Annotated in this window: 80 protein-coding genes and 1 pseudogene (1 of these 81 running past the window's edge); 34 read left to right on the top strand and 47 right to left on the bottom strand. The window is 72.7% G+C overall.

What is annotated here, in order from left to right; all coding sequences use genetic code 11:
- Window positions 1–1149 (bottom strand): annotated as a pseudogene (locus tag ACZ67Q_RS01490) (hypothetical protein); the annotation flags it as partial.
- 128 nt (window positions 1150–1277) lie between these two features.
- Window positions 1278–1544, bottom strand: coding sequence for a helix-turn-helix domain-containing protein (locus ACZ67Q_RS01485; RefSeq protein ID WP_471175019.1), 267 nt, complete (start codon window positions 1542–1544; stop codon window positions 1278–1280).
- A gap of 33 nt (window positions 1545–1577) precedes the next feature.
- On the opposite strand from ACZ67Q_RS01485, the gene map reads away from it, so the two are divergent.
- Both map and ACZ67Q_RS01475 read left to right on the top strand, forming a co-directional pair.
- On the top strand, window positions 1578–2345 hold the full coding sequence (gene map / locus ACZ67Q_RS01480; protein ID WP_471175017.1) for a type I methionyl aminopeptidase: 768 nt from the start codon (window positions 1578–1580) through the stop codon (window positions 2343–2345).
- A 191-nt stretch (window positions 2346–2536) separates the two neighbouring features.
- Window positions 2537–5068 (top strand): ATP-dependent Clp protease ATP-binding subunit, encoded by a 2532-nt coding sequence (locus ACZ67Q_RS01475; protein WP_471175015.1) that lies wholly within the window; start codon window positions 2537–2539, stop codon window positions 5066–5068.
- Window positions 5069–5122: 54 nt separating this feature from the next.
- Here ACZ67Q_RS01475 and ggt read toward each other — a convergent pair whose 3' ends face one another.
- Complete coding sequence (gene ggt, locus ACZ67Q_RS01470) at window positions 5123–6922, bottom strand: gamma-glutamyltransferase (protein WP_471175013.1); 1800 nt, start codon at window positions 6920–6922, stop codon at window positions 5123–5125.
- Between the two features lie 78 nt (window positions 6923–7000).
- Between ggt and ACZ67Q_RS01465 the strand changes: the two genes are divergently transcribed.
- A complete protein-coding gene (locus ACZ67Q_RS01465) occupies window positions 7001–7759 on the top strand; it encodes a hypothetical protein (protein ID WP_471175011.1) in 759 nt (252 codons plus the stop codon).
- Between the two features lie 375 nt (window positions 7760–8134).
- Here ACZ67Q_RS01465 and ACZ67Q_RS01460 read toward each other — a convergent pair whose 3' ends face one another.
- Window positions 8135–8878 (bottom strand): amino acid ABC transporter ATP-binding protein, encoded by a 744-nt coding sequence (locus ACZ67Q_RS01460; RefSeq protein ID WP_471175009.1) that lies wholly within the window; start codon window positions 8876–8878, stop codon window positions 8135–8137.
- A gap of 145 nt (window positions 8879–9023) precedes the next feature.
- Entirely contained in the window at window positions 9024–9443 is a 420-nt protein-coding gene (locus ACZ67Q_RS01455; protein WP_471175007.1) for a DUF6278 family protein, read from the bottom strand.
- Window positions 9444–9650: 207 nt separating this feature from the next.
- On the opposite strand from ACZ67Q_RS01455, the gene ACZ67Q_RS01450 reads away from it, so the two are divergent.
- Window positions 9651–11456 carry an SGNH/GDSL hydrolase family protein gene (locus tag ACZ67Q_RS01450; protein WP_471175005.1) on the top strand — a complete coding sequence of 602 codons (1806 nt, stop codon included), beginning with the start codon at window positions 9651–9653 and terminating at the stop codon, window positions 11454–11456.
- 87 nt (window positions 11457–11543) lie between these two features.
- Here ACZ67Q_RS01450 and ACZ67Q_RS01445 read toward each other — a convergent pair whose 3' ends face one another.
- From ACZ67Q_RS01445 to pcaDC, 3 genes are all read right to left on the bottom strand, one after another.
- The gene (locus ACZ67Q_RS01445; RefSeq protein WP_471175003.1) at window positions 11544–12323 is read right to left on the bottom strand and encodes an exodeoxyribonuclease III; all 780 of its coding nucleotides are present in this window, start codon (window positions 12321–12323) and stop codon (window positions 11544–11546) included.
- Window positions 12324–12364: 41 nt separating this feature from the next.
- The gene (locus ACZ67Q_RS01440) at window positions 12365–13000 is read right to left on the bottom strand and encodes an MBL fold metallo-hydrolase (protein ID WP_471175001.1); all 636 of its coding nucleotides are present in this window, start codon (window positions 12998–13000) and stop codon (window positions 12365–12367) included.
- Window positions 13001–13100: 100 nt separating this feature from the next.
- The gene (gene pcaDC, locus ACZ67Q_RS01435; RefSeq protein ID WP_471174999.1) at window positions 13101–14402 is read right to left on the bottom strand and encodes a bifunctional 3-oxoadipate enol-lactonase/4-carboxymuconolactone decarboxylase PcaDC; all 1302 of its coding nucleotides are present in this window, start codon (window positions 14400–14402) and stop codon (window positions 13101–13103) included.
- Between the two features lie 166 nt (window positions 14403–14568).
- Between pcaDC and ACZ67Q_RS01430 the strand changes: the two genes are divergently transcribed.
- The gene (locus ACZ67Q_RS01430) at window positions 14569–16254 is read left to right on the top strand and encodes a ribonuclease J (RefSeq protein WP_471174997.1); all 1686 of its coding nucleotides are present in this window, start codon (window positions 14569–14571) and stop codon (window positions 16252–16254) included.
- Window positions 16255–16422: 168 nt separating this feature from the next.
- Here the strand turns inward: ACZ67Q_RS01430 and ACZ67Q_RS01425 are convergent, their stop codons facing one another.
- Window positions 16423–16911, bottom strand: coding sequence for a GNAT family N-acetyltransferase (locus ACZ67Q_RS01425; protein ID WP_471174995.1), 489 nt, complete (start codon window positions 16909–16911; stop codon window positions 16423–16425).
- A gap of 157 nt (window positions 16912–17068) precedes the next feature.
- Between ACZ67Q_RS01425 and ACZ67Q_RS01420 the strand changes: the two genes are divergently transcribed.
- Window positions 17069–18478: a phytoene desaturase family protein gene (locus ACZ67Q_RS01420; protein WP_471174993.1), complete on the top strand. Its 1410-nt coding sequence runs from the start codon at window positions 17069–17071 to the stop codon at window positions 18476–18478.
- Window positions 18479–18495: 17 nt separating this feature from the next.
- Here ACZ67Q_RS01420 and ACZ67Q_RS01415 read toward each other — a convergent pair whose 3' ends face one another.
- Window positions 18496–19431, bottom strand: coding sequence for an oxidoreductase (locus ACZ67Q_RS01415; RefSeq protein ID WP_471174991.1), 936 nt, complete (start codon window positions 19429–19431; stop codon window positions 18496–18498).
- A gap of 82 nt (window positions 19432–19513) precedes the next feature.
- Between ACZ67Q_RS01415 and ACZ67Q_RS01410 the strand changes: the two genes are divergently transcribed.
- Together ACZ67Q_RS01410 and ACZ67Q_RS01405 are read left to right on the top strand one after the other, a co-directional pair.
- Window positions 19514–20155 (top strand): acyl-CoA-like ligand-binding transcription factor, encoded by a 642-nt coding sequence (locus ACZ67Q_RS01410; RefSeq protein ID WP_471174989.1) that lies wholly within the window; start codon window positions 19514–19516, stop codon window positions 20153–20155.
- A 60-nt stretch (window positions 20156–20215) separates the two neighbouring features.
- Window positions 20216–20860: a dihydrofolate reductase family protein gene (locus tag ACZ67Q_RS01405; protein ID WP_471174987.1), complete on the top strand. Its 645-nt coding sequence runs from the start codon at window positions 20216–20218 to the stop codon at window positions 20858–20860.
- Between the two features lie 85 nt (window positions 20861–20945).
- Here ACZ67Q_RS01405 and ACZ67Q_RS01400 read toward each other — a convergent pair whose 3' ends face one another.
- From ACZ67Q_RS01400 to ACZ67Q_RS01340, 13 genes are all read right to left on the bottom strand, one after another.
- Window positions 20946–23744: a DUF5682 family protein gene (locus ACZ67Q_RS01400; RefSeq protein WP_471174985.1), complete on the bottom strand. Its 2799-nt coding sequence runs from the start codon at window positions 23742–23744 to the stop codon at window positions 20946–20948.
- 5 nt (window positions 23745–23749) lie between these two features.
- Complete coding sequence (locus tag ACZ67Q_RS01395; RefSeq protein ID WP_471174983.1) at window positions 23750–24862, bottom strand: ATP-binding protein; 1113 nt, start codon at window positions 24860–24862, stop codon at window positions 23750–23752.
- Window positions 24863–24938: 76 nt separating this feature from the next.
- On the bottom strand, window positions 24939–26396 hold the full coding sequence (locus tag ACZ67Q_RS01390; RefSeq protein WP_471174981.1) for a vWA domain-containing protein: 1458 nt from the start codon (window positions 26394–26396) through the stop codon (window positions 24939–24941).
- A complete protein-coding gene (locus tag ACZ67Q_RS01385) occupies window positions 26393–27814 on the bottom strand; it encodes a hypothetical protein (RefSeq protein WP_471174979.1) in 1422 nt (473 codons plus the stop codon). Before ACZ67Q_RS01385 ends, ACZ67Q_RS01390 begins: the two co-directional genes overlap by 4 nt.
- On the bottom strand, window positions 27784–28287 hold the full coding sequence (locus tag ACZ67Q_RS01380) for a hypothetical protein (protein ID WP_471174977.1): 504 nt from the start codon (window positions 28285–28287) through the stop codon (window positions 27784–27786). The genes ACZ67Q_RS01385 and ACZ67Q_RS01380 overlap by 31 nt, the downstream gene beginning before the upstream one ends.
- A gap of 362 nt (window positions 28288–28649) precedes the next feature.
- Window positions 28650–30968: an SWIM zinc finger family protein gene (locus tag ACZ67Q_RS01375; protein WP_471174975.1), complete on the bottom strand. Its 2319-nt coding sequence runs from the start codon at window positions 30966–30968 to the stop codon at window positions 28650–28652.
- Entirely contained in the window at window positions 30968–33838 is a 2871-nt protein-coding gene (locus ACZ67Q_RS01370; RefSeq protein ID WP_471174973.1) for a DEAD/DEAH box helicase, read from the bottom strand. Before ACZ67Q_RS01370 ends, ACZ67Q_RS01375 begins: the two co-directional genes overlap by 1 nt.
- Before the next feature lie 119 nt (window positions 33839–33957).
- Entirely contained in the window at window positions 33958–34536 is a 579-nt protein-coding gene (locus ACZ67Q_RS01365) for a sugar kinase (protein ID WP_471174971.1), read from the bottom strand.
- Window positions 34533–35681, bottom strand: coding sequence for an ROK family glucokinase (locus ACZ67Q_RS01360; RefSeq protein WP_471174969.1), 1149 nt, complete (start codon window positions 35679–35681; stop codon window positions 34533–34535). Before ACZ67Q_RS01360 ends, ACZ67Q_RS01365 begins: the two co-directional genes overlap by 4 nt.
- A 117-nt stretch (window positions 35682–35798) precedes the next feature.
- Window positions 35799–36590 (bottom strand): ATP-binding cassette domain-containing protein, encoded by a 792-nt coding sequence (locus tag ACZ67Q_RS01355; protein ID WP_471174967.1) that lies wholly within the window; start codon window positions 36588–36590, stop codon window positions 35799–35801.
- The gene (locus ACZ67Q_RS01350) at window positions 36587–37618 is read right to left on the bottom strand and encodes an ABC transporter permease (RefSeq protein WP_471174965.1); all 1032 of its coding nucleotides are present in this window, start codon (window positions 37616–37618) and stop codon (window positions 36587–36589) included. Before ACZ67Q_RS01350 ends, ACZ67Q_RS01355 begins: the two co-directional genes overlap by 4 nt.
- Window positions 37615–38619 carry a sugar ABC transporter substrate-binding protein gene (locus ACZ67Q_RS01345; protein ID WP_471174963.1) on the bottom strand — a complete coding sequence of 335 codons (1005 nt, stop codon included), beginning with the start codon at window positions 38617–38619 and terminating at the stop codon, window positions 37615–37617. The genes ACZ67Q_RS01350 and ACZ67Q_RS01345 overlap by 4 nt, the downstream gene beginning before the upstream one ends.
- 230 nt (window positions 38620–38849) lie before the next feature.
- On the bottom strand, window positions 38850–39587 hold the full coding sequence (locus ACZ67Q_RS01340; protein WP_471175975.1) for a GntR family transcriptional regulator: 738 nt from the start codon (window positions 39585–39587) through the stop codon (window positions 38850–38852).
- 129 nt (window positions 39588–39716) lie between these two features.
- Here ACZ67Q_RS01340 and ACZ67Q_RS01335 point away from each other — a divergent pair, with 129 nt between their 5' ends.
- Window positions 39717–40721 (top strand): Gfo/Idh/MocA family protein, encoded by a 1005-nt coding sequence (locus ACZ67Q_RS01335; RefSeq protein ID WP_471174961.1) that lies wholly within the window; start codon window positions 39717–39719, stop codon window positions 40719–40721.
- Window positions 40722–41001: 280 nt separating this feature from the next.
- On the opposite strand, the gene ACZ67Q_RS01330 is transcribed toward ACZ67Q_RS01335, so the two are convergent.
- The 3 genes from ACZ67Q_RS01330 to ACZ67Q_RS01320 all read right to left on the bottom strand — a co-directional run bounded on the left by ACZ67Q_RS01330 (window position 41002) and on the right by ACZ67Q_RS01320 (window position 44354).
- Window positions 41002–42186 carry a cytochrome P450 family protein gene (locus ACZ67Q_RS01330; RefSeq protein WP_471174959.1) on the bottom strand — a complete coding sequence of 395 codons (1185 nt, stop codon included), beginning with the start codon at window positions 42184–42186 and terminating at the stop codon, window positions 41002–41004.
- 94 nt (window positions 42187–42280) lie between these two features.
- On the bottom strand, window positions 42281–42961 hold the full coding sequence (locus tag ACZ67Q_RS01325; protein WP_471174957.1) for a response regulator: 681 nt from the start codon (window positions 42959–42961) through the stop codon (window positions 42281–42283).
- A 136-nt stretch (window positions 42962–43097) separates the two neighbouring features.
- Window positions 43098–44354 (bottom strand): sensor histidine kinase, encoded by a 1257-nt coding sequence (locus ACZ67Q_RS01320; protein WP_471174955.1) that lies wholly within the window; start codon window positions 44352–44354, stop codon window positions 43098–43100.
- A 195-nt stretch (window positions 44355–44549) separates the two neighbouring features.
- Here ACZ67Q_RS01320 and ACZ67Q_RS01315 point away from each other — a divergent pair, with 195 nt between their 5' ends.
- Window positions 44550–44750, top strand: coding sequence for a hypothetical protein (locus ACZ67Q_RS01315; protein ID WP_471174953.1), 201 nt, complete (start codon window positions 44550–44552; stop codon window positions 44748–44750).
- Window positions 44751–44854: 104 nt separating this feature from the next.
- Here ACZ67Q_RS01315 and ACZ67Q_RS01310 read toward each other — a convergent pair whose 3' ends face one another.
- The 3 genes from ACZ67Q_RS01310 to allB form a co-directional block, all read right to left on the bottom strand.
- Entirely contained in the window at window positions 44855–45250 is a 396-nt protein-coding gene (locus tag ACZ67Q_RS01310; protein WP_471174951.1) for a ribonuclease domain-containing protein, read from the bottom strand.
- Window positions 45251–45478: 228 nt separating this feature from the next.
- Window positions 45479–46594, bottom strand: coding sequence for an allantoicase (gene alc / locus ACZ67Q_RS01305; protein ID WP_471174949.1), 1116 nt, complete (start codon window positions 46592–46594; stop codon window positions 45479–45481).
- A gap of 71 nt (window positions 46595–46665) precedes the next feature.
- Entirely contained in the window at window positions 46666–48003 is a 1338-nt protein-coding gene (gene allB, locus ACZ67Q_RS01300; RefSeq protein WP_471174947.1) for an allantoinase AllB, read from the bottom strand.
- 294 nt (window positions 48004–48297) lie between these two features.
- Here allB and ACZ67Q_RS01295 point away from each other — a divergent pair, with 294 nt between their 5' ends.
- Both ACZ67Q_RS01295 and ACZ67Q_RS01290 read left to right on the top strand, forming a co-directional pair.
- Entirely contained in the window at window positions 48298–49101 is an 804-nt protein-coding gene (locus ACZ67Q_RS01295) for an IclR family transcriptional regulator (protein ID WP_471174945.1), read from the top strand.
- 1312 nt (window positions 49102–50413) lie between these two features.
- A complete protein-coding gene (locus ACZ67Q_RS01290) occupies window positions 50414–52786 on the top strand; it encodes an ATP-binding cassette domain-containing protein (protein ID WP_471174943.1) in 2373 nt (790 codons plus the stop codon).
- A gap of 204 nt (window positions 52787–52990) precedes the next feature.
- Here the strand turns inward: ACZ67Q_RS01290 and ACZ67Q_RS01285 are convergent, their stop codons facing one another.
- Window positions 52991–53299, bottom strand: a complete 309-nt coding sequence (locus ACZ67Q_RS01285) for a DUF5955 family protein (RefSeq protein ID WP_471174941.1) — start codon at window positions 53297–53299, stop codon at window positions 52991–52993.
- Window positions 53300–53480: 181 nt separating this feature from the next.
- Here ACZ67Q_RS01285 and ACZ67Q_RS01280 point away from each other — a divergent pair, with 181 nt between their 5' ends.
- Together ACZ67Q_RS01280 and aceB are read left to right on the top strand one after the other, a co-directional pair.
- Complete coding sequence (locus ACZ67Q_RS01280; RefSeq protein WP_471174939.1) at window positions 53481–54104, top strand: nucleotidyltransferase family protein; 624 nt, start codon at window positions 53481–53483, stop codon at window positions 54102–54104.
- A 223-nt stretch (window positions 54105–54327) separates the two neighbouring features.
- The gene (gene aceB / locus ACZ67Q_RS01275; RefSeq protein WP_471174937.1) at window positions 54328–55953 is read left to right on the top strand and encodes a malate synthase A; all 1626 of its coding nucleotides are present in this window, start codon (window positions 54328–54330) and stop codon (window positions 55951–55953) included.
- A 57-nt stretch (window positions 55954–56010) separates the two neighbouring features.
- On the opposite strand, the gene ACZ67Q_RS01270 is transcribed toward aceB, so the two are convergent.
- Entirely contained in the window at window positions 56011–56916 is a 906-nt protein-coding gene (locus ACZ67Q_RS01270; protein ID WP_471174935.1) for a HipA family kinase, read from the bottom strand.
- A gap of 20 nt (window positions 56917–56936) precedes the next feature.
- The gene (locus ACZ67Q_RS01265) at window positions 56937–58460 is read right to left on the bottom strand and encodes an IucA/IucC family protein (RefSeq protein WP_471174933.1); all 1524 of its coding nucleotides are present in this window, start codon (window positions 58458–58460) and stop codon (window positions 56937–56939) included.
- A 92-nt stretch (window positions 58461–58552) separates the two neighbouring features.
- On the opposite strand from ACZ67Q_RS01265, the gene ACZ67Q_RS01260 reads away from it, so the two are divergent.
- From ACZ67Q_RS01260 to ACZ67Q_RS01250, 3 genes are all read left to right on the top strand, one after another.
- Complete coding sequence (locus ACZ67Q_RS01260) at window positions 58553–60040, top strand: IucA/IucC family protein (RefSeq protein WP_471174931.1); 1488 nt, start codon at window positions 58553–58555, stop codon at window positions 60038–60040.
- Window positions 60041–60216: 176 nt separating this feature from the next.
- Window positions 60217–61479 carry a VWA domain-containing protein gene (locus ACZ67Q_RS01255; protein WP_471174929.1) on the top strand — a complete coding sequence of 421 codons (1263 nt, stop codon included), beginning with the start codon at window positions 60217–60219 and terminating at the stop codon, window positions 61477–61479.
- Window positions 61479–62282, top strand: a complete 804-nt coding sequence (locus tag ACZ67Q_RS01250) for a hypothetical protein (protein ID WP_471174927.1) — start codon at window positions 61479–61481, stop codon at window positions 62280–62282. Before ACZ67Q_RS01255 ends, ACZ67Q_RS01250 begins: the two co-directional genes overlap by 1 nt.
- A 29-nt stretch (window positions 62283–62311) precedes the next feature.
- On the opposite strand, the gene ACZ67Q_RS01245 is transcribed toward ACZ67Q_RS01250, so the two are convergent.
- A complete protein-coding gene (locus ACZ67Q_RS01245; RefSeq protein WP_471174925.1) occupies window positions 62312–62953 on the bottom strand; it encodes a winged helix-turn-helix transcriptional regulator in 642 nt (213 codons plus the stop codon).
- Window positions 62954–63034: 81 nt separating this feature from the next.
- Between ACZ67Q_RS01245 and ACZ67Q_RS01240 the strand changes: the two genes are divergently transcribed.
- The 4 genes from ACZ67Q_RS01240 (at window position 63035) to ACZ67Q_RS01225 (ending at window position 66098) form a co-directional block, all read left to right on the top strand.
- Window positions 63035–64243 (top strand): pyridoxal phosphate-dependent aminotransferase, encoded by a 1209-nt coding sequence (locus ACZ67Q_RS01240; RefSeq protein ID WP_471174923.1) that lies wholly within the window; start codon window positions 63035–63037, stop codon window positions 64241–64243.
- Window positions 64244–64320: 77 nt separating this feature from the next.
- Window positions 64321–64920, top strand: a complete 600-nt coding sequence (locus ACZ67Q_RS01235; RefSeq protein WP_471174921.1) for a histidine phosphatase family protein — start codon at window positions 64321–64323, stop codon at window positions 64918–64920.
- 54 nt (window positions 64921–64974) lie between these two features.
- Window positions 64975–65604 (top strand): hypothetical protein, encoded by a 630-nt coding sequence (locus ACZ67Q_RS01230; RefSeq protein WP_471174919.1) that lies wholly within the window; start codon window positions 64975–64977, stop codon window positions 65602–65604.
- 71 nt (window positions 65605–65675) lie between these two features.
- A complete protein-coding gene (locus tag ACZ67Q_RS01225; protein ID WP_471174917.1) occupies window positions 65676–66098 on the top strand; it encodes an acyl-CoA thioesterase in 423 nt (140 codons plus the stop codon).
- Window positions 66099–66110: 12 nt separating this feature from the next.
- Here the strand turns inward: ACZ67Q_RS01225 and ACZ67Q_RS01220 are convergent, their stop codons facing one another.
- Window positions 66111–66965, bottom strand: coding sequence for an NAD(P)H-binding protein (locus ACZ67Q_RS01220; protein WP_471174915.1), 855 nt, complete (start codon window positions 66963–66965; stop codon window positions 66111–66113).
- A gap of 94 nt (window positions 66966–67059) precedes the next feature.
- Between ACZ67Q_RS01220 and ACZ67Q_RS01215 the strand changes: the two genes are divergently transcribed.
- On the top strand, window positions 67060–67848 hold the full coding sequence (locus tag ACZ67Q_RS01215) for a helix-turn-helix domain-containing protein (protein WP_471174913.1): 789 nt from the start codon (window positions 67060–67062) through the stop codon (window positions 67846–67848).
- A gap of 75 nt (window positions 67849–67923) precedes the next feature.
- On the opposite strand, the gene ACZ67Q_RS01210 is transcribed toward ACZ67Q_RS01215, so the two are convergent.
- The 8 genes from ACZ67Q_RS01210 to ACZ67Q_RS01175 all read right to left on the bottom strand — a co-directional run bounded on the left by ACZ67Q_RS01210 (window position 67924) and on the right by ACZ67Q_RS01175 (window position 76203).
- Window positions 67924–69291, bottom strand: a complete 1368-nt coding sequence (locus tag ACZ67Q_RS01210; RefSeq protein WP_471174911.1) for a nucleobase:cation symporter-2 family protein — start codon at window positions 69289–69291, stop codon at window positions 67924–67926.
- A gap of 222 nt (window positions 69292–69513) precedes the next feature.
- Window positions 69514–70899 (bottom strand): 8-oxoguanine deaminase, encoded by a 1386-nt coding sequence (locus tag ACZ67Q_RS01205; RefSeq protein WP_471174909.1) that lies wholly within the window; start codon window positions 70897–70899, stop codon window positions 69514–69516.
- Window positions 70900–70968: 69 nt separating this feature from the next.
- Window positions 70969–72381 carry a nucleobase:cation symporter-2 family protein gene (locus ACZ67Q_RS01200; RefSeq protein ID WP_471174907.1) on the bottom strand — a complete coding sequence of 471 codons (1413 nt, stop codon included), beginning with the start codon at window positions 72379–72381 and terminating at the stop codon, window positions 70969–70971.
- Between the two features lie 65 nt (window positions 72382–72446).
- Entirely contained in the window at window positions 72447–73382 is a 936-nt protein-coding gene (pucL, locus tag ACZ67Q_RS01195) for a factor-independent urate hydroxylase (RefSeq protein ID WP_471174905.1), read from the bottom strand.
- 8 nt (window positions 73383–73390) lie between these two features.
- Window positions 73391–73792: a hydroxyisourate hydrolase gene (gene uraH / locus ACZ67Q_RS01190; RefSeq protein ID WP_471174903.1), complete on the bottom strand. Its 402-nt coding sequence runs from the start codon at window positions 73790–73792 to the stop codon at window positions 73391–73393.
- A gap of 8 nt (window positions 73793–73800) precedes the next feature.
- On the bottom strand, window positions 73801–74310 hold the full coding sequence (gene uraD / locus ACZ67Q_RS01185; RefSeq protein WP_471174901.1) for a 2-oxo-4-hydroxy-4-carboxy-5-ureidoimidazoline decarboxylase: 510 nt from the start codon (window positions 74308–74310) through the stop codon (window positions 73801–73803).
- 1270 nt (window positions 74311–75580) lie between these two features.
- On the bottom strand, window positions 75581–75949 hold the full coding sequence (locus tag ACZ67Q_RS01180) for a helix-turn-helix domain-containing protein (protein WP_471174899.1): 369 nt from the start codon (window positions 75947–75949) through the stop codon (window positions 75581–75583).
- On the bottom strand, window positions 75946–76203 hold the full coding sequence (locus ACZ67Q_RS01175) for a YkoF family thiamine-binding protein (protein ID WP_361635698.1): 258 nt from the start codon (window positions 76201–76203) through the stop codon (window positions 75946–75948). Before ACZ67Q_RS01175 ends, ACZ67Q_RS01180 begins: the two co-directional genes overlap by 4 nt.
- Before the next feature lie 231 nt (window positions 76204–76434).
- Here ACZ67Q_RS01175 and ACZ67Q_RS01170 point away from each other — a divergent pair, with 231 nt between their 5' ends.
- From ACZ67Q_RS01170 to ACZ67Q_RS01150, 5 genes are all read left to right on the top strand, one after another.
- The gene (locus ACZ67Q_RS01170; protein ID WP_471174897.1) at window positions 76435–77274 is read left to right on the top strand and encodes a TIM barrel protein; all 840 of its coding nucleotides are present in this window, start codon (window positions 76435–76437) and stop codon (window positions 77272–77274) included.
- Window positions 77275–77343: 69 nt separating this feature from the next.
- The gene (locus ACZ67Q_RS01165; protein ID WP_471174895.1) at window positions 77344–78234 is read left to right on the top strand and encodes a 2-hydroxy-3-oxopropionate reductase; all 891 of its coding nucleotides are present in this window, start codon (window positions 77344–77346) and stop codon (window positions 78232–78234) included.
- 235 nt (window positions 78235–78469) lie between these two features.
- Complete coding sequence (locus ACZ67Q_RS01160) at window positions 78470–79933, top strand: catalase (RefSeq protein ID WP_471174893.1); 1464 nt, start codon at window positions 78470–78472, stop codon at window positions 79931–79933.
- A 770-nt stretch (window positions 79934–80703) separates the two neighbouring features.
- The gene (locus tag ACZ67Q_RS01155; protein WP_471174889.1) at window positions 80704–80964 is read left to right on the top strand and encodes a hypothetical protein; all 261 of its coding nucleotides are present in this window, start codon (window positions 80704–80706) and stop codon (window positions 80962–80964) included.
- 136 nt (window positions 80965–81100) lie between these two features.
- On the top strand, window positions 81101–81826 hold the full coding sequence (locus ACZ67Q_RS01150; protein WP_471174887.1) for a DUF2207 domain-containing protein: 726 nt from the start codon (window positions 81101–81103) through the stop codon (window positions 81824–81826).
- Window positions 81827–81932: 106 nt separating this feature from the next.
- Here the strand turns inward: ACZ67Q_RS01150 and gcl are convergent, their stop codons facing one another.
- Entirely contained in the window at window positions 81933–83720 is a 1788-nt protein-coding gene (gene gcl, locus ACZ67Q_RS01145) for a glyoxylate carboligase (protein ID WP_471174885.1), read from the bottom strand.
- Window positions 83721–83969: 249 nt separating this feature from the next.
- Here gcl and ACZ67Q_RS01140 point away from each other — a divergent pair, with 249 nt between their 5' ends.
- Window positions 83970–84593, top strand: coding sequence for a hypothetical protein (locus ACZ67Q_RS01140; protein WP_471174883.1), 624 nt, complete (start codon window positions 83970–83972; stop codon window positions 84591–84593).
- Window positions 84594–84995: 402 nt separating this feature from the next.
- On the opposite strand, the gene ACZ67Q_RS01135 is transcribed toward ACZ67Q_RS01140, so the two are convergent.
- The 3 genes from ACZ67Q_RS01135 to ACZ67Q_RS01125 all read right to left on the bottom strand — a co-directional run bounded on the left by ACZ67Q_RS01135 (window position 84996) and on the right by ACZ67Q_RS01125 (window position 88900).
- Complete coding sequence (locus ACZ67Q_RS01135; RefSeq protein WP_471174881.1) at window positions 84996–85526, bottom strand: hypothetical protein; 531 nt, start codon at window positions 85524–85526, stop codon at window positions 84996–84998.
- 117 nt (window positions 85527–85643) lie between these two features.
- Window positions 85644–87233 carry an AMP-binding protein gene (locus ACZ67Q_RS01130; RefSeq protein WP_471174879.1) on the bottom strand — a complete coding sequence of 530 codons (1590 nt, stop codon included), beginning with the start codon at window positions 87231–87233 and terminating at the stop codon, window positions 85644–85646.
- Entirely contained in the window at window positions 87230–88900 is a 1671-nt protein-coding gene (locus ACZ67Q_RS01125; protein WP_471174877.1) for an AMP-binding protein, read from the bottom strand. The genes ACZ67Q_RS01130 and ACZ67Q_RS01125 overlap by 4 nt, the downstream gene beginning before the upstream one ends.
- Before the next feature lie 126 nt (window positions 88901–89026).
- Between ACZ67Q_RS01125 and ACZ67Q_RS01120 the strand changes: the two genes are divergently transcribed.
- The 4 genes from ACZ67Q_RS01120 to ACZ67Q_RS01105 all read left to right on the top strand — a co-directional run bounded on the left by ACZ67Q_RS01120 (window position 89027) and on the right by ACZ67Q_RS01105 (window position 95097).
- The gene (locus ACZ67Q_RS01120; RefSeq protein WP_471174875.1) at window positions 89027–89866 is read left to right on the top strand and encodes a helix-turn-helix transcriptional regulator; all 840 of its coding nucleotides are present in this window, start codon (window positions 89027–89029) and stop codon (window positions 89864–89866) included.
- A gap of 619 nt (window positions 89867–90485) precedes the next feature.
- Window positions 90486–93296, top strand: coding sequence for a helix-turn-helix transcriptional regulator (locus ACZ67Q_RS01115; RefSeq protein ID WP_471174873.1), 2811 nt, complete (start codon window positions 90486–90488; stop codon window positions 93294–93296).
- Between the two features lie 213 nt (window positions 93297–93509).
- Entirely contained in the window at window positions 93510–94304 is a 795-nt protein-coding gene (locus tag ACZ67Q_RS01110) for a S1 family peptidase (RefSeq protein WP_471174871.1), read from the top strand.
- A gap of 145 nt (window positions 94305–94449) precedes the next feature.
- Window positions 94450–95097 carry a LysE family translocator gene (locus ACZ67Q_RS01105; RefSeq protein ID WP_471174869.1) on the top strand — a complete coding sequence of 216 codons (648 nt, stop codon included), beginning with the start codon at window positions 94450–94452 and terminating at the stop codon, window positions 95095–95097.
- Between the two features lie 30 nt (window positions 95098–95127).
- Here the strand turns inward: ACZ67Q_RS01105 and ACZ67Q_RS01100 are convergent, their stop codons facing one another.
- On the bottom strand, window positions 95128–96228 hold the full coding sequence (locus tag ACZ67Q_RS01100; protein ID WP_471174867.1) for a winged helix DNA-binding domain-containing protein: 1101 nt from the start codon (window positions 96226–96228) through the stop codon (window positions 95128–95130).
- A 49-nt stretch (window positions 96229–96277) separates the two neighbouring features.
- Between ACZ67Q_RS01100 and ACZ67Q_RS01095 the strand changes: the two genes are divergently transcribed.
- Window positions 96278–96478 (top strand): class III lanthionine synthetase LanKC N-terminal domain-containing protein, encoded by a 201-nt coding sequence (locus ACZ67Q_RS01095; RefSeq protein ID WP_471175973.1) that lies wholly within the window; start codon window positions 96278–96280, stop codon window positions 96476–96478.
- A gap of 228 nt (window positions 96479–96706) precedes the next feature.
- Window positions 96707–96879, top strand: the 5' portion of a protein-coding gene (locus tag ACZ67Q_RS01090) for a hypothetical protein (protein WP_471174866.1). The gene runs 577 nt beyond the window's last position; the window shows 173 of its 750 coding nt (coding positions 1–173); its start codon is at window positions 96707–96709; its stop codon lies off the right edge, out of view.

Genomic DNA, 96879 nt, shown 5'->3' with positions numbered 1-96879 from the left:
GGGCGCGTCCTGCCCCTCCCGCACCGCCGGGGACCCGGCCGCACCCCCCACCGCCTCCGGCGCGCCACCGACGGCGGCCGCGGCACCCCGACCGCCAAAGTACGGCTCGGCATGCGAAGGAGAGGCGATGACCGGCTCGCCCTGCCCAGCCCCCGCCACCGCGGCCGGGCCGAGGAAGGCCCCGGCGGGCGCGTCCTGCCCCTCCCGCACCGCCGGGGACCCGGCCGCACCCCCCACCGCCTCCGGCGCGCCACCGACGGCGGCCGCGGCACCCCGACCGCCCGGCTGCGGCTGGGCCTGCGCAGGGGCGACCCGCGCCCCACCCCCGGCCCCGGCCCCGGCCCCGGCCCCCAACCCGGCCGCCGCACCGTTCGCCGACACAGCGCCGACGCCCTCCGCTTCGGCTTCCGCCTGCTCGACCCCGTCTCCGGCGCGCCCCCGGGCAGGCCCGGCCACAGGCGCCGTACCCGCGGCAGTGACGCCCGCCGTGAACCAGGAGTCGCCGTCTCCGGCCTGGAACACGGCCGCGTGGGCGTCAGGTGCGGGCAGGGGGCGGCCGGCTTGCGCGAGGGCGTTCCCGAGGGGGCCGTCACCCCGGGCACGGCCCCCTCGGGAACGCCCTCGCGCCCCCTCCGCCGGCAGCCCCCGCTCCAGCCGCGCCATCCGTGCCCGCAGTTCCGCACAGCGGGCGGTCGCGCGTTCGTGGTCGTCCTGGGACCAGGCCAGGTCGAGACGGAGGGCATCGGCCTCCTCGCGGTGCGCGGCGGAGGCGAGCGCCCGGGTCAGGCCCGCGCAGCGTTCCGCGGCGTAGCGCTGCTCGCGGAGCATCACGTCGAGGCGGTCCGCGAGCGCCTCCCGGCCACCGGGGCGGGCGTCGTAGGCGGTGACCGCGGCGGCGTGCAGGGCGCGGGCCCGCTCGGTCTCCCACGCGGCGGACTGCGGCCCGTGACGTCCGGCGAGGTCCTGCAGCAGCGCCAGGACCACGTCCCACGGCGGCACCTCGCGGCCCTCCCGGCACGCGCGCATGCCGTCCGGGTCGCGTTGCCAGAAGACGCCGCACCAGCCGTCGCCTGTGTCGAGACGCCCCAGCAAGGCGTCGAGGTACTCCACGAACTCCCGTACCGCGCCCGGGAGCTGCTCCACCGCCATCGCCCGACTCCCACCCGAGGGGATCACTCCGGCCCCGTAGCCAACACCAGTCGTGTTACGGCACGGCTACGCGGAGTTTTCGCCCGGGAGGCGGGGACCTCAGGCCACCGCTCGGGCAGCGGTGACGCTCAGGCCGCGGCGAGGTCCAGGCCCGCCTGCGCGCACCGGGCGGCCAGCTCGTCCATCGACAGCCCGAGCGCGCCGGCCAGCGCGGCGACGGTGAAGAAGGCCGGTGTCGGCGCCCGTCCGGTCTCGATCTTCCGCAACGTCTCCGCGGAGATCCCGGCATCCGCCGCGATGCGCGTCATGCTGCGCTCGCCGCGGGCCTCGCGCAGCAGCCGCCCGAGCCGCTCGCCGCGCTCGCGCTCTTCGGGTGTGAGAGGGGTACGTACCATGGCACCCATTCTAATACCGGTATAGTAATTGGCATGGTGGAACTGAAGACGGACACGTCGATCGACGCGATGTACGAGGCGGGCCAGGTCGTCGCCCGCGCCCTGACGGCCGTGCGGGAGGCCGCGGACGTCGGCGTCTCCCTGCTGGAACTGAACGAGGTGGCCCACGACGTGCTGCGCGAGGCGGGTGCCACCTCCCCCTTCCTGGGCTACCGGCCCTCCTTCGCGCCCACCCCGTTCCCGGCCGTGCTCTGCGCCTCCGTGAACGACGCGATCGTGCACGGCATCCCCACGACGTACCGCCTGCGCGACGGCGATCTCCTCTCCGCCGACTTCGGCGCCGAGCTGAACGGCTGGGTCGGCGACTCCGCGATCAGCTTCACGGTGGGCCGCCCGCGCCCGGCGGACCTGAAGCTGATCGAGACCGCCGAGCGCGCCCTCGCCGCAGGCATCGAGGCGGCCGTCGTCGGCAACCGCATCGGCGACATCGCCCACGCCATCGGCACGGTGTGCCGCGCGGCCGGCTACGGCATCCCGGACGGCTTCGGCGGACACGGCATCGGCCGCCGTATGCACGAGGACCCGGGGGTCCCCAACGAGGGCCGTCCCGGCCGCGGCCTGCCCCTGCGCCACGGCATGGTCCTCGCGATCGAGCCCATGCTGATCGCCGGCGGCACCGACGGCTACCACGAGGCCCCCGACGGCTGGACCCTCCGCACCAACGACGGCACCAGGGCGGCTCACGCGGAGCACACGGTGGCCATCACGGACAGCGGACCGCGCATCCTCACCCAACGGTGAGCAGCCCAGCCCAAAGCGGCGCGGGAAACTGCGCGAGCAACCCGCACCCGCCCGACAAGCCGCACCGCCCGGGGCAGCATGCGCACCCCGACCCAAAAGGCGCACCCCCGCAGAACATGCCATCGTGGGCATGACCGACCCCACCCCCGGTTACCCGCCTCCGGTACGTCTCAGCGAAGGAACGGAGCGCCATGACCAGCGGCTACCTCGGCCCGGAGGGCGACCCCTTCGGAGAATTCCTCGCCCGCTTCTTCGGCGGCCCCCGCCCGGGACCCCGCCAGATCGACATCGGCCGTCTGCTCAGTCAGCCCGCCAGGGAGCTGGTGCGCGGCGCCGCGCAGTACGCCGCCGAGCACGGCAGCCGGGATCTGGACACCGAGCACCTGCTGCGGGCCGCGCTGTCCAGCGAACCCACCCGCAGTCTGCTCAGCCGGGCGGGGGCGGATCCGGACTCGCTGGCCTCGGAGATCGACGAGCGGTCGGGCCCCGTCCAGCAACCGCCCGGCGAGGCGCCCTCGCCGACCTCGCTCTCCCTCACCCCGGCGGTCAAGCGCGCGCTGCTGGACGCGCACGAGATGGCGCGCTCCAGCGGCGCCGGCTACATCGGCCCCGAGCACGTGCTCAGCGCGCTCGCCGCCAACCCGGACTCCGCCGCCGGGCACATCCTGAACGCGGCCCGCTTCGCCCCCTCGGGCCCGCCGTCGGCGCCGGAGGCCCCGCAGATGCCCCGCTCCGAGCGGGCGCGGCCCACGGGCACGCCGACCCTCGACAAGTACGGCCGCGACCTGACCGACCTGGCGCGTCAGGGCCGTATCGACCCGGTGATCGGGCGGGACACCGAGATCGAGCAGACCATCGAGGTGCTCTCCCGGCGCGGCAAGAACAACCCCGTGCTGATCGGTGACGCCGGCGTCGGCAAGACGGCCATCGTGGAGGGGCTGGCCGAGCGCATCGCCGACGGGGACGTGCCGGACATCCTGATCGGGCGGCGGGTGGTCGCGCTGGATCTGGCCGGGGTGGTCGCGGGCACCCGCTACCGCGGTGACTTCGAGGAGCGGCTGAACACCATCGTCGAGGAGATCCGCACCCACTCCGACCAGTTGATCGTCTTCGTCGACGAACTGCACACCGTCGTCGGCGCCGGGGGCGGCGGCGAGGGCGGCAGCATGGACGCGGGCAACATCCTCAAGCCCGCCCTGGCCCGCGGCGAACTGCACATCGTCGGCGCGACCACGCTCGAGGAGTACCGGCGCATCGAGAAGGACGCGGCGCTCGCCCGCCGTTTCCAGCCGATCCTGGTGCCGGAGCCGTCCGTGCCGGACACCATCGAGATCCTGCGCGGGCTGCGCGACCGCTACGAGGCCCACCACCAGGTCCGCTACACCGACGAGGCGCTGGTGGCGGCCGTGGAGCTGTCCGACCGCTATCTGACCGACCGGCGGCTGCCGGACAAGGCGATCGACCTGATCGACCAGGCCGGCGCGCGCGTGCGGCTCCAGGCACGCACCAAGGGCACCGACGTACGGGCCATGGAGCGCGAGGTCGAGCAGCTCAGCCGGGACAAGGACCAGGCGGTCGCGGACGAGAGTTACGAGACGGCCACGCAGCTGCGTGACCGGATCACCGAGTTGAAGCAGCGGATCGCCGAGGCCGGGGACGACGAGGCGGACGAGGGCCAGAACCTTCAGGTCACCGCGGAGGCGATCGCCGAGGTGGTGTCCCGGCAGACCGGCATCCCGGTCAGCAGCCTCACCCAGGAGGAGAAGGAGCGCCTGCTGGGCCTGGAGGAGCATCTGCACCAGCGGGTCGTCGGGCAGGAGGAGGCGGTCGGCGTCGTCTCCGAGGCGGTGCTGCGCAACCGCGCCGGTCTGTCCGCCCCCGGCCGGCCGATCGGTTCCTTCCTCTTCCTCGGTCCGACCGGCGTCGGCAAGACGGAGCTGGCGCGGGCCCTGGCGGAGGCGCTGTTCGGCAGCGAGGACCGCATGGTCCGCCTGGACATGAGCGAGTACCAGGAACGGCACACCGTGTCCCGGCTGGTCGGCGCCCCGCCCGGGTACGTCGGCCACGAGGAGGCCGGACAGCTCACCGAGGTGGTGCGCCGGCACCCGTACTCGCTGCTGCTGCTCGACGAGGTGGAAAAGGCGCACCCGGACGTCTTCAACATCCTGCTGCAGGTGCTGGACGACGGCCGGCTGACCGACTCCCAGGGCCGCACGGTGGACTTCACCAACACCGTGATCGTGATGACCAGCAACCTCGGGTCGGAGGCCATCACGCGGCGCGGCGCCGGGATCGGGTTCGGCGCGACCGGCACGGACGCCGACGAGGAGGCGCGGCGCGAGCAGATCCTGCGGCCGCTGCGCGAGCACTTCCGGCCGGAGTTCCTCAACCGTATCGACGAGATCGTCGTCTTCCGCCAGCTGACCGGCGACGAACTGCGCCGGATCACGCAGCTGCTGCTCACGCAGACCCGCCGGCTGGTGCAGGCGCAGGGCGTCACGGTGGACTTCACCGACGCGGCCGTGGACTGGCTCGCCGAGCGCGGCTACCAGCCGGAGTACGGCGCCCGGCCGCTGCGCCGCACCATCCAGCGGGAAGTCGACAACCAGTTCTCCCGGCTGCTGCTGAACGGCAGGATCAGCGAGGGCGGCCGGGTGACCGTCGACGTCGAGGACGGGCGGCTCGCGTTCCGCACGCAAACGCAGCCCGCGCCCGAGCTGTAGAGCGCGACGGCCGCCGGCCCTGGCACCGGGCCGGCGGCCGTCGCTGCCGCGTCGTCAGGGCTCCGGGCGGACGACCATCGCCGAGCCGCCGCCGCGCCGTACCTTCTCGGCGGCGGCGAGCCAGCGGCCGTCCGGCAGCCGCTGCACGCCGGTCCCGGCACCGATCTCCGGGTTGAGCTTGAAGGAGTGCCCGAGCTTCTCCAGCTGTGCCCGCACATCGCTGTTCCACAGGCCGGGTTCCAGCTCCGTCTGCGCGGCGTTGCGCTGGCTGGCGCGCGGCGCGGCGATCGCGTCGACCAGCGGCAGCCCGCGGTCGAGGAACTCGGTGAGGGTCTGCAGCACGGTGGTGATGATGGTCGCCCCGCCGGGCGAACCGAGCGCCACGACGGGCTTGTTGTGCCCGTCCAGCACGATCGTCGGGGAGATCGACGAGCGCGGCCGCTTGCCGGGGCCGGGCAGGTTCGGGTCGTGCACGGCCGGGTTGGCCGGGGCGAAGGAGAAGTCGGTCAGCTCGTTGTTGAGCAGGAAGCCGCGGCCGGGCACGGTGATGCCGCTGCCGCCGGTCTGCTCGATGGTGAGCGTGTAGGCGACGACGTTGCCCCACTTGTCGGCGACGGTGAGGTGCGTGGTGTTCTCGCCCTCGTACGTCGTGGGGGCCGCGGTGCCGTGGGCGCCGCAGTCGGCGGGGTGGCGCGGGTCGCCGGGCGGCACGGGGCTGGTGAGTACCGCGTCGTCCTTGATCAGGCAGGCCCGCGAGTCGGCGAACCGCTGCGAGAGCAGCTCCTTCGTCGGTACGTCCTCGAAGGCGGGGTCGCCGACCCAGCGCCCGCGGTCGGCGAACGCGATCCGGCTCGCCTCGATGTAGCGGTGCAGGTACTGCGCCTCGGTGGCCTTCGACAGGTCGGTGTTCTCCAGCATGTTGAGCGCCTCGCCGACGGTGGTGCCACCGGAGGAGGAGGGCGCGATGGAGTACACACCGAGTCCGCGGTACGACGTCTTCGTGGGCGCCTGGTACTTGGCGCGGTAGGCGGCCAGGTCCCGTGCGGACAGCGCGCCGGGGCGTGCGTTCCAGCCGGAGGCCGGGTCGACGGGCGGGTGGTTGACGGTGCCGACGATGTCCCGGCCCAGGTCGCCGTGGTAGATCGCGCCGACGCCCTTGCGGGACAGTTCGGCGTAGGTGGCGGCGAGGTCGGGGTTCTTGAACGTCGAGCCGACGACCGGCAGCTGCCCGCCGGGCAGGAACAGCTTCGCGGTGTCCGGGAAGTAGCGGAAGCGGGTCTCGTTGGCGGCCGTCTGCGAGCGGAAGGTGTCGTCGACGGTGAACCCGTCCCGGGCGAGCCGCTCGGCGGGCTTCAGCACGTTCGCCAGCCGCTTGCTGCCCCAGGCGTCCAGCGCCGCCTGCCAGGTGGCGGGGGTGCCCGGGGTGCCGACGCTCAGTCCGCTGCTGACGGCGTCGGCGAAGGCCAGCGGCTTGCCGTTCTCCGTGAACAGGTTCTGATCGGCACTCAGCGGCGCGGTCTCGCGGCCGTCGATGGTGTGCACGGTGCGCGACTTGGCGTCGTAGTAGACGAAGTAGCCGCCCCCGCCGATGCCGGCGGAGTAGGGCTCGGTGACGCCGAGCGCGGCGGCGGTGGCGACGGCGGCGTCGACCGCGTTGCCGCCCTTCCTCAGCACCTCGATGCCGGCGGCCGAGGCGTCCGCGTCGACGCTGGCGACGGCGCCGCCGTAGCCGACGGCGAGGGGCACCTTCTGGACGGGATCCCGGTGCGCGGTGGGCGGTGCTGCCGCCCCCACCGACACCACGGCGGCCGAGACCGCCAGAACGGACAGTTTCCGGGCAACAGGACGACGCATCCGCACCTCCGGTTGAGGGACCGTTCGCGCAGCCTATTCCACCATCATGGTCACGTCAGTCACGTACCATGCGCGCCCATGAACGACGACGTGCGCAACATCGTCCTCGGGGTGATAGCGGCCGGTATCAGCGCCGCGCTGGGATGGCTGGCCCGCACCTGGCTGTGGCAGCGCAAACTACGGCGCAAGCAGGCCTTCTTCGGGCTGCCGGACGACTCCGAGTCGCTGCTGGTGGTCAACCGCAACGCGGCCGGGCCCGAACTGGCCGTGATGCGCCACGACGTGTTCGCCCTGCTCGAACTCGCCGCGCTGATCAAGGACTGCCGCGCCCACGCCCAGGTGCTGGCGCACGACACGGCCCGTCAGGGCTTCGGGGAGCGCACCGAGTTCTGCGTCGGCGGGCCGGCCTCCAACCGCCGTACCGCCGCGCACCTGTCGTCCCTGCTGCCGGGGGTGCGGGTCAACGTGGACGCCGAGCCCGGCCCGGACCGCGGCGCCTTCCAGATCGGCTCCGAACGGTACCGGGTGGAGGCCGGCCGCTCCGAGTACGTGCTGCTCGCCCGGCTCACCGTGGACGACAGCCACGGCGACCGTCCGGTGTTCCTCTTCTGCGGCCAGACCGCCCTCACCAACCAGGCCGCCACCCGCTACCTCGCCCGCAACCACGAGCGGCTCGCCCGCAAGCACGGCAGGAACTCCTTCGTGCTGCTGCTGAAGGTCGTCAACTCGCAGGCCTACGGTCCCGACGTGGTGGAACTGGTCGCGGACGTCACCCGGGCCGCTCTGGCCCCGCTGCCGGCGACGACGCCGAGGACCTCGCACCGGGCGCAGACCTGACGCCGTATCGCCCGAGGGGGAAGCCACCCCCCAAACGAGCACAACCCGACCGGCGCGCGGCTGACCTTCTCCTCGCGGCGGGCGGCCCCTGGCGTGGGTCGCTGCCGCCGCGCGCAGTGATCTGCGGCCGCGGCCGGGCGGGTATGGCCCTGTGTACTGCTGCCCCCTACGGACAAGGGGCCGTGGGGGGACCCACCCCCGGCAGCAGCGTTCGTGGTGCGGCCGCACCGGCGGGTACGGCCTCGGTCGTCACCACAGGGATGAACGGCACATCGTAGTTGAGAACCGCCGTGCGGGCACAAGCGGTACGGACCATGCGGAGCGCTCCTCGTTCGATTCCGCGCCGGGGCCGGCGCCCTGAGGGCCTGAACTCCCTCAGTGCTTGAGGATCTTGGAGAGGAAGTCCTTGGCGCGGTCGCTGCGCGGGCTGGTGAAGAACTCGTCGGGGTTGCGGTCCTCGACGATCCGGCCGTCCGCCATGAACACCACGCGGTTGGCGGCGGAGCGGGCGAAGCCCATCTCGTGGGTGACGACGACCATGGTCATGCCGTCGCGGGCGAGTTGCCGCATCACCTCCAGCACCTCGTTGATCATCTCCGGGTCGAGGGCGGAGGTCGGTTCGTCGAACAGCATCACCTTGGGATCCATGGCGAGGGCCCGGGCGATGGCGACGCGCTGCTGCTGGCCGCCGGAGAGTTGCGCGGGGTACTTGTCGGCCTGTTCGGACACCCCGACCCGGTCGAGCAGTTCGCGCGAGCGCCGGTCGGCCTCGTCCTTCTTGCGGCCGCGTACCTTGACCTGACCGAGCGAGACGTTCTGCAGCACGGTCTTGTGGGCGAAGAGGTTGAACGACTGGAAGACCATGCCGACCTCGGCGCGCAGCCGGGCGAGCGCCTTGCCCTCCTCGGGCAGCGGCTGCCCGTCCAGCAGGATGGTGCCCGAGTGGATGGGCTCCAGCCGGTTGACGGCCCGGCACAGCGTCGACTTGCCCGACCCGGACGGGCCGATGACCACGACCACCTCTCCCCTGCCGACCGAGAGGTCGATGTCTTGCAGGACGTGCAGCTCCCCGAAGTACTTGTTGACGTTCCGCAGCTCGATCAACGGATCGACGGCCATGCGCAGCCCTACTCACTCTCAGCTGTGTCGTGGTTGCCGCAACCTATCCAGCGGCCCTGTCCCCGGAGACACGACACGCACTTTCCGGGCATAAGCCGTATTTAAGCCGGAGGTTGGGCCATGACCTCACCCTCGGGTCCCCGGATCACTCCTCGGCGACCTCCGCGTACAGCTGTGACAGCTCGGGGACCCCGCTCTCGGCCCAGTCCCGTCCCGCGGCCACCACGTCGATCTCGCGCCCCGAGGCGAGCCGGACCACGGGCGGCTCGGCGGGGCGGATCTCCCACTGCGCGCCGGGCACCGTGCGCACGACCACCGTGCCGAGGTACAGCCCCGCGTCGTTGCCGAGCCAGGGCAGCATCTCCGCGTCGTCTCTCCAGCGCGGCACCAGCTGGTCCAGCGCCTCCAGCGAGGCCGCCGTGTCGTCGAGCCGTACGCCCGCCTCGGCGGCCTGCGAGCGCAGCAGCTCGCACTCCGACAGAAGCGCCGCGACCGCCTCCGGGGCCGCCGTGAACCGTGCCTCGCCGATCTTCCTGCGCCCGATGCCCAGAAAAGGGAGATTCATACGGACAGCGTGACATTCGCACCCACGTGCGCACCACAGGCGCGCGGGCTTCCTTTTCTCCCTCACATGCGCCGCCGTCCGGCCCATTTCGCGCGCCTCCCACGCATGGCGCGTTGACGGGTCCCTGACGCGTTCCTAGCTTCGCGGTGCGCGGGCGCCGTCCGGGTCCGCGCGAGCCGAGGAGCACGGGAGGAGCGGGTGCCGGTGATGCGCCGAGGCGTCGGGGGGCTGGCGGCGGCCCTCGTCCTGGCCACGGCCGGTCCGCTGCCGGCCGGCGCGGTCCCGGCGGCGGGCACCGTGCCGCCGGCGCTGTCCGGCGCGGCCCCAGCGGCGGGCACCGTGCCGCTGCCACTGGAGCGGCTCTACGACAACGTCGCCGTCAGCGACGACGCCCGGCCCGGCGGCGCGGACTTCGACGGCACGGGTGCGTCGCTGTCGGCGCAGGACCTCGCAGCCGCCGGCTGGACGCCGGGCCGGACCCTGACCGTGCAGGGCGCGCGGCTGACCTGGCCGCGGCGGGCGCCGGGCGAGGCGGACAACGTGCGGGCCGCCGGGCAGTGGGTGCGTCTGCCGGGGCGTGGTGACGCGCTGGCCTTCCTGGTGGTGGGGACAGCCGGGGACGTCACGGGCGGGACGGGCACGGTCCGCTACACGGACGGCACGACCACCCCGTACGCGCTCACCGCCCCCGACTGGCGCACCGGCCCGCTCGCCACGAAGGCGGTGGCGCTCCCGCACGTCAACACACCCGCCGCCCGGCTCGCCCGCCGGGCCCGGCTGTACGTCGTGACGGTGCCGCTCGCCGCCGGCCGCACCGTGGCGGCGGTACGGCTGCCCGTCGCGCCGGCGCTGCATGTGTTCGCGGTGTCGGTGCGCTCTTCCGCGCCGGGCTGGACCGGCACCTGGGCCGCGTCGACCGGTGGTCACCCCGCCGTCGGCCCGTGGACGGACCGCACGCTGCGGCTGGTCGTGCACACCTCGGCGGGCGGGCCGCGGGTGCGCCTGCGCTTCGACAACACCTTCGCGGGGGCGCCGGTGCGCATCGGCGCGGCGACGGTGGCGGTGCGGGCGGAGGGGGTGGCGGGGGCCGTTCCCGAGGCCACGCCGGCGGCGCTGTCCTTCGGCGGGGCGGCCGGGGTGGTGATCCCGGCGGGGGCGCAGGCCGTCAGCGATCCGCTGGACTTCGCGGTACCGGCCGGGGCCGACCTGCTGGTCAGCTTCCATCTGCCGGGTCCGGTGACGGCGGCGCCGGTGCACCGGCTCGGGCAGCAGCGGTCGTACCTGAGCGAGCCGGGCGACCACACGGCGGACGTCAGCGGGGCCGCGTACACCACGACCCTGACCGGTCGGCCGCTGCTGACCGGGGTGGACGTCGGCGGCGGGAGCGGGGCGGTGGTCACCTTCGGCGACTCGATCACCGACGGGGACCGTTCGACGCCCGACACGAACCGCCGCTGGCCCGATGTCCTGGCCGGGCGGCTGCTGAGGCAGAGTGCCGCGCCGCGCTACGGCGTACTGAATCAGGGCATTTCGGGCAATCGTGTGCTGGCCGACCGCTACCCCGGCGACGGCGTCTCGGCCGAGCAGTCCGGGGTGAGCGCCCTGCACCGGCTGGACCGGGACGTGTTCGCGCAGACCGGCGTGCGCACCCTCGTCGTCTTCGAGGGCGTCAACGACCTGCTGGACGGTGTGGGAGCCGCCCCGCTGATCGACGGGCTGCGCACGATCGCCGAGCGGGCGCACGCGCGCGGGCTGCGCGTCCTCGCCGCGACGATCCTGCCCTGCGAGGGCCACGCCCGGTGCCCGGCCGCCGTGGACACCGAGCGGACGGCGGTCAACCGCTGGATCCGCTCCACCGGCGTCTTCGACGGCGTGCTGGACTTCGACGCCGTGGTCCGTGACCCCGCGCACCCGGCACGGATGCTGGCGGCCTACGACAGCGGCGACCACCTGCACCCCGGCGACGCGGGGCTGGCCGCGCTGGGCGAGTCCGTGGACCTGAGGCTGCTGTGAGCCAGGACCCGCCGTGCCCGCCGCCGCGACGCCGGGACGCCGGGACGCCGGGACGCCGGGACGCCGGGACGATCCGAACGACGGGGCCTACACGTCCAGGTCGACCACGACCGGCGCGTGGTCCGAGGCACCCTTGCCCTTGCGCTCCTCCCGGTCGACGTAGGCGTCCTTGACGGCCTTGGCGAACGGCGCGTTGCCGTACACCAGGTCGATGCGCATACCGCGGTTCTTCGGGAAGCACAGCTGGCGGTAGTCCCAGTACGTGAACGGGTGCTCGTACTTCAGCGGGCGCGGCACCACGTCGTTCAGCCCGGCCTCGCGCAGCGAGGCGAGCGCGGCGCGCTCCGCCGGGGTGACATGGGTGGAGCCCTCGAAGGCGGCCGGGTCGAAGACGTCGTCGTCGGTCGGCGCGACGTTGTAGTCGCCCATCACCGCGAACGGCCGGCTGCCCTGGGCGTCGCCGGCGACGGCCGCGCGGAGGGCCTCGAACCACTGGAGCTTGTACGCGTAGTGCGCGTGCTCCACCTCACGGCCGTTCGGCACGTAGACCGACCAGACGCGGACCGGGCCGCAGGTCGCCGAGATCGCGCGCGGCTCGACCCCGCCGTCGAAGCCGGGGTCCCCGGGCAGGCCCTTGACCACGTCCTCGATGCCGACGCGGGAGAGCACCGCGACGCCGTTCCACCGGCCGGTGGCGTGCACCGCGGCCTCGTAGCCCAGCTCGCGCAGCTGCTCGAAGGGGAACTGGTCCTCGGCGACCTTGGCCTCCTGCAGGCACAGCACGTCGGTGCCGCTGCTCTCCAGCCAGGCCAGCAGCCTCGGAAGGCGGGCGGTGATCGAGTTCACGTTCCAGGTCGCGATGCGCATGCCTCACAACCTACCCGGCGGCACTGACAGCGCGGTCCCCGCTAGACCTCCGTGCTGCTTCCCGGGGTCAGCCGCTGGTGGTCGGTACCGCCGAGGGCACCGATCTGGCGGTCGTAGATCGGGCGGGCCAGGTCGGTCAGGAGCGCGTCGTGGACGTCGTAGGCGCGTCGCGGCTTCACCTCGCGGACATAGTCGATGACCTCGGAGATCTTGTTCCAGGGGGCCATGACCGGCAGCATCAGCGTCTCGACGGGGTGGTCGGGGACGGTGAGCGCGTCGCCGGGGTGGAAGACGGCGCCGCCGTCGATCAGATAGCCGACGTTGGTGACACGGGGGATGTCCGGGTGGATCACGGCGTGCAGCTCGCCGTGGACCTGCACGTCGAAGCCTGCGGCGGTGAACGTGTCGCCGTGACCGACGGTGTGCACCCGGCCCGGAAAGGCCGCGGAGATCTTCTCGGCGACCGAGCGCAGCGTCCAGATCTCGGCGGCGGGGTTGTGCTCCAGCGCGGCGCGCAGCCGTCCCTCGTCGAAGTGGTCCGGGTGCTCGTGCGTGACCAGGACGGCGTCCGCGCCGAGCGCGGCGTCCTCCTCGCTGAAACCGCCGGGGTCAAGGACGAGCGTCCGGCCGTCCTTCTCCAGCCGGACACAGGCGTGCGACATCTTGGTGAGCTTCATGCGTCCCATCCTGCACGCGAGGGAGCGGAGGCGGGATGCGAAGGCGGGAGGTCGGGGTGCGGTGGCGCGCACCCCGTGACGGGGCCGATCCCCGTCGGCGTCACTCCGCGAGGGTGGTCTCCTCGAGGATGACCTGCTGGACCACGCGGAACGCGCTGCTCGCCGCCGGGATGCCGCAGTAGACGGCCGCCTGGAGCAGGACTTCCTTGATCTCGTCCGGGGTGAGGCCGTTGCGCAGGGCCGCGCGGGTGTGGAAGGCGAGCTCCTCCAGGTGACCGCCGGCGACGAGCGCGGTCAGGGTGACGCAGCTGCGCGAGCGCCGGTCGAGTCCGGGCCGGTTCCACACCTCGCCCCAGGCGTAGCGGGTCAGGAGCTCCTGGAAGTCGCCGGAGAAGTCACCGGCCTGCGCCAGCTCCCGGTCGACGTGCGCGTCGCCCAGCACCTCCCTGCGTACCTTCAGCCCCGCGTCGTACGGGTCGGGCCGCCCGGCGGCCTGGGGCTGCGCCACGGGCGGCGCGATCTCGGCGATCGGCGCGGTGGGCTGCGGCGGCGGCGCGGCCAGCACCGGCTTGACGGGCGGGGCGGCGATCGCGATCTGGCCGGTGCCGGGGTCGATGACGGGCTGCCAGGCGGTCGAGAAGTGCGTGACCAGCAGATCGGTCACGGCGGCCGGCTGTTCCACCGGAACCAGGTGGGAGGCGCCGGGTACGACCGCGAGGCGGGCGTCCGGGATGCCGGCGACCAGCGTGCGCGCCTCGGCGGGGCCGGTGACCTGGTCCTCGGAGCCGACCAGCACCAGGGTCGGCACGCCGATCCGGCCCAGCTCGGGCCGTACGTCGAACGCGGCGAGCGCCTCGCAGGCGGCGATGTAGCAGCCGGGGTCGGTGGTGCGGACCATCTGCACGGCCCACTCGGTGATCGCGGGCTGGGCGGCCGCGAAGCCGTGGGTGAACCAGCGGTCGGGGGAGGTGCGGGCGATCGGGTCGAGTCCGTTGGTCCGGACGATCACGCCGCGCTGGCGGAACTCGTCGGCGGTGCCGAACCGGGGCGAGGCGGCGATCAGCACGAGCGAGGCGACCCGCTCGGGGTGGCGCAGCGCCAGCTCCACCCCCACGGCACCGCCGAGCGCGCAGCCCGCGTAGCCGAAGCGCTGCACGCCGAGCGCGTCGAGGGTGGCGAGCAGCCGGGCGGTGAGTTCGGCGACGGACCCCGCCGGGTGGGCGGGCGCGCCGCCGTGCCCCGGCAGGTCGAACCGCAGGACGCGCCACTGCTTGGCGAGTTCGGGGACCTGCCGGTCCCACATGTGCCATGTGGTACCCAGTGAGGGACCCAGGATCAGGACCGGGGCGTCTTCCGGCCCGTCAAAGCGGTATTGCAGGGTGTTCGACGGTGTCTCACTCACGCGTCAGACCTTCTCACGTATCAGGACCGCCCCGCTGACGGGGGTGACGGCCGTGTGGGTCTGACCAGGTGGAAGGCCTTCCGGGCAGCGTCGAGGCACATCGAGCGCGCGTGGGATCACCCAGGCAATGGATCATCCTGTCCCGGTCTCCGGGTACCGTCAGGGTATGAGTCATCCGCACCCCGAACTGAAAGCCGCCCCACCCCTTCCCGAAGGAGGGCTGCGGGTCATCGCCCTGGGCGGCCTGGGTGAGATCGGCCGCAACATGACCGTCTTCGAGTACGCCGGCAAGCTGCTCATCGTCGACTGCGGCGTGCTGTTCCCCGAGGAGACCCAGCCCGGCGTGGATGTGATCCTGCCGGACTTCACCTCGATCCGGGACCGGCTGGACGACATCGTGGCCGTGGTCCTCACCCACGGCCACGAGGACCACATCGGCGGCGTGCCGTACCTGCTGCGCGAGCGCAGGGACATCCCGGTCGTCGGCTCCAAGCTGACGCTGGCGTTCCTGGAGGCCAAGCTCAAGGAACACGGCATCCGGCCACGCACGGTGCGGGTACGCGAGGGCGACCGGCGCGGCTTCGGCCCCTTCGACTGCGAGTTCGTGGCGGTCAACCACTCCATCCCCGACAGCCTCGCGGTCGCGATCCGCACCGGCGCCGGGATGGTGCTGCACACCGGTGACTTCAAGATGGACCAGTTCCCTCTCGACGACCGCATCACCGATCTGCGCGCCTTCGCCCGCCTCGGCGAGGAGGGTGTGGATCTGTTCCTCACCGACTCCACCAACGCCGAAGTACCCGGCTTCACCACCTCCGAGCGTGAGCTGAACCCGGCGATCGAGCAGGTGATGCGCACCGCACCGCGCCGGGTCATCGTCTCCAGCTTCGCCAGCCACGTGCACCGCATCCAGCAGGTCCTGGACGCCGCCCACCAGCACGGCCGCAAGGTCGCCTTCGTCGGCCGGTCGATGGTCCGCAACATGGGCATCGCCCGTGACCTGGGCTATCTGAAGGTCCCCTCCGGTCTCGTCGTCAGCACGAGGGAGCTGGAGAAGCTCCCGGACCACAAGATCACTCTGGTGTGCACCGGTTCCCAGGGCGAACCGATGGCCGCGCTGTCCCGGATGGCCAACCGCGACCACATGATCCGCATCGGCAAGGGCGACACGGTCCTGCTCGCCAGCTCCCTCATCCCCGGCAACGAGAACGCCATCTACCGGGTGATCAACGGACTCACCCGGTGGGGTGCCCACGTGGTCCACAAGGGCAACGCCAAGGTGCACGTCTCCGGGCATGCCAGCGCCGGCGAACTCGTCTACTGCTACAACATCGTCAAGCCGCGCAACGTCATGCCGGTGCACGGCGAATGGCGGCACCTGCGGGCCAACGGCGACCTCGCCATCCGTACCGGCGTCGACCCCGACCGGGTCGTCATCGCCGAGGACGGCGTCGTCGTCGACCTCGTCGACGGGCGCGCGTCCATCACCGGCAAGGTCCCCGCCGGCAACGTCTACGTGGACGGCATGGAGGTCGGCGGCGCCACCGAGGCGTCCCTCAAGGACCGCCTCACCCTCGCCGCCGAAGGCGTGGTCACGGTGGTGGCGATCGTCGACGCGGACACCGGCGCGCTCGCCGAGGCCCCCGACTTCCTGGCCCGCGGTTTCGTCCACGACGACGCCACCTTCGAGCCGGTCGTTCCCGTCATCGAGAAGACCCTGGCCACCGCGGCCCAGGAAGGCGTCGGGGACGCGCGCCAACTCGAACAGCTCATCGCCCGCGCCGTGGCGAACTGGGCGTTCCGCACCTACCGCCGCAAGCCCCTCATCATCCCCGTCATCATCGACGCCTGAGCCACAACCCGGCAGCGCGGTGCCCGTCTTGGCCGGGCACCGCCGCCATGGCCAGGTCGGGCACGGGAGTCGGCAGCCGCCTTGTTCCTTCTCCGGCGTCCGGTGGCGCCTGCGTTCCGGTCGGCCGCCCCGCAGCGAAGCCGGTGCGATGCGAACCGGCACACCGCGTCATTCCGAAGGAATGCGGAACTCGAGTTCGGGACGGTCCCACGGCACGGCGGGCGGGTTCGCGAGCACGGTTCCGATCCGCACCGCGCCGACGCGGTGGTAGAAGTCCTCGGCGGGAGGGTGCGACACGACCTTGACACGGTCGAGCCCGGCGGTGCGGGCCTCGGACTGCATGTGCGCGACGAGCAGTCGTCCGATGCCCCGTCCTTGCGCTTCGTCGGCGACGAACAGCAGGTCGAGCTCCGGCGGATCGAGGACGAGCGAGTAGAACCCGAGGATCCGGCCTCCCTGCTCGTCGGCGCCGACGGCCACGAAGGCCCGGTGGGCCTCGATGTAATCAGGACCGACCCGGTAGCCCGCGACAAGGGCTGCGTACTCACCCGCGTAAGCGCCTGAGCCACGCACGAGCCGGGTGAGCCGTTTGGCATCCCGCGCGACGGCCCTCCGTATCGTGATCAGCCCGCCGATCGGGGACGTAGGTGAACTCATCGGGAGAGTATTTCGCACCGGAGAGCGCCTTGGTGCGGCGGGTCGGCTGCTCGGGCGGGCATTCCCGCACCACTCCAGGGAATCACTCACCCAAGAGCCGGCGATGCCCATGTTCATCGCACTGGCGTGTGTTTGCAGACGGGAAAGAGGCGGTCGCATGACCACCGCAGCCGTGGTCGGCAGCGGGCCCAACGGGCTCGCCGCCGCCCTCACCCTCGCCGCCGAGGGCGTACGCGTCCGGGTCGTCGAGGCCGCGGACGTCCTGGGCGGCGGCACCCGCTCCAGCGAGCTGACCCTGCCCGGCCTCATCCACGACGAATGCTCCGGCATGCACCCGTTGGGGCCCGGCTCGGCGTTCGCCCGCCGCTTCGACCTGGCCGGGGCGGGCCTGACCTGGCGCTGGGCCCCGGTGGAGTTCGCGCACCCGCTCGACGGCGGGCGCGGCGCGGTCGCGGTCCGCTCCGTCGCCGAGACCGCCGCCGGCCTCGGTGCGGGCGGCCGCGGCTGGCAGCGCACGTTCGGGCCGCTCACCGAGCGGTTCGACACGATCAGCCAGGAGTTCCTGCAGCCCGTGCTGCACGTTCCGCGTCACCCGTTCCACCTGGCCCGGCTCGGCGCCTACGCGGGGCTGCCGGCCACGCTGCTCGCCCGCCGGTTCGGTTCGGCCGAGGCCCAGGCCCTGTGGGCCGGCGCGGCGGCGCACACCTTCCGGCCGCTGCACACGCTCGCCTCCTCGGCGATCGGGGTGGCGCTGACCACGTCCGCGCACGCCTTCGGCTGGCCGGTCGCCGAGGGCGGCTCGGCCGCGATCCGGGACGCGATCGTCCGCCGCGCTACCGAGTACGGCGTGCGGTTCGAAACGGGCCGCCGGGTGACCTCGCTCGACGAACTGGGCGGCCCCGACCTCGTCATGCTGGACACCTCACCGGCCGCCGCCGCCCGGATCGCCGGCGAGCGGATGCCGGGCCGGGTGCGCCGCGCGTACACCCGCTACCGGCACGGGCCCGGTGCGTTCAAGGTCGACTACGCCGTCGAGGGCGGTGTGCCGTGGACGCACGAGGGCTCCCGCTCCGCCTGCACGGTGCACCTCGGCGGCACCGTGGAGGAAATCGCCGCCGCCGAGAGCGATGTGGCGGCCGGCCGGATGCCCGAGCGGCCGTTCGTCCTCGTCGGCCAGCAGTACCTCGCCGACAAGACCCGCTCGTCCGGTGACGTCCATCCGCTCTACGCCTATGCCCACGTCCCAGCCGGCTTCACCGGTGACGCGACCGAGGCCATCACCGCACAGATCGAGCGGTACGCACCGGGGTTCCGCGACCGGATCCGGGCGATGCACGTGCGCAGCACCACGGAGCTGAGCCGGCACAACGAGAACTACGTCGCCGGCGACATCGTGACCGGCGCCAACGACCCGTGGCAGCTGCTCTTCCGCCCGCGCGCGGCTCTCGACCCGTACGCCACGGGCGTCCCCGGCGTCTACCTGTGCTCCGCCGCGACGCCGCCCGGAGCGGGCGCCCACGGGATGTGCGGGTACAACGCCGCACGGCGGGCGCTCGCCCGGCTCTGAGGAGCGCGCGCATCCGCTCAGGCGGGCGCGGGGAGCGTGAAGCGGACGCCGGTCAGCTGCTCGGACATCTGCCACAGCCGGCCGGCGGTCTGCGGGTCGGTGGCTCGCCGGGCCAGTTCCACCCGGCGCGGGGCTCCCCGCAGCTCGCCGGGCCCGTCCGGACCGTAGAGCTCGCCGCCCCGGGCGTCGGGCGCGGTGGCCGCGTACAGCTGGGGCAGCGCGCCCTGCTCCGGGGACTGGGCGAGGGGCAGCAGGAGGCCGCCGAAGAGGAGCTTCACCCTGGCCACGGGGGCACTGGTCTGGAGGTGTGTGGCGGTGTAGCCGGGGTGGGCGAGCACGCTGCGGACCGGGCTGGCCGACGCGGTCAGCCGCCGGTGCAGCTCGTGTCCGAAGACCGCGCCCGCGAGCTTGGACTGGTTGTAGTGGCCCATCGGCGAGTACGTCCGCTCCCCCGTCGGGTCGTCGAAGGAGATTTGCGCCCGGCGGTGGTTGGCCGACGTCACCGTCACCACCCGCGGATCGTCGCCGTCGGCCAGCGCGTCGAGCAGCAGGCCGGTGAGGGCGAAGTGGCCGAGGTGGTTGGCCGCGAACTGCAGCTCCACGCCCTCGGCGGTCAGCGTGCGGGGCGGCGCCATCACACCGGCGTTGTTGACGAGGACGTCCGGGCGTACACCGTCGGACGTCAGCCGGTCGGCGAAGGCGTGGACCGACGCGGTGTCGGACAGGTCGAGCGGGCGCACCTCCAGTCGGGCGCCCGGGCTTTCGGCCGTGATCCGCGCGGCCGCCCGGCGCCCCTTCTCCTCGTCCCGCACGGCGAGGATCACGCGGGCACCCTTGCGCGCGAGAGCGCGTGTGGTGGCGAACCCCAGGCCGCTGTTCGCTCCGGTGACGATGAAGACCCGTCCGTCCTGGTCCGGTATGTGCTCGGCAGTCCAGCGTTCTGCGCGTGTCATGTGACTCAGCGTGCCGTTCATGACATCAAGTGTCAAGCGCGGCACTTGGAGACGCACCCGGCACGGCGCGTACGATGGGGCCATGACCTCCCGCCCGGCAGACACCCTGGCCCAGCGCAAACGGCAGCTCGTCGCGGACGAGTTGACACAGGCCGCGCTGACCCTGCTGGCACGTGACGGCTTCGACGCGGTCACGGTGGACGAGATCACCGCCGCGGCGGGGGTGTCCAAGCGGACGTTCTTCCGCTACTTCGCCTCGAAGGAGGACGTGGTCGTCCAGTTCCTGGCCGGCATGGGCACCGCCATGGGTGAGGAACTCGCGAGCCGCCCGGCCGCGGAATCACCCTCGGCGGCACTGCGGGCCACGGTGTGGCGCTCCATCGACGCCTGCGCGGGACATACCGAGCGTGCCCTGCCCGTCGTCCAGCTGATCCTGCGGACGCCCGCCCTGCTCGGCCGATTCCTGGAGCGTCAGGCGCAGTGGCGTGAGGTGCTCGCGCGGGAGGTGGCCCGCCGGCTCGGGCTCGACCCGGTGGCGGACCTGTATCCGCAGCTGGCCGCCGGGATGGCGCTGACGGCCTTCCACGCGGTGCTGCAGCGCTGGAGCGACAGTGACGGCGCCGAGGATCCGGCCGCGCTGACCGACCGGGCCTTCGCGGTCATCGCGCCGGCGCTGGACACCGGCGCGGGAGCCGACGGGACCGGTATTCCGCAGCACCGATGAGTTCTGCAGCGGCGGACGGTCTCACCTCCGTCGATGCCGACACGGGAAGGACCCCACCTCATGACTCAGCTGCTCCGCGTGCAGAACTTCAACATCTCCAGTGACGGATTCGGTGCCGGGGAGGGCCAGAGCCTCGAGCGACCGTTCGGCCACGCCGATCCGGCGCAGATGTTCGCGTGGGCGGGGGCCACGGCGAGCTGGCCCATGCGCACCGACCCCGGGGGCAGCCGCGGCCTCGACGACTACTTCACCCGGGACTACGCCCGCAACATCGGCGCCGAGATCATGGGCCGGAACAAGTTCAGCCCCCACCGCGGGCCCTGGGAGAACCACGAATGGCGCGGCTGGTGGGGCGACGAGCCGCCGTTCCGCACCCCCGTGTTCGTCATGACCCACCACCCGCGCCCTTCGTTCACCCTCTCCGACACCACCTTCCACTTCGTCGGCGGTGATCCGGCCGACGTCCTGGCGCAGGCCCGGCAGGCGGCGCAGGGCAAGGACGTCCGGCTCGGCGGCGGGGCGACCACCATCCGGGAGTTCCTGGACGCCGGCCTCGTCGACACCCTGCACGTGGCGGTCTCGCCGGTGAAGCTCGGGTCCGGCGCACGGCTGTGGGAGTCGCCCGAGGAGCTGCTCGACCGCTACCACCTGGACGTCGTGCCCAGCCCGAGCGGTGTCACCCACCATCTGTTCTGGCGCAAGTGAGAGACGGCGTTGCCGGGGCCACCGCACCCGGAAGTGCGGTGGCCCCGGCGGTGGCCGTCGGCCGGTCGCCGTCGGAGCGTCGCCGTCAGCCGGTGGCCAGCAGCGCCATCAGGGCCTCGGCGGTCTGCGGATGGCGGGCGAGCAGCGCCACGCCGGCCGGGGCCGGTTCCGCCGTCTGCCAGGGATCCGCGCAGCCGAGCAGGTCCGCGACCGCGTCGCAGGTCGCGGGATGGGCGCCCAGCAGGGGCAGGCCATGTGGGCCGGTCGCGCGCTCGGGGGACGGGCGGGGTGCCGCGGGGGCCGGGGCTGCCCGCCACGGGGGTGTCCACGTGTCCAGTTCCGCCAGCCGGCCGGGGAAGATGCGGCCGGCCTCCCGGATCAGCAGAGGCGCGAGGTCGGCACCACCACCGCGCAGGGTGGTGATCAGGGTCGGCAGCCAGGGCAGCAGCACCGGGTCCGGCAGCTGTGCGAAGGCCTGGGAGACGGCTTCGACGACGAAGTCGGCCAGGTGGGGCACCGGTTCCAGGGCGTGCAGGAAACCGCTGAGGTAGCGCGGATAGGCGGGCACCACCAGCGGGTTGCCGAGGAGCTCGGCGCACCTCGCCCGCAGCTGTGCCCGGGAGAGCCGGCCCAGCTGCGTCTCAGCCGCCCACAGCAGCGCCGTCTTGGCCGGGTCCTCGGGATGCGACTGGGCGACGGCCAGCTCCAGTTGGTTGCGGTCGCAGCCGAGGGACAGCGCGAGGCTCTCCATGCTGAACAGGAAGCCGAGCATGGCCGCGACCTGGCCCACGCCCGCGTCCTCGTCGGTGAACGCCGTCGGCAGCAGCGTGCAGTAGTGCGCGTAGCCGGTCTTGACGAACGACTCGATCCACGGCGGCAGCGTCGGCTCGCTGGTGCGGTAGTACGCCAGCAGTCCGCGCACCCGGCGCAGCACCTCGGGCGCGCCGTCGACGCTGCGTTCGGTCGCCAGCACCTCCAGGGCGCGCTGCCCGAGTTCGTCGGCCAGCCGGCGGCTGCTCAGGTAGAGGGTGGCGTCCTCGACGGCCTCGAGGACCCGCGCCGCGGTCGCCTGCGGGCCGTACGCCACGCGCCGCAGCCGCTGTTCGAGGACCTGCTCGATGCTGACGCCCTCGTAGCCCAGCTCGATCAGGGCCCGTTGATGGGTGCCGAGCGCCAGGTCCCAGGACTCCTGGATCGGCTGCTCGCCGAGCCGCCGCTCACCCATGATGGGGCGGGCGGCGCCGTGCGGCATCAGATACCGCAGCATCCACAGCACGTCGGAGCACCGCGCCAGCTCGGGCCGGGATGCCATGTCGAGCAGTGCCCGCTGCACGCCGCGCTGTTGCAGCTTGAGGTTCAGCGGGGCCAGCCGGTCGTGGACGTCACGGGCGAGCGGCGGCAGGGCGTCGTAGCCGACCTGGCCGACGCGGTCGCCGCCGAGCATGATCTCCACCAGCCGGCGCACGTCCCGCCGGCCCGGCACGGTGTCCTTCTCGATGCAGGTGACCGCCGCGTCCTGGAAGTCGTACGGCGTCGGCTTGGCGCGTTCCCGCATCCCGGCCAGCAGGATCGACGTCTCGAACACGGCGATGGCGTCGGCGGTGGACGCGAGGTAGCCGTTGCGGCGGGCGGCGCGCACGATCTCCACGGACCAGCCCAGCAGTTCCGCCTCGTCGAGTCGGTCGAGGACGGGTGGCCGTTGCAGGAAACCGGTGAGCTTGTCGGACGCGTCGAGCGGTGGCGCGGGGACGGCGGCAGGGACGGCCTTGGCCGCCTTCCTCGGTGTCTTCGTGCCGGCCTGTCCGGCGAGCCGGTACGGCTTGGTCCGGGTGCGCTTGAGGTTCTTCGCCCACTCGGTCGCGGCGATGGACACCGAACCGGCGGCGAGGCCGAACTGCGCCTCGATCGCCGCGTGACTGGACGGGATCAGGCCGTGCTGCCACTTGGTGGCACTGGGCGGGCTGATCTCGAAGGTGCCGGCGCCGTGGACGCCGAACTCCTCGACGCGGCTGGCCGCGTGGAAGGCGCCGCACACATAGAGCGCGTCCGCGGGGTCCGTACCGGTCGCCGCGAGGTGGGCGCGCATCCGCGTCCACATGTACCGCTCGCGGTCCTCGTCCACCCGCACCCGGCCCTGATCACCCGGCGCGAGGCGGCGGAAGAGGCTGCCGATCAGCAGCATCACCTGGCGGTAGGTGTCGTGGTCGGCGTCCCCGAGGGGCAGTTCGACGTACTGGTGCCACCACTCCGACCAGTGCCGCACCCGCCCGTGCCGCAGCAGGTGCTCCTCCAGCTCGGCGAAGCGCGGGCGCAGGTCGCCGATCTCCACGCCGACCGCGTCGCCGTGCAGCGCCGCCTCCTCCTCGGCGGGCGGTGCGTCCGGGTCGGCGGCATCGGCCGTGTCGCCGGTGTTCTCCTGCCACTGGAAGACGTGGTCGGAGGAGCGGTCGACGAGGACCAGCTCGACGCCGGGGGTGTCCAGGGCGTAGGCGATCGCCTGGTACTCGGCGGACGCCTCGGTGATCGGGGCGACCACGGACAGCGGCGCCCACTCGGCGGGGAAGCCGTCGACCTCGGTCGCGAACGCCTGCACCGCGACGGGGAGCCGGCAGTTGCGCAGCTCGGTCAGCAGCGGCGCCATGTCCTCGCACAGCTCCAGGTACACCACCTTCGGCTGCTTCTCGCGCAACCGGCGCGCCATGGCGAGCGCCGAGGCGGGCGAGTGGTGGCAGACCGGGAAGATCTCCAGCGGTTCACGCACCGCGCGGTCGACGTCGTCGACGATGCCGAGAAGGATGCCCTGAAGCGCGTCGGGGCCGTCGGCGAACGCGGTCGCCGCTTGCTGTAGTTGGCCGCGCAGCGCGGCGAAGGTTCCCTCGGTCATGGCGCTCACGACAGGGTGGTGATCGCGTCGCGGCCGCCCTCGTAGAACTCCGGCCAGGAGCCGCCCTCCTCCTTGCCGCGCGGCTCGACCACGCCGTGCAGGTACTTGTTGAGGATGGCCAGGTCCTCGGGCTCGCGCCGGGCGAGGGAACCGACGAGCGAGGAGGCGAGGGTGCGGGCGGTCAGGGCGCGCTCACCGAAGAAGTTGCTGTGCAGGATGGCGTCCTCCAGCACGCCGATCTGCTCGGCGGTGGACAGCGCCGACTCCAGCTTCTCGTCGTCGCTCGCGGCCGCGGCCGCCGAGGCGCGCAGGTCGGCGAAGCTCTGCAGCAGCACGTCCAGCAGCGTCGGCGGCACGTCCAGCTCTATCCGATGGCGGCGCAGCAGTTCCTCGGTGCGGAAGCGGACGATCTCCGCCTCGCTCTTCTTGTTCGTCACCACGGGGATGCGGACGAAGTTGAAGCGGCGCTTGAGGGCGGAGGACAGGTCGTTGACGCCGCGGTCGCGGCTGTTGGCGGTGGCGATGACGGAGAAGCCGGGCTTGGCGAAGACGATGTTGTCACTGTCGAGTTCGGGAACCGAGATGTACTTCTCGGACAGGATGGAGATCAGCGCGTCCTGGACGTCGCTGGTGGAACGGGTCAGCTCCTCGAAGCGGCCGATGACGCCGGCCTCCATCGCCGTCATGATCGGCGAGGGGATCATCGACTCCCGCGACTGCCCCTTGGCGATGACCATGGACACGTTCCACGAGTACTTGATGTGGTCCTCGGTGGTGCCGGCCGTGCCCTGCACCACGAGCGTGGAGTTGCGGCAGACGGCGGCGGCCAGCAGCTCTGCCAGCCAGCTCTTGCCGGTGCCGGGGTCGCCGATCAGCAGCAGGCCGCGGTCGGAGGCGAGAGTGACGATGGCACGCTCGACGATGCTGCGGTCGCCGAACCACTTCTGGGAGATCTCCCGGTCGAGACCGTCGGCCCGCTCGGAACCCAGGATGAACAGCCGGATCATCTTCGGCGACAGCCGCCAGGAGAAGGGCTTGGGGCTGTCGTCGACGGACTCCAGCCAGTCCAGCTCCTCGGCGTACTTGATCTCGGCGGGGGCGCGCAACAGGTCGGACACGTCAGGGCCTTTCGATGGAAGCCGGGAAAGGAAAGAACGGCAAAGAGAACAAGGTGGGGGCAGCGAGCGGACGGACCTAGGCGAGGAACGTCTTCAGCTCGTGCACGAGCTTGCGGATGTGGCCGGATATGACCGGCGTACCGAGGTCCTTGAAGCGCTCCTTGAACCACGGATTGACGCTGCCGCGCCCGGCGCTGGTCACCGAGCCGACCGGGATGAACTTCGCGCCGGAGCGGTGGATGGCCGCCATGCTCTCGAACAGCGGTTCGCAGCGCCATTCGTAGAAGTCGGAGATCCACACCACGACGGTGTTGCGCGGTTCGGCGATCTTCGGCTGGGTCAGGGCCATGGCGACCGTGCCGTCCGTGCCGCCGCCGAGCTGGGTGCGCAGCAGAGTCTCGAAGGGGTCGTTCACCCACGGGGTGAGGTCGAGCGCCTGGGTGTCGTACGCGATCAGGTGGACGTCGACCTTGGGCAGTCCGGCGAAGATCGACGCCAGGATGGTGCAGTTGACCATCGAGTCGACCATGGAGCCCGACTGGTCGACGACCACGATCAGCCGCTGCGGTGTCGTCTTGCGAGCGGTGTGCCGGTAGTAGAGGCGGTCGACGTAGAGCCGCTCCTCCTCCGGGTCCCAGTTGGTGAGGTTCTTCCAGATGGTGCGGTCGAGGTCGAGGTTGCGGAAGACGCGCTTGGGCGGGACCGACCGGTCCAGGGCGCCCACGGACGCCTTCTCGACCTGGGTGCGCAGCACCGCGGCGACCTCGTCGACGAAGCGGCGGATCAGTGCCTTGGCGTTGGCGAGGGCCACACCGGAGAGGTTGTTCTTGTCGCGCAGCAGCTGTTCGATGAGCGACATGCTCGGGGTGAGCTGCGCGGCGAGCCGGGGGTCGGCGAGAACTTCGCGCAGGCGCATCCGCTTGACCATGTCGGCCTCGATGGCGCCGAGTTCGGGCCCGATCGCCGGGATCAGCGTGCTGAGGTCGGGGGTCGGGAAGCCCGTTCCGGTGCCGGTCGGGCTCACTCCCCCGCCGGCGCCGGACCGGGCGGCGCCGCTGCCCGCGCCGCGGCCGCCGCGCAGGTCGCCGGGGGCGCAGCCGAGCGCCCGCTCGAGCCAGCCGGCGTCGGCCTGCCAGCGGGCGAGCTGCCCGGCGGTGACCGTGCCGGTGCCGGCGGCGAAGACGTTGAGCAGCACCTTGGACGCCAGGGCTGCCCGGCGGACCTCGGCGGCCCGGTCGCGGCCCTCCTCCTCCGGCTCGGGCACCATCAGAGCGTCGAACTCGGCGGCCAGCTCGGGGTGGCGCTGCACGATGGCGTCGACGGAGGCCTGCGGGTCCAGCAGCGCGGGCGGCAGCCCGATGTCCTCGACGACGGCCAGGGAGGCGGACTCCAGACCGGCCTGCTCCTCCGGGTCGAAGAGACGGGCGAGCAGGCGCCAGTACAGGACCTGCCGGCGGTTCTCGTCCGGTGCGGGCAGCGGGGGTGTCTCGGTGGCGGGGTGGGGGGTCACGCCGGTGGTGGTGTGGTCGGTCATGTGCGCAGCAGCCTTCCCGCCCGTTCGCGCAGTACGGCCACCGCGTCGGTGGCGGCCTTCTCCGCCTTGACTCCGGTCTTGTCCGTCGTGCCCCCGGCCCAGGCGCCCGCGTGCACCGCGACCGTCTTCTTGCGCACGGTGGTCTCCACCGCGAGCGGCTGCAGGACCCACCGCCCGGCGTCCCAGCGCAGCAGCCCGATGCAGGCGCCGGAGGTGGCGACGGCCTGCGGGGTGAGCGGTCCGGCCACCGGGACTCGGTCGGTGTCGACGGCCAGGCGATGCCCGGTGACGGTGAACGTCACGGTGTCGTCGTCCTGTTCGATGCCGTAGCCCTCCAGGAACACCGGGTGGGCCAGGCGCACCGGGTGCCGGTCCAGGGGGACGGCCTGGGGGGCGGCGGCGGTGGGCAGGGCGACGCGGGCGGTGGCGAAGGGGTCGGCGCTCCCACCGGGGCGGGCGTGCTCGTCCTGCCAGATCAGGTCGCCCTCGGCGGTGACCGGCATGTCGGTGAGGTCCATGCAGCGGCCCTCGCCGGCGGCGGCCAGGAGCGACATGTGCGGGCGCAGCAGCTGCCATACGCCCGCGCCGAGGACCGTGTCGGGCTTCGGCACGGACACGCTTGCCCGCACCAGCCGGGGCGCGGTGCCGTCGGCGGGTTCCAGCACGGCGTGCACCTGCGCCTGGGCCGCGGTGGCGTGCTCCTGGACGTCGACGCCGAGGGGCAGCAGCCGGCCGGTGACGGTCTGCGTGACGGGCGCGGTGGCGGCGCCGGGCAGCGTCAGGAGCATGCCGCGCGCCCACAGGTCGGCCCAGCGGCGCACGGGCACGGAGTCCAGGCGGGCGGCCCCCGGGCAGGATGCGGCGAGTTCGGCGGCGAAGCCGTCGAGGAGGGTCGCGAGGCGCCGCAGCGCGGGGTTCGGGAGCATCGCGGAGACCACTGGGGCGGAGCCGGAGACCACGTCGTGGTCGAGGCCCTGCCAGCCGGTGCGGGCCAGGTCGCAGAGCCAGGCGCGGGCGGCCGCGAGCAGGTTCGGCGCCTGCTCGTCGGCGGCGGCCGGGGCGGGGACCTCGGCGCGGGGCCGGCCGGTGGCCTGGTCGGCGCGTGCGGCGAGCGCGTCGTGCGCGGCGCCGAGCAGGGCGGTGCGGGCCGCGGCGAGGACGAGGAAGTGGTCCTCGCTCGCGGCGCCGGCCGCGGCCTTCTCGGCGGCTTCGGCGACACGGGTGGCGAGCGGGCTCGCGGCGACGGCGTCGGCGATCGCCGTCAGGCCCTCGGTCTGGGCGGGCTGCGGACGCAGGAGGCCCCCGAGCAGGGTCCGGTCGAAAGCGTCGACGGCTGCCAGGGTCTCGTCGAGGCCGTCCACCGGTTCGGTGAGCAGATCCATCCGCATCAGGCCACCGCCCTCGTCGGCGGGAACCACTGCATCTCCGGCAACGGCGCGGTGGTGGGGGCGAGTTCCAGATACGCCAGGTGGCGCAGGAAGCGGCTGAAGACGGAGGCGGCGGCCTTGCTGTCCGCCGGCGCGGGGCGGGTGGCGCTCATGGTGAGGCGGATCGACTGCGCGCCGGCCTCGCTCTCGCCGAGGTCGACCCGCAGATAGCGGGCGACGCGCTCGGCGCCGTACTGGAGCACCGATTCGTTGATCAGCGCGCCGATGTGGTTGCAGAAGCCGCCGCGGGCGCCACCGCAGGGACGGTTGTTGTTGGTGCTGCACGCGTAGGCGTACGTCGCGGCGGCGACCGAGGAGACGTAGACCCGCTCGATGTCCGAGCCGCTGGAGACGACGCCCTGAAGGCGTCCGTCGGCCAGTTCGACGAACGGGACCTTGGCCAGCTTGCGCGGCCTGGCGGGCGGGATCACCCGCGTCGTGCTCGACCTCTCGACGTCGGACAACGCACCATCTCCTTTGCAGCACGAGGGAAGCCCATCGCCGGACCGGCGGGACACCAACGAACTTAGCGGGGACCACTGACAACGCCCTTGCGGCGGACGGCTGGTGGGCTCCGCAGGCAGGCCGGGGCCGGGGTGCGGTCGGTCGGAGGCGGCTCTTGGAGTCACGGCGCAGGGGGACGCAGGGGGAACCGGGTGCGGAGGGGTACGAGGCCGTTGCCGGGCTCCCCGGCACCAGACCGGAACCGGATGCGGACGGTCAGAGGCCGCTGCTGGACTCGCCGACAGCCGGCCGGAGCCGGATGCGGACGGTCAGAGGCCGCTGCTGGACTCGCCGACAGCCGGCCGGAGCCGGGTGCGGACGGTCAGAGGTCGTCCGTGGTGCCGAGGCCCGTGAGGGCGCCGACCGGGTCGGAGTCGGGAGTGCCGCGCGGCCACCAGTCGTCGGCGCCGGGCTCGGACTCGTAGGCGTACCACAGGCCGTCCCGGCCCAGCCGGAGCTGGACGTGTCCGCGCGGGTGGGTGAGGCGGTTGCGCCAGGGGCGGAACGCCGGGAGATCGGCGGCCAGGAGCGCCGGACGCGCCCGGTCGAAGCGTCCCGCCGGAGGATCCCACGGCTCCTCCAGGACGGCGAGCCCGTCCGGGCCGCCCTGTCGCCACGCGGCGACCGCGCGGGCCAGCTCGGCGGGCGTGCGGCCGGCCGCGGAGGCGAGCGAGGAATACAGGGCGCGCGAGCCGGCGGTGAGCCCGGAGCCGGGCCGGGCCGCGGCCAGCCGGATCGCGTCCTGCCACAGGGTCAGCTCGCCCACCTCGTCGTGGCCGGTGGCGAGCAGGGCGTGGGCACGTGCGGCCGCGTCGGTGGCGAGCTGGTCCAGTGCGATCGGGTCGGGTCCGCCGGGGGCCGCCGGGTAGACGGGCGGCTGCTCCGGGTGCGGTGGTAGCGGCAACGGATCGGGAAGCGGAGGGAGTTGGCGGGGTGCGAGGGCTTCGGCGGCCCGGACGCCGGGCAGCGGGGCGGGTTCCCGGTCCTGGGCGGCTCTGGCGGCACGCGTGGCGCTGAGCCGGGCGAGCGCGTCGAGCAGCTCCCGCTCGCCGCGGCCGCGCAGCAGGAGCAGCACGAAGGGGTCGGCGTCCAGCAGGCGGGCGGTCTGGTAGCACAGGGCGGCGGCATGCTTGCAGGGGTGACCGCGGTCGGGGCAGCTGCAGCGCGGCTCCAGGTCGCCGGGGCCGGGCAGCAGCCGGACACCGCAGTCGGCGAGGGACTGCGGCATCTCCTTGTCGAGCAGGGCGGCGATGTGGCCGGGCCGCTCGGCCGCGGCGTCCAGGAAACGCGCCCAGTCTGCGTCGTCGAGGGTCCGCAGCCGCACCTGCACGCGGTACGGGCGCGGCCGGCTGCCCTGCACGTACGCGAGGACCGAACCGGGGGTGACGGTGATCGCGTCCACGTGGCCCTGCTCGGCGTAACCCCGCCCGCGGGCCAGCCTCTTCGGGTCGAGCGCGCCCTCCTCGAGCGCCGTCACCCAGGCGTTGCCCCACCACGTCTCGGCGAACCGGGAGTCCTCACCCGCAGGCAGGGGCGCGAAGGGCGGGAAGGTGCGTCGCAGGTCGCCGTCCCGCGCGGGTGCGGCCATGGAGCGGGGCAGGAGGGGTGCCGGGGCGGAAGCCTCGGGCGGCGTGAGGCGGGCGGGGGCGTCGTGCTCGTGCACGGGACGCGGCGCCACCGGCGGCGGCGTGGTCCGGCTCACCCGCTCTCCCGGGCCGCCGGCCTCCCCGGCGACCTCGTCCGTCGTCGCCTCGGTGGGCATGTGGAAGGCGCCAGCCAGCAACTGCCGCAGTTCCCGGGCGCGTTGCCCGGCCCGGGGGTTGCCGGGGGCGTGGCTGGGGTGCGGGGCGGCCGCGGGCTCGGAGGAACGGGACGGTCTGCGCCGCAGGGAGGACGTGCGGTCCGCCTGTTCCGCGTCGGCCGCCTTGCGCTGCGCCTCGGCGCGGGCCGCGCGCAGCGCCTCACGGGCGCGGTCGGCGGGCGCCGCGTCATCGGCCGGGCCCTCGGCCGCGGGTCCCGGCTCCGCAGGTGCGGCAGCGGCCTGTTCATCGGGCGGAGCCGGATGCCCTGCGGCTTCGTCGTCGGCCGGCGCCGCCGTGCGCCGCTGGGCCACCGCGCGGCGCAGCGCCTCACGCGCGACGTCCCCCGGCCGGGACTGCTGCCGCGCGCCAGGCGGCTCTACGGCGTCGGTGGCGGCCACGCGTTCCGGCTGTACGCCGTCGGCGGCTGCCCCGTGCTCCGGCTGTCCGGCGTCAGCCGTCCCGGGATCTGGTTGTCCGGCATCGGCGGCTGCATCGTGCTCCGCCTGTACGGCATCGGTGACCGCCGCCTGGCTCGGCGGTACGGCGCCAGTCGCTGCCGCGTGATCTGGCGGTGCGGCGCCGGAGGCTGCCGCATGATCTGACTGTCCGGCGCCGGAGTCCGCCGCGTGATCTCGCTGTTCGGTGGCCGGCGCCTGCTCCGCCCGCGCGGACTCGTCCTCGCGCTCGGGGCTTCGCCGCTCCCCCGCGCCGGTTGCCTCCGCCGTCGCCGCACCCCGCTCGCGCGCCTCGCGCAGGGCCCGGCGTGCCGCCTCCGCCGGGCCGGGGCCGGGCGCGTCGGCCCTGCCGTCGGGCATGGCGTCGTCGTGCGTCGGTGTCATCACGCCTCCCTCCGCAGCGAGACCAGGTCGGACAGTTCACGGTCCGTCAGTTCCGTGAGGGCGGACTCGCCGGAGCCGAGGATGGCGTCGGCCAGGGCGCGTTTCGCGGCGAGCATCTCGGCGATGCGGTCCTCGACCGTGCCCTCCGTGATCAGCCGGTGGACCTGAACCGGCTGGGTCTGGCCGATGCGGTAGGCGCGGTCGGTGGCCTGTTCCTCCACGGCCGGGTTCCACCAGCGGTCGAAGTGGACGACATGGCCGGCGCGGGTGAGGTTCAGGCCGGTGCCGGCGGCCTTGAGGGACAGGACCAGGATCGGTGTCGTACCGCTCTGGAAGCGGTCGACCATGCGCTCGCGTTCGGGGACGGGGGTGCCACCGTGCAGCAGGTCCACCGGGACCGCGCGGGCGGCGAGGTGCGCGGTGATCAGGCGGGCCATGCCGACGTACTGCGTGAACACGAGGGCGGAGCCGTCCTCGGCGAGCAGCGTGTCCAGCAGCTCGTCGAGCAGGGCGAGTTTGCCGGAACGGTGGGCGAGCCGGTCGCCGACGGCCGGGCCGTGGTCCTCCTTCAGATACAGCGCCGGGTGGTCGCAGATCTGCTTCAGCGAGGTGAGCAGCTTCAGCACCAGGCCACGGCGGGACATGCCCTCGGAGACCTCGATGGCGAGCATCGACTCGCGCACCACCGCCTCGTACAGCGCGGCCTGTTCGCGGGTGAGCGGCACCGGGTGGTCCGTCTCCGTCTTGGGCGGCAGCTCGGGCACGATGCCGGGGTCGGACTTCTTGCGCCGCAGCAGGAACGGGCGGACCAGACGGGCCAGGCGCTGCACGGCCTCCTCGTCCTCGCCCGTCTCCACGGCGCGCGCGTGCCGGGCGCGGAAGGACTTCAGGGGGCCGAGCAGCCCGGGGGTCGTCCAGTCGAGCAGGGCCCACAGCTCGGAGAGGTTGTTCTCGACCGGGGTACCGGTCAGCGCCACGCGCGCGGGGGTCGGGAGGGTGCGCAGCGCCTTGGCCGTCGCCGAGTACGGGTTCTTCACGTGCTGGGCCTCGTCGGCGACCACCATGCCCCACGGCTGTTCGGCCAGGGCCGGCGCGGCCGAGCGCATGGTGCCGTACGTGGTGAGGACGAAACCGCCGTCGAGGTCGTCCAGGCTGCGGTCCGGGCCGTGGTAGCGGCGGACGGGGACGCCGGGCGCGAACCGGGTGATCTCCCGCTGCCAGTTGCCGAGCAGGGACGCCGGGCACACCACCAGGGTCGGTTCGCTGCGGGCCCGTTTGAGGTGCAGGGCGATCACGGTGATGGTCTTGCCGAGACCCATGTCGTCGGCGAGGCAGCCGCCGAGGCCGAGGGAGGTCATCAGCTCCAGCCAGGCCAGCCCGCGCAGTTGGTAGTCGCGCAGGGTGGCGTGCAGCCCGGCGGGCGGCTGCGCCGGGGTCACACCGGCGGTCAGGCGGTCGCGCAGGGCCGCCAGCGCGCCGGCCGGGACCGCCTCGACCGTCTCGCCGTCGACCTCGGCGGTGCCGGTGAGGGCGACGGACAGCGCGTCGACGGGGTCGAGCAGACCCAGGTCGCGCTTGCGTGCCTTGCGGACGAGGGCCGGGTCGACGAGCACCCACTGGTCGCGCAGGCGCACCACCGGGCGGTGGGCCTCGGCGAGGGTGTCCATCTCGGCCTCGGAGAGCGGGTCGCCGCCGAGAGCGAGCTGCCAGCGGAACTGCAGCAGGTCCTCGCTCTCGAAGAAGCCGGTGCCGTCGGTCGCCGAGCCCGGCGCCGGCCGGACCACGGCGCTCGCGGTGAGGTCCTGCGCCAGGTCACGCGGCCAGTGCACGGCGACCCCGGCGGCCGCGAGCCGGGTGGCGGCGACGCCGAGCAGGTCTCCCAGCTCGTCCTCGGACAGCGCCAGCACATCCGGGGCGTCCTGTTCGGTGAGCCGGGCCAGCGGGGGCCACACGCGGGCGGCGCGCCGTACGGCGAGCGCGGCGTCGACCCGCGCGCGGGGGCCGAAGGCGGCGTCGGCCTCGCCCGCCCACAGCGCCGCCGCGTCGGTGATCAGGGTGGGGTCGGCGAGGCTGTGCACCTGCACGATCGCCGCTCCGGCGCCGCGCGCGCCCGCACCGCCGGAACCCTGGTCGAACAGGTCGGTCGCCGACAGGTCCAGGCGCAGCGAGATCCGTACTCCGGCGTCCATGCCGGCGGCGACCTCGGCGGCCCAGTCCTGCGCGCCGGGCAGCCGGACCGGTTCGCGGGCGGCGAAGGGCCGGCCGGAGGCGTACGGCGCGGCGGGCGTGCGGGGCAGGGTGTCGGCGACCGCGTCGAGGAAGGCGCGCAGGAGCGCCTCGGGGTCGGGCAGCCGCAGCGGGCCCGGGCCCGGCAGCGGGACGGCGTGCCCCTCGGCCGGCAACGCGGCGGCGACCGCGCGCAGGTGGGCGATGTCGTCCGGGTCGAGCGGTCCGGCGCGCCAGGCGTCGTGGCCGGTCGGGGTGAGGCCGGGCAGCAGACGGCCGCGCGCGGTGAGCCGCAGCGCGTGCAGTGCGGCCGCGCCCCAGCAGGCGGTGGCGGGATGCGCGGCCGGGTCGCGGCGGGCGCGTACCAGCAGCGGCAGGGCGGTGCCGATCGGGAGGGACAGCGCCGGGGCCTGGCGGCGGCGGACGGACGCGCCGTGCGGCCGCACGACGGTCAGGTCGACCGGCTCTGCGGTGGTCTGCTCGGGCAGGGGACCTTCGTCCGGGTCCCAGAAGGCGAAGCGGCTCTCGCGCGGCAGGGGGGCCGGCAGGAAGACGGCCGCGAGCCGCACGGGAACGCGTTCGGACGTCGTGGGCGGGCCGGCCGCGCGCCCGGCACGTTCCGCCACCGCGGGCACCTCTCCCATACGCTCTGCCACCTCCCGTCCACGCGTCGGATCAGACGTCTTCGACTCTACGGGCGGGGTCTGACAATCGGCTCCGGCGGCCGGGACGCGCCGGGACGCCTGGCCGGCGACGGCCGGGCTCAGGGCACCGTGCGGGAGACGACGTACACCATCGGGTTGTCCGGGTCGGCCGTGTTCACGACGATGTCCTGGGTGGGCGCCGGGTTCTTCTGCTCGTGCACCAGGCCGCTGTACGGACCGGGCCCGGTGAACTTCCATCCGGTGACCTTCTGGTCGCGGTCACTGATAGCGATGTCGTTCGGGCGCAGTTGGCTGCGGTGGGCGCCGATCCACCGCAGGAAGTTGTCCAGATTGGTCGCGGAGGTCTGGAACTGGACGTAGAGACGGCTGGTCTTCCAGTTGTTGGTCTCGTAGTAGGCGACCTCGTACGACTGCCTGGGGATCGGCACCTGGTACAGGCGGCGCTGCACCCCGGACGGCCAGCCCGCGGTCAGGCCGGTCGCCGAGTACTTCGCCTCCTTGTCCTTCCCGCTGTCGCGGCTCTGGTTCGCCGAGATCACCAGGTAGCCGGCCGGGACGCCGATGAGCAGCACGATGATCAGCAGGGTGAGCGCCCGGCGGCGGATGCGGTGCCGGCGGTCCTCGCCCGGCTGCTCCTCGTCAGCGGGGGGTGCCTGGTGGGGAAGCGAGGCGGTCATGCGGAGTCCCGGGCGGCGCGGCGCGCCTCGACGTACCGCTCGTAGCGCTCGTGGCGCTCCACCCGGCGCCGGTTGGCGCGGCGGAACCGCCGGGCGACCAGCCGCGCCAGGTCGGCGGCGCCCACCATGCCGGCCTCGGGGCCGAGCTGAGCCCGCACGATGCGCGCCTCGGGGCGGTAGCCACGTCCGGTCAGGTGCCGCTTGAAGGCGTCCCGCGCGGGGCCGATCAGCAGGTCGTCGGCCGCGGAGACGCCGCCGCCGATGACGAAGCAGGAGGGGTCGAGGGCGGCGGCGAGGTTGGCGATGCCGACGCCGAGCCACTGGCCGATGTCCTGGAGCAGTTCCACGCACATCGCGTCGCCCTCGCGGGCCAGCTCGGTGATCATCGGGCCGTTGATGTCGGCGATGTTGCCCTTGACGTGCTCGATGACCCCGTACGCCACCGGGGAGTCCGCGGCGGCCAGCTCCCTGGCCTCCCTGACCAGGGCGTTGCCGGAGCTGTACTGCTCCCAGCAGCCGCGGTTGCCGCACGGACAGCGGTGACCGCCGGGCACGACCTGCATATGGCCGAACTCGCCCGCGACGCCGTACTTGCCCCGCTTGACCTGGCCGTCCTCGAGGATCGCGCCGCCGATGCCGGTACCGAGCGTGATCATGACGAGGTGGTCCTCACCGCGGCCGGCGCCGAAGCGCCACTCGGCCCATGCGGCGGTGTTGGCGTCGTTGTCGACCAGCACCGGCACCGACAGGCGGCCGGCGAGGCGGTCGCGCAGCGGCTCGTTGCGCCAGGACAGGTGCGGGGCGAACAGGACGCGGTTGCGGTCGGCGTCGACCCAGCCGGCCGCGCCGATGCCGACGGCGTGCACGTCGTGCCGGTCGGACAGGTCCAGCACCAGCTCGACGATGGTGTCCTCGACGACCTTGGGGCTCTTGGACTTGTCCGGGGTCTCCGTGCGGAGCTTCTCCAGGATGTTGCCGTCGGCGTCCACGACACCGGCCATCACCTTCGTACCACCGATGTCGATGCCGACGGTGGGCACACGGGGGGCGGTCAGGTGGGACCGGCGCTCCCTGGTGCCGACGGTCCGCAGCGCGGTGGCCCGGCGGGAGCCGATGGGGGCCGTGAAGTTGCCGTAGGTGCTCATCGCCGCCGATTCTGCCCCACGGGTGCCTTCGGCGACCAACGGGGAAACGAGGGGGTGGTTCTCGACATACGCCGTCTGCGGGTCGTTCTCGGCTTGGCGCGCGGTTCCCCGCGCCCCTTACCGGCGCTGCAGTTCGTGGCGTAGTTCGTCCAGGTCGCTTCCGCCTGCCATTTGGCTCGTCAGCTCGTCCAGGGTGATCTCTTCGCGTGTGTGGTTGCCCACCATCGTGCCTCGCTTCAGGAGGACGAATCTGTCGCCCACCAGGTACGCGTGGTGCGGGTTGTGGGTGATCAGTACGACACCGAGACCCTCGTCACGTGCTGCGGCCACATACTTGAGGACCACGCCGGACTGTTTCACACCCAGGGCGGCCGTCGGCTCGTCCAGGACCAGGACCTTCGCGCCGAAGTGGACCGCACGCGCGATGGCCACGCACTGCCGTTCGCCGCCGGAGAGGGTGCCGATGGGCTGGTCGACGTCGCGCAGGTCGATGCCCATGCGCAGCAGCTCCGCGCGCGTGGTGCGGCGCATGTGGTCGACGTCCATGCGCTTGAACGGGCCGACGCCCTTGCGCGGCTCGGAGCCGAGGAAGAAGTTGCGCCACACCGGCATGAGCGGGACGACCGCGAGGTCCTGGTAGACCGTGGCGATGCCCTGGTCCAGGGCCGCGCGGGGCGAGGAGAGACGGGTCTCCTCGCCATTGATGCGCAGTACACCCTCGTCATGCTGATGCAGACCGGCGATCATCTTGATCAATGTTGACTTGCCGGCGCCGTTGTCGCCCAGGACGCAGGTGATCTCCCCCGCGTGCACCTCGAGGGACACGCCTTCAAGGGCGCGGATGTTCCCGTAGTGCTTGCTGACGTCCGACAGCTCGACGAGTGCCGTCCGGGCCTCGGGGTGCGTCATGTCGTGGCCTCCGCGCGCTTGCGGACCCAGGCGTTGAGCAGGGTCGCGAGGAGCAGCATCGCTCCGAGGAAGAACTTGAACCAGTCGGGGTTCCACTCGGCGAAGACGATGCCCTTGCTCGTCATGCCGAAGATGAACGCGCCGACGGCGGACCCGACCGCGCTGCCGTAGCCGCCGGTGATCAGGCAGCCGCCGATGACGGCCGCGATGATGTAGATCAACTCGTTGCCGACGCCCTCGCCGGACTGGACGACGTCGTAGCTGAACAGCAAGTGCTGACCGGAGATCCAGGCACCGAGGGCCACGCCCATGTACAGGCCGATCTTGGTCTTCGCGACGGGGACGCCGACCGCGCGGGCCGCGTCCTGGTTGCCTCCCACCGCGAAGATCCAGTTGCCCGCGCGGGTACGCAGCAGGATCCAGGAGGCGACGGCGACCAGGGCCAGCCACCACAGGATGGTGACCTTGATGTCGACGCCGCCGACGGTCAATGTCGAGGCGAAGACGTCGTGAGCGGTCGGGAAGCCCTCCATGTCCGCAATGGTCTTCGTCGACACCGTGCCGTCGATCAACTTGGTGAAGCCGAGGTTCATGCCGGTCAACATCAGGAAGGTGCCCAGCGTGATGATGAAGCTGGGCAGCTTGGTGCGGGTCAGCATGAACCCGTTGAAGGCGCCGATGGCCAGCGTGACCAGCAGGGACACACCGACGCCGACCCAGACGTTCGCGGTCGCCTGGAAGCTGAACATGGACGAGATCAATGCCGACGACGTCACCATGACGCCGGCCGACAGGTCGAACTCTCCGCCGATCATCAGCAGCGCGACCGGGACGGCCATGATGCCGATGGTCGAGGACGCGTACAGGACCGTGCTGAGGCTGGAGGCACGCAGGAAGCTGTCGGCGAAGAACGCGAAGAAGACGAAGACCGCGACCGCGCCGACCACCGAGCCCAGCTCGGGACGGGCGAGCAGCTTGCGCAGCGGCGAGGCCTCAAGGAGCCGTTCGTCCGCGGTGGTGGCGGTCATCGGGTGCCTCGCTTCGTGTACTCCTGCAGCGCGGCGGCCTGGTCCTTGGTGATGATCTGCGGGCCGGTGAGGACCGGGCGCCCGCCGCCGAGGACGTCGTTGTTGTACCGGTACAGCCACAGCAGGTCGACGGCCTGGTAGCCCTGGAGGTAGGGCTGCTGGTCGACGGCGAAGCCGAGGGTGCCGTCCTGGAGTTCGGTGGCGACCTTGGCGTTGAGGTCGAAGGTGTCGATCTCGGCCTTGCTGCCCGCGTCCGCCTTGGCCTTCACGGCGGTGTCGGCGTAGGGGGCGCCGAGGGTGACGACGGCGTCGATGGACGGGTCGGCCTGGAGCTTGGCCCCGATGCCGGACTGCACGTCGGGCATGTTGGTGCCGTTGACGTAGACGCGCTGCAGGGTGCCGTGGAAGGTCTTGCCGATGCCGTCACAGCGCTGCTCGTGACCGACGTTGCCCTGCTCGTGCAGCACGCACAGGGCCTTCTTCCGGCCGCGCTTGTTCAGCTCCTCGCCGACGGCCTCACCGGCGATCGTCTCGTCCTGCCCGACATGGGTGAGCGCGCCGAAGGCCTTGGACTCGGCGGAGCCGGAGTTCACGGTGATCACCGGGATGCCGGCCTTCTCGGCGCGCGCGACGGCGGCCTTCATGGCGTCGGGCTTGGCGAGGGTGACGATGATGCCGTCGACCTTCTTGTCGACGGCGGCGTCGACGAGCTGCGCCTGCTGCTGGGCCTCGTCGTCGTGCGAGTACAGGAAGTTGATGTTGTCCTTGACGGCGGCCTGCTTGGCGCCGCTCTGGACGATGTCCCAGAAGGTGTCGCCGTCGCCGGAGTGCGTGATCATCGCGAAGGTCCACCGGGGCGTGTTCACCGCCGCCCGGCCCTGCGCGGCCGCGGCCTTGCGGGCGTCCTCGGCGCGTTTGCCGCCGGTGCTGCTGCACGCCGACAGGGACACACACAGTGCCCCTGCCAACGCGATCCCTGCCCAGGTCCGAAACCGTGCCACGAGGCCGTGCCCTTCTTGCTGTCTGCTGTGCGGTGTCCTGCGAGCGGGGCCCGATGGTCTCGTCCGCCTCAGCAGTCCCACCGGCCCCAAACGCTCCAGTATCGGGCACGAGTCACCCCCACTGAGCGCCCGGGGAGCCCACGCCGGTCTTATTGTCCGGACATTACAACGAAGCCGGGGCGCTGAAACAACGGGGCGGAGTCAGGGGAGCCGGAACGGCGACAGCGGAGTCAGGACCGTACGAGCAGCTGGAACTCGAAGGAGTAGCGGCTCGGGCGGTAGATGTGGTCGCCGTACTCCACCGCGCGCCCCGTGTCGTCGAAGGTGGTGCGCTGCATGGTCAGCAGCGGGGCGCCCTCGCTCTCCGTGAGCCGCTCGGCCTCGTCGGCGGTCGCGCCGCGGGCCCCGATCGACTGGCGGGCGCTGTGCAGGGTGATCCCGGCGCTGCGCATCAGCCGGTACAGACCGGTGGCCTCCAGCTGCGCGGTGTCAAGGTCGAGCAGCCCGGTCGGCAGGTGATTGCACAGGTACGCCATCGGCTCGCCGTGCGCGAGCCGCAGCCGCTCCACCCGGTGGACGTCGCCGCCCTCGGCCACTCCGAGGGCGGCCGCGACCTCGGCGGACGCCGGGACGACCGCGTTGACCAGGACCTTGGTCGCCGGACGCTGCCCCGCCGCCTCCAGGTCGTCGAAGAGGCTGCTGAGCTCCAGCGGCCGCTTGACCTGGCTGTGCACGACCTGGGTGCCGACCCCGCGGCGGCGCACCAGCAGACCCTTGTCGACCAGGGACTGGATGGCCTGGCGGACCGTCGGCCGGGACAGGCCGAGCCGTGCGGCGAGCTCGATCTCGTTGCCGAGCAGGCTGCCCGGAGTGAGGGTGCCGTGCTCGATCGCGGCCTCGAGCTGCTGGGAGAGCTGGAAGTACAGCGGCACGGGAGAGCTGCGGTCCACACGAAGTTCGAGCTGCACGGTCGGGTCCACTTCTGGTTTCGGCACGGCCCGAGCGTAGCTCCGAGCGCTGTTGACGGGAAGTTGTGTAGTTCGGTTGTCCGGACATACGCATTGACAGGGGCCGGATCGCGACCTCACTTTGTTTCCATGCGCATCGGGGTCATCGGTACGGGCCGGATCGGCACCATCCACGCGAACACCCTCAGTCGCCATCGCGACGTCGGTTCGCTGATCCTCACGGACGCCGACCCGGCACGGGCCCAGGAGCTCGCGCTGCGGCTGGGCGAGACGGCGGCGCCCGGGGTGGACGAGATCTTCACGTGGGGCGTGGACGCCGTGGTGATCACGACGGCGACGCAGGCCCACGCGGAACTGATCGGCCGGTCGGCGCGCTCGGGGCTGCCGGTGTTCTGCGAGAAGCCGATCGCACTCGACCTGCCGGGCACACTGCAGGCCATCGCGGAGGTCGAGACGGCCGGCACGGTGCTGCAGATGGGCTTCCAGCGCCGTTTCGACGCCGGCTACGCGGGTGCCCGGGAGGCGGTGCGCTCGGGGCGGCTCGGACGGCTCCACACCGTGCGGGCGGTCACCTCCGACCAGACGCCGCCGCCCGCCGCGTGGCTGCCGCTGTCCGGCGGGCTGTACCGGGACACGCTGATCCACGACTTCGACGTCCTGCGCTGGGTCACCGGCCGGGAGGTGTCCGACGTGTACGCCGCCGGGTCCGACGCCGGGCCGGCGATGTTCCGTGAGGCGGGGGACGTGGACACCGCCGCGGTGGTGCTGACCCTGGACGACGGCACGCTCGCCACCGCCACGGCGACCCGGCTGAACGGCGCCGGGTACGACGTGCGCATGGAGCTCGCCGGGGAGCGGGACCAGATCGTCGTCGGGCTGGACGACCGCACGCCGATCGCGTCCACGGAGCCGACCGGGCCGCCGGCCGCGGACAAGCCGTGGACCGGCTTCCTGGAGCGCTTCGCGCCCGCGTACGAGGCGGAGCTGATGGCGTTCGTGGAGGTGGTCCGGGGAGAGCGGGCCAACCCCTGCGACGGACGCGAGGCCCTGCAGGCGCTGCGGATCGCCGAGGCCTGCGAGGTGTCGCGACGCGAGCGGCGACCGGTACGGCTGGCGGAGGTGGCGGGGGCGTAGGAACGGCCGGCGGCGGCCGGGCCCAGCGGCGGCCCTCGGCCACGTCGACGTGAGCCTCGCGCCAGGCTCCCCTGCCGGCGGACCCTCGGCCACCTGGACGTGTGAGCCCCGCGCCATGGCTCCCCTGCCAGCGCCACGGCCACGTCCACGCGTGAGCCCGCGCCGAGGCTCCCCTACCGGCAGCCGCCGACCGCGTCGACGCATGAGCCCCGCGCCGAGGCCCCCTGCCAGCCGGCCCTCGGCCGCGTCGACGCGTGAGCCCGCGCCTCGGCTCCCTTCCCTACCACCGCACCGGCAAGCTCCGTACCCCGCGTATCAGCGTGCCCGGGAGCCAGGGGCCGGGCGGGCCGGCCAGGGAGAGTGCCGGGGTGCGTTCCAGCAAGGAGCGCAGGGCGATCTGGGCCTCGAGGCGCGCCAGGGGTGCGCCGAGGCAGTAGTGGACGCCGTGGCCGAAGGCCAGGTGGCCGCGGGTGTCGCGGCGGATGTCGAAGCGGTCGGGCTCGGGGAAGCGGTCCGTGTCCCGGCCGGCGGCGGTCAGCCCGACGAGCACCGGCTCGCCCCGCTCGATCCGCCGGCCCGCGATCTCCAGCGGCTCCGCGGCGAAGCGGAACGTCGTGTTCTCCACCGGCCCCTCCCAGCGCAGCGTCTCCTCCACCGCGCCGTCGACGAGGCTCCAGTCGGCGCGCAGGGCGGCGAGTTGAGCGGGGTGGGTGAGCAGCGCGTGCACGGCGTTCGTGATGAGGTTGACCGTGGTCTCGTGGCCGGCGATGAGCAGCAGGAAGGCCATGCCGCGCAGTTCGTCCCCGGAGAGCCGGTCGCCGTCCTCCGTCACCGTGCGGATCAGGTCGCCGAGCAGGTCGTCGCTCGGGCCGGCGCAGCGCTTGTCCTCGATCAGGTCGGAGAGGTACGCGCCGAGCCGGGCGAAGGCGTCCTGCTCGCTCGCGGCGCTGCTGGGCGCCACGGCCTCCGTCGACATGCGGCGGAACGCCGCACGGTCCGGCTCGGGCACACCGAGCAGTTCGCAGATCACGGTGATCGGCAGCGGATAGGAGAAGGACTCCACCAGGTCGGCCCGGCCGAGCGGCAGCATCGCGTCGAGCAGGCCGTCGGTGATCTGCTGGATCCGCGGCCGCAGCCGCTCCACCCGGCGCATGGTGAACGCGCGGGAGACGAGGCCGCGCAGCCGTGTGTGCTGCGGCGGGTCGGTGGTGAGCAGGTGTTTGCCGATGTACTCGTCGTCGAGAAAGGTCAGCCCGATCCGGGCGGTGTCCTTGACCAGCCGCGGGTCGGTGAGCGCGGCCCGGGACTCCTCGTGGCCCACGACCAGCCAGGTCTCCTGATGGCCCTCGCCCGTGGGCAGCCGAACCCGGTGCACCGGGCCGCGCTCGCGCAGCGCGGCGTACGCCGGATGCGGGTTCTCGGTGAACCCGGTGCCGAACTCCTCGACGTCGATCACTTCGCCCACGGCTCTCCCCCTCGTTCGGTCCGCTCCGGGCCGGCCACCGCGGACCGGCCGTCGCACGGCCCTTGACTCTCCTTCCAACGCACGGGCGCGGCCGTCAGTGCCCGCCGCGGCCGGTTTCGTCGGCCAGTCCGGCGTCGTACGCCAACAGGGCGATCTGCACACGGTTGTTGAAGCCCAGGCGGGCCAGGATGCGCGAGACGTGTGCCTTGACGGTGGCGACGCTCATGAACAGCTCGGCGGCGATCTCCGCGTTGGACAGGCCCCGGCCCACCGCGACGGCGACCTCGCGTTCCCGCTCGGCCAGTGTGGCGAGGCGTTCACGCGCGCGTGCGCCGCGGGTGTCGGCGGCGGTGCCGGCCGCGTGGAGCATCAACTGCCGGGTGACGGCGGGCGACAGGACCGGATCCCCGGCGGCGACCTTGCGGACCGCGTCGATGATCTCGGCGGGCGGGGTGTCCTTCAGGACGAACCCGGCGGCGCCCGCGCGCAGGGCGCGCAGGACCTGGTCGTCGGCGTGGAAGGTGGTCAGCAGCACGACCTGCGGCGCGTCCGCGCGGCCGCGCAGCCCCTCGGTGGCGGTCAGTCCGTCCACGGACGGCATGCGGATGTCCATGAGCACCACGTCCGGATGCGTGCGGTCCACCAGTTCGGCCACCTCGCCACCGTCGCCCGCCTCACCGACGATCCGGATGTCGTCGGCCCCGCCCAGCATCAGCGACAGACCGGCCCGCACCAGCGGGTCGTCGTCGACGAGGAGCACTCTGATCGCAGTCATGGCCCTACGAAACCACGGCCGCCGCGCGACCCGCACACGGCAACTGGCGGAACAGCGGCAGATCATGGCATTGCGTCAAGTCGGCGGGGCAACCGTGCGCGGCAGAGGGCGGGCCGCGCCACCTCCGCCCCCCGCTTCACCCCCACGGCAGCCACGCGCGTACCTCGAAACCGCCGTCCGCGCGCGGGCCGTGTTCCAGGTGGCCGCCCGCGAGGGTGGCGCGTTCGGTGAGGCCGATCAGCCCCTGGCCGGAGCCGGGCACCGGCGGGGGTTCGTGGTCGGCGGCCGGGTTGCGTACGGCGATGGTGAGGCCGTCTCCCGGGGCGCCGGTGACCGTGACGGTGACCTCCGTGCCGGGGGCGTGCTTGCGGGCGTTGGTCAGGCCTTCCTGGGCGATGCGGTAGGCGGTGCGGCCCACCGAGGCGGGGACGCCGGCGGCGTCGGTGACGTGCTGGTCGAGCGTGACCTTCATGCCGGCCTCGCGGGACTCGGCGACCAGGGCCTCCAGCGCGGCGAGCGTGGGCTGCGGGCGGCCCGCGTCGTCGGCGTCGCCCGCGCGCAGGACACCGATGATCTCCCGCAGGTCCTGCAGGGCCTCGTGGGCGCTCTCCCGGATGACGCCGGCCGCCCGCGCGATCTCCTCGCCGGGGGCGTCGGGGCGGAACTCCAGTGCCCCGGCGTGCACGCTGAGCAGCGTGAGCCGGTGGGCGAGCACGTCGTGCATCTCACGGGCGATGGCCTCGCGGGCGAGCCGCTGCGCCTGCTCGGCGCGCAGCCGCGCCTCCGTCTCGGCGCGCCGCGCACGCTCCCGCAGGCTCAGCAGCAACTGCCGCTTGGAGCGCACGAACATGCCCCAGCCGACGACGGCGACGATGAGCACGTAGACGAAGGCGACGGCGGCGGGATAGGACAGGTCGGCGTCGGGCCGTGCCCAGTAGTAGAGCGGGATGATCGCGAGCTCGGCCGCGCCCACCCAGGCCACGTACCGGAAGGGCCGGTGCACGGCCAGGGTGAACAGGGCGATGAGGTAGGCGCCGCCGGCGGTGTCGGAGACGAAGTTGACCGCGGTCAGGGCGATGGCGAGGGCGACGGGCCAGCGGCGGCGCAGCCATACGGCCGCGCAGGCCGGCACGCCGAGGACCTGGTCGGCGACGGCCAGCGCGTGCGGGATGTGCGGGTTGTCGCCCACCGACTGGGCGGCGGTCAGCCCGATGACGACGGCCAGCGCGAAGCAGGAGAAGTCGACGGCCCAGTCGCGCGCGGTGCGCCGGGGCCGTCCGGCGCGCCCGGTGACCGGGTCCAGTTCATGGGTCAGGGCGGACGGCAGCCACCACCGCCGACCGGGCAGGACCGGCGCGTGCGCCGCTCCGTCGTCCTTCGCAGTCCACTTCATGAGCGACCAATCCACGAGCGACCAATCTACGGAGCGCGAGCGGGCCTCGGTCGCCCGTGCGGGCGGTCGTCGACCGAAGTCGCCCGGGCGCCGACTTTGGTCGTACGCGCCGCCCCGCGACCCGCCACCCGGGTCGCGCGCGTCTCGACGCCCGGCCGATGCGGGCGGGGGATGCGCGGCGCGAGGCTCGTGCCCATGAAGACGCTGCTCGAGACTCTCGGATTCATCGCCCTGGTGCAGGGCGCCATGGGCCTGCTGCACGAGTTCACCGACTGGCACGTGGGCCTGGTGCAGCGGATCGGCCTGCTCGACGGCCACGAGGTGTATGCGAGCGTCGCGCTGATCGTGCTGGCGATCGCCCTGTTCGCGGCCGCCGAGCGCGTCAAGGCGGAGTGAGGCCGACCGGACAGCCGGCTCGGCGGCTTCGGTCAGCCCCGGGGGCCACCGACTCCGCGGCTTCGGTCAGCCCCGGGGCCGGTGGCTCAGCAGACTCGGCAGCCTCAGCAGCCGTAGTCGACCAGGTCGAACGTGGCGTAGTGGTCGGCGGTGTAGTAGTCCTCCTGCTGCTCCTCACCGGTGACGATGCGGCGGGCGCCGCGGGTGGGAGAGCCCGGCGTGATCACCGTGTACTCGTGGTAGTAGCCGCTCGTCCGGCTCGGCAGGACTCCTTCCCTGTTCTGGAAGACGACGCCGTCCTGGTCGTACGGGAAGGGGCCGCCCTGTTCGATCAGGTTCAGGGTGTCGTGTGCCTGGGACGGCAGGTCGCTGTAGCAGATGCTGCCGACGGACGCGGCGGCCGCGCCGGCCGGGGTGGCGGAGACGGTGCCGCCCATGAGGAGGGCGGACAGGACTGCGGCTGCGGCGCCGAGGCGCGAGATGCGTGGGGGGAATCTCATGGCGGCATGATGACGCGCGTAGACGCTGGCATGTCAATGACAATCACGGGGTCTCCCCCTTTCCCTCCCGCGTGTTCGCGCGCCGTTAACTCAGGGCTGGGCCCCCTCCGGGGGCGGACGGCGGCCACTCGGCTCGAGCGAGCACTCTGCGACGGACGGGGACACGCGCGTGGGGCGCACCGGTGCTGTCAGGCCGGTGCGCCCCACGGGTCCTTCGGGGGCTGTGGGTCAGCCGCCCAGTTCCTGGTGGCGGGCCGCCAGGCGGCTCGCGCCGGCCTCGGTCAGCGAACCGAACAGGCGCAGGCGGGAGATGCCGCCGTCGGGGAAGATGTCCACGCGCGCGTGCGTGCCGACGGCGGGGGCCGGCAGGACGAAGCGGTGGTTGGTGTCGGGCTGCATCCGGGTGCGCGGGAGGATCTCCACCCACTCGCCGTCCTCGCCGTCCTTGACGGAGACCGACGCCCAGCCGGCGCTGTTGCCCTTGAGGTAGGCGGTGTCGATCTCGATGGCGCGGATCTCGGACTGGGCGACCAGCTGGTAGCGGATCCAGTCGTTGCCCTGGTCGCGGCGGCGGCGGGTCTCCCAGCCGTCGTCCATCTTGCGGGAGCGGCCCGGCTGGATGGTGTTGGTGGCCGGCGAGTAGAAGAGGTTGGAGGCGTCCTCGACCTTGCCGCCGTTCTCCAGCGCGACCACGTCGAACGTGCCGAGCACCTCGAGCCACTTCGGGTCGGGTACGACCTCGCCGTAGACGCGCAGGCGCGCGACGCCGCCATCAGGGTGCTGCTTGAGCCGCAGGTGCGTGAAGCGCTGCTCGACGTCGACCGCGAAGCCGTTGGCCGCGTGGCCGCCGACCGCGGTGCGCGGGACGAGCGTCGTCCACTTCACGTCGTCGGCGAGCAGCTCCTCGGGCGACGGCGAGCCCGGTACGGAGGTGGCCTCGAGGGAGACGGCCTGGGGGTAGTTGCCGCGGAAGTGGGCGGTGTCGACGACGACGCCGCGGACCACGCCGGGGGCGCCGAGGCGGATCAGCGCCCAGTCGTGGTCGTCCTCGGTCGGCCACGGGTGCGCGGCGGAGGCGCCGCGCCGGCGGCGGGTCTCCCAGCCGTCCATGACCTTGCCCTTGTGCCCGAAGTGCTCGGGGTCGAACTCCGCGGCCTCGGGGACCAGCAGGTTCTCGCGCTGGGCGAAGAACTCGTCGTTGGCGGCGATGACACCGGCGCCGAGCTGCCGGTCGGCGAGGTTGGCGTGGTGGGTGAAGGGGAAGTCGGCGGTGCGGTAGTCCGCGTACGGGTCGCCGCCGGAGTAGGGGTTCGCGTCGCCGGTGAAGCTGGGTATCGCCGTCACGGTGATCAGGTCCTGCCTTTCGGTTCTACAAGTCGCTACGGGGATGGGAGTGGTCGACGGCGCTCCTTCGGTCAGGCGGACCGGTTGAGCAGACGGCCCTTGGGCTCGGTGAACTCGCCGTCGGCGACGATCCGCTCGCCGCGCAGCCAGGTCGACCTGACCACGCCGTACAGGGTGCGGCCGGCGTAGGCGGTGACGCGGTTGCGGTGCTGGAGCTCGGCCGGGTCGACGATGAAGGTGTCGTCGGGGGCGAGGACGGCGAAGTCGGCGTCGCGGCCGACCTCGATGGCGCCCTTGGAACCGAGGCCGACCAGGGCGGCCGTGCGCTGCGACATCCAGCGGACGACGTCCTCGAGGCCGTGGCCGCGTTCGCGCGCGGCGGTCCACACGGCGGAGAGGCTGAGCTGGAGGCCGGAGATGCCGCCCCAGGCGGTGGCGAAGTCGTCGGTCTTGAGGTCGGCGGTGGACGGCGAGTGGTCGGTGACGATGCAGTCGATCGTGCCGTCGGCGAGCGCCTCCCACAGCAGGTCCTGGTTGGCGGCCTCACGGATGGGCGGGCAGCACTTGAACTCGCTGGCGCCGTCCGGGACCTCTTCGGCGGTGAGGGCCAGGTAGTGCGGGCAGGTCTCGACGGTGATCGCCACGCCCTCCGCCTTGGCGGCGCGGATCAGCGGCAGCGCGTCGCTGGAGGACAGGTGCAGCACGTGCACGCGCGCGTTCAGCCGCTTGGCCTGCGCGATGAGGTTCGCGATGGCGGTGTCCTCGGCGTCGCGCGGGCGGGAGGCGAGGAAGTCCGTGTACTTGGGGCCGCCGTGCTGCGGGGCGGCGGCGAGGTGGTGCGGGTCCTCGGCGTGCACGATCAGCAGGCCGTCGAAGCCGGCGATCTCGGCCATGGACTGGGCGAGCTGCTCCTGGTCGAGGTGCGGGAACTCGTCCACGCCGGACGGCGACAGGAAGCACTTGAAGCCGAAGACGCCGGCGTCGTGCAGCGGGCGCAGGTCCTTGACGTTGTCCGGCAGGGCGCCGCCCCAGAAGCCGACGTCGATGTGCGCCTTGTCGCGGGCGACGTCCTGCTTGACGCGCAGGTTGTCGACCGTGGTGGTGGGCGGCAGGGAGTTGAGCGGCATGTCGATCAGGGTCGTGATGCCACCGGCCGCGGCGGCGCGGGTGGCGGTCCAGAAGCCCTCCCACTCGGTGCGGCCCGGGTCGTTGACGTGCACGTGCGTGTCGACCAGGCCGGGCAGCAGGACGTCGTCGCCGAAGTCCTCCAGGCGGGCCGTGGCCGGTACCTCCGCGTCGTGGTCGAGTACGGCGGTGATCGTGCCGTCGGCGACCACGACGGACGCGGGCCGCGTCCCCTCGGGAGTGATGACGCGCCTCGAACGCAGGACCAGTTCAGCGTCGGACACCCGGACCCCTCTCTCTGCCACCGTGGGCCGCCTCGAAGGCCTCGGCGGCCTCCGTGCGTCTTCCACACAGCGGAATTTCAACGAACTGTTGAAGCTACTTCGGGAGTCTTCACTCCCGTCTTCGCGTCGTCAAGGGCACACTCATCCACAGTGCACCCGATCCGCCCACCCTGGACGTTTCCACAAAGCGGAATTAGAATTCCGTCAGATAGAACGTAGCTACGCACAAGCGGGGAGTCAACCGACTGCCGGGTAGGCTGCTGCCTCTTCAGTCAGTCCCGAAAGGAACGCGCCGTGCCGACGTCCAGCGCCAGCACCACCGACTCCGCCAAACCCGCCGCCACGGGGGGTGTCCAGTCCCTGGAGCGCGCCTTCGACCTGCTGGAGCGCATGGCGGACGCCGGTGGCGAGGTCGGCCTCAGCGAGCTGTCCGCGAGCAGCGGACTGCCCCTGCCGACCATCCACCGCCTGATGCGCACGCTGGTCGCGTGCGGTTATGTCCGCCAGCAGACCAACCGGCGCTACGCCCTCGGCCCGCGCCTGATCCGCCTCGGCGAGTCCGCCGCGCGCCTGCTCGGCACCTGGGCGCGGCCGTATCTCGCCCGCCTGGTGGAGGAGACCGGCGAGACGGCGAACATGGCGCTGCTGGACGGCGACGAGATCGTGTACGTGGCGCAGGTGCCGTCCAAGCACTCGATGCGGATGTTCACCGAGGTCGGTCGCCGGGTGCTGCCGCACTCCACGGGTGTGGGCAAGGCGCTGCTCGCGGACTACCCGCCGGAGGAGGTACGGGCCCTGCTGTACCGCACGGGGATGCCGGCGGCGACGGACAAGACGATCACCACGCCGGACGACTTCCTGGCCTCCCTGGAGGAGGTGCGCCGGCTCGGCTACGCGATCGACGACAGCGAGCAGGAGATCGGCGTCCGCTGCCTCGCGGTCTCGGTACCGAACTCCCCCACGGCGGCGGCCATCTCGATCTCGGGCCCGGCGGGCCGCGTCACGGAAGCCGCCACGGAAAAGATCGTCCCGATCCTCCAGCAGGTGGCCGAGGAACTCTCCGAAGCGCTGACCAGCTCGGGCAACAACGGCGGCTGACCCCTGCCGGGGGCGCGCGCGGCAGGATCTCGCCGCCGGCGCCCGAGGATGCACCCGGTGACCCGGCCTGCGGCCGGGGCGCGGCACCGGGGCGGCCGGCCGCGGGCCCTGAGCCAGGGCCGCAGGCACCGGCCGCGGAAGACACGGAGCGCAGGGCGGCATACACCGGCCACCGAAGACACGGACCGCAGGGCGGCGAGCGGGCACAGGCCGCCCGGGGCGCGGAGCGCAGAGCGGCGAGCACACCGGCCGCCGAAAACGCGAAGCGCAGAGCGGCGGACACACACCGGCCGCCCGGGGCGCGGAGCGCACCTCGGCAGGGACACCAGCCGCCAGGCCCAGAGGGGCCGTGGACGCCAGGGGCGGGACGGCGTGAAGCCCGGCGCAGACCGCCACCCGGGGCCCCGGCCGACGAGGCCCACCCGTGGCGCGGCATACCGACCGCCGAAGACACGGACCGCGGAGCGGCGAGCAGGCACCGGCCGCCCGTGGCGCGGAGCGCACATCGGCAGGGACACCAGCCGCCAGGCCCGAAGGGGCCGTGGACGCCAGGGGCGGGACGGCGTGAAGCCCGGCGCAGACCGCCACCCGAGTACCGCCATCCCGGGGCCAGGTCGGCGAGGCCGTCAGGGCCAAGGCGACGCCAGGGCCACCAGTGGAAGCCGTCAGGGTCAAGGCGACGCGAGGACCACCGGCGGGGGACGTACACCAGTACCACCTGCGCAGACACGCTCGCCTGGTCATGGACGCGGGCATGCTCGCAGGGCCGTGGGCGCGGGCGTGCGCGTCCACCAGGACCACCTGCTCAGGCCGCTCGCAGGGCCGTGGGCGCGGGCGTGCTCCCCGGCCCCGGGCGCTGGCGCAGGACGCAAGGGGCCCAGCCGAGGCGACGTGGCGACGCCGAGTTCTGACGCGTCGGAGTCCCGGCACACCCCGCAGGTGGACGGGGCCGAGCGCACCCCGTCGTACCGACGAGCCCCCGCTCTGGCGGCGTAGGGGGCCTGGGGCCTCGGAAGCGCCCCGAGGCACCCCACAGGCAGCCGCACGCTCCCGCGCACGCCGCAAGGCTGACGCAAGGCTGACGCAATCACCCCGCAGGCGGACGCCCACCACAACACACCCCCGTCGGGCGGACGGGTTCCGCGCCCGTACCGCAGATCCCGTCCGCCGCCGCAGGCGAAGGTCAGGATTCGAGAAGCGCTCGCCCCCCGGTTCCACGTAGCGTGAGCGGCACGGGTACCCGTGGGGCGTCGGTCGGGCCGGCGGGCGCCGAGGGTGTCCGTGATCGAGGGTCTGAACGGATGGAGACGCCATGACCAAGGCCACGGGGACCGGCCACGCCGCCGACAGCCATGACCTGATCCGCGTGCACGGGGCGCGCGAGAACAACCTCAAGGACATCAGCGTCGAGCTCCCCAAGCGCCGGCTGACGGTGTTCACCGGCGTCTCCGGCTCGGGCAAGAGCTCCCTGGTGTTCGACACGATCGCCGCCGAGTCGCAGCGGATGATCAACGAGACCTACAGCGCCTTCGTCCAGGGCTTCATGCCGACCCTCGCCCGCCCCGACGTCGACGTCCTGGACGGCCTGACCACCGCGATCACCGTCGACCAGCAGCGCATGGGCGCCGACCCGCGCTCCACCGTCGGCACCGCCACCGACGCCAACGCGATGCTGCGCATCCTCTTCAGCCGCCTCGGCAAGCCGCACCTCGGCTCCCCCAAGGCGTTCTCCTTCAACGTCGCCTCGATCAGCGGGGCCGGCGCGGTCACCGTGCAGCGCGGCGGGCAGAGCGTGAAGGAGCGCCGCCAGTTCAGCATCACCGGCGGCATGTGCCCCCGTTGCGAGGGCCGCGGCTCGGTCACCGACATCGACCTCACCCAGCTCTACGACGACAGCAAGTCCCTCAGCGAGGGCGCGCTGATGGTCCCCGGCTACAAGTCCGGCGGCTGGAACCACCGCCTCTACACCGAGTCCGGCCTCTACGACGCGGACAAGCCGATCCGGAAGTTCACCAAGCGGGAACTCCAGGACTTCCTGTACCGCGAGCCGACCCGGATGAAGATCGCCGGCATCAACATGACCTACGAGGGTCTGGTCCCGCGCATCCAGAAGTCGATGCTCGCCAAGGACAAGGAGGCGATGCAGCCGCACATCCGGGAGTTCGTGGAGCGGGCGGTCACCTTCACGACCTGCCCCGAGTGCGAGGGCACCCGCCTCAACGAGGGCGCCCGGTCCTCGAAGATCAAGGGCCTGAGCATCGCCGACGTCTGCGCGATGCAGATCAGCGACCTGGCCGCATGGGTGCGCGAGCTGGACGAGCCCTCCGTGGCGCCGCTGCTCGCCTCCCTGCGCGACACCCTCGACGCCTTCGTGGAGATCGGCCTCGGCTACCTCTCGCTCGACCGGCCGGCCGGGACCCTCTCCGGCGGCGAGGCCCAGCGTGTGAAGATGATCCGCCACCTCGGCTCGTCCCTCACCGACGTGACGTACGTCTTCGACGAGCCCAGCATCGGCCTGCACCCGCACGACATCCAGCGCATGAACGACCTGCTGCTCCAGCTGCGGGACAAGGGCAACACCGTGCTCGTCGTGGAGCACAAGCCGGAGCTGATCGCGATCGCCGACCACGTCGTCGACCTCGGCCCCGGCGCCGGCACGGCGGGCGGCACGGTCTGCTTCGAGGGCACGGTGCAGGAACTGCGGGCCAGTGGCACCCTCACCGGACGCCACCTGGACGACCGGGCCCGCGTGAAGGAGACGGTCCGCACGCCTACCGGAAAGCTGGCGATCCGGGATGCCACGACGCACAACCTGCGGTCCGTGGACGTCGACATCCCGCTCGGCGTCCTGGTCGTGGTCACGGGTGTCGCCGGCTCCGGCAAGAGCTCGCTCGTGCACGGGTCGATGCCGGCCGACGCCGGTGTGGTGTCCATCGACCAGACCCCGATCCGCGGCTCACGGCGCAGCAACCCGGCGACGTACACCGGACTGCTGGAGCCGATCCGCAAGGCGTTCGCCAAGGCCAACGGCGTCAAGCCGGCGCTGTTCAGCGCGAACTCCGAGGGCGCCTGCCCCACCTGCAACGGCGCCGGCGTCGTCTACACCGACCTGGCGATGATGGCCGGGGTCGCCACGACCTGCGAGGAGTGCGAAGGCAAGCGCTTCGAGGCGTCGGTGCTGGAGTACAAGCTCGGCGGCCGCGACATCAGCGAGGTGCTGGCGATGTCGGTGGCCGAGGCGGAGGAGTTCTTCGCCGACGGGGAGGCGCGTACGCCGGCGGCGCACAGGATCCTGGACCGTCTGGCCGACGTCGGGCTCGGGTATCTCACGCTCGGCCAGCCGCTCACCACACTGTCAGGCGGAGAGCGGCAGCGGCTGAAGCTGGCGACGCAGATGGGCGAGAAGGGCGGCGTCTACGTCCTGGACGAGCCGACGACGGGTCTGCACCTGGCCGACGTCGAGCAGTTGCTCGGCCTGCTCGACCGGCTGGTCGACTCCGGGAAGTCGGTCGTCGTGGTCGAGCACCATCAGGCCGTCATGGCCCACTCGGACTGGATCATCGACCTGGGGCCGGGCGCGGGACACGACGGCGGGCGGGTCGTCTTCGAGGGCACGCCGGCGGAGTTGATCTCCGCGCGGTCGACTCTGACCGGTGAGCACCTCGCGGCGTACGTCGGCGGGTAACCTCCGGCGGTTCGGCGGCTTGCCCGGTGCCTGCGGCGGCCGGGCAGGCGCCTTCTCGTCCGCCGGGTGCGGTTATCCGGCGGGTGCGGGTGCACGGTGGCTTGTCGCGCAGTTCCCCGCGCCCCTTCTCGGCGCTGCCCTGCCCGGCGCTCAGGGGCACCCCGGCGCGCTGAACGCCGGGCACCGCACTGCCCGCGTTCAGGGTCACCCCGGTGCGCTGAATGCCTCCACCGCCGCGCGGACCTCTCTCAGGGCCGCCGACAGGGCGCTCACCGAGCCGATCGCTCCCGCTATCAGCAGCAGGGAGCGGTGCAGCAGGGCCGGCTCGGGGGTGCCCCGGGCGGCCATGGCCGTCAGTGCGGCCAGCTCTTCCTCGGCTATGTCCCGGTCCCGTAACTCGGCCCGGTAGGCGGCGAGTTCGCGGTGCAGGCGGGATGCCGCCGCGCGCAGCCGGCTCGCGCGCAGGTCCCCTTCGCCACCGGTGACCGGCATGTGCTGAACGCTCCGCAACACAGCCCTCCCCTTCGCACTCCGTCGTGCGATCTCCCTGAGCCGTCCGGCCCGCGCCGGTGCGGTGAGCCGGGGCGGGGGAGACAGTAAACGACACCTCGCCCGCGCCGCGCCAGTCCGCTGCGTCATCGAGTTGCTGCACAGCGTGAACCCGTGGCCCGGTCCGGTGCGGTATGCAGGGCGTATGACGACACCTCGCCCCACCGGCACCAGAAATCCCACCGACGCCGTCGCCGGGCTGCTGCTCGCCGCCGGGGGCGGCCGGCGGCTCGGCGGGCGGCCCAAGGCGCTGCTGGAGCACCGGGGCCGCCCGCTGGTGGAGCACGCCGTCGGGGTGCTGCGGGCGGCCGGGTGCACGCGCGTGCACGTGGTGCTGGGGGCGGCCGCCGACGCCGTACGGGAGCGGGCGCGGCTCGAGGGGTGCGTGCTCGTGGAGAACGCGGACTGGGAGCAGGGGATGGGGTCCTCGCTGCGGGCCGGGCTCGCCTCGCTGGCCGGGACGGGGGCGCGGGCCGCGCTCGTCTCGCTCGTGGACCAGCCGGGGATCGGGGCGCAGGCCGTCGCGCGGGTGCTTGCCGCCTACGACGACGAGCAGAGCCTCGCGTCGGCCGCCTACGACGGTGTGCGCGGGCATCCGGTCCTGCTGGGCGCGGCCCACTGGGCGGGCGTGGCGGCGACCGCCACCGGCGACCGTGGGGCACGCGCGTACCTGCGGGCGCACGCGCGTGAGATACGGCTCATCGAGTGCGGGGAGGTGGCGCGGCCGTACGACATCGACACCGAGGCCGACCTGGGCCACCTTCAGTGAACGGGGTGGCACCGAGCGCCACCTTTGCTCGACTCAGAGAATCTCGACATCAACAAACCATTGAACTTCCACTATGCGATAACTACTATCCACTGTTCAGAAGCACCCGACCGCACAGCGGGTGCGAACCGCCCCATTTTCTGCCTGTAGGCACCCCGTGCCAGGGCAGAGTGGCGTTGCACGTGGTTCGCTGAAACAGCCCCCCGTAAGGAAGTGACCGCTCATGTCCGCACCAGCGCCGTCCACGCTGGCCATCGTCGACGCCGAGCCCCTGCCCCGGCAGGAAGAGGTCCTCACCGACGCGGCGCTCGCCTTCGTGGCCGAGCTGCACCAGCGGTTCACGCCGCGCCGCGCGGAACTCCTCGCCCGCCGTGCCGAGCGCCGCGCCGAGATCGCCCGCACCTCCACGCTCGACTTCCTGCCGGAGACGGCCGCCATCCGCGCGGACGACTCCTGGAAGGTCGCCCCGGCCCCGGCCGCGCTGCAGGACCGCCGTGTCGAGATCACCGGCCCGACGGACCGCAAGATGACCATCAACGCCCTGAACTCGGGCGCCAAGGTCTGGCTCGCGGACTTCGAGGACGCCTCCGCCCCCACCTGGGAGAACGTCGTCCTCGGCCAGCTCAATCTGATCGACGCCTACACCCGCAGCATCGACTTCACCGACCCGAAGTCGGGCAAGTCCTACGCGCTCAAGCCGAACGAGCAGCTCGCCACGGTCGTCATGCGGCCGCGCGGCTGGCACCTCGACGAGCGCCACCTCGTCGGCGCCGACGGCACCCCGGTCCCGGGCGCCTTCGTCGACTTCGGCCTGTACTTCTTCCACAACGCCCAGCGCCTGCTCGACCTCGGCAAGGGCCCCTACTTCTACCTCCCGAAGACGGAGTCGCACCTCGAGGCCCGCCTCTGGAACGACGTGTTCGTCTTCGCGCAGGACTATCTCGGCATCCCGCAGGGCACCATCCGCGCCACCGTCCTGATCGAGACGATCACGGCGGCGTACGAGATGGAGGAGATCCTCTACGAGCTGCGCGACCACGCCGCCGGGCTCAACGCCGGCCGCTGGGACTACCTGTTCTCCATCGTCAAGAACTTCCGTGACGGCGGCGAGAAGTTCGTCCTTCCGGACCGCAACGCGGTGACGATGACCGCCCCGTTCATGCGCGCGTACACCGAACTCCTCGTGCGCACCTGCCACAAGCGCGGTGCGCACGCGATCGGCGGCATGGCGGCGTTCATCCCCTCCCGCAGGGACGCCGAGGTCAACAAGGTCGCCTTCGAGAAGGTCCGCGCCGACAAGGACCGCGAGGCGGGCGACGGCTTCGACGGCTCCTGGGTCGCCCACCCCGACCTGGTTCCGATCGCCATGGAGTCCTTCGACAAGGTCCTCGGCGACAAGCCGAACCAGAAGGACCGTCTGCGTGAGGACGTCGACGTCAAGGCGGCCGACCTGATCGCCGTCGACTCCCTGGACGCCAAGCCCACCTACGGCGGTCTGGTCAACGCCGTCCAGGTCGGCATCCGTTACATCGAGGCCTGGCTGCGCGGCCTCGGCGCCGTCGCGATCTTCAACCTGATGGAGGACGCGGCCACCGCCGAGATCTCCCGCTCCCAGATCTGGCAGTGGACCAACGCCGGTGTCGTCCTGGACAACGGCGAGAAGGTCACCGCCGACCTCGCCCGCAAGGTCGCCGCCGAGGAGCTGGAGAACATCCGCAAGGAGATCGGCGACGAGGCCTTCGCCGCCGGCAACTGGCAGCAGGCGCACGACCTCCTGCTCCAGGTCTCCCTCGACGAGAACTACGCCGACTTCCTCACCCTGCCGGCGTACGAGCAGCTCAAGGGCTGACACGCGGCCCCGACGATCCGAGCGGCCCCGGGGCGTCCCCGGGGCCGCTCGGCCCGTTCAGCCCAGATGGACCGACCAGTCCTGCTGTGCGGCCGGCTTGCCGTGCAGATCGGGGACCCGCTTCAGCCAGTCCGGGCGGCCCGCCTGGGTGCGCGCCGCCCGCCGCGCCTCGTCCGCGGCCAGCTCCTCGCGGCTGGGGAAGTCGCTGGGCAGCCACTTCCCCGAGGCCCGCACGCGCGCGTACAGATACGCCACGTAGGCCTCGCGCATCTCCTCGGGGCTCGCGAAGTCCGTCAGCCAGGCGTCCGGGACCTCGGCGACGATCGCGCGCAGCAGCTCCTCGGTGACCTGGGGCGCCAGTTCGGCGTCGGCGGCGCGCACGTCGGGGCCGTAGTGGCCGAGGGCGTGGTGGCGGAAGTCGTAGGCCTTCTCGGGGTCGGCGCCGTCCCAGCGGTGGTGGAAGACGAGAGCGGCGCCGTGGTCGATGAGCCACAGCCGTGGGGGCGCGACGCCGAGGGTGGGCCACACCATCAGGTTGGAGCTGTGGACCGTGCGGTCGACGTTCGCGGTGAGCGCGTCGAGCCAGACGATCCGGCCGGCCTCCAAGGGGTCCACGGGGAAGGCCCGCGCGACCTCGGGGGTGAAGTCGACCGCGCCCGGCAGATGGTCCATGCCGAGGTTGAGCCCGTGGGAGGCGTCGTGCAGGTCGCGCACCTCCTGGTGCGGTTCGTCGGCGGCGATCGCCGGGTCGAAGTGCACCAGCACCAGCTCGGGGAAGCGCAGCCCCAGAGCCCGGGCCAGCTCCCCCACGATCACCTCGGCGACCAGCGCCTTGCGCCCCTGCGCCGAGCCGGTGAACTTCACGACGTAGGTCCCCTGGTCGTCGGCCTCGACGACGGCGGGCACGGAGCCGCCCGACCTCAGCGGGGTCACGTATCGAACAGCGGTCACGTCGCGCAGCACACCGGCCAGCCTACGGCAGGTCAGGTGAGTGCCAGCGGGTTGGGCAGCGGCAGGTAGCGGGCCGCCGCGCCGTCCGCCGCGGTCCAGCGCAGCAGCAGGTTGGTCTTGCCGGGCAGGGTGGGCGAGGCCAGCAGCGCGGCGACCTCGGGCAGATCGTGGCGGGCCAGTTCGCGGCGCGCCGCCGGCCACGGGTCCAGGCCGGGGTGGTGCTCGGCGAGCGCGGCGGCGATCTCGGTGAGGTGGTTGACGACCAGGCAGTACACCAGCCGTTCCCACCCGGCCCGAGGTGTCACCTCGGGCAGCAGCTTCACGCCCTCGGCGTCCCGGAAGAGGGCCTGGACGGGCATCCCCTCGGCGTCGACCGCGACCAGCGTGTTCTGCAGGTGCGCCTCCAGGACGACGCCGTGGTCGGCGTAGGCGGCGAGGGCGGGCGGCACGACCGCGCGCAGGTACGCCTCCCACCAGGCCGCCGGGTCGGCCGCGGCGGCGAGCGGGTTGCCGTCGAAGCCCTCCACCAGGCCGGCCGCGAGCAGCGGGGTCGCGCCGGGCAGGACGGCCCCGCGCAGGCCGTCGCGGACGACGACGGCCAGCTCCTCATGGGCGAAGGCGGCCGTGCGGTGACCGCGGTCGCTCAGCCAGGCCGACGGGCCGCCGAGGGCCGCGAAGGCGTGCCTGACGGCCTTGTCCGTACGGCGCAGCCTGCGCAGGTCGTGCTCCCACAGCCGGCGGATGTCGTTGGTGATCCGCACGTCCAGGCTGAACTTGAGGAACACGTCGAGCTCCGGCGCGTACACGGTGCGGATCGCGGCCGTCGGCCACACCGCGAACGCGGTCGCGCCCAGCCGGATCAGACGGCCGTCGGCGAACGCGTCCTCGAGGGCGGGCGCCGCCAGCCGAAGCTGCCAGGGGTGGGCGGGCAGCAGCCGGTAGCCGGGCGGTGCCTCCCCGAGCGCGTCGAGGGCACTGGTGTCGCCCTCCTGCGCGACCGTGTCCGCGCGCACGCCGAGCAGCGTCAGCGGGAACCGGGCGTGCGCCTCCGGGGCGTAGGGCAGCCACGCGGCCGGCGGGCCGCCGCCCCGCGCTTTCGGGGCGGGGTGGTGGGGGTGGCCGGTGATCAGGGACTGCTCGGAGCGCAGATACGGGTCGGCGGGCGCGGTGGCGGTGGCGCGCGCGGCCAGCAGGGCGGCGACCACGTCCCGGCTGTCGGTCATCTCGGCGGGCAGATCGGGGTTGGCGAGCCCGGTGTGCCGGCGCAGTTCGTCCGCGACGAGGGCGACCAGGCCACGGTGGTCCAGCGGCCGCCAGACGCCGTCCGCCCGGACCTCGGGACGGGCGGGCCGGCGTGTGCCGCGTACCCGCAGCAGCCGCCCGGAGGCGGCCAGCCGGTGCACCCGCCAGGCGTCGTCGGCGCCCACCGGTTCGGCGACCTCGCGCAGCAGGCAGTTCAGCAGGGGCGCCGCCGCGTAGGCGTCGGCCCGGGCGGCGAGGTCGTCGCGCGGCGGGAAATCGCCGATGGTGGGAGGCAGGAGGTCCACGCGATCCACTCGTTCCCTACGGTCCTGTCGGTCGGAGACGATCAGTATCCCCGCCGTCACGGCCCGCCGTGACGCCGTCCGCGTACCCGAGGAGCCCGCCCGTGCACCGACCCCCCACCGCCGAGGCGGAGGTCGCCGCCGAACTCGCCGCCGAGCGTCCCGGCCTGGTGCCCCGGTACCGGGCCGCGCTGCCCGGCGCGCGCGCCGCCGTGCTGACCCGCCTGTGGCGCGGCCTCGGCCACGAACCGCTGCCCTGGATCACGCGCCGTGAGGCGAACGGCGACGGCCTCACCCTGCACCTCGCGGACGGCCGCCGGCTCCACGGCCCCGTGCCGGACGCGTACGCCACCGGCGCGTACGTCGGCGCCGTACACCTCGACGGGATGGCGTACGAGCGGCCGGAGCGGCTGATGACGGACCTGGCGGTGCCGCACGCGGCGGGTTTCGCGACCGAGCTGGGGCACAGTGTCGCCTCGCTCGCGCTGTCCCGGGCCGGGCAGGAGGGGCGCCCGCAGGGGCGGCCCGCGCGGGGCTGGGAGTGGGAGCAGCGGGTCGTGGACGGGCATCCCTACCATCCCTGCTGCCGCTCGCGGCCCGGTTTCTCGGTGGCGGAGCAGCTGGCGTACGCGCCCGAGCACCGGCCGGTGGTGGAGCTGGAACTGCTGCCGGTGCCCGCGGAGCGGTGCCTGCTGACGGGTGGCTGGCCGAAGTGGCTGCGGGACGGGGAGCGACTGCTGCTGCCGGTGCATCCGTGGCAGGCGGAGCATGTGCTCAAGCGGACCGGTCAGGCCACGCTGGCCGCGCATCCGCTGATGGCGCTGCGTACGCTCGCGCTGCCCGGCGGCCCGCACGTGAAGACCGCGCTGAGCGCCCGGCTGACGTCCTCGGTGCGGGACATCTCGGTCGGCTCGGTGCGCATGGCGGCCTCGCTGTCGGAGTTCGGCGAGCGGCTGGCCGGGCACACGGACGGGCTGCTGCACGTCACGCGCACGCTGGGCGCGGCGACGGCCCACTCCCCCGACCTGGCGGCACAGCTGCGCGAGGCGCCGGAGGTGTACGCGGGGCCCGGTGAGCAGGTGGTGCCGGTGGCGGCTCTTCCCGGACCGCATTCCTCCGCCTGGCTCGCGGACTTCGCCCGGCTGGCGCTGTTCGTGGGGCTGCGGCTGCTGGAGCTGGGCGCGGCGCTGGAGGCGCACGGGCAGAACCTGCTGGTGGTGCTGGGCCCGGCGGGCGAGCCGCGGCGGCTGGTGTACCGGGACCTCGCCGACATCCGGGTCAGTCCGGCCCGGCTGGCCCGCCACGGCATCGCGGTTCCCGGTGACCTCGCGGGCCGGATCGTCACGGACGACGTGACGACGCTGCGGCGCAAGCTGTTCGGCTCCCTGGTGGCGGGCGCGCTGGCCGCCACCGCGGGCAACGGTCCGGCACTGCAGGGGGCCTTGGCTGCGGCCGTAGCCGATCTGCCGCCCACTTCCGACCTGGTGGCGTTGTGTCAGGAGCCGCTGCCGGTGAAGGCGCTGACGCTGATGCGGCTGACGCCGGACGTGCCCGGGGACCAGTGGACGGGGCTGACGTGCCCGCTGGCCTGACCGCTTTCATGCTCCGGGGCTCCCGGACCACGGAGCCCCGGGACCCCCGGGACACGGCTGCCGCGTCTGCTCGCCTGACGGCTTTCGCATCCCGGGGCCCGTGGACGCGTCCGTCCTCACCGCTCGCCTGACGGACCGTTTTGGAGCCGGGAGGCGGAGATCAATAAGATCCGCCGATGATCAGAAGACAACGGCTGGCGGCGGGCGTCGGCGCCCTGCTCGCCGCGCTCGCGGCCGGGCTCGCGTGCCCGGCCGGGGCGGTCGCCGACGAGACCACCGCAAGCGCGCCGAAGGTCGACCTCGTGATCGACGTCAGCGGGTCGATGCGGACGCGGGACATCGACGGGCAGTCGCGCATGTCGGCGGCCAAGCAGGCGTTCAACGAGGTGCTGGACGCGACACCCGAGGAGGTGCAGCTCGGCATCCGCACGCTGGGCGCCACCTACCCGGGCGACGACCGGCAGACCGGCTGCAAGGACACCGCGCAGCTGTACAAGGTCGGCCCGCTGGACCGCACCGAGGCCAAGACGGCGGTGGCCACGCTCAACCCGACCGGCTGGACGCCGATCGGACCGGCCCTGCTCAAGGCGGCCGGGGACCTCGACGGCGGTACCGGCTCCAAGCGGATCGTGCTGATCAGCGACGGCGAGGACACCTGCGCCCCGCTCGACCCGTGCGAGGTGGCCCGCGAGATAGCCGCCAAGGGCATCGGCCTGACCATCGACACCCTCGGCCTGGTGCCGAACGTGAAGATGCGCCGGCAGCTCAGCTGCATCGCCGAGGCCACCGGCGGCACCTACACGTCGGTGGAGCACACCGACGAACTCACCGACAAGGTGAACCAGTTGGTGGACCGGGCGGCCGACCCGGTGGTCACGCCGGTCGCCACCGACGGCGCGTCCTCGTGCACCAAGGCACCGACGCTGAACTCGGGCCTCTACACCGACCGCGAGGAGTTCGGGCAGCAGCGCTGGTACCGGGTGGACGTGAAGCCCGGCCAGGAGCTGCGCGCCTCGGTGAGCGTGGCCGCGGACCGCTCGTTGCACCCGGACTACGGTGTGCTGCTGCGCGCGGTCACGGTGCACGGCAGGGAGATCGTGCGTGGTGAGGCGGCCGGCACCGGCCGCACCGACGTGATCTCGACGGGTCTGCGCTACCCGAAGGCCGACAGCGACGACGACAACGCCCCGGCGGAGACGGTGTGCCTCGCGGTGACGAACTCCTTCTCGGCGGCGCCCGGTGTGAAGGCCACGCCCGGCATGCCGCTGGAGCTGACCGTGGACGTGGTCGACGGTCCGTCGCAGGCGGACGACGTGGCGTCCTTCGGTCTCGGGCGCGGCTGGTGGCTGCTCGGTCTGCTGGTGCTGATCGGCTTCCTCGCGGGTGTGGTGTGGGGCTGGCTGTCGCGCTGGCGTGTCGCGGTGTGGAGGACGAACTGATGAGGATCACCACCGCGTTGGGCGCGGCCCTGCTGACGCTCGGCCTCGCCGCCGCCCCCGCTGCGGCCGACTCGTCCCCGTCGCCGAGCCCGTCCGGGTCCGGTACGGCACCGGCGTCGGCAGGCACGTCGTTCCGTACGGCGACGGAGGTGGAGCAGGGGCAGACCGCCACCGCGAGCGCCTCCACGGGTGACTACCTGTACTGGTCGTTCCCCGCGGACGCGAAGCAGCGGCCCACCGTGAAGGCGACGGTGAAGCTGCCGCAGACGCACACCACGCAGACCTGGCAGGTCGACGTGTACGACGGCCTCAGGCGCCGTCAGGCCTGCCAGTACGGCGCACAGACCCGCACGGCGGACGCGGGCACCTCCTCGCTGGAGCTGACCTGCGTGCTGCGCACCGTGCGCGCCTGGTCCGAGCCGTGGGCGAACGACCCGCTGCCGGGCACGTACTACGTCCGGCTGACGGCGGTCGGCGTGCAGACGGCCGACCTCGGGCAGCCGGTGAACGCCGAACTGCGGGTGGAGTCCAAGGACATCGGCGGCGCGGCGGCCGTGGACGGCCTGCTGGCCGAGCCACTGGTGCCGGGCGTCGCCGTCAAGGCGCGCCAGGACAAGGACGACTCGAAGAAGGCGGCCGTGCTGGCGAGTGTCGAGCCGGACGGCGGCTGGTCGTCCGGCTGGTGGTCCGACCGCTGGGTGTGGACCGCGATCGGCGGCGTACTGGCCGCCCTCGCGGGCATCGGCGGGTACGCGCTGACGCGTGGACGGGGTCGCCCGTCCCACGTGCCGCCGAACGCCTGACGAGCCGCTGAGAGGGCCCGCCGCATGCGCTATGCGGCGGGCCCTTCGCGCAGTTCCTTGGCGAGGGTGCCGTCACCGGTCACCTCGACGCGGCCGCCGCGGATCGCGTCGGCGAGGCTCGTCTCGCCACGGGAGAGCGCCGCACAGGTCTGCGCGTCCATCACGAGCAGGGCGTCGGGCTCGCCGGGCGCGGCGCCGTCGCCGTAGACCGGGCCCTCCTGGGCGCCGGCGTGCAGATGGAACACGCCTTCCTCGAGGCGCACTTCGACCAGCCCCTGGCCGTCGATCGCGCGCAGCAGCGGCAGGGCGAACCAGTGCGCGCGGACGGCGTCGGTGGGCCGCCGCTCCCCCAGTTCGGCCTCCCCCCAGGTGCCGAGGGCCTGTAGCACGGGCAGCAACCGCCGTCCGCGCGGGGTCAGTTCGTAGACGAAGGCGGCGCCCGGCGGGGGCAGCCGGCGGCGGGTGGTGAGGCCGCCCTGCTCCATGTCCTTCAGCCGTGAGGCGAGCACGTCCGTGCTGACGCCCGGCAGGTCGGCGTGCAGGTCGGTGTAGCGGCGCGGTCCGGCGAGCAGTTCCCGGACGATCAGCAGGGTCCAGCGGTCGCCGACGACGTCGAGGGCGCGGGCGGCGGAGCAGTACTGGTCGTAACTACGGCGCGTGCGGGGTGACATGCGACGCAGTCTAGACGGGTTGTTGGACTTTCCAAGCTTCCACTTGGTAAAACCAAGCAACACGAGTTTCCGGAGGGGCGCATGGAGTTCCGGCAGTCGAACAAGCTCAGCGAGGTCTGTTACGAGATCCGCGGGCCGGTGATCGAGCACGCGAACGCGCTGGAGGAGGCCGGGCACAGCGTGCTGCGGCTGAACACCGGCAACCCGGCCCTCTTCGGTTTCGAGGCGCCGGAGGAGATCCTCCAGGACATGATCCGGATGCTGCCGCAGGCGCACGGCTACACCGACTCGCGCGGCATCCTCTCCGCCCGCCGCGCGGTCGCCCAGCGGTACCAGACCCTCGGCCTCCCGGTCGACGTCGACGACGTGTTCCTCGGCAACGGCGTGAGCGAGCTGGTCTCCATGGCCGTGCAGGCGCTGGTCGAGGACGGCGACGAGATCCTCATCCCCGCCCCGGACTTCCCGCTGTGGACGGCCGTGACGACCCTCGCGGGCGGCAAGGCGGTCCACTACCTGTGCGACGAGCAGGCCGAGTGGTACCCGGACCTCGCCGACATGGAGTCGAAGATCACCGACCGTACCAAGGCGGTCGTCCTGATCAACCCCAACAACCCCACCGGCGCGGTCTACCCGAAGGAGATCGTCGAGGGCGTCCTCGGCCTCGCCCGCCGGCACGGCCTGATGGTGTTCGCCGACGAGATCTACGACCAGATCCTCTACGACGACGCCGTGCACCACTCGGCCGCATCGCTCGCCCCCGACCTGGTCGTCCTCACCTTCTGCGGCCTGTCCAAGACGTACCGCGTGGCCGGCTTCCGCTCCGGCTGGCTCGTGGTCACGGGCCCCCGGCGGCATGCGAAGGACTACCTCGAGGGCCTGACCATGCTGGCCTCGATGCGCCTGTGCGCCAACGCGCCCGCCCAGTACGCCATCCAGGCCGCGCTCGGCGGCCGGCAGTCCATCCGCGAGCTGACCGCGCCCGGCGGCCGGCTGCGGGAGCAGCGGGACGTGGCGTGGGAGAAGCTGAACGAGATCCCGGGCGTGTCGTGCGTGAAGCCCAAGGGCGCGCTGTACGCCTTCCCGCGGCTCGACCCGAAGGTCCACAAGATCCACGACGACGAGAAGTTCGTCCTCGACCTGCTGCTGCGCGAGAAGATCCAGGTCGTCCAGGGCACCGGCTTCAACTGGCCCGCCCCCGACCACTTCCGCATCCTGACCCTGCCGCACGCGGAGGACCTGGAGGCGGCGATCGGCCGGATCGGACGGTTCCTGAGCGGGTACCGGCAGTAGCGGCATCCGGTGCGCGCGGGAACCCGACGGGCCGCGACGGCGAGCGGCCGGCGGACCGGGCCCGTAGCCTGTGAGGCGTGGGTGATCTCTTTCTGGTCCGGCACGGTGAGACCGAGTGGTCGCGGTCCGGCCGGCACACCGGGTCGACGGACGTCCCGCTGACCGAGCACGGGCGCGAGGAGGCGCGGCGGCTGATGCCGCTGATCCGCTCGCACCGGATCGGGGCCGCGTTCGTCAGCCCCCGGCAGCGGGCGCGCGAGACGGCCGAGCTGATCGGGGTGCGCGACGCGCGCGTGGACGCCGATCTGCGCGAGTGGGACTACGGCGGGTACGAGGGCGTCACCACCGTGGAGATCCAGCGGGAGCGGCCGGGGTGGTTCCTGTTCACGGACGGGGTGGCGCCGGGGCCGCCGGACCACCCCGGGGAGAGTCCCGAGGAGGTCGGGGAGCGTGCCGACCGGATGCTCGGGAAGGTGGACGCCGCCCTCAACAACACCGAGGGAATCGTCCTGCTCGTCGCCCACGGACACTTCCTGCGGGTGCTGACCGCCCGTCGGCTGGGGCTGCCGCCGCAGCACGGGGCGCTGTTCCAGCTCGCCACCGGCGCCCTGTGCCGGCTGGGCACCGAGCACGGGCGGCCGGTGATCGCCGGCTGGAATGTCAGACCCCCGGCGTAGCCTGCGAAGCGGCTGACATCCCGGCCACGGGAGCCGCGCAGGAAGGAGTACGCCGTGACCCGACCGCCCAGCGCCGCGCAGCGGCGTGTCATCGACGCCGCCGACCCCGTCACCGGACGGCTGCGGGGGACGCCGGCACAGCTCGCGACGCTGGTGAGGCAGGGGCTGGCGTTCCGGCATCCGCGGCCGCCGCACGACCACTTCCTGACGCCCGCCGGGCACCGGATACGTCAGACGCCGGTGTCCGCGCCGCCCGAGCCGGCTCCCGCGCAGCCCGCGACCGGTGTGTTCAGCGCGCGGCCGGGCGGTGAGGAGGAGCCGCCGGACACCGGACCGTCCCGGGCGCGTGAGGTGCACAGCGCCTGGCAGGGGCTGCTGGAGCTGCGCCGGATGACCAATCCGGACGGTGCCGTGGACCGCCCGTGCGGCTGGGAGCGCACGCATCTCGTGCCGGCCGCGGCGCTCGCCCTGGAGGCGGCCGGGCAGCGGCCCGCCGGGGGCGGGCAGGGCGGGTACCGGGTGCGGGCGACGGCGCAGCCGGAGGCGGTCGCCGTACATGCGGACGGCCCGGACGCCCTGAGCGGCTGCGCGGCAGCGCTGGAGGCGGCCGGCTGGCAGGCCGGCGAGTACACCGAGCCCCGCACCCGGGCCCGTTATCTGCTCGCTTCCCCGCGCCGGGTGTGAGGAGTCCCCGCGTCCGGGGTCCGGGGCGTGCCAAGATCGGTGGGCAGTGCAAGGAACGCGAAGGGGAAGTGATGAGCGAGCCGTTCTCCGTCCGGATCAGCGTCCGCGGATACGAGACCGACGTACAGGGACACCTGAACCAGAGCGTGTACCTCAACTACGCGGAGCACGCTCGCTGGTCGCTGCTCCGGGCGGCCGGCATCACCCAGGCCGGGCTGATCGCCACGGGCGTCGGACCGGTCGCCCTGGAGACCACCATCCGCTACCAGCGGGAGCTGCTCGCCGGGGACGAGGTCGACGTGACGTGTGCCTTCGAGTGGGGCAGCGGCAAGACCTTCCGCATGCAGCAGACGATCCGCAGGACGGACGGCACGGTCGCCGCCGAGATCACCGCGGTCGGCGGGCTGCTGGACCTGAAGGCCCGCCGCCTGGTGGCGAACCCGCAGGCCCGCTTCAAGGAACTGGCCGACCACCCGGGTCTGTTCGGCCTGTGACACCGGACCTCGTCACCCCGCGGTGAACGCCTCCCGATGGTCGTGTGCCCAGTCCCTGAACGGCCTGGCCGGCCTGCCGAGCACCTCGGCAGCGTCCTCGCTGACCAGCGCGTTACGGCCTTCGCGGACGAACTCCGTGCCCACCAGTACGGCTTGTGCCCCTTCCTCGTCCAGGCCCCAGCCCGTGCGCAGGAAGTCCCGCGTCTGCTCCGGCGTCAGGTCGCGCGTGGTGACCGGGCGTTTCAGGACGTCGGCGAGCACGGCGGTCTGCTCCGGCACGCTGACGGCCTCCGGCCCGGTCAGGGTGTACGTCCGTCCGGCGTGGCGTGCGTCGAGCAGCGCCCGCACCGCCACCTCGGCGATGTCGCGCGGGTCGATCACGCCGGTCGCGCCGTCGCCGGTCATGTTGGGCACCGGCTCCCCCGCCCGGATCGCGTCGGCCCAGGCCAGCGCGTTGGAGGCGAACGTCGAGGGTCTCAGAACGACCCATTCGGCGCCGCTGTCCCGCACGGCCCGCTCACCGTCCAGGTGCCATCGCGCGAACGGGCCGAGGCGCGGCTCGCCCGTGCCCAGGGCCGACAGCTTCACCAGCCGGCGCACGCCCGCCGCGCGCGCCGCCGCGACCAGCACGCCGTCCTGACCCTCGTCCGGACCGGCGGGCCGGAGCAGGAAGGCGGCCGTCACTCCGTCCACCGCGGCCCGCAGCGAGTCCGGCTCCCGCAGATCGCCGCGCACGACCTCCACGCCCGCCGGCACGCGGGCCCTTCCCGGGTCGCGGGTCACGGCCCGCACCTTCTCACCCAGCGCCGCCAGTTGTCGTACCACTTCGCCACCGATGGTGCCCGTGGCACCCGTCACCACAATCATGGGTCCACGATGAGCCGGGCCGGCCCGCCGGTTCTTGGAGATTCCGGCACGGTTCACCGGCCCGCGGACGCTGCCGCGCCCGTACGCTCGTCAGGTGCCGAACGCCATCGCCGAGCAGGCCCTGACCACGCCCGAGGCGCTGCGCCCCTGGATCGCCGGGGTGCGGACGCTGTCCTTCGCCGAGCCGCCCGAGGACGCGGTGGTGCGGCTGCCCGATGCGATCACCCGGGTGGTGCTGCGGGTGACGCAGGACGGGCACCGCGACGTCCTGGTCGTGGGGCCCCGGGTGCGGGCCTCCTACCATGTGGGCAAGGCCCGGGTCTCCTGTACGGAGTTGCGGCTGCTGCCGGGCACGGTCCGCCCCCTGCTGGGTGTGTCGGCCGCCGAGCTGGTCGGCCGGGTCGTCCGGCTGGAGGAGTTGCCCGGAGCGACATCCCGCCGGCTCGCCGACGCCCTGCGGTGGCTCGACCCGGGCGAGGCCGCGCTCCGGCTCGCCGAGACCCTCCCCGGGCTGCTGCCGGCCCTGTCCGACCCGGCCCGCGCTGCGCTGCTGCGGGCCGGCGTGGAGCGGCTGTCGGTCCGCCCCGGCCGCGCCCCGGCACAGGTCGGCGAGGTCGCCCGGGAACTCGCCGTCAGCGAACGCCAGTTGCGCAACCTGTTCGCCGACGGCGTCGGCGTCTCCCCCAAGCACTACGCCCGGATCGACCGCGTCCGCGCGGTCGTCACCGGCGCCACGACGACACCCTGGTCCCGGCTGGCCACCGCCACGGGCTTCTTCGACCAGGCGCACATGACGACCGACTTCCGCTCGCTGATGGGCGTGCCGCCTCGCTCGTACTTCGGGGGCCGGCTGCCCGCCGTCACCCCGTGCAGGGCCGGCTGAGCCCGCCCACGGCAACGGCCGGGGGTGACGGCGTCTCTCCGTCTCCCCCGGCCGGTCAAGCCCTCACCGCCGGTCTCAGTGCGCAGCGGCGATCTCCTCCCCCGCCTCCATGGGGTGCGTCACGTCCTGGGCCTCGCGGCTCTTGCCGATGTGGTTGAAGAGGAGGTTGAGCACCACGGCCGTGACACAGCCCGTCGAGATGCCCGAGTCCAGGACGATCTTCGCGGTCTCGGGGAAGGAGTGGTAGAACTCCGGCGAGGTGATCGGGATGATGCCGACGGCGAGGGAGACGGCCACGATCAGGACGTTGTTGTCCCGTTCGAGACCGGCCCGCACCAGGGTCTGGATGCCGCTCGCCGCGACCGAGCCGAACAGCACCACTCCGGCGCCGCCGAGGACCGGGCGGGGCACGACCGCGATCAGTGAGGCCGCCATCGGGCACAGGCCCATCAGCACCAGGAAGGCGCCGCCGGTGGCGACGACGTACCGGCTGCGGATCTTCGTCATCGCGACCAGGCCGATGTTCTGCGCGAAGGCGCTGCACATGAAGCCGTTGAACAGCGGGCTGATCGCCGAGCCGAGGGTGTCGGCACGCAGGCCGGCCGCTATGGTCTTCTCGTCGGCGGGACGCTCGACGATCTCACCGAGCGCCAGCATGTCGGCGGTCGACTCGGTCATCGAGACGACCATCACCACGCACAGCGAGAGGATCGCGGCGAGCTGGAACTGCGGGGCGCCGAAGTGGAACGGGGTCGGGAAGCCGACCACGGCGGCCTCGCCGACGGGGCTGAAGTCCGTCACGCCGAACGGTATCGCGATGACCGTGCCGGCGATCAGGCCGAGCAGCACGGCGATCTGCTTGACGAAGCCGGTGGTGAAACGGCGCAGCAGCAGCACGATCAGCAGGGTGATGCCGGCCAGGGTGAGGTAGGTCGTCGAACCGTAGTCGTCGGCCTTGGGATTGGGTCCCTGGGCCCAGCCGAAGGCGACCGGGAGCAGCGACACCCCGATCAGGGTGATCACGGTGCCGGTGACGACCGGCGGGAAGAAGCGGAGCGCCTTGCTGAAGATGGGAGCGGCGAGGAAGCCGAGCAGACCGGCGACGATGACCGCGCCGAAGATGATCGGCAGCGCGTCGGACTTGTCGTGGGTGGAGGCGACCACCGCGGTCATGGGGGCGACACCGGCGAAGGTCACGCCGTTCACGAACGGCAGCCGGGCACCGATCTTCCAGATGCCGAGGGTCTGCAGGAACGTGGCGAGGCCCGCGGTGAACAGGCAGGCGCCGGTGAGGAACGTCAGTTCGGCGCCGGAGAGGCCGATGGCCGCGCCGACGATCAAGGGTGGGGCGACGACTCCGGCGTACATGGCGGCGACGTGCTGCAAGCCGCTGGTCGCCATTTTGAGTGCGGGGAGTTTTTCATCTACGGGGTGGGCGGCCACAGCTGCTCCTCCGGGCGGCTAACACGTCGTGGGGCCGACGTGGATATCTGGGAGGTGGTGCGAGGTCGTGCGGGACCGTGACGGGGGGTGGCGCGGGTGAGCGGTGAGACCGTTCCGGGGCGCGCGCGTTCACGCGCGCCCCGGAGACGGCTGCCGTGGATCCCGCTCGGATCCACGGTTCCCGGCCGGGAGCCGTCCCTCTCGGCCGGAGACTTGGGGGGATCAGGCCTGGGCGCTGATCCGGGCGAGGCGCTGTGCCTCCTCGCGGGTGGAGCGGGCGACGGCGTCCTCGTCGACGGTGAGCAGGCGCCCGTCCTCCACGATCTGCCGGCCGTTGACGAAGGAGGCGGTGACCGGGGCGGCCGCGCCGAAGACCAGCGCGGTCACCGGGTCGGCGATGGAGGAATGGGCGAGGGTGTCCATCCTCCACAGCACCACGTCGGCCAGTTTGCCCGCCTCCAGCGAGCCGATCTGGTCGGCCCGGCCGAGCACCCGCGCGCCGCCGTGGGTGCCGAGGCGCAGCGCCTGGCGGGCGTTCAGCGCGGCCTCGCGGTGCGCGCCGAGGCGGTTGATCAGCAGGGCGTTGCGCAGCTCGGTGTGCAGTTCACCGGACTCGTTGGAGGCGGTGCCGTCGACGCCGAGGCCGACCGGGACGCCCGCGGCGAGCATGTCGGGGACGCGGGCGATGCCGGCCGCGAGGCGGGCGTTGGACGACGGGCAGTGGGCGACGCCGGTCTTCGTACGGGCGAACGCGGCGATGTCGGAGTCGGTCATGTGGACGCAGTGCGCCATCCACACGTCCTCACCGAGCCAGCCCGTCGACTCGAAGTAGTCGGTGGGGCCCATGCCGAACAGCTCGTGGCAGAACTTCTCCTCCTCCACGGTCTCCGAGCCGTGGGTGTGCAGCCGCACCTCGAGGCGGCGGGCCAACTCCGCTCCCTGCCGCATGAGTTCGGTGGACACGGAGAAAGGTGAGCAGGGCGCGACGGCCACCTGGGTCATCGCGTCGAAGGAGGCGTCGTGGTGCTTGCGGACGGTGTCCTCGGTCGCCGCGAGCGCGCCTTCCAGCGTCTCCACGGCGAAGTCCGGCGGCAGCCCGCCGTCCTTGACGCTGCGGTCCATCGAGCCGCGGGCCAGCGTGAAACGCACCCCCATCTCGGCGGCGGCCTTGATGATCGCGCCGGACAGGTCACCGGAGCCGTGCGGGAACACGTAGTGGTGGTCCATGGCGGTGGTGACACCGCCGCGGGCCATCATGGCGAGCGATCCTTGCGCGGCCGAGTAACACATCTGCTCGTCGATGCGCGCCCACGTCGGGTACAGCGCGACCAGCCAGTCGAACAGGTTGTGGTCGGTGGCCAGGCCCCGGGTGATCCACTGGTAGAAGTGGTGGTGGGTGTTGACCAGCCCGGGCGTGGCGAGATGACCGCTCGCGTCGATCCGGCGCACCACGTTCTGCAGGCCCTCGGGAGCCTTACCGGCGCCGACCGACTCGATCCTGTTCCCGGCGAGGACGAGGTGTCCCGACACGTACTCGGTGTCGCCCGCGTCCACGGTGGCGATCGCGCAGTTCTCGATCACGATGCGCTGGGCTGCCGATACTGCCATCGTGCTTCCTTGTCTTTCGGTGGCGGCCCGTGGACGGGGGTGGGTCCACGGGGAGGGCACGGCAGGACCCTAGGAGGATTTGAGTGCCGGGGCTGTCTGGCCGCTCCGGGTGCCGAGGTGATGGAAGAACAAGTTGAGCAGGACCGCGACGAGCGCGCCGGCGCTGATGCCGGAGCCGAGCACCGTCTGCGCCCAGGCGGGGAAGTCGGCGTAGAAGGTGGGGGCGGCCAGCGGGATGATGCCCGCGCCGAGCGCCACGGCCACCAGGATGATGTTGGAGCTGTCGTCCAGGCCGGCTTCCGACAGGGTGCGGATGCCGCTGACGGCGATCGAGCCGAACAGCACGATGCCCGCGCCGCCGAGGACCGGCATGGGGACCAGGGAGACGACCGCGCCGAGTACCGGGAAGGCGCCGAGGACCAGCAGGGTCGCGCCGGCGACGGCGACGACGTAGCGGCTGCGCACCCGGGTCAGCGAGACGACGCCGACGTTCTGGGCGAAGGCCGAGGTGGGGAAGCCGCCGAAGACCGGCCCGATCAGGGTGGCGATGCCGTCGGTGCGCAGGCCACGCGTGATCGTCCTGGCGTTCGCGCGGCGGTCGCAGATCTCGCCGAGGGCGAGCATGCCGGCGCTCGACTCGGTCATCAGCACCAGCATCACGATGCACAGCGACAGGATGGCCGCGGGCTGGAACTCGGGGGTGCCGAAGGCGAACGGTGTGGGCAGCGCGGCCACGGGCGCCGACTTGAAGGCGCTGAAGTCGGCCATGCCGAAGGGGATGGCGACCAGGGTGCCGACGAGCAGACCGAACAGCAGGGCGACCTGCTTGACGAAGCCCTTGCCGAAGCGCTGGATCAGCAGGATCACGGCGAGGGTGAAGCCGGCCAGCGCGAGGTACTTCATGGCGCCGAAGTCCGCGGCGCTCTTGTCGCCGCCCTGCGCCCAGCTGACGGGCACGGGCATCAGGGTGACGCCGATGAGCGTGATGACCACGCCGGTGACCAGCGGCGGGAAGAAGCGCAGGAGCCGCCCGAAGAAGGGTCCGACACCCAGGCAGAAGACACCGGCGACCATCACCGCGCCGTAGATCGCGGGGAGTTGATGGCCCTTGTCGTTGGTCTCGGCGATCGCGAGGATCGGGGCGATGCCTGCGGAGGAGGCGGCGTTGACGAAGGGCAGCCGGTTGCCGACGAAGCCCTTGACGCCGATGGTCTGGAGAATGGTCGCGACGCCCGCGATGAGCAGGGACGCGGCGATCAGGCGGGTGCGGGCCGCGATGTCGAGTCCGCATGCCTGGCCGATGATGAGCGGAGGAGTGACAACGCCTGCGTACATGGCGGCGATGTGCTGGAGCGCGGCGGGGACGAGCCGCGAGAGGTGGAGCTTCTCGTCCACCGGGTGCACGGACGTGACGGCGTCCTCGGTGTGCACCGGCGGGGTGGAACAGGAGCCCTTCACCGGCTCCATTGCAGGCTGTGCCATTGTGTTCCCTCCGGTGTGGCGTGTCCCCGGGCCCGGCGGCCGGGTCCGGGGACACGCGCCCCGCGTCAGAGGTTGGTCATGTCGACCGGGATGAGCTGCTCAGCGCCGTCCCGCAGGATGGTGGCCTCGATCAGGCCGTAGGGGCGGTCGGCGGCGTAGTACACAGCACCGTCCTTCGCCTCGTTGTCGATCCCGAAGGGCGACAGGTCCGAGCGGAAGTGGTGCTTGTTGGGCATCGAGAAGCGGATCTCGTCGACCTCGTCGCGCGAGTTCAGCACCCGCACACCCATCTCGAAGAGGGTCTGCTGGAGCGAGTACGAGTAGGTCTCGGCGAACGCCTGCAGCGCGTGCTTGCGGACCCCGTTGTACGAGCGGTCCCAGTCCGGGGCGTGCGAGTCGATGCCGTCCCAGTTGTGCCGCCACCAGGTGGAGACGGTGGTGGCGAGGATCCGGTCGTAGTCCTCCTTCAGGGTGGTGTACTTGTCCTTCAGGTAGCCCCAGAACTCGGAGTTGGTCGTGTTCAGGACGGTCAGGTCCTTGAAGCCGGAGAGCACCTGGATGCCGTGGCCGTCGTAGGTGATCTCCGCGACGCGGGTCTCCTGGCCCTTGCGGACGAAGGAGTGGGCGATCTCGTCGGAGCCGACGAAGCGGGCGCCGGACTGCGACGTCTCGATCCGCTCCCAGCCGTACTCCTCGATGCGGATGCGGGCCCGGCTGATGGACCCGGTGTTGTCCACGAAGTGGCGGGCGAGCTTGACGCCGAAGTCCTCGGCGCTCTCGATCCCGTGCTCCTTGGCGAACGCGTACACCGTGTTCTTGGTGGTGTCGGTGGGCAGGACGTTCGCGTTCGAACCGCTGCGGTGGACCTCCTCCATGTCGCCGGAGAGGGCGACGGAGACGTTCAGGTCCTTGATGTGGTGCGTGTCGCCGTCACGCGTGATCTTTACGACGCGGTTCTCTGCCTTGCCGTACTGGTTCTGTCCCAGGACGAAACGGGTCATGGTGTCGGTCAGCTCCCTCGGTAAACGGAGTAGCCGAACGGGTTGAGCAGCAGCGGAACGTGGTAGTGCTCACCGGGCACCACCGCGAAGGCGATGGTGACCTCGGGGAAGAACACCGGCCGGCTGTTCTCGCTGTCCCGGAGCGCGGGGGCGTCCTGCTGGGCCGCGGCTTGTTTCTTGGCGAAGTACGTCTCGGTGTCGAAGTCGAGCCGTACGTGTGTGGTCCCCTCCGGCAGGGCCGGGAGGTCCTTGCACCGCCCGTCCGCGTCGGTGGCCGAACCGCCGAGTGCCTGCCAGTCCGCGTCCAGCCCGGAGCGGGCCGACAGGTGGACGGCGACGGCCTCGGCGGGCCGGCCGACGGAGGTGTCCAGGATGTGCGTGGACACCGAGGCGGTGGTGCTGGTGCTCATGGCTGCTGTCAGTCCTCTTCGACGAGTCGTGCCAGTCGGATGCGGTTGATCTTGCCCAGCTCGGTGCGGACGATCTCCCGCTCCTGCTCCGGCGAGTTACCGATCCGCTCCTTGACGGCATCCCGCATCTGCTCACCGGTCCTGCCGGTGGCGCAGATCAGGAAGACATGGCCGAACTTCTCCTGGTAGGCCAGGTTCAGCTCGAGCATCTCCGCCCTGAGCTCCTCGGATGCGCCGGCCATGCCGCGCTGTTCCCGAGCGGAGGTGGGATCCCCCGGCTTGGGGCGGCCGATCGGCGGGTGCCCGGCCATGGCCTCCTCGAGGTCCTTCGCGGTCAGCTCCGCCATGGCGGCGTCGCTGGCTGCGTAGAGATCTTCGAGGCCGGCATAGGGGCGGGCGGCCAGCAGCCGCTGCGCCCATGCCGTGGAGCTGCACGCCTCGAGGAGCGCGGCGCGAGCCACGTCGTCCTGCGAAGCGTTGAAGCGGGCCAGGCCCGGCGGCGTGGAAGTCGAAGTCACGGGTGCCTCCGTGGCCTTGTGCTGAACGGGCTGCCGATAGCTAACGCCCTCCGAAACACGACGTCAACAGTTTGTTGAAAATTCGGCGTAACAAATACGACGCCTTGACGAACGGCTGCATGTGGGCCGGCGGCGGGCACGGCATGCCCATGCCGGGCGGCGTCCGACTCCCCGACGAGAGGGACCCCGGGAGGCCGCCACGGCCATGGTCCCGCACGCGACGGAACACGGCACGGACCAGGACACACCCCACCGGACGAACCGGAGAGCCACACGGACGAGCCGGGGGCCCATCGGGGGCCGGGACCCCTGCGGCGGTCAGGCCGGCAGAATCCAGGAACGCCCATCCGCACAGGCGACCAGCCGGGCCCCCGAGGCAGCCACCTGCCGAGCCGGACGAACCACAGGCCCGAGGATCTGCTGGGCACGGGGGCGCCCGTGCCCGACGGGGATCGGGTGACCGAGGCCCCGGACAGTCAGCGCGCGGGCGCACCATGTCCGGCGAGGGCCGGCGGGCCGGGACACCCAGGCCCTGCCGAGCCCGGGCGCCCAGGACCGGCGAGGGCCGCCAGGCCAGACCCCGGGACGTGCTGGGTGTAGGAGCGCCGATGCCTGGCAGAGCCGAGGCAGGGACCCGGGCCCCGGCCTGGCGGGGGCCGAACGGGCCTGGGGCCTGGACCCGCAGGGCGCAGGGCGCACACGTCCGACAGGAGCCGGGCCAAGGACCCCGAGCCCGCAGGGGGCAGGGGCAGCCATGCCCGGCGAGGGCCGGTGGGCCAGAGAACCGGGGCCTGCCGGGCGCATGACCCCCATGACTGGCAGGAGCCGGGCCAGGGGCCACCCGAGCCCGCAGGGCGCAGGGGCGTCCGCCACCGGCGGGGGCCGGGTGGGCCAGGGAACCGGGACCTCAGGATGCAGTGCCGCCCATGCCCGGCGAGCCGGGTGGGCGAGGGAACCGGAGCCTGCTCGGCGCATGGCGCCCATGGCTGGCAGGCGCGCCGGGCCGGGCCCCAGCCCGCACGCTGCAGCGGCGTCCACGCCCGGCGAGGGCCGGGTGGGCCAGAGAACCGGGGCCTGCCGGGCGCAGAGCTGACCGGTGGGCTCAGGTGAGCCGGTGCGCGGCGGCTCGCGCGGTGCGCAGTCACCGCCGTACCCGGCGGGGGGCGGCTCGCGCGGTGCGCAGTCACCGCCGTGCCCGGCGGGGGCGAGTGGGGGGAGGGGCCGGGCTGGGGGGTGCAGCCCCGCTGGGGGCCTGGTGGGAGCGGCGCGGTTACGCGCCCTTTTGGCGGTTCAGGTAGTTGTAGACCGTGAAGCGGCTGACGCCGAGGGCGCCGGCGACGGTTTCCACGCCGTGGCGGACCGAGAAGGCGCCGCGGGCCTCCAGTATGCGGACGATCTCCTGCTTGGCCTTGCGGTCCAGGTCGGCGAGCGGCATGCCCTTGCGGCGCTCCATCGCGGCCAGGATGTGGTCGAGGGAGTCGGCCAGCTGCGGCAGCCGTACGGCGACGACGTCCGTACCCTCCCAGGTGAGCACCACGTCGTCGGGACGGGCCTCGTCCGGCGGCATCATCTCGCCGCCGATCGCATCGACCAGCGGCTTCACGGCCGCGATGAACGGCTCGTCCCCGGTACCGGTCACTCGTCCTCCCCGATCCCGTCGATCACGTTGACCTGCAGCGAGATGCGGGTGGCGCCGGCCGCGAGCGACTTGCGCAGCAGCGCGTCGACCGCCGTGAGCACGGCGTCGGCGTCGCCCTCCGCCGTATTGCCGAACGGTCCGACGTCCACGGCGTCCAGCTCGGCCGCCTCCACGACCTCGCGGGCGACCACGGCATGCGGCGGCGCCTCGTCGAGATCGAAGGGCTCGGTCGTGAACTCCACTCTCAATCGCACGCGCACAACCTAACGCCCGGCACCCGTTTTCGTGCAGCCTCCGCCGAGGCCGGACCGAGCAGCCGGCAGGCCCCCTCCGCCGCCCGGCGAGGGGCGGGTCACACCGTCCTCGGCCGTCCGTCAGCCGAACCCCTCTTGACAAGGCGCGACACACGACGGCAATCTTCCATTACGCAGAAACGAACTTCCGTAATACGGAAACTCGACTAACGGAAGGGAGCGCGGCCCCAGATGGGATTCGCAGACCAGCGCTTCAACGTCAACCTGTCGATCCTCTTCACGGAACTCCCGCTCCTGGAGCGTCCCGCGGCCGCCGCCGCGGCCGGCTTCACCGCGGTCGAGCTGTGGTGGCCCTGGATCGAGACCCCCACCCCCGAGCAGTCCGAGCTCGACGCCCTGAAGAAGGCGATCGAGGACGCGGGCGTACAGCTCACGGGCCTGAACTTCTACGCCGGGCAGCTGCCCGGTCCCGACCGCGGCGCCCTCTCGGTGCCCGGTGAGGAGTCGGAGAAGTTCCGCGCCAACATCGACGTGGCCATCGCCTTCGCCCAGTCCCTCGGCTGCACCACGTTCAACGCCCTGTACGGCAACCGCGTCGACGGCGTGGACCCGGCCGAGCAGGACGCCCTCGCCCTGGAGAACCTCGTCCTCGCGGCCCAGGCCGTCGGACGGGTCGGCGGGACGATCCTGATCGAGGCCCTCAACCAGCCCGAGTCGCCCAAGTGCCCGATCGTGAGCGCGCCCAAGGCGATCGAGATCGTCGACAAGGTGAACGAGGCGACCGGTCTCGGCAACGCCAAGTTCCTCATGGACCTGTACCACCTGTCCATGAACGGCGAGGACCTGCCGTCGGTCATCGAACAGTACGCGGCCAAGACCGGCCACGTGCAGATCGCCGACAACCCGGGCCGCGGCGCCCCCGGCACCGGCTCGCTGCCCCTCGAGGACCTCCTCGACCAGCTGACCAAGGCCGGTTACGACGGCTGGGTCGGCCTGGAGTACAAGCCGGGCGACAAGCCCAGCGCCGAGGCCTTCGAGTGGCTGCCGCGCGAGGCGCGCGCCGCCCGCTGACACCCGGGGCGCCTGTCAGCCGGCGCCACCTCACCGACGTAGCACAGCAGTTAGAGAGGCACCCCCGTCATGAGCAACCTTCCCAAGATCGCCTGGATCGGCCTCGGCATCATGGGCTCCCCCATGTCCGAGAACCTGATCAAGGCGGGTTACCAGGTCACCGGCTTCACCCTCGAGCAGGACAAGCTCGACCGCCTGGCCGCCGCCGGCGGCACCGCGGCCGGCTCGATCGCCGAGGCGGTCAAGGACGCCGACGTCGTCATCACGATGGTGCCCGCCTCCCCGCAGGTCGAGGCCATCGCCTACGGCCCGGACGGCATCCTGGAGAACGCCAAGTCCGGCGCCCTGCTGATCGACATGTCCTCGATCACCCCGCAGACCTCCGTCGACCTGGCCAAGGCCGCCAAGGACAAGGGCATCCGCGTCCTGGACGCCCCGGTGTCCGGCGGCGAGGCCGGCGCCATCGAGGCCGTACTGTCGATCATGGTCGGTGGCGAGCAGGCCGACTTCGACCAGGCCAAGCCGATCCTCGAGGCCCTCGGCAAGACCATCGTGCTGTGCGGTCCGCACGGCTCGGGCCAGACCGTGAAGGCCGCCAACCAGCTCATCGTCGCCGTGAACATCCAGGCGTGCGCCGAGGCCGTGGTCTTCCTGGAGAAGTCCGGCGTCGACCTGAAGGCCGCACTGGACGTCCTCAACGGCGGCCTGGCGGGCTCGACCGTGCTGACGCGGAAGAAGGACAACTTCCTCAACCGCGACTTCAAGCCGGGCTTCCGTATCGACCTGCACCACAAGGACATGGGCATCGTCACCGACGCCGCCCGCAACGTCGGCGCGGCCCTGCCGGTCGGCGCCGTGGTCGCCCATCTGGTCGCCTCGCTGCGCGCCCAGGGTGACGGCGGCCTGGACCACTCGGCCCTGCTGCGGGCCGTGGAGCGCCTCTCCGGCGCCCAGATCTGACCCAGATCCGACCCGGATCCGACCCGGGTCCGACCCTCCCGGATCTTCCGGGCCGTGGCGGCGCCGACACCTGTCCCGTCGCGCCCACGCGCCGCCACGGCCCGGAACCACGCATGCCCACCACTTCAACAAAACGTTGAAATTGACTTCAACAAACTGTTGACGCCCCTGGTCAGGCGTCCCTACGCTCACTGCACCGCCACCAGGCTTCAGCAGTCCCGTTCGGAAGGTCCACATGTCGAAGCGCGTGCTCACGACCGAGTCCGGCGCCCCCGTCGCCGACAACCAGAACTCCGCCTCCGCCGGCGTCGGCGGGCCGCTCCTGATCCAGGACCAGCAGCTCCTGGAGAAGCTCGCGCGCTTCAACCGCGAGCGCATCCCGGAGCGTGTCGTGCACGCCCGCGGCTCCGGCGCCTACGGCCACTTCGAGGTCACCGACGACGTCACCGGCTTCACCCACGCCGACTTCCTCAGCGAGATCGGCAAGCGCACCGAGGTGTTCCTGCGCTTCTCCACCGTGGCCGACTCGCTCGGTGGCGCGGACGCCGTCCGTGACCCGCGCGGCTTCGCGGTGAAGTTCTACACCGAAGAGGGCAACTACGACCTCGTCGGCAACAACACCCCGGTGTTCTTCATCAAGGACCCGATCAAGTTCCCCGACTTCATCCACTCGCAGAAGCGCGACCCGTTCACCGGGAAGCAGGAGCCGGACAACGTCTGGGACTTCTGGGCCCACTCCCCCGAGGCCACGCACCAGATCACGTGGCTGATGGGTGACCGCGGCATCCCGGCGTCGTACCGCCACATGGACGGTTTCGGCTCGCACACCTACCAGTGGACGAACGCCAAGGGCGAGGCCTTCTTCGTCAAGTACCACTTCAAGACGAACCAGGGCATCCGCTGCCTGACCAGCGACCAGGCCGCCGAGCTCGCGGGCAAGGACCCCAACTCGCACCAGACTGACCTGCTCCAGGCCATCGAGCGCGGCGTGCACCCGTCCTGGACCCTCTACGTCCAGCTGATGCCTGCGGCCGAGGCGGCGAACTACCGCTTCAACCCGTTCGACCTGACCAAGGTGTGGCCGCACAAGGACTACCCGCTGCAGCGCGTGGGCCGCCTGGTGCTGGACCGCAACCCGGACAACGTCTTCGCCGAGGTCGAGCAGGCCGCGTTCTCCCCGAACAACTTCGTGCCGGGCATCGGCCCGTCGCCGGACAAGATGCTCCAGGGCCGTCTGTTCGCCTACGCGGACGCCCACCGCTACCGCCTGGGCGTGAACCACACCCTGCTGCCGGTCAACTCGCCGAAGGCGGTTCCGGGCGGCGCCCGCAACTACGGCCGCGACGGCTTCATGGCGCTCAACGCCCAGGGCCGCGACGCGAAGAACTACGAGCCGAACTCCTACGACGGCCCGGTCGAGACCGGCCGCCCGCTGTCGGCTCCCCTCGCGGTCTCCGGTCACACCGGCACCCACGAGGCCCCGCTGCACACCAAGGACGACGACTTCTTCCAGGCCGGTGAGCTGTACCGGCTGATGTCGGAGGAGGAGAAGTCCCGCCTGATCGCGAACATCGCCGGCGGCCTGTCGCAGGTCTCCCGCAACGACGTGATCGAGAAGAACCTGGCCCACTTCCACGCCGCCGACCTCGAGTACGGCAAGCGCGTGGAGGAGGCGGTCCGCGCCCTGCGCGAGGACTGATCCTTCAGGCCGTGAAGCTGCGTCCGGACCCGGCGGGGAGGCCGGGATCCGGACGCGCAGAACCCGCCGCCACGCGATCCGGATGAGGGGTGATCGCGGGGCATGGTGGGCAGGGCGAGGACCGCGGCGGCGTGCGAGCCAGTGCGGTGGTGAAGGAACGTGACGCGACTGCCGACGTGAGGCAGGAACGTCCGGCTCCGTCGCATCCGCCGCGGTCCCAGCCACTCCCCTCCGGGGGGCGCATGATCCAACGGAGCGCTTGCTCAGGCAGGAGCCTCCCGCTCCGGCGGGGCACTCGCTCCGGCAGGAGCCCTCGGCTCCGGCGGGCCGCTTGCTCCGGCAGGAGCCCTTGCTCCGGCGAGGCGCTCGCTCCGGCAGGAGCCTCTGGCTCCGCGGGGCGCTCGCTCCGGCGGGAGCCCTGGCCACCTCGCGGGTTCGGTGCTCCAGCGGAGCCCGTTCTCCGGGGGCCTTAGAGCCCCTTGGGGGCCCACAGACTCCGTCCGGCGGCGCGAATGTCCTGTCGCGCCCAGTCTCGCGCCGTCGGACGGCCACAACCGAAGATGCCTCACCGGCCGAGCGGCGCCGGATGCGGACGGTCCCGCATCCGGCGCCGCTCGGCGTTTTCCTGAGTACCGTCCCGCGCCGTTCGGCGTTTTCCGGAAGTGCCGTCCCGCGCTGCCCCGCGCCGCCCGGTGGTCTGCGAAGTACCGTCCGCGCTGCCCGGCGTTTTCCGGGGTGCGGCGGCGCCGGGGCGGCAGCAGCCTTGAGACATGACGCACGCAACGGAGCACCCGCACGTCGTGGTGCACCCGCCGGCGCTGGACGGCTCACGGCGGGTCACCGAGGGCGACGAGACGCTGGGCGTCGCCACGCACATCGACGACGTCGCCGAGATCCTGCGGCTGGCCGACCTGTATGTCACGGACGTGGCGGAGAGCGACTTCGTCGAGTGGCAGGGCGGCGGCCCCGACGACTGGCCGGGCCTGTCGGAACACCACGAGTCCACCGGCGACGTACACAAGGGGTCGTAGCCATCCCGCGCAACCCTCAGATCCAGCTCTGAACCGGCCCCGCGCAGGCTTCGGCACCCCCCGCCGGTGGGCACATACGGCTCACGCGGTCCACCGGCACGGGGGCGGTGGACCGCCCTCCACGGGGGTGGTGGGGATGAGCGAGCCGGGTGTTCTTCTGGGGCCCCACGAGGCCGCCCTGGTGCGGGCCGGGCCGCGTGCCGCCGTCACGGTCGCCGTGGTCGCCCTGCATCTGCGGGGCACCGTCGACGCCGGGCGGCCGGGGACCGTGCGCAGGAGCGGGCGGGGCGGGGACACGGCGACCGTCCGGCACCCCCTGGAGAAGGCCGTACGCACGGCCCTCTACCGGCCCGCAGGGCCCCGCGAGTTGCCCGGCCGGCCCACGGTGCACCGCGCCCTGGCCCGGCTGCGGGCCGACCTCACCACGGCCGGGATGCTGCGCCCGCTGCCACCGCGCCGTACCCGTGCCGCAGGCCGGCTGCTCGCGGAGCTGCGCGAGCGTCATCCACTCCCCGCGGGCCCCGAGGGGCTCACCGAGGAGGAGACACTCTTCGCCGTCGCCCTGTACGGCACGCGGGCCCTGATGGCGCTGCTGCCACGGTTCTCCCGCACGGCGGGGCTGACGGGCCGCGGCGCCCTCGCGGACGAGGGACTCTTCCCGTTCGGCACGGGCAACGGCCTGCGGGGGATCACTGGCGGCGAGGCCTCCTACGACCGGGACGCCGGACACGACGTACGACATGGCGACGACCGGGACGCCGGCGGCGGCACGCCGTACGGCCACCACGGCGGCCACGACCACGGCGGTCACCACCACGGCGGCGGGTTCGGTTGCGGCGGTGGCGGAGGCGGCTTCGACTGACGGCCGTCCCGTTCCCCGGGCACGCCGAAGGGCGGCCCGTCCCCCCACGGAACGGACCGCCCTCGCTCGGGCCGGTGTGTCAGACCGGTGTGTCAGGCCGCGGACGTCAGACCTTCAGCGGCTTGATGGACGTCGGCGCGTGGCCCGGCTCGGTGGCCAGGTCCTCGAACTCGGTGATGTCGCTGATGTCCATCGTCTTACTCATGGCGATGTTGGTGATCCGCTCCAGGATCGCCTCGACGACGACCGGCACCTGGTACTCCGCGGCCAGCTTCTTCGCCTGCTCCAGGGCCGCGCCCAGCTGGTCCGGCTCGGTGACCCGGATCGCCTTGCAGCCCAGGCCCTCGGCGACCTTGACGTGGTCCACGCCGTAGACGCCGATCTCGGGCGAGTTGATGTTCTCGAACTCCAGGTTGACCTGGAAGTTGATGTCAAGGCCGGCCTGAGCCTGACGGATCAGGCCCAGGTAGGAGTTGTTCACCAGCACGTGGACGTAGGGGACCTTGTGCTGTGCGGCGACCGCCAGTTCCTCGATCATGAACTGGAAGTCGTAGTCGCCGGAGAGCGCGACGACCGGGGACTCCGGGTCGGCCTTGGCGACACCGATCGCGGCGGGGATGGTCCAGCCGAGCGGGCCGGCCTGGCCGCAGTTGATCCAGTGGCGCGGCTTGAAGACGTGCAGCATCTGCGCGCCGGCGATCTGGGAGAGGCCGATCGTGGTGACGTAGCGCGTCTCCGGGCCGAAGGCCTTGTTCATCTCCTCGTACACGCGCTGCGGCTTCATCGGCACGTTGTCGAAGTGCGTACGGCGCAGCAGCGTCGCCTTGCGCTCCTGCGTGGAGGCGACCCACGCACCGCGGTCGGGGAGCTTGCCCTCGGCCTTCAGCTCCTTCGCCACCTCGATGAACAGCTCCAGCGCGGCCTTGGCGTCGGAGACGACACCGTAGTCCGGCGGGAAGATCTTGCCGATCTGGGTGGGCTCGATGTCGACGTGGACGAACTTGCGCTCACCGCGGTACACGTCGAGCTTGTAGCCGGTGTGACGGTTGGCCCAGCGGTTGCCGATGCCGAGGACGAAGTCCGACTCCAGGAAGTTGGCGTTGCCGTAGCGGTGCGAGGTCTGCACACCGACCATGCCGGCGTTCAGCTCGTGGTCGTCGGGCAGCGCGCCCCAGCCCATCAGGGTGGGGATGACCGGGGTGTTGGTCAGCTCGGCGAACTCGACCAGCAGGTCGGCGGCGTCGGCGCCGATGACACCGCCGCCGGCGACGATGACCGGGCGCTCGGAGGCGAGCAGGAAGGAGATCGCCTTCTCGATCTGCGCGCGGGTCGCGGTCGGCTTGTAGACCGGCAGCGGTTCGTACGTCTCGGGGTCGAACTCGATCTCGGTGAGCTGGACGTCGATCGGCAGGTCGATCAGGACCGGGCCGGGACGGCCGGAGCGCATCAGGTGGAAGGCCTGCTGGAAGACGCCGGGGACCTGCGCGGCCTCCAGGACGGTCACCGCCATCTTGGTGACCGGCTTGGCGATCGACGCGATGTCGACGGCCTGGAAGTCCTCCTTGTGGATCACATGGGTGGGCGCCTGGCCCGTGATGCACAGGATCGGGATGGAGTCACCGATCGCGGAGTACAGACCGGTGATCATGTCGGTACCGGCGGGGCCGGACGTACCGATGCAGACACCGATGTTCCCGGGCTGGGTCCGGGTGTAGCCCTCGGCCATGTGGGAGGCGCCCTCGACGTGGCGGGCGAGGGTGTGGTCGATCCCTCCGCCCTGCTGCAGCGCCTTGTAGAAGGGGTTGATCGCTGCGCCCGGCACACCGAACGCCTGGGTGACACCCTCGCGCTTGAGGATCTCGACTGCCGCACGGGCAGCGGTCATACGAGCCATGGAGTTACTCCTGCTTCGGCTGTCGGATTCGCTCTCCCCGTCGCGCCCTGCGGTGAGTTCGTGTCCGCGTCCAGTCCAGCTCCGCCGTCCGGCGTCCGGAGCTTCCCGAACTTCCGTATTGCGGAAACTAATTTCTACTATCTGGAAGCAATGTAAGGGGCCGGACGAAGACCGTCAAGAGACGGACAGACGGTGGACAGGTGGAGGACCATGGGAGCGCCGAGCCGACGCGACGCCTGGGAGGGGGCCATGCCCGAGAGCGTTCCGGTGCGCTGCCCGTCCTGCCGACGCGAGCGGCGCTTCACCGTGCCGGTGTATCCCTGCGCCTGCGGCGCCCCCGTCGTACCGCCGCTGGACCCCCGCGGGGCACCCACGGCCGTGACGCACCGGGTGTGGGACGAGCAGTGGGTGTCACTGCGCTGCGGGGCGTGCGGACGCGAGGGCGAGTGGCCGCAGCCGGAGCTGGGCTGCCCGTGCGGCACGGTGGTACGGGTGCCGGTGGCGGGCGGCATGCCAGGGCCGTGGGACGAGGTCGTCGCGGCCGCGCGCCTGCTGCACCGGCTCGGCCACCGCGATGTGCGCCGGGCCCGCCGGCGCCCGCCGAAGGGCATCGGCCTGGTCGCCCCCGGTCTGGTGGCCCATGTCGACCCGGGCGAGCGGCCGGCCTGTCTGCGGGACGTGGAGTGCCTGTGGCTGACGGCGATGATCCGCTCGGCGCGGGGCGTCCACTTCTCCCGGGCCGGTTACACCGCCGACGCCCGCGCCCGCGCGGACGGCCTGGACATCCCGTTGTTCACCCTGGACGCGGCGCACGCCCCGCGTCCGGTCAACGACGCGGCCCGCGCCTTCACCGCACCGGGACCGACGCCCTGAGCGCTCGGCCCCCACGGATCGCGCGCGTCCTGAGGCGCCCTCGGCCCCGATCAGCCGGACGCACCCTGACCGCCTCCGCCCTGACCGGGCGCGCACTCGCCCTGGCCGCCCTCCGCACTGGCCGTCCTCCGCACTGGCCGCCCTCCGCCCTGGCCGGGGGCGCGCACGCCCTGACCGCCTTCGGCCCCCGCAGGGCGGGGCACCCTGGACGCCCTCAGCCCGGGCCGGGCGGGGCACCCTGAACACCCGCCCGGTAGACCGGCGACGCGCCTGGCGCCGGTCAGCCGGGCACGTCCCGACCGCCCACAGCCCTACGGGCGTGCGGGCCCTGATCGCCCTCTGCCCGGGCCGGCCACGGGTGCCCCCGATGTGCTCGGCCCGGTCGGCAGGGCGCCCGGGCGCTCAGGTTCCGGACCGGCGGCGCCAGTAGTGCACGGTGACCGCGCCCAGCAGCGGGCCCCAGGCCAGCAGCGGCAGATAGCAGGCGTTCATCAGCCACAGCCCCCACCGCGTGACGTCCATCTCGCCGTGCAGGGTCGTCCACACGAACAGCACGCCGTATACGGTGCAGGCGAGGGCGCCGAGACCGGCCGGTACGACGGCCGCGCGCACGGGGACCGGGCGGCCGCCCAGGCCCGGCAGCCACCGGGGCCATCTCTCGCCCCACGGGCGGACAAGCCCCAGCGTCAGCGCGGCCAGCGCCTCCTGCACCAGGGACAGCAGCGGCAGCGCCAGGTAGCCCCAGCCGGGGAGCATCATCGCGTCGTACTCGGAGTCGCCGAGCCCGAGCGGCACGCCGAGGACGACGGCGAGGCGCCACAGCCCGGAGGGCAGGTTCGCCCAGACCACGGCGGCGGCCGCCCGCCGCGCCCAGGGAGGCACCGGCGCGGCGGTGCGGGGCTTCACGGGCGCGGGGTGCGTGGCGACGGCCATGCGGGGGCTCCTTCGCGTCGGGTGCGTGCGGTGACGCACCCGATGCTGTCGTCCACGCCCGCACCACCGCGTCCGGCCGCAGGGCGAACCCCGCTCCCCCGCGCGGTGGAGGCCGGCTCAGCCGGCGTACTTCTGCCGGAGTTCCACCTTGCGCACCTTGCCGGACACCGTCATCGGGAAGGCGTCGAGGAGCTGGAGCCGGCTGGGGATCTTGTAGTGGGCCAACTGCCCCTCGCAGAAGGCGCGGACGTCCTGAAGGGTCGGCGGGTCGGCCGGGTCGCGCGGGATGACGCAGGCCAGCACCTCCTCGCCGTACTTCTCGTGCGGGGCGCCGACGACCTGGACGTCGCGGATCTTCGGGTGGCCGTAGAGGAACTCCTCGATCTCGCGCGGGTAGATGTTCTCCCCGCCCCGGATGATCATGTCCTTGATGCGGCCGACGATCTCGACGTACCCGTCCTCGCGCATCACCGCGAGGTCCCCGGTGTGCATCCAGCGCCCGGCGTCGATCGCCTCGGCGGTCTTGTCGGCCTCCTGCCAGTAGCCGAGCATCACGCTGTACCCGCGCGTGCACAACTCCCCCGCCTCGCCCCGCGGTTGCGTGATTCCGGTGGCCGGGTCGACGATCTTCACCTCGATGTGCGGCAGTACGCGGCCGACGGTGCCGGTGCGGTGCTCCAGGTCGTCGTCCATCCGGGTCTGCAGGGACACCGGGGAGGTCTCGGTCATGCCGTAGCAGATGGAGACCTGCTCCATGTGCATCTCGGCGACCACCCGCTTCATCACCTCCACCGGACAGGGCGAACCGGCCATGATGCCGGTGCGCAGCGAGGTGAGGTCGTAGGCCGCGAAGTCGGGCAGGTTCAGCTCCGCGATGAACATGGTCGGCACGCCGTAGAGCGAGGTGCAGCGCTCCTGCTGGACCGCCTCCAGGGTGGCCTTCGGGTCGAAGGACGCCGCCGGGATCACCATGCACGCGCCGTGCGAGGTGGCCGCCAGGTTGGCCATGACCATGCCGAAGCAGTGGTAGAAGGGGACCGGGATGCAGATCCGGTCCTGCTCGCTGTAGGCGATCAGCTCGCCCACGAAGTAACCGTTGTTGAGGATGTTGTGGTGGGAGAGGGTGGCCCCCTTGGGGAAGCCCGTCGTGCCCGAGGTGTACTGGATGTTGATGGGGTCGTCGCAGGACAGGGCCTCGTACGTCACGTCCGGCGCGGCGCGGGAGAGCAGCGCCTCCCAGCTCGGGTCGCCGATGTACACGACCTCGTGCAACTCGTGGCATCTGCCGCGCACTTCGTCGACCATCGCCCGGTAGTCGCTCGTCTTGTGGCTGAGGGAGGCGACGAGCAGCCGGACGCCGGACTGGTTGAGGACGTACTCGACCTCGTGGGTGCGGTAGGCCGGGTTGATGTTCACCATGATCGCGCCGATGCGGGCGGTGGCGTACTGGACCAGCACCCACTCCGGGCAGTTGACGGCCCAGATGCCCACCCGGTCGCCCTTGGCGATCCCGCTCGCGACCAGCGCCCGCGCCAACGTGTCGACGTCGGCGCCGAACTGCGCGTACGTCCAGCGCCGGCCGGACGGCACGTCGACGAGCGCCTCGCGCTCGGGCCAGGTGGCGACGGCCCTCTCGAGGTTGGCGCCGATGGTGTCGCCGAGCAGGACGGTCCCGCTCGTGCCGTGCGTGTAGGACAGTGCGGTCACCGGAAGTCCTCCTCGCGGTACTCCTCGTCCGACCCCGCGGCCGTGGCCTCGCGCAGCTCGATACGGCGGATCTTGCCGGACACCGTCTTCGGCAGCGCGCCGAACTCCAGCCGCCGGATCCGCTTGTACGGAGCAAGCACCTGACGCGAATGCTCGAAGATCACCTTGGCGGTGTCCGCGCCGGGTTCGTAGCCCTCGGCGAGGACGACGTACGCCTTCGGCACGGCCAGGCGCAGCTCGTCCGGCGCGGGCACGACCGCCGCCTCGGCGACCGCCTCGTGCTCCAGCAGGGCGCTCTCCAGCTCGAACGGGCTGATCTTGTAGTCACTGGCCTTGAAGACGTCGTCGGCCCGGCCGACGTAGGTCAGGTAGCCGTCCTCGTCCCGGGCGGCGATGTCGCCGGTGCGGTAGTAGCCACCGGCCATCGCCTCCGCCGTACGGTCGGCGTCGCCGTGGTAGCCGGTCATCAGGCCCACCGGGCGCTCGGAGAGGTCCAGCGCGATCTCGCCCTCGGTGGCGCCGGGCGCGCCGGAGACCGGATCGAGCAGTTCGACGCGGTAGCCGGGGCTGGGCCGGCCCATGGAGCCGGTCTTGAGGGTCTGGCCCGGTGTGTTGGCGACCTGCACGGCGGTCTCCGTCTGCCCGAAGCCGTCCCGGACGGTGCGGCCCCAGGCACGCCGCACCTGCTCGATGACCTCGGGGTTGAGCGGTTCGCCGGCCGCGACGACCTCGCGGGGCGGGGTGGCCAGCTGGCTCAGGTCGGCCTGGATGAGCATGCGCCACACGGTCGGCGGAGCACAGAACGTGGTCACACCGGCCCGGTCCATCTCGGACATCAGACGGGCCGCGTCGAAGCGGCTGTAGTTGTGGATGAAGACGGTCGCCTCGGCGTTCCACGGCGCGAACAGGTTGGACCAGGCGTGCTTGGCCCAGCCGGGCGAGGAGATGTTCAGGTGTACGTCCCCGGGCCTCAGACCGACCCAGTACATGGTCGCGAGGTGCCCGATCGGGTACGAGGTGTGGGTGTGCTCGACCAGCTTGGGGCGGGCGGTGGTGCCGGAGGTGAAGTACAGCATCAGCGGGTCGTCGGCGCGGGTCGGGCCGTCCGGGACGTATCCGGCGGGGGCCGCGTAGCCGTCCTCGTACGGCTCCCAGCCCTCCGTGGGCAGGCCGCCGACGCTGATCCGGGTGTAGGCGCCGGGCACCTCGGCGAACTTCTCCGTGTCCTCCGCACGCACGATGACGTGCTTGACCCGGCCCCGCTCCACACGGTCACGCAGGTCGGCCGGGCCCAGCAGCGGGGTGGCCGGGATGACCACGGCGCGCAGCTTCATCGCGGCGAGCGCGGTCTCCCACAGCTCGGCCTGGTTGCCGAGCATCACCAGCACCCGGTCCTCGGCGGCCACGCCTCGGTCGCGCAGCCAGTTCGCGACGCGGTCGGAGCGGTCGGACAGCTCGGCGAAGGACAGCCGGGTCTCCGCGCCGTCCTCCTCGACGATGTGCAGCGCCGTGCGGTCGTTGCCGTCGGCGATGACGTCGAACCAGTCGAGCGCCCAGTTGAAGTACTCGGGCCGGGGCCAGCGGAAACCCTCGTAGGCGCCTGCGTAGTCCTCGCGGTGCTCCAGCAGGAAGTCCCGTGCCCTGCGGAAGTCGTCCGTCGCCGTCATCTGTCCTCCTGTTGTGCCGGACCATTGCCGGGCGGCTCGGGTACATCGTGTAATCCGTGATGCAGGTCTCACTACCCCCGAACGGGGGTGGGGGCCTCGAATCAGCCGCAGTGAGGGGTCGAGCAGGTGACAGCGGACGCGTCCGACGTGGTGGAGATTCGCGGTGCGCTGGCGCGCCTGCGCCGCGGCACCGGGCTGCCGGTGGCCTTCGGCGGGCTGGTGGACGCCGGGCACCGCCGGATCCGGATCAGCGAGCTGACCGGCAACGACACCTCCGCGCTGCGCTCGCTCGCGGTGACCTCCGGCAACGGGCTGGGCGGCAAGGCGGTGGCGCTGGCCCGGCCGTGCGCCGTGTCGGACTACTCCTCCTCCCGGCAGATCAGCCACGAGTACGACGCGGCCGTCGCGGAGGAGGGGCTGCGGTCGGTGCTCGCGGTGCCGGTGGTGGTACGGCGTCGGGTGCGGGGGGTGCTGTACGGCGCCCTGCGGAGTGCTCAGCCGCTGGGGGACCGGGCGCTGAGCGAGGCCGTGGCGGCGGCGCGGGACGTGGAGCAGGCGCTGGTGGTGCGGGACGAGGCGGGTGAACTGCGCGAGCTTGTGGAGGCGGGGGTGCGTGCTGCGGGGACGCGTCCCGCGGGGGGCTGGGAGCAGGTGCGGGAGGCCCACGCGGCGCTGCGGGCGCTGGCTCCGCGGATCGCGGATCCGGCGTTGCGGGCGGAGCTGCTGGGGGTGTGCGGGCTGCTGGCGCCGGGGGGTGCGGAGGCGCCGGCGGTGAGGCTGGCTCCGCGGGAGCTGGATGTGCTGGCCTGCGTGGCCGCGGGCGCCACGAACGCGGTGATCGGTGAGCGGCTCGGGTTGCGTTCGGAGACGGTGAAGTCGTATTTGCGCTCGGCCATGCGGAAGCTGGGGGCGCATACCCGCGGGGAGGCGGTGGCGGGTGCGCGGCGGGAGGGGCTGCTGCCGTAGCCTCCGGCGGTGGGCGGGGGGCCGGGGGTGGGGGTCCGGGGGTGGGGGTCAGGGGGTGGTGCGTCATGGTTGCTTGCGGCGTTCTCCGCGCCCATTGGAGGCGTGGGGCGGCCTTTTCGGGTTCGTTGTGGCTGCTCGCCATTGCCTGCGGCGCCTGGTCGTGGTTCGGCTGCGGGTGCGTTGTGGCTGGTCGCGCCGTTCCCCGCGCCCCTTTTTTGTGCCTGCGGCGGCCCGTTGCGGTGTGTGGTCGGTTACGGTCGCGCCTGCGGTGCGTTGTGGGGCGGGGCCGGGGTGGGGGGTGCGGCGGCGCCGTGGCTCGGGTATGGCGGCGCCGTGGCTCGGGTGTGGCGGCGCCGTGGCTCGGGTGTGGCGCGGGAGCGGCCACGCCGTGGCGGGGGTGTGGCGCCGCCGTGGCGTGGGTGCGGATCGCGGTGTGGCGTGGGGTGGGGCTGGGCAGGGGAAAGAGGGGGCGGCAGCGTTGTCATTCAGGCAGACGGCGCCGTGAATTTTTCGTTGCGCAAGGGTGTTGTTATATCCCTCACGACATCGTCCGTCCGAATTTCCTGCGCGGTTGCCTAGAATTTGGCCCGGACACGACACACGGAGGGGAGCGGTAACCGTGCGACAGGACTTCCAGGAGCCTGCCCGATGCCGCCCCGACCTGGTCATCGGCCGGGAGGAGCTGTTCAGCGCGGCGCGTGAGCGGCTCGCGTCCGGAGGCAGCGTGCTGCTGCACGGGCCGGCCGGAATAGGAAAGTCGACCGTGCTGCGGGCATTGGCCGCGGAAAACTGCTTCCAGTCCGGCACCGTCTTGCGCTGCTCGGCCACCGAGTCCGAATCCCATCTGCCCTTCCTCGCCCTCGCCGATCTGTTCGGGCTGGTCCTCGACCGGATCGCCGACCGGCTGCCCGGCGCGCAGCGCACCGCTCTGGAGTCGGCGCTGACCGGGCGGGGCGAGTCGACCCTCCAGCGCGACGGTCTCGCGCTGCGGCTGGCCGTGCTGTCGGCGCTGCGGGCGCTGGCCGAGGACGGGCCGGTGCTGGTGGTGGCCGACGACTTCCAGTGGCTGGATTCCGCCAGCGCCGAACTGCTCGGTTTCGCCGCCCGGCGGCTCGGCGACACCTCGGTGCGCATGCTGTGCGCGGTGCGCACCGAGGCACAGGAGTACGACCGGTATCTGCGGGCGTGTCCGCCCGACACGCTGGCGGTGCGGCTCGGTCCGCTCACCCGTGCGCAGGTGTCCGCGCTGCTCGATCACCGGGGGTACGGCGGGTTGCCGCGGTCCACGGTGCGGGACATCCACCGCACCAGTGGCGGCAACCCGCTCTTCGCTCTGGAGCTGGGCCGGGCGCTGGCCGAGAACCCGACGCCACCGCGGCCGGGTGAGCCGTTGCCGGTGCCGACCTCGCTGCGCGCCCTGGTGCTCAGCCGGCTGGACCTGCTGTCCGACGAGGCCCGCCGCACCCTGCTGGTGGCCAGCGCCGGTGCCCGGCCGACGGCCGCGCTGCTGCACGCGGCCGGCCGCGACCACGCCGAGGCCGAGTGCGCGCAGGCGGCCGAGCTGGGGCTGCTCACCACCGAGCCGGAGGCTCCGGCGGTGCGGTTCGCGCACCCGCTGATCTCCGCCGCGCTGTACGCGGAGGCGCCCGCCCACGAGCGGCGCGCCGCGCACGCCGCGCTGTCCACGGCCGCCTCGGACCCGATCGAGCGGGCCCGGCATCTGGCGCTGGCCACCATCGGCACCGACCCGGACGTCGCCGCGTCGCTGGCGGAGGCCGCCGCGCTCGCCCGGGACCGCGGGGCGCCGTCGGTGGCCGCCTCTCTCGGGCTGCTCGCCGCCCGGCACACGCCGGCCGACGGGAACGCGGACGAGCGCCGGTTGCAGGCCGCGGAGGACGCGATCACGGCCGGAGAGGTGGACCTCGCCCGGGACATCGCCCGTGATGTCCTCACCCGGGCCACCGTGCCGGCCGAGCGGGTGCGGGCCTGGATGGTGGTGATCGAGGCGGCCGGGCAGGCCCTCGGTGACGTGGACGCCGTCTTCCCGCAGGCGCTGGCCGACGCCGGTGACGACGCCCGGCTGCTGGCCCTGGTCCACTACCAGCTCGCCTGGCGTGCCCTGGTCGTCGAGGGCGACTTCGCCGAGGCCCGGCAGGAGGCCGCGCACGCGGCGGAGCTGGCCGCGCGGGCCGGGAACCGGCGCACCGAGCTGATGGCGCTGTCCTTCCAGGCGTCCACCGAGACCCTGATGGGCCACTCGAACGCCCCGGTCACGGTCAAGCGGGCGTTGCAGGAGCCGCAGGACCCGTATGTGGCGTGTCATCACAACGGCGCCGGCGCGGCCCGCTTCCGCTGGCTGCTGATGAGCGATCAGCTGCCGGAGGCCCGTACGACGATCAGCGCGCTGCTGCGCGAGGTGCGCCGGCGCGGCATGGTCGAGAGCGAGGTGCATTTCCTGCGCGCCCTGGCCGAGACGGAGTTGCTGTCCGGGCACTGCGGGCGGGCCCTGGATCTGGCCCGCGAGAGTCTCAGGCTGGCCCGTGACTCCGGGATCGGTGAGGGCGCCTCCGCGATGCTGGCCTCGCTCGCCGAGGCGTCCGCCGGGGACGTGGAGCGCGCGGAGGCGCTGGCCCGGGAGGCCGCGGCGCACGCCGAGGAGGACGGCGACCAGATGTACCTCTCGCGGGCGCTGGCCGCCCTCGGCCACGCGCAGTTGGTCGCCGGGGACGCGCGCGGGGCCGTGGTGTCGCTGCGCCGGGTGCGGGAGCTGGAGGCGGGCCTCGGCATCACCGACCCGGCGCGTGGTCGCTGGCACGGTGACCTCGCCGAGGCGCTGGTGCGGATCGGCGAGGCGGACGAGGCGCAGGAGGTCATCGACACGGCCCGCGAGCACGCGCTGCGGCTGCGCCGGGAGAGCGTGCTCGCCGTACTGGACCGGGCCGGGGCGCTGGTGCGGGCGGCCCGGGGCGACACGGAGGCCGCGCTCGCGCAGCTGACGTCCGCTCAGGACCGGCTGGCGAAGCTGGGGTACGGCCTGGAGGAGGCGCGGGCCGCGTTCGCCCTGGCCCGGCTGCGCTCCGGGCGGCCGGGACCGACGTCGTACGACGAGGCGGCGCGGCTGTTCAGACGCTGCCGCGCACTGCCGTGGCTGCGGCAGGTGGAGGCGGCCGCCCAGGACGCCAGCGCCGCGGCGGCCCAGCGGCCGGCGCCCGCGCCGGCCGGGCTGCACAGCGCGCTGGACTCGCTGGCCTCGATGGAGCGTCAGGTGGCGGGCCTGGTCATGGAGGGCGCCACCAACCGGGAGATCGCCGCCCGGTTGTTCATCAGCGTCAAGACGGTGGAGGCGACGCTGACCCGGGTCTACCGGAAGCTGGGAATCCGCTCCCGGGTGGACATCGTGCGGCTGGCGGCGGGGCGTCACGCGAAGTGAGGCCCGCGCGGGTTTACTGCCCTGGTGGGTGCACGACGGGGCGACCGAGGGTTTTCCCTGCCCGACTCCGTTAGGGGGTTCCCTCATTGGGAGGGCGGTGGCGCGGGTTCTAGCGTGAGGGACGTGCCGCTCGCCCGGGCACACGGGGGTCGGTCCCGCGTCCCCCACACACCCGTGCGAAACCCCCCACCGGCCACCCCACCGAGGAGACTGATGTTCGGGCTCACCCGTGCGAGATCGACCGCCGGCAGGACCGCCGCGGCCGTCGCCGTCGCCTCCGCAGCAACCCTCTTCAGCACTCCCGCCGCCGTCGCCGCCCCGCAGCCCGTCGTGGGCGGCACGACCACCACGACGACGGCGTACCCGTTCATGATGCAGATCACCGACGCCTCGCAGAACCAGTTCTGCGGCGGCACCCTCGTCGCCCCGACCAAGGTGGTCACGGCCGCGCACTGCATGGCCGGCGAGACCACTTCCAGCGTGCGGGTCGTGGGCGGCCGCACCTACCTCAACGGCACCAACGGCACGGTCGGCCGGGTCAGCAGGATCTGGGTCGACCCGGACTACACGGACGCCTCGAACGGCGACGACGTGGCCGTGCTGACGCTGTCGGCGCCGATGCCGTACACGCCGGCGAAGTACGTCGCGCCGTCCGACACCTCGGTGTACGCGGCGGGCACCACGGCCCGCATCCTCGGCTGGGGCACTACCGCGGAGAACGGCAGCTCCTCCAACCAGCTGCGCACCGCCACGGTCCCGATCGTGTCCGACGCGAGCTGCAAGACTTCCTACGGCTCTGACTTCGTGCAGAGCGACATGGTGTGCGCCGGGTACTCATCCGGTGGCGTGGACACCTGCCAGGGCGACAGCGGCGGTCCCCTGCTCATCGGGGGCGTCCTGGCAGGGATCACTTCCTGGGGGGAGGGTTGCGCGGAGGCCGGTTACCCGGGTGTGTACACCCGGCTGACCACCTTCTCCAGCCTCGTGACCGCGCAGGTCACGTCATGACGCGCTCATGACCCCAGAAGACTCCTGAGTATCCCTCAGGTGATTGCCAGGGGGGCGTTGCGGGCTTCCACGAGCAGCCCGCACCGCCCCCCTTTCCAATGCCCGGAAGGGGCCGCAGGTCCGGGACAGCCCCTAGGGTTGGCCCATGGTGTCGGTCGATCGTGTGCTCGCCTTCGCGGTGATGTCGTTGCTGGTGATCGTGGTTCCCGGGCCGAGCGTGCTGTTCGTCATCGGGCGGGCGCTGGCCCACGGGCGTCGCACCGCGGTGGCGACGGCGCTGGGCAACGTCCTCGGGTCGTATCTGCTCGTCGTGGCCGTCGCGGTGGGCGTGGGCTCGCTGGTGGAGCGGTCGGTGACGGTGTATCTGGCGGTGAAGCTGGCCGGTGCCGCCTATCTGGTGTACCTGGGGGTGCAGGCGTTCCGGCACCGCCGGGAGCTGACCGCGTCGGCGATCCAGGCGTCGCCCGGCGGGTCCGCGCGCGGTGACCTGCGGACCGTGCTGGACGGTGCGCTGGTCGGCGTGACGAATCCGAAGGGTGTGGTGTTCTTCGCCGCCGTGCTGCCGCAGTTCGTCGACCACGCGGCCGGCCGGGTCCCGGTGCAGATGCTGCTGCTCGGACTGGTCCCCATCTCCATCGGCCTGGTCACCGACACCCTGTGGGGGCTGACCGCGTCGGGCGCGCGTGCCTGGTTCGCGCGCTCGGACCGGCGGCTGTCGCTGATCGGCGGTGCGGGTGGGTTCACGATGATCGGCCTGGGGCTGACCGTGGCGGTGACGGGCCGGGCGGACTGAGCCCCCGGGGCCGGACCGTGGGCCTCTCCGTCACGGCCGTACCGTGCCGAAGCGGATGTCGTACGACGCCTCCGGATGCAGCGTCGCCAGCAGGTGTTCCGCCTCGGCCGTGATCTCGGCACGCCGGCCCTTGCTCAGGGCGGTGAACGGCTCGATGACGAGTGCGTCCCGCTCCAGCGTCCACAGGCCCGCGAGGAAGCCGTCGACGAGGAGGGTGCGGTAGGCCCGGTTGCCCTGCCAGCTGCGGCCCCAGTGCTCGGGCGGGATGACCCGGCTGCGGTCGGCGTGGGAGAGCAGCAGGTTGTCGAACTCCGGCAGGAAGCGGGGCGGGGCCGGGGTGTCCGGGTCGGGGCGGGGCGCGTCGGGCAGGTCGAACAGTTCGACGCCTTGCTCGTCGCGGAAGGTGAGCAGCCGGGGCCTGAGCCGTTCGAAGACGTCGCGCAGCCGGGTGAGGCCCGCCCAGGTCTGCATGTCCTTGACCGAGGCGGGGCCGAAGGCGGCGAGGTAGCGCAGGACGGTCGTGTCCGGGCCGGCGGGCGGCTCGGTGGGCCGGCCCAGCCAGTGCTCGGCGGTGGTGAGCGCCACCTGCCCGCTCGCGCCCCACAGTCCCCGCGGGGTGACCTGGACGAGCGGCAGGGTGCAGCGGGCGGCGATGCCGAGGGCCTGCGGGTCGGCGTCCGGCCAGTGCGGGCGCAGCGCCTCGCGCAGTTCCTTCAGCGTGCGCGGCCGCTCTTCGACGAGGTCCCGGGCGAGTGCGGCGAGCCGGTCGAGGTCGACGCCCGTCAATCCCCTGCGGAAGGCCGTGAGCTCGCGTTCGCGGGCGGGCTGGACCAGGGGGCGCAGGGTGAGGCAGTCGTCGGCGGTGTGGGTGTGGATCGTGGAGCGCAGGGTGACGATCCGGGCGACGGACCGGTCCGCCATGAGCCGGGAGAGCTGCTCGGGCCTGAAGCCGTCGAGGCGGGCGGCGAGCGCGTAGTAGGGCGGCTTGACGTTCTGCGCCTGCAGTCCGAGGAGGTGGGACACGGCCTGCCGGGCCGTCAGCGGCGAGCGGTGCAGCAGCAGTTGCCGCTGAAGGGTCGCGCGGTTGAGGGCACGGGTGCCGAGTACGGGAGCCGTCGTCGTCTTGGCCATGGACTGCACGCTAGCGGGCGTTGCGGACAGCTGCTGACCGCAACGCTCCCTGTGCGTTTCCCACCGTCCTGGCCCGCCGGGGCGGTACATCCTCGGTGATCTGCGCCGGGGTGACGGCCCGCTGTACGTGCGCTACGGCCGGTTCGCGCTGCGTGGCGGCCGGCGGGGAACGGGTGCCGGCGGTGGAGGCCCGCATCGGCCGGCCCGTGCCCGGTGGCGCACAGCCGCTTCCGGTTGCCCGAGCGGATGACGCCCGCCGGCGCGCCTGTCCGGGCCCGACGCCGCGTGCGCGCATGTCCCCGCTGCTCAAGGGCGCTCGGGGCCACTGTGCGAGGACGGATCCTGCTGACGGGGTGGTTCACCTTCCGGGACGGCGAGGCGACCGCCGGTGACGTGCTCGTGCTGCACCGGGTGCGATCCGTGCTGGACCGGGAGCGGTTGCCTTACGACATCGCGTGGAGCCCGGGGTTCCGGGCCGATGCCCTGCACCCGGACGAGGTACGCCCCGAGGGCTACGCATCTGGTGTTCGTGTGCGGGCCGCTGCACGGTCCGCAGGTCGAGGACCCGCACCGGCGGTTCGCGCACCGCACGCGGATCGCCGTCGGCACGTCCGTCGTCGATCCCGGCAGCCCGGCCGTCACCGGTTTCCA

The organism is Streptomyces sp. NPDC036813, from assembly GCF_055609245.1.
This window is presented reverse-complemented; position numbering and strand designations above follow the sequence as displayed.

Coding starts and splice junctions, on each gene's coding strand:
- ACZ67Q_RS01450 (WP_471175005.1), top strand. CDS start 9,651: ATGCGCCGAGGCGTCGGGGGGCTGGCGGCGGCCCTCGTCCTGGCCACG.
- aceB (WP_471174937.1), top strand. CDS start 54,328: ATGTCCGCACCAGCGCCGTCCACGCTGGCCATCGTCGACGCCGAGCCC.
- uraH (WP_471174903.1), bottom strand. CDS start 73,792: ATGAGCACCAGCACCACCGCCTCGGTGTCCACGCACATCCTGGACACC.
- ggt (WP_471175013.1), bottom strand. CDS start 6,922: ATGCGTCGTCCTGTTGCCCGGAAACTGTCCGTTCTGGCGGTCTCGGCC.
- ACZ67Q_RS01375 (WP_471174975.1), bottom strand. CDS start 30,968: ATGACACCGACGCACGACGACGCCATGCCCGACGGCAGGGCCGACGCG.
- ACZ67Q_RS01390 (WP_471174981.1), bottom strand. CDS start 26,396: ATGACCGACCACACCACCACCGGCGTGACCCCCCACCCCGCCACCGAG.
- ACZ67Q_RS01430 (WP_471174997.1), top strand. CDS start 14,569: ATGAGTCATCCGCACCCCGAACTGAAAGCCGCCCCACCCCTTCCCGAA.
- ACZ67Q_RS01425 (WP_471174995.1), bottom strand. CDS start 16,911: ATGAGTTCACCTACGTCCCCGATCGGCGGGCTGATCACGATACGGAGG.
- ACZ67Q_RS01420 (WP_471174993.1), top strand. CDS start 17,069: ATGACCACCGCAGCCGTGGTCGGCAGCGGGCCCAACGGGCTCGCCGCC.
- ACZ67Q_RS01170 (WP_471174897.1), top strand. CDS start 76,435: ATGGGATTCGCAGACCAGCGCTTCAACGTCAACCTGTCGATCCTCTTC.
- ACZ67Q_RS01365 (WP_471174971.1), bottom strand. CDS start 34,536: ATGACCGCCTCGCTTCCCCACCAGGCACCCCCCGCTGACGAGGAGCAG.
- ACZ67Q_RS01410 (WP_471174989.1), top strand. CDS start 19,514: ATGACCTCCCGCCCGGCAGACACCCTGGCCCAGCGCAAACGGCAGCTC.
- ACZ67Q_RS01290 (WP_471174943.1), top strand. CDS start 50,414: ATGACCAAGGCCACGGGGACCGGCCACGCCGCCGACAGCCATGACCTG.
- ACZ67Q_RS01325 (WP_471174957.1), bottom strand. CDS start 42,961: ATGACTGCGATCAGAGTGCTCCTCGTCGACGACGACCCGCTGGTGCGG.
- ACZ67Q_RS01250 (WP_471174927.1), top strand. CDS start 61,479: ATGAGGATCACCACCGCGTTGGGCGCGGCCCTGCTGACGCTCGGCCTC.
- ACZ67Q_RS01165 (WP_471174895.1), top strand. CDS start 77,344: ATGAGCAACCTTCCCAAGATCGCCTGGATCGGCCTCGGCATCATGGGC.
- ACZ67Q_RS01245 (WP_471174925.1), bottom strand. CDS start 62,953: ATGTCACCCCGCACGCGCCGTAGTTACGACCAGTACTGCTCCGCCGCC.
- ACZ67Q_RS01160 (WP_471174893.1), top strand. CDS start 78,470: ATGTCGAAGCGCGTGCTCACGACCGAGTCCGGCGCCCCCGTCGCCGAC.
- ACZ67Q_RS01125 (WP_471174877.1), bottom strand. CDS start 88,900: ATGACGGCGACGGACGACTTCCGCAGGGCACGGGACTTCCTGCTGGAG.
- ACZ67Q_RS01475 (WP_471175015.1), top strand. CDS start 2,537: ATGACCAGCGGCTACCTCGGCCCGGAGGGCGACCCCTTCGGAGAATTC.
- ACZ67Q_RS01360 (WP_471174969.1), bottom strand. CDS start 35,681: ATGAGCACCTACGGCAACTTCACGGCCCCCATCGGCTCCCGCCGGGCC.
- ACZ67Q_RS01220 (WP_471174915.1), bottom strand. CDS start 66,965: ATGATTGTGGTGACGGGTGCCACGGGCACCATCGGTGGCGAAGTGGTA.
- ACZ67Q_RS01355 (WP_471174967.1), bottom strand. CDS start 36,590: ATGACGCACCCCGAGGCCCGGACGGCACTCGTCGAGCTGTCGGACGTC.
- ACZ67Q_RS01200 (WP_471174907.1), bottom strand. CDS start 72,381: ATGGCACAGCCTGCAATGGAGCCGGTGAAGGGCTCCTGTTCCACCCCG.
- ACZ67Q_RS01440 (WP_471175001.1), bottom strand. CDS start 13,000: ATGAAGCTCACCAAGATGTCGCACGCCTGTGTCCGGCTGGAGAAGGAC.
- ACZ67Q_RS01240 (WP_471174923.1), top strand. CDS start 63,035: ATGGAGTTCCGGCAGTCGAACAAGCTCAGCGAGGTCTGTTACGAGATC.
- ACZ67Q_RS01455 (WP_471175007.1), bottom strand. CDS start 9,443: ATGAATCTCCCTTTTCTGGGCATCGGGCGCAGGAAGATCGGCGAGGCA.
- ACZ67Q_RS01140 (WP_471174883.1), top strand. CDS start 83,970: ATGCCCGAGAGCGTTCCGGTGCGCTGCCCGTCCTGCCGACGCGAGCGG.
- ACZ67Q_RS01320 (WP_471174955.1), bottom strand. CDS start 44,354: ATGAAGTGGACTGCGAAGGACGACGGAGCGGCGCACGCGCCGGTCCTG.
- pucL (WP_471174905.1), bottom strand. CDS start 73,382: ATGACCCGTTTCGTCCTGGGACAGAACCAGTACGGCAAGGCAGAGAAC.
- ACZ67Q_RS01315 (WP_471174953.1), top strand. CDS start 44,550: ATGAAGACGCTGCTCGAGACTCTCGGATTCATCGCCCTGGTGCAGGGC.
- ACZ67Q_RS01400 (WP_471174985.1), bottom strand. CDS start 23,744: ATGACCGAGGGAACCTTCGCCGCGCTGCGCGGCCAACTACAGCAAGCG.
- ACZ67Q_RS01465 (WP_471175011.1), top strand. CDS start 7,001: ATGAACGACGACGTGCGCAACATCGTCCTCGGGGTGATAGCGGCCGGT.
- ACZ67Q_RS01155 (WP_471174889.1), top strand. CDS start 80,704: ATGACGCACGCAACGGAGCACCCGCACGTCGTGGTGCACCCGCCGGCG.
- ACZ67Q_RS01100 (WP_471174867.1), bottom strand. CDS start 96,228: ATGGCCAAGACGACGACGGCTCCCGTACTCGGCACCCGTGCCCTCAAC.
- ACZ67Q_RS01225 (WP_471174917.1), top strand. CDS start 65,676: ATGAGCGAGCCGTTCTCCGTCCGGATCAGCGTCCGCGGATACGAGACC.
- ACZ67Q_RS01370 (WP_471174973.1), bottom strand. CDS start 33,838: ATGGGAGAGGTGCCCGCGGTGGCGGAACGTGCCGGGCGCGCGGCCGGC.
- gcl (WP_471174885.1), bottom strand. CDS start 83,720: ATGGCTCGTATGACCGCTGCCCGTGCGGCAGTCGAGATCCTCAAGCGC.
- ACZ67Q_RS01415 (WP_471174991.1), bottom strand. CDS start 19,431: ATGACACGCGCAGAACGCTGGACTGCCGAGCACATACCGGACCAGGAC.
- map (WP_471175017.1), top strand. CDS start 1,578: ATGGTGGAACTGAAGACGGACACGTCGATCGACGCGATGTACGAGGCG.
- ACZ67Q_RS01310 (WP_471174951.1), bottom strand. CDS start 45,250: ATGAGATTCCCCCCACGCATCTCGCGCCTCGGCGCCGCAGCCGCAGTC.
- ACZ67Q_RS01460 (WP_471175009.1), bottom strand. CDS start 8,878: ATGGCCGTCGATCCGTTGATCGAGCTGCGGAACGTCAACAAGTACTTC.
- ACZ67Q_RS01405 (WP_471174987.1), top strand. CDS start 20,216: ATGACTCAGCTGCTCCGCGTGCAGAACTTCAACATCTCCAGTGACGGA.
- ACZ67Q_RS01110 (WP_471174871.1), top strand. CDS start 93,510: ATGTTCGGGCTCACCCGTGCGAGATCGACCGCCGGCAGGACCGCCGCG.
- ACZ67Q_RS01150 (WP_471174887.1), top strand. CDS start 81,101: ATGAGCGAGCCGGGTGTTCTTCTGGGGCCCCACGAGGCCGCCCTGGTG.
- ACZ67Q_RS01350 (WP_471174965.1), bottom strand. CDS start 37,618: ATGACCGCCACCACCGCGGACGAACGGCTCCTTGAGGCCTCGCCGCTG.
- ACZ67Q_RS01255 (WP_471174929.1), top strand. CDS start 60,217: ATGATCAGAAGACAACGGCTGGCGGCGGGCGTCGGCGCCCTGCTCGCC.
- ACZ67Q_RS01135 (WP_471174881.1), bottom strand. CDS start 85,526: ATGGCCGTCGCCACGCACCCCGCGCCCGTGAAGCCCCGCACCGCCGCG.
- ACZ67Q_RS01335 (WP_471174961.1), top strand. CDS start 39,717: ATGCGCATCGGGGTCATCGGTACGGGCCGGATCGGCACCATCCACGCG.
- ACZ67Q_RS01205 (WP_471174909.1), bottom strand. CDS start 70,899: ATGGCAGTATCGGCAGCCCAGCGCATCGTGATCGAGAACTGCGCGATC.
- ACZ67Q_RS01280 (WP_471174939.1), top strand. CDS start 53,481: ATGACGACACCTCGCCCCACCGGCACCAGAAATCCCACCGACGCCGTC.
- ACZ67Q_RS01105 (WP_471174869.1), top strand. CDS start 94,450: ATGGTGTCGGTCGATCGTGTGCTCGCCTTCGCGGTGATGTCGTTGCTG.
- ACZ67Q_RS01485 (WP_471175019.1), bottom strand. CDS start 1,544: ATGGTACGTACCCCTCTCACACCCGAAGAGCGCGAGCGCGGCGAGCGG.
- ACZ67Q_RS01445 (WP_471175003.1), bottom strand. CDS start 12,323: ATGCGCATCGCGACCTGGAACGTGAACTCGATCACCGCCCGCCTTCCG.